Source organism: Buchnera aphidicola str. Ak (Acyrthosiphon kondoi) (assembly GCF_000225445.1).
Lineage (GTDB): Bacteria > Pseudomonadota > Gammaproteobacteria > Enterobacterales > Enterobacteriaceae > Buchnera > Buchnera aphidicola_A.
In genome coordinates, this window is record NC_017256.1 from 1 (window position 1) to 115343 (window position 115343).

100 protein-coding genes, 8 tRNA genes and 1 other RNA gene (1 of these 109 running past the window's edge) are annotated in these 115343 nt (G+C 26.2%); 62 read left to right on the forward strand and 47 right to left on the reverse strand.

Annotated elements, in window-relative coordinates; genetic code table 11:
• Positions 1–191 precede the first annotated feature (191 nt).
• From mnmG to BAKON_RS00055, 9 genes are all read left to right on the forward strand, one after another.
• Positions 192–2078 (forward strand): tRNA uridine-5-carboxymethylaminomethyl(34) synthesis enzyme MnmG, encoded by a 1887-nt coding sequence (gene mnmG, locus BAKON_RS00015; protein ID WP_014499176.1) that lies wholly within the window; start codon positions 192–194, stop codon positions 2076–2078.
• Positions 2079–2273: 195 nt separating this feature from the next.
• Positions 2274–3098 (forward strand): F0F1 ATP synthase subunit A, encoded by an 825-nt coding sequence (gene atpB / locus BAKON_RS00020; protein ID WP_014499177.1) that lies wholly within the window; start codon positions 2274–2276, stop codon positions 3096–3098.
• A gap of 36 nt (positions 3099–3134) precedes the next feature.
• Positions 3135–3374, forward strand: coding sequence for a F0F1 ATP synthase subunit C (atpE, locus tag BAKON_RS00025; RefSeq protein ID WP_014499178.1), 240 nt, complete (start codon positions 3135–3137; stop codon positions 3372–3374).
• A gap of 131 nt (positions 3375–3505) precedes the next feature.
• A complete protein-coding gene (locus BAKON_RS00030) occupies positions 3506–3991 on the forward strand; it encodes a F0F1 ATP synthase subunit B (protein WP_014499179.1) in 486 nt (161 codons plus the stop codon).
• Positions 3991–4524, forward strand: coding sequence for a F0F1 ATP synthase subunit delta (locus tag BAKON_RS00035; protein ID WP_014499180.1), 534 nt, complete (start codon positions 3991–3993; stop codon positions 4522–4524). The genes BAKON_RS00030 and BAKON_RS00035 overlap by 1 nt, the downstream gene beginning before the upstream one ends.
• Positions 4525–4538: 14 nt before the next feature.
• Complete coding sequence (gene atpA, locus BAKON_RS00040; protein ID WP_014499181.1) at positions 4539–6077, forward strand: F0F1 ATP synthase subunit alpha; 1539 nt, start codon at positions 4539–4541, stop codon at positions 6075–6077.
• 34 nt (positions 6078–6111) lie between these two features.
• Positions 6112–6984, forward strand: a complete 873-nt coding sequence (atpG, locus tag BAKON_RS00045) for a F0F1 ATP synthase subunit gamma (protein WP_014499182.1) — start codon at positions 6112–6114, stop codon at positions 6982–6984.
• Between the two features lie 24 nt (positions 6985–7008).
• Positions 7009–8406 carry a F0F1 ATP synthase subunit beta gene (gene atpD / locus BAKON_RS00050; protein ID WP_014499183.1) on the forward strand — a complete coding sequence of 466 codons (1398 nt, stop codon included), beginning with the start codon at positions 7009–7011 and terminating at the stop codon, positions 8404–8406.
• Between the two features lie 19 nt (positions 8407–8425).
• Positions 8426–8848 carry a F0F1 ATP synthase subunit epsilon gene (locus BAKON_RS00055; RefSeq protein ID WP_044005628.1) on the forward strand — a complete coding sequence of 141 codons (423 nt, stop codon included), beginning with the start codon at positions 8426–8428 and terminating at the stop codon, positions 8846–8848.
• Between the two features lie 73 nt (positions 8849–8921).
• Here BAKON_RS00055 and gyrB read toward each other — a convergent pair whose 3' ends face one another.
• The 3 genes from gyrB to dnaA form a co-directional block, all read right to left on the reverse strand.
• Positions 8922–11333, reverse strand: a complete 2412-nt coding sequence (gyrB, locus tag BAKON_RS00060) for a DNA topoisomerase (ATP-hydrolyzing) subunit B (protein ID WP_014499185.1) — start codon at positions 11331–11333, stop codon at positions 8922–8924.
• A gap of 81 nt (positions 11334–11414) precedes the next feature.
• On the reverse strand, positions 11415–12518 hold the full coding sequence (dnaN, locus tag BAKON_RS00065; protein ID WP_014499186.1) for a DNA polymerase III subunit beta: 1104 nt from the start codon (positions 12516–12518) through the stop codon (positions 11415–11417).
• Positions 12519–12522: 4 nt separating this feature from the next.
• Positions 12523–13887: a chromosomal replication initiator protein DnaA gene (dnaA, locus tag BAKON_RS00070; RefSeq protein ID WP_014499187.1), complete on the reverse strand. Its 1365-nt coding sequence runs from the start codon at positions 13885–13887 to the stop codon at positions 12523–12525.
• 453 nt (positions 13888–14340) lie between these two features.
• Here dnaA and rpmH point away from each other — a divergent pair, with 453 nt between their 5' ends.
• The 4 genes from rpmH to mnmE all read left to right on the forward strand — a co-directional run bounded on the left by rpmH (position 14341) and on the right by mnmE (position 18096).
• Complete coding sequence (gene rpmH, locus BAKON_RS00075) at positions 14341–14484, forward strand: 50S ribosomal protein L34 (protein ID WP_009873975.1); 144 nt, start codon at positions 14341–14343, stop codon at positions 14482–14484.
• Between the two features lie 14 nt (positions 14485–14498).
• A complete protein-coding gene (gene rnpA / locus BAKON_RS00080) occupies positions 14499–14846 on the forward strand; it encodes a ribonuclease P protein component (RefSeq protein WP_014499188.1) in 348 nt (115 codons plus the stop codon).
• 193 nt (positions 14847–15039) lie between these two features.
• Entirely contained in the window at positions 15040–16650 is a 1611-nt protein-coding gene (gene yidC, locus BAKON_RS00085) for a membrane protein insertase YidC (protein ID WP_014499189.1), read from the forward strand.
• 84 nt (positions 16651–16734) lie between these two features.
• Positions 16735–18096, forward strand: coding sequence for a tRNA uridine-5-carboxymethylaminomethyl(34) synthesis GTPase MnmE (gene mnmE / locus BAKON_RS00090; RefSeq protein ID WP_014499190.1), 1362 nt, complete (start codon positions 16735–16737; stop codon positions 18094–18096).
• Positions 18097–18120: 24 nt separating this feature from the next.
• Here mnmE and BAKON_RS00095 read toward each other — a convergent pair.
• Positions 18121–18193, reverse strand: a tRNA-Phe gene (locus tag BAKON_RS00095).
• A gap of 267 nt (positions 18194–18460) precedes the next feature.
• Between BAKON_RS00095 and BAKON_RS00100 the strand changes: the two genes are divergently transcribed.
• The 3 genes from BAKON_RS00100 (at position 18461) to efp (ending at position 21565) form a co-directional block, all read left to right on the forward strand.
• A complete protein-coding gene (locus tag BAKON_RS00100) occupies positions 18461–18751 on the forward strand; it encodes a co-chaperone GroES (RefSeq protein WP_014499191.1) in 291 nt (96 codons plus the stop codon).
• Between the two features lie 48 nt (positions 18752–18799).
• Complete coding sequence (gene groL / locus BAKON_RS00105) at positions 18800–20446, forward strand: chaperonin GroEL (RefSeq protein WP_014499192.1); 1647 nt, start codon at positions 18800–18802, stop codon at positions 20444–20446.
• 549 nt (positions 20447–20995) lie between these two features.
• Positions 20996–21565 carry an elongation factor P gene (gene efp / locus BAKON_RS00110; protein ID WP_014499193.1) on the forward strand — a complete coding sequence of 190 codons (570 nt, stop codon included), beginning with the start codon at positions 20996–20998 and terminating at the stop codon, positions 21563–21565.
• 20 nt (positions 21566–21585) lie between these two features.
• Here the strand turns inward: efp and dnaC are convergent, their stop codons facing one another.
• From dnaC to rsmD, 3 genes are all read right to left on the reverse strand, one after another.
• The gene (gene dnaC / locus BAKON_RS00115) at positions 21586–22326 is read right to left on the reverse strand and encodes a DNA replication protein DnaC (protein ID WP_014499194.1); all 741 of its coding nucleotides are present in this window, start codon (positions 22324–22326) and stop codon (positions 21586–21588) included.
• Positions 22326–22820 (reverse strand): primosomal protein DnaT, encoded by a 495-nt coding sequence (gene dnaT / locus BAKON_RS00120; protein WP_014499195.1) that lies wholly within the window; start codon positions 22818–22820, stop codon positions 22326–22328. Before dnaT ends, dnaC begins: the two co-directional genes overlap by 1 nt.
• A gap of 94 nt (positions 22821–22914) precedes the next feature.
• On the reverse strand, positions 22915–23487 hold the full coding sequence (gene rsmD, locus BAKON_RS00125) for a 16S rRNA (guanine(966)-N(2))-methyltransferase RsmD (RefSeq protein WP_014499196.1): 573 nt from the start codon (positions 23485–23487) through the stop codon (positions 22915–22917).
• A gap of 136 nt (positions 23488–23623) precedes the next feature.
• On the opposite strand from rsmD, the gene ftsY reads away from it, so the two are divergent.
• Together ftsY and rpoH are read left to right on the forward strand one after the other, a co-directional pair.
• Positions 23624–24763, forward strand: a complete 1140-nt coding sequence (gene ftsY, locus BAKON_RS00130; RefSeq protein WP_014499197.1) for a signal recognition particle-docking protein FtsY — start codon at positions 23624–23626, stop codon at positions 24761–24763.
• 155 nt (positions 24764–24918) lie between these two features.
• Positions 24919–25773 carry an RNA polymerase sigma factor RpoH gene (rpoH, locus tag BAKON_RS00135; protein ID WP_014499198.1) on the forward strand — a complete coding sequence of 285 codons (855 nt, stop codon included), beginning with the start codon at positions 24919–24921 and terminating at the stop codon, positions 25771–25773.
• A 141-nt stretch (positions 25774–25914) separates the two neighbouring features.
• Here the strand turns inward: rpoH and glmS are convergent, their stop codons facing one another.
• A complete protein-coding gene (gene glmS, locus BAKON_RS00140) occupies positions 25915–27741 on the reverse strand; it encodes a glutamine--fructose-6-phosphate transaminase (isomerizing) (protein ID WP_014499199.1) in 1827 nt (608 codons plus the stop codon).
• Between the two features lie 72 nt (positions 27742–27813).
• Positions 27814–29190 carry a bifunctional UDP-N-acetylglucosamine diphosphorylase/glucosamine-1-phosphate N-acetyltransferase GlmU gene (glmU, locus tag BAKON_RS00145; protein WP_014499200.1) on the reverse strand — a complete coding sequence of 459 codons (1377 nt, stop codon included), beginning with the start codon at positions 29188–29190 and terminating at the stop codon, positions 27814–27816.
• 168 nt (positions 29191–29358) lie between these two features.
• Here glmU and BAKON_RS00150 point away from each other — a divergent pair, with 168 nt between their 5' ends.
• The gene (locus tag BAKON_RS00150; protein ID WP_014499201.1) at positions 29359–30153 is read left to right on the forward strand and encodes a Cof-type HAD-IIB family hydrolase; all 795 of its coding nucleotides are present in this window, start codon (positions 29359–29361) and stop codon (positions 30151–30153) included.
• Between the two features lie 38 nt (positions 30154–30191).
• Here BAKON_RS00150 and metR read toward each other — a convergent pair whose 3' ends face one another.
• On the reverse strand, positions 30192–31103 hold the full coding sequence (gene metR, locus BAKON_RS00155; RefSeq protein WP_014499202.1) for an HTH-type transcriptional regulator MetR: 912 nt from the start codon (positions 31101–31103) through the stop codon (positions 30192–30194).
• A 142-nt stretch (positions 31104–31245) separates the two neighbouring features.
• Here metR and metE point away from each other — a divergent pair, with 142 nt between their 5' ends.
• Positions 31246–33522 (forward strand): 5-methyltetrahydropteroyltriglutamate--homocysteine S-methyltransferase, encoded by a 2277-nt coding sequence (metE, locus tag BAKON_RS00160; RefSeq protein WP_014499203.1) that lies wholly within the window; start codon positions 31246–31248, stop codon positions 33520–33522.
• 122 nt (positions 33523–33644) lie between these two features.
• Here metE and purH read toward each other — a convergent pair whose 3' ends face one another.
• The 15 genes from purH to murB form a co-directional block, all read right to left on the reverse strand.
• Positions 33645–35213 carry a bifunctional phosphoribosylaminoimidazolecarboxamide formyltransferase/IMP cyclohydrolase gene (gene purH, locus BAKON_RS00165; RefSeq protein ID WP_014499204.1) on the reverse strand — a complete coding sequence of 523 codons (1569 nt, stop codon included), beginning with the start codon at positions 35211–35213 and terminating at the stop codon, positions 33645–33647.
• 143 nt (positions 35214–35356) lie between these two features.
• The gene (locus BAKON_RS00170) at positions 35357–35629 is read right to left on the reverse strand and encodes an HU family DNA-binding protein (protein WP_014499205.1); all 273 of its coding nucleotides are present in this window, start codon (positions 35627–35629) and stop codon (positions 35357–35359) included.
• A 682-nt stretch (positions 35630–36311) separates the two neighbouring features.
• On the reverse strand, positions 36312–40535 hold the full coding sequence (rpoC, locus tag BAKON_RS00175) for a DNA-directed RNA polymerase subunit beta' (RefSeq protein ID WP_014499206.1): 4224 nt from the start codon (positions 40533–40535) through the stop codon (positions 36312–36314).
• A 54-nt stretch (positions 40536–40589) separates the two neighbouring features.
• Positions 40590–44618, reverse strand: coding sequence for a DNA-directed RNA polymerase subunit beta (rpoB, locus tag BAKON_RS00180; protein ID WP_014499207.1), 4029 nt, complete (start codon positions 44616–44618; stop codon positions 40590–40592).
• Between the two features lie 218 nt (positions 44619–44836).
• Positions 44837–45205: a 50S ribosomal protein L7/L12 gene (gene rplL, locus BAKON_RS00185; RefSeq protein WP_014499208.1), complete on the reverse strand. Its 369-nt coding sequence runs from the start codon at positions 45203–45205 to the stop codon at positions 44837–44839.
• 66 nt (positions 45206–45271) lie between these two features.
• Entirely contained in the window at positions 45272–45769 is a 498-nt protein-coding gene (gene rplJ, locus BAKON_RS00190) for a 50S ribosomal protein L10 (RefSeq protein WP_014499209.1), read from the reverse strand.
• A 252-nt stretch (positions 45770–46021) separates the two neighbouring features.
• Positions 46022–46717, reverse strand: a complete 696-nt coding sequence (gene rplA / locus BAKON_RS00195) for a 50S ribosomal protein L1 (protein WP_014499210.1) — start codon at positions 46715–46717, stop codon at positions 46022–46024.
• Positions 46718–46719: 2 nt separating this feature from the next.
• A complete protein-coding gene (gene rplK / locus BAKON_RS00200; RefSeq protein WP_014499211.1) occupies positions 46720–47148 on the reverse strand; it encodes a 50S ribosomal protein L11 in 429 nt (142 codons plus the stop codon).
• Positions 47149–47188: 40 nt separating this feature from the next.
• Positions 47189–47734, reverse strand: a complete 546-nt coding sequence (gene nusG, locus BAKON_RS00205; protein WP_014499212.1) for a transcription termination/antitermination protein NusG — start codon at positions 47732–47734, stop codon at positions 47189–47191.
• Positions 47735–47736: 2 nt separating this feature from the next.
• On the reverse strand, positions 47737–48120 hold the full coding sequence (gene secE, locus BAKON_RS00210) for a preprotein translocase subunit SecE (RefSeq protein ID WP_014499213.1): 384 nt from the start codon (positions 48118–48120) through the stop codon (positions 47737–47739).
• 301 nt (positions 48121–48421) lie between these two features.
• A tRNA-Thr gene (locus tag BAKON_RS00215) sits at positions 48422–48494 on the reverse strand.
• Between the two features lie 13 nt (positions 48495–48507).
• Positions 48508–48579: transfer RNA gene (locus tag BAKON_RS00220), tRNA-Gly, on the reverse strand.
• A 26-nt stretch (positions 48580–48605) separates the two neighbouring features.
• Positions 48606–48687: transfer RNA gene (locus BAKON_RS00225), tRNA-Tyr, on the reverse strand.
• 15 nt (positions 48688–48702) lie between these two features.
• A tRNA-Thr gene (locus tag BAKON_RS00230) sits at positions 48703–48775 on the reverse strand.
• 148 nt (positions 48776–48923) lie between these two features.
• Complete coding sequence (gene murB / locus BAKON_RS00235) at positions 48924–49982, reverse strand: UDP-N-acetylmuramate dehydrogenase (protein WP_014499214.1); 1059 nt, start codon at positions 49980–49982, stop codon at positions 48924–48926.
• A 106-nt stretch (positions 49983–50088) separates the two neighbouring features.
• Here murB and metF point away from each other — a divergent pair, with 106 nt between their 5' ends.
• Positions 50089–50979, forward strand: a complete 891-nt coding sequence (gene metF, locus BAKON_RS00240; RefSeq protein ID WP_430393310.1) for a methylenetetrahydrofolate reductase — start codon at positions 50089–50091, stop codon at positions 50977–50979.
• Between the two features lie 10 nt (positions 50980–50989).
• On the opposite strand, the gene argE is transcribed toward metF, so the two are convergent.
• Complete coding sequence (gene argE / locus BAKON_RS00245; protein WP_014499216.1) at positions 50990–52135, reverse strand: acetylornithine deacetylase; 1146 nt, start codon at positions 52133–52135, stop codon at positions 50990–50992.
• A 163-nt stretch (positions 52136–52298) separates the two neighbouring features.
• Between argE and argC the strand changes: the two genes are divergently transcribed.
• The 7 genes from argC to cysE all read left to right on the forward strand — a co-directional run bounded on the left by argC (position 52299) and on the right by cysE (position 58763).
• Entirely contained in the window at positions 52299–53303 is a 1005-nt protein-coding gene (gene argC / locus BAKON_RS00250) for an N-acetyl-gamma-glutamyl-phosphate reductase (RefSeq protein WP_014499217.1), read from the forward strand.
• A 17-nt stretch (positions 53304–53320) separates the two neighbouring features.
• Positions 53321–54097 carry an acetylglutamate kinase gene (gene argB, locus BAKON_RS00255; RefSeq protein WP_014499218.1) on the forward strand — a complete coding sequence of 259 codons (777 nt, stop codon included), beginning with the start codon at positions 53321–53323 and terminating at the stop codon, positions 54095–54097.
• Between the two features lie 28 nt (positions 54098–54125).
• The gene (locus BAKON_RS00260; RefSeq protein ID WP_014499219.1) at positions 54126–55337 is read left to right on the forward strand and encodes an argininosuccinate synthase; all 1212 of its coding nucleotides are present in this window, start codon (positions 54126–54128) and stop codon (positions 55335–55337) included.
• A 66-nt stretch (positions 55338–55403) separates the two neighbouring features.
• Complete coding sequence (gene argH / locus BAKON_RS00265) at positions 55404–56783, forward strand: argininosuccinate lyase (protein ID WP_014499220.1); 1380 nt, start codon at positions 55404–55406, stop codon at positions 56781–56783.
• A gap of 97 nt (positions 56784–56880) precedes the next feature.
• Positions 56881–57315 (forward strand): rhodanese-like domain-containing protein, encoded by a 435-nt coding sequence (locus BAKON_RS00270; RefSeq protein ID WP_014499221.1) that lies wholly within the window; start codon positions 56881–56883, stop codon positions 57313–57315.
• Between the two features lie 95 nt (positions 57316–57410).
• Positions 57411–57851 carry a protein-export chaperone SecB gene (gene secB, locus BAKON_RS00275; protein WP_014499222.1) on the forward strand — a complete coding sequence of 147 codons (441 nt, stop codon included), beginning with the start codon at positions 57411–57413 and terminating at the stop codon, positions 57849–57851.
• 87 nt (positions 57852–57938) lie between these two features.
• The gene (gene cysE, locus BAKON_RS00280; RefSeq protein ID WP_014499223.1) at positions 57939–58763 is read left to right on the forward strand and encodes a serine O-acetyltransferase; all 825 of its coding nucleotides are present in this window, start codon (positions 57939–57941) and stop codon (positions 58761–58763) included.
• 103 nt (positions 58764–58866) lie between these two features.
• Here the strand turns inward: cysE and rpoD are convergent, their stop codons facing one another.
• The 3 genes from rpoD to rpsU all read right to left on the reverse strand — a co-directional run bounded on the left by rpoD (position 58867) and on the right by rpsU (position 62899).
• Positions 58867–60705, reverse strand: coding sequence for an RNA polymerase sigma factor RpoD (gene rpoD / locus BAKON_RS00285; RefSeq protein ID WP_014499224.1), 1839 nt, complete (start codon positions 60703–60705; stop codon positions 58867–58869).
• Positions 60706–60871: 166 nt separating this feature from the next.
• The gene (gene dnaG, locus BAKON_RS00290; protein ID WP_014499225.1) at positions 60872–62605 is read right to left on the reverse strand and encodes a DNA primase; all 1734 of its coding nucleotides are present in this window, start codon (positions 62603–62605) and stop codon (positions 60872–60874) included.
• A gap of 78 nt (positions 62606–62683) precedes the next feature.
• The gene (gene rpsU / locus BAKON_RS00295; protein WP_009874014.1) at positions 62684–62899 is read right to left on the reverse strand and encodes a 30S ribosomal protein S21; all 216 of its coding nucleotides are present in this window, start codon (positions 62897–62899) and stop codon (positions 62684–62686) included.
• 231 nt (positions 62900–63130) lie between these two features.
• Between rpsU and tsaD the strand changes: the two genes are divergently transcribed.
• Entirely contained in the window at positions 63131–64141 is a 1011-nt protein-coding gene (gene tsaD / locus BAKON_RS00300) for a tRNA (adenosine(37)-N6)-threonylcarbamoyltransferase complex transferase subunit TsaD (RefSeq protein WP_014499226.1), read from the forward strand.
• Here tsaD and ribB read toward each other — a convergent pair.
• Positions 64119–64766 carry a 3,4-dihydroxy-2-butanone-4-phosphate synthase gene (gene ribB, locus BAKON_RS00305; RefSeq protein ID WP_014499227.1) on the reverse strand — a complete coding sequence of 216 codons (648 nt, stop codon included), beginning with the start codon at positions 64764–64766 and terminating at the stop codon, positions 64119–64121. The genes tsaD and ribB overlap by 23 nt on opposite strands.
• Before the next feature lie 288 nt (positions 64767–65054).
• Entirely contained in the window at positions 65055–66002 is a 948-nt protein-coding gene (gene rfaE1 / locus BAKON_RS00310) for a D-glycero-beta-D-manno-heptose-7-phosphate kinase (RefSeq protein ID WP_014499228.1), read from the reverse strand.
• Positions 66003–66226: 224 nt separating this feature from the next.
• Here rfaE1 and BAKON_RS00315 point away from each other — a divergent pair, with 224 nt between their 5' ends.
• Positions 66227–67471 carry a tRNA CCA-pyrophosphorylase gene (locus BAKON_RS00315; RefSeq protein WP_014499229.1) on the forward strand — a complete coding sequence of 415 codons (1245 nt, stop codon included), beginning with the start codon at positions 66227–66229 and terminating at the stop codon, positions 67469–67471.
• A 27-nt stretch (positions 67472–67498) separates the two neighbouring features.
• Here BAKON_RS00315 and BAKON_RS00320 read toward each other — a convergent pair whose 3' ends face one another.
• From BAKON_RS00320 to cysK, 5 genes are all read right to left on the reverse strand, one after another.
• The gene (locus BAKON_RS00320) at positions 67499–68296 is read right to left on the reverse strand and encodes an undecaprenyl-diphosphate phosphatase (protein ID WP_014499230.1); all 798 of its coding nucleotides are present in this window, start codon (positions 68294–68296) and stop codon (positions 67499–67501) included.
• 82 nt (positions 68297–68378) lie between these two features.
• Positions 68379–68882: a PTS glucose transporter subunit IIA gene (gene crr, locus BAKON_RS00325; protein WP_014499231.1), complete on the reverse strand. Its 504-nt coding sequence runs from the start codon at positions 68880–68882 to the stop codon at positions 68379–68381.
• A 50-nt stretch (positions 68883–68932) separates the two neighbouring features.
• On the reverse strand, positions 68933–70648 hold the full coding sequence (gene ptsI, locus BAKON_RS00330; protein ID WP_014499232.1) for a phosphoenolpyruvate-protein phosphotransferase PtsI: 1716 nt from the start codon (positions 70646–70648) through the stop codon (positions 68933–68935).
• Between the two features lie 150 nt (positions 70649–70798).
• Positions 70799–71056 carry an HPr family phosphocarrier protein gene (locus tag BAKON_RS00335; protein ID WP_014499233.1) on the reverse strand — a complete coding sequence of 86 codons (258 nt, stop codon included), beginning with the start codon at positions 71054–71056 and terminating at the stop codon, positions 70799–70801.
• A 54-nt stretch (positions 71057–71110) separates the two neighbouring features.
• Entirely contained in the window at positions 71111–72058 is a 948-nt protein-coding gene (gene cysK / locus BAKON_RS00340) for a cysteine synthase A (RefSeq protein WP_014499234.1), read from the reverse strand.
• 253 nt (positions 72059–72311) lie between these two features.
• Between cysK and ligA the strand changes: the two genes are divergently transcribed.
• A complete protein-coding gene (ligA, locus tag BAKON_RS00345) occupies positions 72312–74333 on the forward strand; it encodes an NAD-dependent DNA ligase LigA (RefSeq protein WP_014499235.1) in 2022 nt (673 codons plus the stop codon).
• A 16-nt stretch (positions 74334–74349) separates the two neighbouring features.
• Here ligA and BAKON_RS00350 read toward each other — a convergent pair.
• Positions 74350–74422, reverse strand: a tRNA-Lys gene (locus tag BAKON_RS00350).
• A gap of 31 nt (positions 74423–74453) precedes the next feature.
• Positions 74454–74529: transfer RNA gene (locus tag BAKON_RS00355), tRNA-Val, on the reverse strand.
• A gap of 203 nt (positions 74530–74732) precedes the next feature.
• On the opposite strand from BAKON_RS00355, the gene gltX reads away from it, so the two are divergent.
• Positions 74733–76136 (forward strand): glutamate--tRNA ligase, encoded by a 1404-nt coding sequence (gltX, locus tag BAKON_RS00360; RefSeq protein WP_014499236.1) that lies wholly within the window; start codon positions 74733–74735, stop codon positions 76134–76136.
• A gap of 139 nt (positions 76137–76275) precedes the next feature.
• Positions 76276–76348, forward strand: a tRNA-Ala gene (locus BAKON_RS00365).
• Between the two features lie 136 nt (positions 76349–76484).
• Here the strand turns inward: BAKON_RS00365 and fliE are convergent.
• Positions 76485–76793 (reverse strand): flagellar hook-basal body complex protein FliE, encoded by a 309-nt coding sequence (gene fliE / locus BAKON_RS00370; protein WP_014499237.1) that lies wholly within the window; start codon positions 76791–76793, stop codon positions 76485–76487.
• Positions 76794–77054: 261 nt separating this feature from the next.
• Between fliE and fliF the strand changes: the two genes are divergently transcribed.
• From fliF to fliR, 11 genes are all read left to right on the forward strand, one after another.
• Positions 77055–78722, forward strand: a complete 1668-nt coding sequence (fliF, locus tag BAKON_RS00375; RefSeq protein WP_014499238.1) for a flagellar basal-body MS-ring/collar protein FliF — start codon at positions 77055–77057, stop codon at positions 78720–78722.
• On the forward strand, positions 78719–79714 hold the full coding sequence (gene fliG / locus BAKON_RS00380; RefSeq protein WP_014499239.1) for a flagellar motor switch protein FliG: 996 nt from the start codon (positions 78719–78721) through the stop codon (positions 79712–79714). Before fliF ends, fliG begins: the two co-directional genes overlap by 4 nt.
• A complete protein-coding gene (locus tag BAKON_RS00385; protein ID WP_014499240.1) occupies positions 79707–80369 on the forward strand; it encodes a flagellar assembly protein FliH in 663 nt (220 codons plus the stop codon). Before fliG ends, BAKON_RS00385 begins: the two co-directional genes overlap by 8 nt.
• Complete coding sequence (locus tag BAKON_RS00390) at positions 80327–81730, forward strand: FliI/YscN family ATPase (RefSeq protein ID WP_144011077.1); 1404 nt, start codon at positions 80327–80329, stop codon at positions 81728–81730. The genes BAKON_RS00385 and BAKON_RS00390 overlap by 43 nt, the downstream gene beginning before the upstream one ends.
• 29 nt (positions 81731–81759) lie before the next feature.
• Positions 81760–82203 (forward strand): flagellar export protein FliJ, encoded by a 444-nt coding sequence (locus tag BAKON_RS00395; RefSeq protein WP_014499242.1) that lies wholly within the window; start codon positions 81760–81762, stop codon positions 82201–82203.
• 8 nt (positions 82204–82211) lie between these two features.
• Positions 82212–83378, forward strand: a complete 1167-nt coding sequence (locus BAKON_RS03215) for a flagellar hook-length control protein FliK (RefSeq protein WP_079172775.1) — start codon at positions 82212–82214, stop codon at positions 83376–83378.
• Positions 83379–83480: 102 nt separating this feature from the next.
• Positions 83481–84422 (forward strand): FliM/FliN family flagellar motor switch protein, encoded by a 942-nt coding sequence (locus BAKON_RS00410; RefSeq protein ID WP_144011078.1) that lies wholly within the window; start codon positions 83481–83483, stop codon positions 84420–84422.
• A gap of 16 nt (positions 84423–84438) precedes the next feature.
• On the forward strand, positions 84439–84840 hold the full coding sequence (gene fliN, locus BAKON_RS00415) for a flagellar motor switch protein FliN (protein WP_014499245.1): 402 nt from the start codon (positions 84439–84441) through the stop codon (positions 84838–84840).
• A gap of 11 nt (positions 84841–84851) precedes the next feature.
• Positions 84852–85991 (forward strand): flagellar type III secretion system pore protein FliP, encoded by a 1140-nt coding sequence (gene fliP, locus BAKON_RS03330; RefSeq protein WP_014499246.1) that lies wholly within the window; start codon positions 84852–84854, stop codon positions 85989–85991.
• Positions 85992–86062: 71 nt separating this feature from the next.
• Positions 86063–86332 (forward strand): flagellar biosynthesis protein FliQ, encoded by a 270-nt coding sequence (gene fliQ / locus BAKON_RS00425; RefSeq protein WP_014499247.1) that lies wholly within the window; start codon positions 86063–86065, stop codon positions 86330–86332.
• Positions 86332–87108: a flagellar biosynthetic protein FliR gene (fliR, locus tag BAKON_RS00430; RefSeq protein WP_014499248.1), complete on the forward strand. Its 777-nt coding sequence runs from the start codon at positions 86332–86334 to the stop codon at positions 87106–87108. The genes fliQ and fliR overlap by 1 nt, the downstream gene beginning before the upstream one ends.
• 163 nt (positions 87109–87271) lie before the next feature.
• On the opposite strand, the gene rpmG is transcribed toward fliR, so the two are convergent.
• Entirely contained in the window at positions 87272–87439 is a 168-nt protein-coding gene (rpmG, locus tag BAKON_RS00435; protein WP_014499249.1) for a 50S ribosomal protein L33, read from the reverse strand.
• 4 nt (positions 87440–87443) lie between these two features.
• Positions 87444–87677 (reverse strand): 50S ribosomal protein L28, encoded by a 234-nt coding sequence (gene rpmB / locus BAKON_RS00440; RefSeq protein WP_014499250.1) that lies wholly within the window; start codon positions 87675–87677, stop codon positions 87444–87446.
• Between the two features lie 249 nt (positions 87678–87926).
• Here rpmB and BAKON_RS00445 point away from each other — a divergent pair, with 249 nt between their 5' ends.
• Positions 87927–90836, forward strand: coding sequence for a hypothetical protein (locus BAKON_RS00445; RefSeq protein ID WP_014499251.1), 2910 nt, complete (start codon positions 87927–87929; stop codon positions 90834–90836).
• Between the two features lie 37 nt (positions 90837–90873).
• Here BAKON_RS00445 and ppa read toward each other — a convergent pair whose 3' ends face one another.
• Positions 90874–91407, reverse strand: a complete 534-nt coding sequence (gene ppa / locus BAKON_RS00450; RefSeq protein ID WP_014499252.1) for an inorganic diphosphatase — start codon at positions 91405–91407, stop codon at positions 90874–90876.
• 196 nt (positions 91408–91603) lie between these two features.
• Between ppa and pmbA the strand changes: the two genes are divergently transcribed.
• The gene (gene pmbA, locus BAKON_RS00455) at positions 91604–92944 is read left to right on the forward strand and encodes a metalloprotease PmbA (RefSeq protein WP_014499253.1); all 1341 of its coding nucleotides are present in this window, start codon (positions 91604–91606) and stop codon (positions 92942–92944) included.
• 75 nt (positions 92945–93019) lie between these two features.
• Here the strand turns inward: pmbA and rnpB are convergent.
• Together rnpB and rsmI are read right to left on the reverse strand one after the other, a co-directional pair.
• Positions 93020–93386: RNase P RNA component class A (gene rnpB, locus BAKON_RS03175), an RNA gene on the reverse strand.
• Positions 93387–93406: 20 nt separating this feature from the next.
• Positions 93407–94267: a 16S rRNA (cytidine(1402)-2'-O)-methyltransferase gene (gene rsmI / locus BAKON_RS00460; protein WP_014499254.1), complete on the reverse strand. Its 861-nt coding sequence runs from the start codon at positions 94265–94267 to the stop codon at positions 93407–93409.
• Positions 94268–94389: 122 nt separating this feature from the next.
• Here rsmI and BAKON_RS00465 point away from each other — a divergent pair, with 122 nt between their 5' ends.
• From BAKON_RS00465 to dapE, 4 genes are all read left to right on the forward strand, one after another.
• Positions 94390–95601, forward strand: a complete 1212-nt coding sequence (locus tag BAKON_RS00465) for a beta-ketoacyl synthase N-terminal-like domain-containing protein (protein ID WP_014499255.1) — start codon at positions 94390–94392, stop codon at positions 95599–95601.
• A 274-nt stretch (positions 95602–95875) separates the two neighbouring features.
• Complete coding sequence (gene tal / locus BAKON_RS00470; protein ID WP_014499256.1) at positions 95876–96826, forward strand: transaldolase; 951 nt, start codon at positions 95876–95878, stop codon at positions 96824–96826.
• A 55-nt stretch (positions 96827–96881) separates the two neighbouring features.
• Positions 96882–98879, forward strand: coding sequence for a transketolase (gene tkt, locus BAKON_RS00475; RefSeq protein ID WP_014499257.1), 1998 nt, complete (start codon positions 96882–96884; stop codon positions 98877–98879).
• A gap of 105 nt (positions 98880–98984) precedes the next feature.
• Complete coding sequence (gene dapE / locus BAKON_RS00480; RefSeq protein ID WP_014499258.1) at positions 98985–100112, forward strand: succinyl-diaminopimelate desuccinylase; 1128 nt, start codon at positions 98985–98987, stop codon at positions 100110–100112.
• Between the two features lie 136 nt (positions 100113–100248).
• On the opposite strand, the gene BAKON_RS00485 is transcribed toward dapE, so the two are convergent.
• From BAKON_RS00485 to aroC, 3 genes are all read right to left on the reverse strand, one after another.
• Positions 100249–100503: a hypothetical protein gene (locus BAKON_RS00485; protein WP_044005630.1), complete on the reverse strand. Its 255-nt coding sequence runs from the start codon at positions 100501–100503 to the stop codon at positions 100249–100251.
• The gene (gene dapA / locus BAKON_RS00490; protein WP_014499259.1) at positions 100481–101365 is read right to left on the reverse strand and encodes a 4-hydroxy-tetrahydrodipicolinate synthase; all 885 of its coding nucleotides are present in this window, start codon (positions 101363–101365) and stop codon (positions 100481–100483) included. The genes BAKON_RS00485 and dapA overlap by 23 nt, the downstream gene beginning before the upstream one ends.
• Positions 101366–102014: 649 nt before the next feature.
• Positions 102015–103079 (reverse strand): chorismate synthase, encoded by a 1065-nt coding sequence (gene aroC, locus BAKON_RS00495; RefSeq protein WP_014499260.1) that lies wholly within the window; start codon positions 103077–103079, stop codon positions 102015–102017.
• A 282-nt stretch (positions 103080–103361) separates the two neighbouring features.
• Between aroC and smrB the strand changes: the two genes are divergently transcribed.
• The 12 genes from smrB to metG all read left to right on the forward strand — a co-directional run.
• Entirely contained in the window at positions 103362–103928 is a 567-nt protein-coding gene (gene smrB, locus BAKON_RS00500) for an endonuclease SmrB (RefSeq protein WP_014499261.1), read from the forward strand.
• Between the two features lie 419 nt (positions 103929–104347).
• On the forward strand, positions 104348–105247 hold the full coding sequence (gene hisG, locus BAKON_RS00505; RefSeq protein WP_014499262.1) for an ATP phosphoribosyltransferase: 900 nt from the start codon (positions 104348–104350) through the stop codon (positions 105245–105247).
• Between the two features lie 8 nt (positions 105248–105255).
• Positions 105256–106563: a histidinol dehydrogenase gene (gene hisD / locus BAKON_RS00510; RefSeq protein WP_014499263.1), complete on the forward strand. Its 1308-nt coding sequence runs from the start codon at positions 105256–105258 to the stop codon at positions 106561–106563.
• Positions 106560–107666, forward strand: coding sequence for a histidinol-phosphate transaminase (hisC, locus tag BAKON_RS00515; protein WP_014499264.1), 1107 nt, complete (start codon positions 106560–106562; stop codon positions 107664–107666). Before hisD ends, hisC begins: the two co-directional genes overlap by 4 nt.
• Positions 107656–108717 carry a bifunctional histidinol-phosphatase/imidazoleglycerol-phosphate dehydratase HisB gene (gene hisB / locus BAKON_RS00520; RefSeq protein ID WP_014499265.1) on the forward strand — a complete coding sequence of 354 codons (1062 nt, stop codon included), beginning with the start codon at positions 107656–107658 and terminating at the stop codon, positions 108715–108717. Before hisC ends, hisB begins: the two co-directional genes overlap by 11 nt.
• Entirely contained in the window at positions 108717–109307 is a 591-nt protein-coding gene (gene hisH, locus BAKON_RS00525; protein ID WP_014499266.1) for an imidazole glycerol phosphate synthase subunit HisH, read from the forward strand. Before hisB ends, hisH begins: the two co-directional genes overlap by 1 nt.
• A 4-nt stretch (positions 109308–109311) precedes the next feature.
• Positions 109312–110052, forward strand: a complete 741-nt coding sequence (gene hisA, locus BAKON_RS00530; protein ID WP_014499267.1) for a 1-(5-phosphoribosyl)-5-[(5-phosphoribosylamino)methylideneamino]imidazole-4-carboxamide isomerase — start codon at positions 109312–109314, stop codon at positions 110050–110052.
• Positions 110031–110807: an imidazole glycerol phosphate synthase subunit HisF gene (gene hisF / locus BAKON_RS00535; RefSeq protein WP_014499268.1), complete on the forward strand. Its 777-nt coding sequence runs from the start codon at positions 110031–110033 to the stop codon at positions 110805–110807. The genes hisA and hisF overlap by 22 nt, the downstream gene beginning before the upstream one ends.
• Positions 110801–111409: a bifunctional phosphoribosyl-AMP cyclohydrolase/phosphoribosyl-ATP diphosphatase HisIE gene (gene hisIE, locus BAKON_RS00540; RefSeq protein ID WP_014499269.1), complete on the forward strand. Its 609-nt coding sequence runs from the start codon at positions 110801–110803 to the stop codon at positions 111407–111409. Before hisF ends, hisIE begins: the two co-directional genes overlap by 7 nt.
• A 384-nt stretch (positions 111410–111793) precedes the next feature.
• Positions 111794–113200: an NADP-dependent phosphogluconate dehydrogenase gene (gndA, locus tag BAKON_RS00545; RefSeq protein WP_014499270.1), complete on the forward strand. Its 1407-nt coding sequence runs from the start codon at positions 111794–111796 to the stop codon at positions 113198–113200.
• A gap of 179 nt (positions 113201–113379) precedes the next feature.
• A complete protein-coding gene (dcd, locus tag BAKON_RS00550; protein ID WP_014499271.1) occupies positions 113380–113961 on the forward strand; it encodes a dCTP deaminase in 582 nt (193 codons plus the stop codon).
• Positions 113962–114114: 153 nt separating this feature from the next.
• Positions 114115–115343, forward strand: partial view of a methionine--tRNA ligase gene (metG, locus tag BAKON_RS00555; RefSeq protein WP_014499272.1) — the 5' portion only. The gene runs 415 nt beyond the window's last position; 1229 of the gene's 1644 nt are visible here — the first part of the coding sequence; it begins with the start codon at positions 114115–114117; its stop codon lies beyond the right edge, outside the window.

A 115343-nucleotide genomic window follows, 5' to 3' on the forward strand; every position in this document is an offset into this window, starting at 1 on the left:
TTATCCACAGATTTTCTCTTTACTAATAATAATAATAAATATTATTTGTTTTTTTATTTTTTGAATTTAAATCTTAAAGAAAAGAAAAAAGATCTTTCTTTTTAAATCTTATTTTTAATATTAACATGTGTTATCTTGAATAAGACATTAATACAATGTAAATCTTTTAAATTTTAAAAAGGTTTTTCTATATGTTGAATTTAAAAAATTTTGATGTAATTGTTATTGGAGCTGGACATGCTGGTACCGAAGCAGCTATGGCTTCAGCAAGAATGGGTTGTAAAACATTATTGTTAACTCAAAAAATTAGAGATTTAGGTGTTTTATCATGTAATCCAGCAATAGGAGGAATAGGCAAAAGTCATTTAGTAAAAGAAATAGATGCATTAGGTGGTATGATGGCTGAAGTTATTGATTATTCAGGAATTCAGTTTAGAATATTAAATTCTAGCAAGGGTCCAGCTGTAAGATCTACTAGAGCTCAAGCAGATAGATTTCTTTATCGTAAAAATGTTAAAAGAATATTGCAACAACAAAGTAATTTATTAATTTTAGAGGAGGAAGTTAAGGATTTAATTTTTAAAAATTATACTGTGATTGGTGTGTTAACACAAAATGAAATTAGTTTTTATTCAAAATCAGTTGTATTAGCAACTGGTACTTTTTTAGGTGGTAAAATACATATAGGGTTAGATAGTTATTCTGCTGGTAGAATAGGAGGAAAATCTTCTATAGATTTATCTATTCGTTTAAGGGAATTATCTTTACGAGTTAATAGATTAAAAACAGGAACACCGCCACGTATTGATATTAACAGTGTTAATTTTAATGATTTATTTATTCAAAATGGTGATATTCCTGTTCCAGTTTTTTCATTTATGGGTGATGTTTCGAATCATCCTAAGCAGATATCATGTTATCTTACACATACTAACGAAAAAACGCATGAAATAATACGTAATAATTTAGATAAAAGTCCAATATATACAGGTTTTTTAAAAGGTTTAGGTCCTCGATATTGTCCTTCTATTGAAGATAAGGTTGTCCGTTTTCCCGATAGAAAATCGCATCAAATATTTTTAGAACCTGAGGGATTATCTAGTATTAAAATATATCCTAATGGAATTTCAACTAGTCTACCGTTAAATGTTCAACAAAAAATAGTAGCCTCTATAAAAGGTTTAGAAAAATCTAAAATCATAAGTCCTGGATATGCTATTGAATATGATTTTTTTGATCCAAAAGATTTGAATCTAACTTTAGAAAGTAAATTAATTAAGGGATTGTTTTTTGCTGGTCAAATTAACGGCACAACTGGCTATGAGGAAGCTGCTTCACAAGGACTATTAGCAGGTTTAAATGCTGGATTAAATTCAATGGATGCTGAAGGTTGGTTTCCTAGACGCGATCAAGCCTATATAGGTGTTTTAATAGATGATCTTACTACTCAGGGTACAAAAGAACCATATCGAATGTTTACTTCACGTGCAGAATATCGGTTAACATTAAGAGAAGATAATGCAGATTTACGTTTAACCGAAATTGGTCGTAAATTTGGTTTAGTGAATGATTTAAGATGGATTCGATATAATGAAAAGGTATTAAATATTAAAACAGAAATGAATCGTTTGAAAAAAATTAAAATACGTCCCACATCATCTGACTCTAATATTTTACATACATCTTATAATATTAATTTGATTAAGGAAACAAGTGTAATTGAATTATTAAGACGACCGGAAATTAGATATAAAAACTTACGATCTTTAGAGGCATTTGGATCGGGTATTTCTGATTCAGAAGTTATAGAACAGATAGAAAATAAAATTAAATATGCAGGTTATATTAAACGACAATCAGAAGAAATTGAACGACATTTAAAAAATGAAAATACTTTCTTATCATCTATTTGTGATTATAATGAAATAAAAGGTTTATCTTCTGAAGTCATTAAGAAATTAAATGATTATAAGCCTATTTCTATTGGTCAAGCGTCAAGAATTTCTGGTATTACACCAGCTGCTATATCAATTTTATTAATTCATTTAAAAAAAGAAGCTTATAAATATTTTTTATAGTATATAATTATTAAATGTTTAGTTTTTAACTAATTTTTTTATAATATATGAAAATTAAAATTTGATTTTAATGGATTTAAAATACATAATATTTTTTTTAATTAGATAATATTTCTTTACTGTAACTGTTTGCTGAATGTATTTTTTTTATTGTATAATCTTTTTTAAAATTACAAAAAAAGATGAGAAAATTTTATGATTTTAGAAAAGGTATCTGATCCTCAGAAATATATTAGTCATCATTTAAACCATTTACAGATAGATTTACGCGATTTTAAAATTATTCAACCCGGTACGTTTTCTTCTTGTTATTGGACTTTAAATCTTGATTCAATAATTTTTTCTCTTATACTAGGTAGTTTTTTTTTAGGTATTTTTTATATGGTAGGAAGAAAAATTACTAAAGGTATACCAAATAAGTTGCAAACTGCAATTGAATTAATTTTTGAATTTGTAAATTCGAATGTGAAAAGTATGTATCAAGGTAAAAATTCTCTTATTGCTCCTTTATCATTGACAGTATTTGTTTGGGTTTTTTTGATGAATCTTATGGATTTAATACCGATTGATTTTTTTCCGTTCATTTCTGAAGAGATATTTAAATTACCAGCCGTGCGAATTGTACCTTCTGCTGATATTAATATTACATTATCAATGTCACTTGGTGTGTTTGTTTTAATTTTGTTTTATACTATCAAAATAAAAGGATGTATAGGTTTTTTAAAAGAACTTACTTTGCAACCTTTCAACCATCCTGTATTTTCTGTTTTTAATTTTATATTAGAATTTGTATCACTTCTTTCTAAACCAATTTCTTTAGGATTGCGACTGTTTGGAAATATGTATGCTGGTGAAATGATTTTTATTTTAATTGCAGGTTTACTTCCATGGTGGTTACAATGTTTTTTAAATGTACCATGGGCTATTTTTCATATTTTAATAATTTCATTACAGGCTTTTATTTTTATGGTATTAACCATTGTATATTTATCAATGGCCTCTCAATCTCATAAAGATTAAAATCTATTGTGATTTTTTTTAAAACTGGAGTTTATAATGGAAAATTTAAATGTTGACATGCTTTACATAGCAGTAGCTATAATGATTGGATTGGCTTCAATTGGAGCAGCAATCGGTATCGGTATTTTAGGTGGTAAATTCTTGGAGGGAGCTGCTAGACAACCTGATTTAGTTCCGTTATTAAGAACGCAATTTTTTGTTGTTATGGGATTAGTTGATGCTATTCCAATGATTGCTGTAGGTTTAGGTTTATATATGCTTTTTGCTATTTCATGATTTTTTTATTGTAATTTTTTATGGTGATGTTTTTTATAAAAATATATTATTTTAGACTATTAAACAAAATCTTTACGTTTTTTAGATAACGTAAAGATTAATTTTTATTTTGATATAAAAGGTGCATTATTGTGAATCTTAATGCGACAATTCTTGGACAAGCTATTTCATTTATTTTATTTGTTTGGTTTTGTATGAAATATATTTGGCCTCCTATTATTTTAGCTATTGAAACCAGACAGAAAGAGATTAAAGAATCACTAATTAATTCAAAAAAAGCTCAGAACGAATTGTGTATTCTTGAGAAAAAAATACATCAAAATATTATCGAAGCCAAACAAAAAGCATCAAATATTTTAAATATAGCAAATAAACAAAAAGTATTGATTTTGGAAGAAGCAAGAAAGAATGCTTTAAAAGAAAGTGAAAAAATTCTCTTAAATGCGCAATCTGAAATTGAAATTGCCATTGTGAATGCACGTAAAAATTTACATAAAGAGGTAGTAGATTTATCTATTTCTATGGCGGAAAAAATTATTAAAAAAAATATTTCTAAAGATGATAATCAAAATTTATTAGATCAATTAGTAATTTCCTTATCACAGGTAAAAAAATAATGTCAGAAGCGGATACTATTGCTAGACCTTATGCTCAAGCAATTTTTGAAATTGCTATTAAAAATAACACATTTAAAGAATGGAAAAATATTTTAGTTTTTATTAAAATAATTTCTACTCATAAAAAAATTAGAAATTTTTTATCAGGCTCGCTTTCACCAAAATATTTATCATTAATATTCATTACAATTAGTGGTGATATAATTAATGAACATATAAAAAATTTCATAGCGCTATTGGCTGAAAATCAACGTTTTAAAATATCAAAGAACATATTAGAACAATTTTTAGAATTAGAAGCCCGTTATAAAAACATTATAATTGTTGAATTAAGATCAGCTTTTTCTTTAGAAGATAAAGAGATTACTAAGATACAAAAAATATTAGAACAATTTTTTTTAAGAAAAGCTAAATTTATATGTAAAGTAGATCCTGATATACTTAATGGTATAATAATAAAGGTGAATAATACTGTTTTTGATTTATCTATTCAAAATTATCTTAAACAATTATCTAATGCTTTAAATTTTTAAGAGAATAATAATATATGAGATTAAATTCTACAGAAATCAGTCAATTAATTAAAGAAAGAATAGCTCAATTTGAAGTTTTTAATCAATCATACAATGAAGGTTTTATTATTTCTGTAAGTGATGGTATTATAAAAATTAATGGTCTTTCTAATGTTATGTTAGGAGAAATGATTTTATTACCTAATAATGAATATGCAATGGCTTTAAATATAGAAAGAGATACGGTTGGTGCAGTAGTAATGGGGCCTTATATTCATATTACTGAAGGCACGAAAGTACGGTGTACAGGAAGAATATTAGAAGTTCCGGTCGGTTATCATTTTTTAGGTCGAGTAGTCAATGTATTAGGTCTTCCTCTTGATGGAAAAGGTTCTATAAAAAATAATGCTTATTTTCCAGTAGAAGCAGATGCACCTGGAGTAATTGATCGTCAATCAATTAATCAACCAATACAAACCGGTTATAAAGTTATTGATGCCATGATTCCTATTGGTCGAGGACAACGTGAATTAATTATTGGTGATAGACAAACAGGAAAAACTGCTCTTGCAATAGATACAATTATTAATCAGAAAAAATCTGGTATTAAATGCATATATGTTGCTATTGGACAAAAACTTTCTACAGTTATTAATATTGTGAAAAAATTGGAAGAACATAATGCTTTATTCAATACAATTATAGTAGTAGCTTCGGCTTCAGAAGCAGCCTCTTTACAATATTTAGCGCCATATTCTGGTTGTGCAATGGCGGAATTTTTTCGCAATCAAGGAGAAGATGCTTTAATTGTTTATGATGATCTATCAAAACATGCGATAGCTTATCGTCAAATTTCCTTATTACTACGTAGGCCTCCAGGAAGAGAAGCTTTTCCAGGAGATATATTTTATTTGCATTCTCGTTTATTAGAAAGAGCATCTCGAATTTCTATAGAATATGTACAGAAGATAACTAAAAATAAAATTACTGGAAAAACAGGTTCAATTACAGCTTTGCCTATTATTGAAACACAATCTGGAGATGTTTCTGCTTTTGTTCCTACTAATGTTATTTCTATTACTGATGGTCAAATTTTTTTAGAATCTAATTTATTTAATTCTGGTATTCGTCCGGCCGTAAATCCTGGTATATCTGTTTCTCGTGTAGGAAGTGCTGCACAAAGTACAATTATTAAAAAATTTTCTTCTGGTATTCGTACAGCATTAGCACAATATCAAGAACTTGCGGCATTTTCGCAGTTTTCATCTGATTTAGATGATACAACCAGAAAACAATTAAATCATGGTCAAAAAATTACGGAATTGTTAAAACAAAAACAATATTCTCCTATCTCTATAGCTGAACAAGGACTTATACTTTTTATTGCAGAAAACAATTTTCTTGATGATGTTGCTATAGATAAAATAACTAGATTTGAAAAAGAAATATTAATGTATGCAAAGAATTATTATTCTGATTTAATTAAAAAAATTAATGAAACAGGTGATTTTAATATTATTGTAGAAAAAAATTTTATAAAATTAATTACTGATTTTAAAAAAAATCAATTTTAAAAAAATATATTTAATAAGTTAAAAAGAGAAAAGAGTGACTAGTACAAAAGAAATAAAAAATCAAATCATTAGTGTTATTAATACCAAAAAAATTACTAAAGCTATGGAAATGGTTGCAGTTTCTAAAATGAGAAAAACTGAAGAAAGAATGAAATCTGGTCGACCATATTCTGATATTATCAAAAAAGTCATTAATCATGTCATACAAGGTAATTTAGAATATAAACATAGTTATTTAGAAAAAAGAGAAATTAAACGTATTGGTATAATTATAGTATCTACTGATAGGGGATTATGCGGGAGTTTAAATACTAATCTTTTTAAACAAGTGCTATTTAAGATTGAGAAGTTTGCTAAAACAAATATTCCATGTGATCTAATATTATTTGGTTTAAAAAGTTTATCTGTATTTAAATTATGTGGAAGCAATATTCTTGCAAAAGCAACTAATTTAGGAGAAAAACCTCAATTAGAAGAATTAATTGATTCTATTGAAATTATATTAAAAGCGTATCAGTATGAACAGATTGATAAAATTTTTATTGCTTATAATAAATTTCATAATAAAATGTTGCAGTATCCTAAAATTACTCAATTACTTCCTTTATCTAGAAAAAATATTGAAAATACAGGCAGCAACAATTGGGATTATTTATATGAACCAGAATCTAAATTAATTTTAGATACATTATTTAATCGATATATAGAATCTCAAGTATATCAAAGTATTTTAGAAAATATAGCAAGTGAACAAGCTGCTCGTATGATTGCAATGAAAACAGCAACAGATAATAGTGGTAATCGTATCAAAGAATTACAGTTAGTCTACAATAAAGTTCGTCAGGCTAATATTACTCAAGAATTAACTGAAATTGTTGCAGGTGCATCAGCAGTTTCTATTGATTAAAAATTAGTTAGAGGTTTTAAAATAATGGCTACTGGAAAAATTATCCAAATTATCGGTGCTATAGTCGATGTAGAATTTAATCAAGATTCAGTACCAAAAATATATAATGCTTTAGAAGTTAAAAACAAGGAATATAAACTAATTTTAGAAGTACAACAACAACTAGGTGGAGGTGTTGTACGAACTATCGCTATGGGTTCATCTGATGGGTTAAAACGAGGTTTAGTTGTTACTGATCTTGGACATTACATAAAAGTTCCAGTAGGAGAAGCAACATTAGGTCGTATAATTAATGTATTAGGCGAAACAATAGATAATAAAGGGATATTAAAAAATAAAAATGCTACTGACATTGAATATTGGGAAATCCATCGTGCAGCGCCAAGTTATAAAGAACTAGCTAGTTCTAGAGAAATACTAGAAACGGGAATAAAAGTGATTGATTTAATTTGTCCTTTTTCAAAAGGTGGAAAAGTTGGTTTATTTGGTGGAGCAGGTGTAGGAAAAACAGTTAATATGATGGAATTAATTCGTAATATTGCTGTAGAACATTCTGGTTATTCAGTTTTTACTGGGGTCGGTGAAAGAACTCGAGAAGGAAATGATTTTTACCACGAAATGAATGATTCTAAAGTTCTAGATAAAGTCTCTCTTGTATATGGACAAATGAATGAACCTCCAGGTAATAGATTGCGAGTAGCTTTTACAGGTCTTACTATCGCAGAAAAATTTCGTGATGAAGGAAAAGATGTCTTGTTATTTATTGATAATATATATCGTTATACATTAGCAGGTACAGAGGTTTCTGCCTTGCTTGGTCGTATGCCCTCTGCTGTAGGTTATCAACCAACTTTAGCAGAAGAAATGGGTTTGCTTCAAGAAAGAATTACTTCAACAAAAAAAGGTTCAATAACTTCTGTTCAAGCAGTATATGTTCCTGCTGATGACTTGACTGATCCTTCACCAGCAACAACCTTTGCACATCTAGATTCTACAGTTACACTGAGTCGTCAAATAGCATCATTAGGAATTTATCCTGCTATTGATCCTTTAAATTCAACAAGTCGTCAATTAGATCCTGATATTGTGGGTGATGAACATTACGAAACAGCATTAGGTGTACAGTCGATATTACAAAGATATCAAGAACTAAAAGATATTATTGCTATTTTAGGAATGGATGAACTTGCAGAACAAGATAAATTATTAGTATCAAGAGCACGTAAAATACAAAGATTTTTATCTCAGCCGTTTTTTGTTGCGGAAGTTTTTACTGGCTTTCCAGGCAAATATGTTTCATTAAAAGATAATATTCGCGCTTTTAAAGGAATTATAGAAGGTGAATTTGATGCTTTACCAGAACAATCTTTTTATATGGTGGGTTCTATTGAGGAAGTTATAGAAAAGTCAAAAAAATTATAATTTTTAAGATTTATGGGATATACTTATGAATTTTTATTTAGATGTGGTAAGTGTAAAAAAACGTATATTTTCTGGTTTTGTAAAAAAAATTAGAGTCTCTGGAAGTGAAGGAGAACTCGGTATTTATCCTGGACACGTTCAATTATTGAGCATAATTAAACCTGGAATAGTATATTTCGTTCATAAAGCAGATAAAAAAGAAGAATGTATTTATATATCAGGAGGAATATTAGAAGTACAACCTTCTATTGTATCTATTTTAGCGGATATTGCTATTCATGCTATTGATTTAGATCGTAGCCGTATTTTAGAAGCTAAAAAAAACGCTGAAGAAAAGATTAAAAATCAAAACACAAAAATCAAAAAAGATGATATTTTATTAAAAATTTCTCAAGAAATTGCGAAATTAAGAGTACTTGAAATAATGGATAAATTCAAATGAAAAATCATCTTTCGCGGCTGGTTTTTTCCTGCCGCAAGTATTTTAAAAAATTACATGAATAATAAAAATATTTTTAAACATCAATATTTCCTGCTTTTAAAGCATTATTTTCTATAAATTTTCGTCTAGGTTCTACTGCATCTCCCATAAGAGTATTAAATAAATTATTAGCAGAGATCGCGTCTTTAATGGTCACTTGAAACATATTTCTAGTTTCAGGATTCATTGTTGTATTCCATAATTGTTCTGGATTCATTTCTCCTAATCCTTTATATCTTTGTATGAATAAACCACGTTTCGATTGTTTTAACAACCAGTCTAATGTATTTTTTATATTATCTATTTTATATACATGTCCTGCTTTTTCTATTGAAACTTCATCTAGAAAGTGTTTTTTAAAGTTTTTGCCTAAATTAGTAATCAATAAGTATTCTTTACTATTTAAAAACTCTTCCTTAAAATCATATTTTGTATGATATGCATATCTAGATATTTTTATAGTTGGTTCAAATATATTTTTTTCAAAATTCTTTTTGATTTCTATTGAATAGTAACTATTACTCTTATCTTTTTTGTTCAGATTTTCTGCTAATGTGTTTATCCAATCCTCTACTATTTTAATGTCTTTTAAATCACATAGATGAGTATGATAAATGAGTTCATCAAAGACTAGTTTTGGAAAATGATATTTATTTTTTTTCATCGTAATTTGAATCATATGATATTCAGATATAATGTTTTTAAATTTTTTTAGGTTTTCGTTAATATGCGTGTTTTTTGTGCTTGTTAACATAAGATCTGTTAAAGCATTTGTGATCTGATATTTGTTCATTTCTTCATCATTTTTAATATATTTTTCTGTTTTTCCTTTTTTTAATTTATATAATGGAGGCTGTGCAATATAAATATATCCTTTTTTAATCAATTCAGGTAATTGACGATAAAAAAAAGTTAAAAGAAGAGTACGAATATGGGCACCATCTACATCAGCGTCAGTCATTATAATAATATAGTGATATCTTAATTTATCTATATTATATTCGTTTTGACCAATTCCGCATCCTAATGCAGTGATAAGTGAAGCAACTTCTTGAGATAGAATCATTTTATCAAATTTTGATTTTTCAACATTTAATATTTTCCCTTTGAGAGGAAGAATAGCTTGATTCTTTCTATTTCTACCTTGTTTAGCAGAACCACCTGCTGAATCGCCTTCGACTAAATAAATTTCTGAAAATTTAGGATCATTTTCTTGGCAATCAGATAATTTTCCAGGTAAGGCACCTATATCTAGTATACTTTTTCTTTTATTGATTTCTCTAGAACGTCGGGCTGCCTCTCTAACCTTAGCGGCATTAATAATTTTTTGAATGATAGATTTTGAATCAGCAGGATTTTCTAGTAGATATTCAATAAGATTTTCATTGATTAATGATTCGATAATCGATCTTGCTTCAGAAGAGACTAATTTGTCTTTAGTTTGAGATGAAAATTTTGGATCTGCCATTTTAACTGATATAATCGCTGTTAATCCTTCACGTACATCTTCACCTATTATAGTAGTTTTGTTTTTTTTATTATATCCTTCTCTTTCTATATGCAAATTTAACGTTCGTGTCATACCTGAACGAAAACCTGCTAAATGTGTTCCCCCATCTTTTTGTGGTATATTATTAGTAAAACATAATATATTCTCTTGATGAGAATTACTCCATTGCATAGCAATTTCTAATTCTATTTGATCTTTTATAGATCGAAAATGAAATATATGGGAATGAATTAGTACTTTTTTTGTATTTAAGAACTTAACAAAGGCTTTAATACCACCTTTGTAGTGATAGCAATTTTTAATATTAGTTCTATTGTCTTCTAAATTAATAGTAATATTTGAATTAAGAAAAGATAGTTCACGCAAACGTTTAGCTAAGATTTCATATTGAAATTTTATATTATTAGTAAAGATTTTATAACTTGGCCAAAATCTTATATATGTACCTGTTATTTCTGTTGTTCCAATAATAGAAAGAGGATGTTTTGATTTTCCATTTCTATATATTTGTCGGTATTTTTTCTTGTTTTTATAAATTATTAGTTCTAATTTTTCTGATAAAGCATTTACAACTGATATTCCTACACCATGTAATCCTCCTGATATTTGATATGAAGAATTGTCAAATTTACCACCTGAATGCAATACAGTCATAATTACTTCTGCAGCTGAAATATTTTCTTCAGGATGAATATCTGTAGGTATTCCTCGACCATTATCTTTTACAGAAACTGAATTATCTGAATGAATAGTTACTTTTATTTCTTTGCAATAACCTGCCAAAGCTTCATCTATAGAGTTATCTACTATTTCAAAAACCATATGATGTAAGCCACTACCATCATCTGTATCTCCAATATACATACCCGGTCTTTTACGAACAGCATCTAATCCTCTTAAAATTTTAATATTAGAAGAGTTATATATATTCTTCATAGTCTTTCCTGTTATCTTTTAAATTAAAAGCATCATTAGTCTGTTATTTTTATGTAAAAAAGAAATCACAATAAAATTAATTTAACGTTTTAGTAACATTACAACATACAATGTTGAAGCATCATTTTCTGCTTCAATTTGTATTGAGTTTTTAGAATTGTTTAAAAATAAAAGAATATTTTCATTAGTGATCGTATTTAGTATTTCTAACATGTAATGAACATTAATTGATATTTCTATTGCATTTCCACTGTAATTTATAGGGAATGTATCTTCTACAGTTTCTTCTTCTTGATTATCAGATAATACTTTAAATTGACCATTTCTGATATGAATTTCTACTCCGCAAAATTTTTCATGTGATAAAATAGCGGCACGTAGCAATGATTGTTTTAATGATTTACGATCAAAAGTAATAAAATGATTTTTTTTTGTTTTAAGTAAAACACTTTTATAATCAGGATACTGTCCTTCAATTAATTGTGCAGTAAAAATAAGATCTGCTATATATACTCGAATATTATTTTTTCCAACTAAAATTCTTATTAATTGCGTTTCAATGTGCAATAATCTATATAACTCAATAATTCCCTTTCTTGGAACAATAATAGAAAAAGGAACTATATTTTCTTTTAAAGGAATTTTTGAAATTCCAAGACGATAGCCGTCTGTAGCTACTACATTAAATGATTTATCTATTTTTTCTAATAACATACCATTAAGATAATATCGTACATCTTGTTTTCCCATAGAAAAATGAGTTTTTTCTATCATTTTTTTTAAAACATTTGAAGATATAAAAAATTCTGAAACATGATGAAAGTCATGATGACTTGGAAAGTTATCAGAAGGCAAAGTAGTCAATATATAATTACTGTTATCGGAAGTGATATGCATTTTATTTTTATTTAATTGCATTTTTATATCTGATGAATCTAATGAATTTCGACAAATATCTAAAAGTTTTCGTCCTGAAATTGTTGTAGTTCCTGATATGTGTTTTTTTGATAATTGAATAGTAGAAATTAATTCTATTTCTAAATTTGTCGCTGTTAATGATAAAATTCCATTTTTTATAGTAATTAATATATTTTCTAAAATAGGAAAAGAAATGTTTTTAACAAGTAAACGATTTATTTTTTGTAAGTTTTTAATTAAAGTATTATTTTTAATAATAAGTTTCATATGATCACACTGATAGAGTTTTAATTAAATTTATAAAATCTTTTTTAATATCGTGGCTTTCTTTCCGCAATTGTTCAATCTTACGACATGCATGTAATACTGTTGTATGATCTCTGCCACTAAAAGCATCTCCAATTTCAGGTAGACTATGATTAGTTAGTTTTTTTGCCATTGCCATTGCCATTTGTCTTGGACGAGCTATTGAACGCGAACGTTTTTTCGATAATAGATCAGTGACTTTAATTTTATAATATTCTGCAACGGTTTTTTGGATGTTATCAATAGTGATTAGTTTTTCCTGTAGAGCAAGTATATCTCGAAGTACTTCACGAACAAAATCTACAGTAATAGTACGATGGGTAAAACGAGAATTGACAATAACTCGATTGAGAGCACCTTCTAATTCTCGTACGTTAGAGCGTAAATGTTTAGCAATAAAAAAAGCAACTTCGTTAGACAGTATAACATTGTTTTCGTCAGCTTTTTTTATAAGGATAGCAACTCTAGTTTCTATTTCTAGAGGATCTATAGCAACGGTAAGACCCCAACTAAATCTTGATTTAAGACGATCTTCAACTCCATTTATTTCTTTAGGATAACGATCAGAAGTTAAAATAATTTGTTGATTTCCTTCTAGTAGAGAATTAAATGTATGAAAAAATTCTTCTTGTGAACGTTCTTTATGTGCAAAAAATTGAATATCATCAATTAATAATGCGTCAACAGAACGATAATATAATTTAAATTTTTCGATAGCATTATTTTTTATTGCTTTTACCATATCTTGCACAAAACGTTCAGAATTCATAAAAATGATTTTAATATCATATTTATATGCTAACATTTCATTTCCTATAGCATGAAGTAAATGAGTTTTTCCTAGTCCTGTTGCACCATACAAAAATAGTGGATTATAAGAATTTCCAGGATTTTTAGCTGCTTGAAACGCTGCAGAGCGCGCGAGTTGATTAGATTTTCCTTCTATAAAATTTTCAAAATTATGTTTTTTATTAAGATTAGTTCGATAAGGTAAATTTTTAAATGCTGGAATCTTAGACCAGATTATTTTTTTATTTTTTTTAGAAGAATTCTTGGAAATATTTTTTTTTATTTTTGTTTCTTTGTAAACTTGATATATTTCAAATTTTATCAATGGAGAATTAGTACCACAAAAATCTTGCAGTATTTTTTTAAGGTGAATTAGGTACTTATCTTTTACCCAATCTAAAACAAATTTGTTTGGAGCATATATTTCTAAAATGTTATTGTTTAGTTTGGCCTTCAGAGAGCGTATCCACATACTAAACTCTGTGGTTGGCAGCTCATCCTGTAACCGGTCAAGACACTGTTTCCAAAGACAAAGTGACACGGTAGACTCCAATCGAACACAATTAATAAAAAAATAAAATTTGAAAGTTATAATTTTGATACGTTTTCTTTGATATATACAATTTATATATAAACTTCATATAAAATTATATTTTTTTACATTAAAAGTTATACAATCTAAGATTGGTGAGTATAACGAAAAGGATATAATATATAGTTGAGATATTTTTTTATCCAAAGAAGTGATTTTTAGATGTACTATCATATTTATAAATAAAATATAGTTATCATAACAGAATACAAAATTAAAAATATTTTTTTAGACAAGTTAATATTGAATGTATTTTAATTAGCAAATTTTTTTATGTATATTTTTTTATATAATCAACGATTTTAATAAAGTTAATTGACTATATCATTTAGAATAATTATTCTTAGTAAAAGTATATCTTATAAATTATATTCAATAAAAAAATAGTCAGGTAAAATTAAAATGAAACGAACTTTTCAACCATCAATATTAAAACGTAATCGTTCACATGGATTCAGAATTCGTATGGCAACAAAAAATGGTCGTTATATTTTATCACGAAGACGTGCTAAATTAAGAACACGTTTAACTGTTTCTAGTAAATAGCAGGTGTTAATATTGTGTTTAATTATTTTTTTAAAAAAAAATTACGATTATCTAATTCTATACATTTTCAAAATGTTTTTAAAAAATCTTTTAAAAAACAAAGCACTTCAGAAATAAGTATTTTGGGATGTTTTAATTTATTAGGATATCCTAGGTTAGGTCTTAGTATTCCTCGAAAAAATATTAAGTATGCTCATGATCGAAATTTAATCAAACGATTAATTCGAGAAACTTTTCGTTCGTTGCAATATAAATTGCTTGCAATCGATTTTGTAGTTATAGCAAAAAAAAATATTCTTGATTTAAGTAATAAAAGGATAATAGATATGCTAAATAGTTTATGGTTGCATTATTATAGATAATTTTATTTTTATTTAATTAAAATTATCTCAGAACTAATACTATTCAATATTTCTTATACTGTATATTTTCAATAAATTATCTAGTTTTGGTTTAATTTTAATAATTCTATATCAATTAAAGTAATATCTTTTAAATATAGGAAAATATAATTATTTACCTTTAAAATATTAAAGATCAAAGTGAATATTAATCATGGAAGTACAACGTAATTTTTTTATTTTTGCTTTTTTATTTTTTTCTTTTTTACTTTGGCAAGCATGGAAAAATGAATCATTTTTAAACAATCAAAAAAATGAAAAAATAGATTCAATGTTTCATTTCATTAATACAAATAAAAATGCAAAAAAAAATACACAACAAATTTTTATTAAAAATAATGTGATCAATTTAGTCGTTAATATGTATGGTGGCGATATAGAAGAAGCTTCTTTACTTTCTTATAAAGATAAACTGTATTCATCCAAACCTTTTAAATTACTTGAAACTGCACCTGATTTTATTTATCAAGCACAAAGTGGATTGATTGGAAAAGATGGTCCTGATAGCTCGGAAAAAAATAGTAGACCATTATATTCTTCTGAAAAAAATTTTTTTGAGTTGAAAAGGGAAAAAAAAGAACTGCGTGTTCCTATAAAATGGGTAAGTCAAAATGGTGTAACTTACACAAAGACTTTTATTCTCAAACCGAATAGTTATGATATTCAAATAGAATATGATATTTATAATCCAAGCAAAGAAATCTTAAAAATGAACATGTTTGGACAGATAAAACAAACAGTTAATTTACCTAAAAAACGCAATATTTATAGTGGAAATTTTGCTCTTCAAACTTTTCGTGGTGCTGCTTATTCAAGTAGTGATAACAAATATGAAAAGTATAAATTTGATATGATTTCAGATAATAAAAACTTACATGTTATAACTGAAAATGGATGGATTGCAATGTTACAACAGTATTTTGCTGTTGCTTGGATTCCTCAGAATTTAGGTCAAAATATAATATATACATCTAATTTAGATCATGGGATAGTTGCTATTGGATATAAATCTTCTTTAATCAATGTTTTACCTCATTCTAGATCTATTATAAAATCAAAGTTGTGGATTGGTCCTGAAATACAAAAAGAAATGAATCTTGTCGCTCCAAATTTAGATTTAACAGTTGATTATGGTTGGCTTTGGTTTTTATCACAACCATTATTTAAATTGTTAACTATATTACATAATGTTGTAGGAAATTGGGGTTTTTCTATTATTTTAATAACTTTTATTATGAAGGCTGTAACTTATCCTTTAACTAAAGCACAATATGTTTCTATGTTAAAAATGCGTGCATTACAACCAAAAATAAAAGAAATAAAAGAAAAATTTTCAAATGATAAACAACGTATTAGTCAAGAAATGATAGTTTTATATAAAAAAGAAAAAATAAATCCCTTAACTGGATTCTTGCCTATTTTTATTCAAATGCCTATTTTCTTATCTCTTTATTATATGCTTATAGGATCTGTTGAATTACGACATGCTCCTTTTTTGCTTTGGATTCATGATTTATCGAGTCAGGATCCATATTATGTATTACCTATTATAATGGGTTTAACAATGTTTTTTATTCAAAAAACATCGTCTGCCAATCATGTTTCTGATCCATTTCAAAAAAAGATTATGAATTTTATGCCTGTAATTTTTACAGCGTTTTTTTTATGGTTTCCTTCAGGATTGGTTTTATATTATATAATTAGCAATCTTGTGACTATTATACAACAAAAGTTTATCTTATCTAATTTAGGAAAAAATAGATAAAATATTTTTTTGTTTGAATTATTGAAACAATTGATTACTTTTTAACTTTTTTGAAAATATCATCTAATACAAAGAAAATATTTTATGATTCATGATGAAACTATTGTTGCTCAGGTTACTTGTCCAGGGAAAAGTGCTGTTGGAATATTAAGAGTGTCTGGTTTTCAAGCAAAAACAGTTGCAATAAAAATTTTAGGAAAAATTCCCTTGGCAAGATTTGCTACTTATTCAAATTTTTTAGATCAAAATTCTAAAGTGTTAGATAAAGGTATATCTTTATGGTTTCCTGCTCCCAATTCATTGACAGGTGAGGATGTACTAGAATTACAAGGGCATGGTAGTCCATTAATAATGGATTTATTGATTAATCAAATTTTATCTATTAATAATATTAGAATGGCTAAACCAGGAGAATTTTCTGAACGTGCTTTTTTAAATGGAAAAATAGATTTAGTTCAAGCTGAATCTATAGACGATCTAATTAATGCAGAAACAGAATCTTCTATTCGTGCTTCATTAAATTCATTAAATGGAGATTTTTCTTTTTTTATTAAGGAATTAATGAATTTAATTATTAAATTTCGTATTAATATAGAATCTAGTATAGATTTTTCAGAAGAAGAAATTAATATTAATATTAAAGATGTAGTTAATTTAAAATTTAAAGAATTATATCAAAAATTTTTAGCATTAAAAAATATAGTTTTAAAAGGAAGTTTATTAAGAGAAGGAAAAAAAATAGTTATTGCTGGTCTTCCTAATGCAGGTAAATCAAGTTTATTAAATATTTTATCTAATTCTGATAGAGCTATAATAACTGATTTACCTGGTACTACACGAGATCTTCTTTATGAGCATGTCAGTATTAATGGTATTGTATGTGAATTAATTGATACAGCCGGTTTGCGTGATACAAATAATGAAATCGAACGTATTGGAATTATGCGTGCTTGGGAAGTAATTAGAAAAGCCAATCATATTCTTTTTGTTATTGATAAAACAATCAGCAAATCAAAACAAAAAAAAATATGTAATGAATTTATACAAAATATTTCTAATAATAATATTCCAATAACTTTTGTTTTAAATAAAAATGATTTAGTAAAAGATGAGTATGGTTTTAAAAATGTCAACGGTTTATCATTTATTAGTATATCAGCACGTACAGGCGAAGGTATTGATATATTACGTAATCATATTATAAAAATTGAAAAAAATATACATACAGAAAGCATTTTTATTGCTCGTCGTCGTCATATTAAACAACTTGATTTAGCATATAATGAATTTTTAATAGCTAAAAAAAAATGGAGATCATGTCAAGATATTGATCTTTTAGCAGAATCTTTAAGTCTTATAAATAGATTTTTAGGTGAAATAACAGGAAAGTGTACTTCTGAAGATTTATTGAAATATATTTTTTCTAGTTTTTGTATTGGTAAATAATAAATTCTAAATTAAATTATAATATGCCCGGAGGCGGAATTGAACCACCGACACGGGGATTTTCAGTCCCCTGCTCTACCAACTGAGCTATCCGGGCTTTTTTTATATTAAATCATCAAATATTAAAGATTGTCAATCTTTTTTAATTAAATATAATACTATATTTATTTTCTATTATTTATGTTGATAAATAATTAATTTTCGAATATTTAAAAATATAAATTTTTGAGAATAAAAAACAAAAAAATAATTTTTACCCTTGAAACTTTTAATAAAGATCCATATATTTAAATTAAGAGAATATATTAAATATTAAAAAAAATTTAAAACGGTTTAGTAACACTATTTACGGGAGCATTATCATATGAAAATTCGTCCATTGCATGATCGTGTGCTTGTTAAACGTCAAGAAGTTGAATCAAAATCTGCAGGTGGTATTGTACTAACAGGTTCTGCTGCAGGAAAATCGACTCGAGGAACAGTAACAGCGGTCGGAAAGGGCCGTGTATTAGATAATGGAGAAATTAAACCATTAGATGTTAAAGTTGGTGATATTGTTATTTTCAATGAAGGTTATGGTGCAAAAACAGAAAAAATTGATAACGAAGAATTATTAATTTTAACTGAAAGTGACATTTTAGCAATTGTTGAATAGTAAACTATATACTATATCCATTGAAAAATTTATTTGAGGGAATATCAGATGGCCGCTAAAGATGTGAAATTCGGCAACGAAGCCCGAATTAAAATGCTTCGTGGAGTTAATGTATTAGCAGATGCAGTGAAAGTAACTTTAGGACCAAAAGGTAGAAACGTTGTTCTAGATAAATCTTTTGGAGCTCCTAGCATTACTAAAGATGGTGTATCAGTAGCTCGTGAAATCGAATTAGAAGACAAATTCGAAAATATGGGTGCTCAAATGGTAAAAGAAGTTGCATCAAAAGCAAACGATGCAGCAGGTGATGGTACCACAACAGCAACATTATTAGCACAATCAATAGTAAATGAAGGTTTAAAAGCAGTAGCAGCTGGTATGAATCCTATGGATCTTAAACGTGGAATTGATAAAGCTGTCATTAGTGCTGTAGAAGAATTAAAAAACTTATCTGTACCATGTTCTGATTCAAAGGCCATTACACAAGTTGGAACCATCTCTGCAAATGCAGATGAAAAAGTTGGTTCTTTGATTGCAGAAGCTATGGAAAAAGTTGGTAATGATGGAGTTATTACAGTAGAAGAAGGTACAGGTTTACAAGATGAACTCGAAGTCGTTAAAGGTATGCAATTTGATCGAGGTTATTTATCTCCATATTTTATCAACAAACCAGAAACAGGCATTGTTGAATTAGAAAATCCATATATTTTAATGGCTGATAAAAAAATCTCTAATGTGCGTGAAATGCTGCCAATATTAGAATCTGTTGCAAAATCAGGAAAACCGTTATTAATTATTTCAGAAGATTTAGAAGGCGAAGCTTTAGCTACATTAGTGGTTAATTCCATGAGAGGGATTGTAAAAGTAGCTGCAGTCAAAGCTCCTGGATTTGGTGACCGTCGTAAAGCAATGTTACAAGATATTTCAATTCTTACTGGCGGTTCTGTTATTTCTGAAGAATTAGCTATGGAATTAGAAAAATCTACTTTAGAAGATTTAGGACAAGCAAAACGCGTTGTTATTAGTAAAGATACTACTACTATTATTGGTGGAGTGGGAGAAAAACACTCAATTCAAAGCCGTATTAGTCAAATTCGTCAAGAAATTCAAGAAGCTACTTCTGATTATGATAAAGAAAAACTAAATGAACGTTTAGCTAAATTATCAGGTGGAGTTGCGGTACTTAAAGTAGGTGCAGCGACAGAAGTCGAAATGAAAGAAAAGAAAGCTCGTGTTGAAGACGCATTACATGCTACTCGCGCAGCAGTTGAAGAAGGAGTAGTTGCTGGTGGTGGTGTTGCCTTAGTACGAGTAGCAGGAAAAATATCTAATTTACGTGGTCAAAATGAAGATCAAAATGTAGGTATTCGAGTTGCTCTACGTGCAATGGAAGCTCCATTACGTCAAATTGTTTCTAATTCTGGTGAAGAACCTTCCGTAGTTACTAATAATGTTAAAGATGGAAAAGGTAACTATGGTTATAATGCTGCTACTGATGAATATGGTGATATGATAGATTTTGGTATATTAGATCCTACTAAAGTTACACGTTCTGCTTTACAATATGCCGCTTCTGTTGCTGGTTTAATGATTACAACAGAATGTATGGTTACTGATTTACCTAAAGAAGATAAATCTTCTGATTCCAATTCTTCTCCTGCAGGAGGAATGGGTGGTATGGGCGGAATGATGTAATAAGATATTAATTTTATTACAATTATTTTAAATTAATTTAAAAATATCTTTCCTCAGAATAACTATTCTGAGGAAATTTTTTTTTATTTAATTAAAAAAATTAAATAATTAATCATTGAATATTATTTTAATTAAATTTAGAATTTATTAATCTAGCCGCTTATTTGTAATATATAAATTTTTTCTAATATTAATATCTGAATTTGTACAAAAAATAGAATTATAATTAAATATTTTAATTTTAAGATTTAATTCATAAAATTGTATTTTTATTTTTTAAAATATAATTACGTATTAAAATAACTCATTTAATATAAATATTTTATTTTTTTTATATAGTTAATTTGGAAGTAATACTCTCTAATCTGTTATTTTAATTTATAATATTTCTTATCATTAAAATTTTATTTTAAAAATATTTTTTTAAAAGTAATATCTGTAATCATGAATTTTAAGAATGAATGATATTTTTATTTAAATACTTATTTAGATAACATAATATATTTGTATTAATAGAATATAATATTTTTTGTACAATATGAGGTTTATATGAGAGTGTATCATACTAATAATTTTCGTACAGGTTGCAAAATTATTTTTGAAGATGAACCATGTTTGATAGAATCTAGCGAATTTGTCAAACCTGGAAAAGGTCAGTCTTTTGTACGTGTCAAAATACGAAAGCTATTAACAAAACAACTTATAGAAAAAACATTTAAATCTACAGATTCTTTAGAAGTAGCTGATATTATAGAATATAGACTTTCTTATTTATATAATGATGGTCTTTTCTGGTACTTTATAAATAATAATACTTTTGAAGAATTATCAGTAGAAAAAAAAATTATCGGTATTAATAAAAAATGGTTATTATCACAAGATACATGTATTGTAACTTTATGGAATAATCAACCTATTTCAATCACTCCTAATAATTTTGTAAATCTCAAAGTTGTTGATGTGCAAGTTAGTCTAAAAGGTGATACCATTAATACTAACAGCACTAAATTAGCCACATTAAATACAGGTGCCATTGTAAAAGTTCCACTATTCATTCAAGTGGGTTCGCTGATCAAAGTAGATACAAGATCTGGCGAATATGTATCTAGAGTAAAGTAAAAAAAATTTTAATAGATATATTAATATTCGTTTCCTTTGACGTATTGTCTATAACTGTCCCATTCAAAAGTTAACCATAAACTATTTCCTAAACGCATTCTATCAATAACTCTTTCACCTAATAAACTTTTCATTCCTTTATGATCTAAATTAGACAACATTCCAGTAGAACGTTTAGATGATGATCTTCTATCAACTATTTGATTGATTATTACTTTTTCATAACGAGATTCAGTTTGCATTCCAATCTCATCAATCATCAATAAATCAACACTACTAAGATTATGCAATAAATTTTCTTCAGTAATATTACTAGTACCGCTAAATGTTCCTTTCATATTAGACATTAAATCAGCTACGGTGACAAGTAAAATGCTTTTTCCATGTAAAATTAAGTAATTTCCTATAGCAGATGCTAAGTGATTTTTCCCGGTTCCAGGTTTTCCTGAAAAAATAAAACTAGCAATGTTTTTATTAAATTCTTCTGCATATCGTTTTGACGCTTTCAGTACTTTTCTTTGACCATCGTGTTCGATTTTATAATTATCAAATGAACAGTTCATATATAATTCTCGAATTCCTGATCTGCCTAAAACACGTTGCATTTTCATTGCTTTGTTTTCGCGTAGTATAGATTCAGAAGATAGTCGTCCTTGTTCTTGATTCCAAGCTAACAAGTCTTCATCGTTATCAAATTTAGGTTTAATATTTTTAGGCATAAGACGTTGAAGACGTTTAAAGAATTCAGTATAAAATGTCATTATTTACCTCTAAATCCATTTGGTATAGTTTGATCAGGTGTTGGAATATATGTGATGTCTCGTTTTTTTTGTGATCCATAATTAATAGATCTACTTCTTTCTAAACTTCTAGCTAATTTTTGTTGCCACTGTATATGATGAAAAAAACAACCTTCTGCTTGCCAATAAGAAATAAAACATGTAAGTTCAGATTCTAATATTTCTTCATTTAATGTAATTCCCCATAATGCTGCTTGACGAATAAAATCTTTGTCTGGAGTCCAGTTCGGATGCATTGAAAATTTTTTTTCGATATTTTGTTTTTTAATATCTTGCTCTAATAAGTGATATTCAAGATCAAACATTTTTTTTAATAAATAGGGTGTAATTGCATAAAAAATAGGAGAATTATTTTTTAAAACCGCTATAACTCCTTTATTTGATTTTTCTAAAATTTTAATTGGATGCTTACAAAATAAATCAAGAGATATATCATCAGAAACTAAAATCTTCATGAGTGTTTTGCCTTTTTGAATTTTAAAATATTTATATATATATATTGTATATTATTAGACTTTTCAACACAAAATATTATAATTTTTATCAATCTTATACATTAAAAATATATAAATAACACTGTATTTTATTTGTAACTTTTTTTTTATATAAAATCCAATTTTTTGGTATTATCAGAGGTTGTTTTTTTTCTTGTTCTATATAAATAAAAGAATTTTTTTTAATCCATTTTTTACTTTCTAATAAATTAATAGTTTTTTTAATTAATCCCTGATAATAAGGAGGATCGATAAAGATTATATCATATGGTTTTCCAGTTTTTTGTAACCAATAAATCGCATCAGTACGTATAATTTCTATATTAGATATATTTAAATTTTTTATATTTTTTTTAAGATTTAAGAATGTTTTTTTTTCTATTTCCAATAAAGTAGAAAATGCAGCATATCGAGATATAGCCTCTATTCCTAGTGCACCACTACCTGCAAAACAATCAAGACATCTAGAATTTTTTATGTATTTAGATAGCCATTCAAATAGTGTTTCTCTTATTTGATTGGTCGTTGGACGCAAATTTGGAATATTATTAAAAGATATTTTTCTTCCCTTGAGTTTTCCAGAGATAATATAAATTTTACCATTTTTTTTAAAAAAAGAATTATGCATTTTGTCAGATCATTTCTGTTAGTGATATAATTTGTTTAATATTAATATCAATAAGAACTTAAATATATATTTAATTTTTTAAAGTATAAAATATTTAAAAAATGTAGTTTTACTTATAAATTACAAGGCAAAAAATATGAAAGACAATAAAAAAAATGGTTTTTTTTCTTGGTTAACTTCTAAAATAAAAAAAAAGGAAATTACAGATATAAAAAAAAATAATAGAGAACAAAAAAATAGTAGTTTTAGCAATAAACAAGAATCTATTTTAGAAACTCCATTAATAAAACAAGATAATCTCAAGAAAGATAATATCGAGATATTAAATGATTACAGTAATAATATAGAGAAAAGCCAGAATATAAAAAAAAATTTTTTTTTACGTTTGAAAAAGAGTTTAAAAAAAACAAAGAAATTTTTTGGTGATGGCATTAATCATATTTTTTCATTAAAAAAAATTGATAAAGTACTTTTTGAAGAATTAGAAGAAAAGATGTTACTTGCTGATATTGGAATTAATACTACTAATCGAATTATTGATAATTTAATTAAAGAAGTTGATCGTAAAGATTTAAAAAGTTCTGAAAAATTATATTCTTTATTAAAAAAAAATATGTATGATATGCTAAAAAAAGTAGAAGTGCCTTTAGATGTGTCTGGTCATACTCCTTTTATCATTTTAGTAGTAGGAGTTAATGGTACAGGTAAAACTACAACAGTTGCTAAACTAGCACAAAAATATAAACGAGAAGGAAAGTCTATAATGTTAGCTGCTGCAGATACTTTTAGAGCTGCAGGTATAGAACAATTAGAGGTGTTAGGAAAAATCAATAAAATACCCGTAATCTCACAACGTTCTGGTTCAGATCCTGCAGCAGTAATATTTGATGCCGTAAAATCAGCAAAATCAAAAAAACTAGATGTTTTAATTATCGATACAGCAGGAAGATTACATAATAAAATACATCTGATGGAAGAATTAAAAAAAATAGTTAGAGTAATTAAAAAAATAGATTCATCTGCACCACACGAAAAAATATTAATTATCGATTCTTGTAATGGGCAAAATACAATACAACAAACAGAAATCTTTCATAAATCATTAAATTTAACAGGAATGATCATTACAAAATTGGATGGAACTGCAAAAGGAGGAGTTGTTTTTTCTCTAGCTGATCAATTTCAAATTCCAATTCGTTACATTGGAATCGGTGAAAAAATGGAGGATTTAGGAGTTTTTAATAGTGAAGAATTTATCAAGTCTATATTCATATAAAAAAAGAAATTATTATCTGATAGGATTTTAATTTTATAAAATACAGATTAATTATTTTATATAAATCTTTGATTTATATTTTTAATTAAAGTATTATAGATATGTCCCACATATTAATAATTCAGTATATATAATTCGTTAATGCGGGAATTAAAATGATTAATAAAGTACAGATTTTATCTGTAACACCACCAAGTAATTTAGACGCTTATATCAGAATAGCTAACTTATGGCCGATGCTATCACCCGAAGAAGAAAAAACACTAACTAAACGATTACGCTATAATAGCGATTTAGATGCCGCAAAAACTTTGATTTTATCTCATCTCCGTTTTGTAATTCATATTTCACGCAACTATTCAGGATATGGTTTACCTCAAGCTGATCTTATACAAGAAGGTAATATAGGATTAATGAAAGCAGTGCGTAGATTTAATCCAGAAATAGGAGTTCGTCTTGTCTCCTTTGCAGTACATTGGATCAAGTCTGAAATACATGAATATGTTTTGCGTAATTGGCGTATCGTTAAAGTTGCAACGACCAAATCTCAAAGAAAACTATTTTTTAATTTAAGAAAAACAAAAAAAAGATTAGGTTGGTTTAATGAAGAAGAAATTCAAATAGTTGCTAAAGAGTTAGGAGTTAGCAGTGGGGATGTAAGAGAAATGGAATCTCGCATGTCTGCTCAAGATGTTACTTTCAATCCGTTGCCAGAAGAAGATTGTGATGGTAAAACAAATATTTCTATGCAATATTTACAAGATAAAACGTCTGATTTTGCTAATGGTCTTGAAAAAGATAATTGGAAAGAACATGCTGCAAATAAACTAAGCAATGCTTTATTGAGATTAGATAAACGTAGTCGTCATATTATTTACGCACGTTGGTTAGATAAAAATAAAAAAAATACTTTACAAACTATAGCAAATAATTATGGAATTTCTGCAGAGCGTGTTCGACAATTAGAAAAAAATGCAATGAAAAAATTAAAATTAGCTATAGAAACTTAGTTTAAGATGTTGTTTTTAATATAACATAATATGATTTTATTAAAAATGTTTGTATAGAGTATGAGATTAGGTTTTTTTTATATTGAAAACTCATACTCTTTTTTAATAAAAGATACCTTTTTTTATATAAAATCAAAAATTTTATTCTACAGTTACCGATTTAGCAAGATGTCTCGGCTGATCAATGTTTTTCCCTTTTTTTAATGCAATATAATAAGCTAGTAATTGCAAGGGGATTGCATAAAAAATAGGTGCTATTAATTCTTCTACATACGGAATTTTTATGATTTTTATGTTATCTTCATGATAAAATTCTTGATCAGAAAAAACATAAATTAAACCTCCTCTAGAACATATTTCTTTAATATTTTTTTTATTTTTTTCTAATAAAGAATTTTTAGGAGCAATCATAATAACTGGTATATTTTTATCAATTAGTGCAAGTGGACCATGTTTGAGTTCTCCAGAAGGATACGCTTCAGCATGAATATAAGAAATTTCTTTTAATTTTAATGCTCCTTCCATTGCAATGGGATATTGATTTCCTCTCCCAAGAAATAGCATGTTTTTTTTGTTAGCTAGTGTATTGGCTAAATTTTTTATTAATTGATTTTTTTGTAAAATTTCTTCAATTCTCATCGGTAAAATATTTAATATTTGCACAATTTTTTTTGAGATATTATTATTTTCTTTTTTTAAGTTTGTTATATTGGCAACTAACATAAGTAAAACAGTTAATTGAGTCGTAAAGGATTTGGTTGAAGCTACTCCTATTTCTAAACCTGCTTTAGTTAATATATAGAAGTCAGATTCTTTTACTAAAGATGAACTTTCCATATTACATATAGTTAAATTTCCTAAATATCCAAATTTTTTAGAGTATCTTAATGCTAATAATGTATCAGCAGTTTCTCCTGATTGCGATAAAGTAATTAATAAACTTTTTTTTCTTACAACTAATTTTCTTGAAGAGAATTCAGATGCAATTTCAACATCGCAAGGAATATTAGCAAGTGATTCAAACCAATGTTTAGAAACCATTGCTGCATTATATGAGGTGCCACATGCAACCATTTGAATGTGTTCTGTATTATAAAATATATTATTTTCTTTTAATCCTAATTCAGAAAAATGTACTTTATTGTTTTTCAAACGATTTTTTAAAGTGTTTTGAATACATTTAGGTTGTTCGTATATTTCTTTTTCCATGTAATGACTGTATTTTCCTTTTTTTGCTGATTGATACTTTATATTAGATATAATTTCTTTTCTTTGAATTATAGAGTTATCTTTGTTAAAGATATTAATTTCCTTTTTTTTAACAATGGCAATATCTCCTTCCTCTAAGTATATAAAACGTTTTGTTACGTGCAATAATGCGATTTGATCAGAAGCTATAAAATTCTCTTTTATCCCTAATCCTATAATTAGTGGACTTCTAGAACGTGCGGCTATTAATCTTGAAGGATTATTTTTATCTATTACAACCATACTATAATTACCATCTAATTTTTTTATGCTATTTTGTATAACTGTTTTAAATGAATCTTTTTTTTTATTTTGTTCCCAATGTAACAAATGTGCAATTACTTCTGTATCAGTATCAGAAGAAAACATGTATCCTTTTTTTTGCAAAAAAAGACGTAATGTAGAATTATTTTCAATAACTCCATTGTGTACAACAATAATATTTGAAGAAACATGTGGATGTGCATTTTCTTTTGAAATTTTTCCATGAGTAGCCCATCGAGTATGAGCTACTCCAATATTACCAAATATTTTTTTTTTATTTGTTTTTTTTATAAGTTCATTGACTTTCCCAACACAACGAATTCTAATGATATTATTTTGATTATCTATTACAGCTAATCCTGAAGAATCATATCCTCGGTATTCCAGTTTTTTAATGCCATCAATGAGAAAATTGGCAATATTACGTTGTGTTACTGCAGCAACAATACCGCACATATTAATACCTTTTATTTTTTTGTTAAGATATTTTATTTTAAAAAAAATATACTTTTCAATAGATTAAAATAATTATTTTTTATGAATTTTATTAGGACGTACCCAGTTTTTTTTATATTTTTGTTCTTTAGTATTATAAACTAAACAGGGTGTGTTAACATCTTTTGTTAAAGTTGTACCTGCTGCAATAGTTGTATTATTTGCAATTTTTATAGGTGCAACTAGTTGTGTATTAGAACCGACTAAAACATTATCACCAATAATAGTTTTTAATTTATTTGAACCATCATAATTACATGTAATACTACCAGCTCCAATATTAACTTTAGAACCAATTTCAGAATTCCCAAGATAACTTAAGTGTTTTACTTTAGATTCTGTATTTATAAAACTATCTTTTATTTCAACAAAATTTCCTATATGAACATTTTTTTCCAAAAAAGTATTCGATCGTAAATGAGAAAAAGGACCGATAATACAATTTTTTCCTATTTTAGCATTTTCTATAATTGTGTAGGCTTCAATATTAGTTTTACTATCAATAATACTATTTCTAATAATACATCCAGGACCAATTTTAACATCATCACCTAAAATAACATTTTTTTCTAGAATAACTCCAGTATCTATTTCAACATTTTTACCATGTTTTAATGTTCCTCTTAGAATAAAATGAGATGGATCTTTTATTGTAACCCCGTTAATAAGCAATTGATCAATTTCTTTTTTTTGAAAAATTTTTTCTAAAATAGATAATTGTAATTTATTATTTATTCCTAATGTTTCTTTGTAATTTAAGGGTTGTACTGTTCTAATAACACTACCTTCTATAGAGGCTAAAGATATAATATCTGTGGCATAAAACTCTTTTTTATTATTTTTTTTATCAACTTTTTCTAACCATCTTTTTAAATCTTTACTCTTAGCTATAAAAATGCCTGAGTATATTTCTTTAATATTTTTTTGTTTATCAGTAGCATCTTGTTCCTCTATTATACCAATAACTTTTCGTTTTTCCCGTAAAATACGTCCATATCCATCAGGATTTTTTACTTTTGTAGTTAATAAACTAATTGTTGATTTTTTTTTAGAATGTTGTAAATTTTTTATTGATTCTAATGAAATACATGGCATATCTCCATATAAAACTAATATATTTTTATCATCTGAAATTTCTTTTATTGCTAGTAGTATAGCTTGACCTGTTCCTTGTGGTTTTTTTTGTATTATCCATTCCATTGGAATATCATGAGTTTTAGATAAAATGAATTTTTTTCGATCACTGCAAACTAATATAATTTTTTTAGGTTTTATAGATTGAGCAGTTTGTATTACATATTCTAAAATCGTTTTTCCCCCTAAAAAATGCAGTACTTTAGGATAATTAGATTTCATTCTAGTTCCTTTTCCAGCTGCAAGTATTACCACAATCATTTCTTTTTTTAACATAAACACCCTTTTTTTATTAAATAAAAATATTTTTAACCGAATAGCTTCAATTAATTATAAATTATTTTTTTTTATATTTTAAATTTTTAAATTTGAAAATGTATACTTTTTAATACATAATTTTTATATGCAAACATATGTATATATTATATTTTATTAGGATTTTTTATGTGTAAAATTATTGCAGTAGATTTAGACGGCACCTTGCTTTCTTCGGAAAACAAAATAACAACGTATACTCAAAAAATTATAAAGTTGTTAATAGAAAAAAATTTTTATTTTGTTTTTGCTTCAGGTCGTCATTATATAGATGTTATGGAAATTAGGGACAGTTTAAAAATAAATATTTTTATGATTACTTCTAATGGAGCTAAAATTTATAATTTAGATAATAAAATAATATTTAGTGATAATTTAGAAGAGGATATCGCTTCAAAACTTTGTAGAATAAAATATTTTGACACAGAAATTATTACTCAGATATATCAAAATAATCAATGGTATATAAATAATAAAAAAATAAATAATAATTTTTGTTCTGCTTTATCATCATTAGAATATCAATTTTTTCATCCAGATAATTTTATTTTTCAAAATATTAGTAAAATTTTTTTTACAAGTAAAAATTTTCAAAAATTATCAATGCTTAAAAGAAAAATCATAAATTGTTATGGAAATAAAATTCATATTAATTTTTCAGTTCCAGGTTGTCTTGAAATTGTATCAGGAACTACTTCAAAAGGTCATGGATTAAAATTAATATCTAATCTATTAGGTATTTCGTTAAATAATTGTATTGCTTTTGGAGATGGAATGAATGATCAGGATATGCTAAGTATTGCTGGAAAAGCATATATTATGAAAAATGCAGATTTACGTTTAAAAAATGCATTGCCACATGTCGAAATTATTGAAAGTAATGATAATGACGGTGTTGCAAAATGTTTAAAAAAATATTTATAGAAAACAAGAAAAATATATTGCTAATTTAATAAAAACTATTATTTTTTAAATACATTACGAATAAATTGCAAATGAGTAGAAGCGTGTAAACATATAGAATGAATAAAATCTTGTATTACTTTTTCCTTTTGTTCACCATTGCGTATAGCTGTATATAATCGTCCCCATATTCCGTTTCCTATTCTTTTTGTTACGATTAAACCTTGGCGTTCAAAATTATCTACTACCCAATGAGGTAGCGCAGCAATCCCCATTTGCGCGGATACCATTTGAATTAAAAGTAATGTATTATTCACATTTTTAAAAATAGGTATAATACCAGATGGTTGCAAAAAGTGTTTCCATATATCTAGTCTATTTCGTTGAACAGGATAAGTCATTAATATTTCAGATGCAAGATCTTCTGGTGTGATATTATGTTTTTTTAATACAAGAGGATGCTTAGGAGATAAAACTAGTCGAACTTCAAAATCGAACATTGGCACATAAAATAAATTACTTCTTGGTAATACTTCAGAAGTTAATACAATATCAAGCTTTCCTTGTTGTAGAAATGGTTGAGGACTGAAAGTCATATCAGAATAAAAATCTATTTTTACTTTTGAATATTTTTTTTGAAAAACTTCTAATGCTGGTGTTAACCATTGAATGCAACTATGACATTCAATAGCTAATCGAACAATCGCATGATGAGAATCTGCACATGATTTTATTGCTTTTTGTATTTTAGGTAGTATTTCTTCAGATAATTGAAGTAGAATTTTACCTTGTATTGTAAATATTATAGGATTACTTTTTCTGATGAATAACTTAAATCCTATTTTTTTTTCCAATTGGTTACATTGATGCGATATTGCAGATTGTGTTTGATGAAGTTGAATTGCAGCTGCACTCAATGAACCATTATTTTTTAACGCTTGTAATGTTCGAAGATGTTTTATTTCAATCATGAGATTCCTTCATATCGAGAATTAACTATTTACGCTTGCTAATTTTCTTTGATACTAGAATTATAGGATATATATTTTATATAAAGCAATTATAAATTATGTTTAAATAAAAAATTTAATTATAAAAAATAGGATATTTAAAATGACAATTTTAAATCATACTCTTGGCTTTCCAAGAATAGGATTAAATCGTGAATTAAAAAAAGCTCAAGAAAAATACTGGTCTGGTGAACTTGCACTTCAAGATCTTTTATCAGTTGGTTATGAATTGAGAAAAAAGAATTGGAAAAAACAAAAAGAATCTGGAATTGATTATATTCCAGTTGGAGACTTTGCTTGGTATGATCATGTATTAACTACAAGTATGATGTTAGGAAACATTCCAGAAAGACATAATGATCTTATTAATTCTATTGATTTAAATTGTTTATTTCGTATCGCACGAGGCTTTTCTCCAGATGTGCCAGCTTCAGAAATGACTAAATGGTTTAATACTAATTATCATTATATTGTACCTGAGTTCTATAAAAATAAAGTTTTAAAGTTTTCTTGGAAACAAATTCTAGACGAAGTAGATGAAGCATTATTACTAGGATATAAAGTTAAACCTATACTTTTAGGTCCAATTACATATCTTTGGTTAGGAAAAGTAAAAGGAGAGTATTTTGATCGTCTTGATATTTTAAAAGATATCATTCCAATATATAAATATGTTTTAAAAGAATTATCTAAACGTGGTGTTGATTTTGTTCAAATAGACGAACCTGCATTAGTTTTAGAATTGCCAAAAAAATGGAAGAATGCTTACTCTTACGTTTATAAAGAACTATTTGGTATAACAAAAATATTGCTCACAACATATTTTGGTGGTATCGAGCATAATATAGACTTTATTCATGATCTCCCTATTCAGGGAATTCATATTGATTTAGTTTTTGGAAAATATGATTTAACAAATTTTATTTCTAAAATACCATCAGAATGGATGTTATCTTTAGGGGTTATTAATGGTCGAAATATTTGGCGTTCTGATCTTGTGAAATGGTTTAAATCTATTCAATCAATTTCAAAAAATCATAAAAAAATATTAATTGGTTCATCTTGTTCTTTATTACATACTCCAATCGATTTAGAAACAGAAAAAAATTTAGATAAAGAAGTCAAACAATGGTTTTCTTTTGCCGTTCAAAAATGTATAGAGTTAAAATTATTATCTAGTGCTTTAAATAATGATAATATAGATGCGATTAAAAAATGGAGTTTGCCTATTCATGAACGTATTTTTTCTAAAAGAGTGCATAATTCTGAAATAGAAAACCGTTTATCTAATATTTCAATTGATAAATATCAACGTTTAAATTCTTACAAAATTCGATCTATAGAACAGAATAAAAAATTTAATTTACCTCTTTTACCGACAACCACCATTGGATCTTTTCCTCAAACTATTAATATAAGAAAATTACGACGTGATTTTAAATTAGGATTAATAGAAAAAGAAGAATATACAAAAGGAATTAAAAGACATATAAGAAAAGTCATAAAAATACAAGAAGAATTAGATATAGATGTTTTAGTTCATGGTGAAGCTGAAAGAAATGATATGGTAGAATATTTTGGTGAACATTTAGATGGATTTGTATTTACAGATAATGGATGGGTGCAGAGTTATGGCTCACGTTGTGTAAAACCTCCTATTATTATTGGAGATATTAGTCGTCCAAAACCAATTACTATAGAATGGTCTAAATATGCTCAATCTCTAACTAAAAAACCAGTTAAAGGAATGTTGACGGGACCAGTGACAATTTTGTTTTGGTCTTTTCCTAGAGAAGACATTTCCTTAAAAAAAATTGCAACACAAATTGCTTTAGCATTACATGACGAAGTTCTTGATCTAGAAAGAGAAAAAATAGAAATAATTCAAATTGATGAACCAGCATTACGAGAAGGTTTGCCTTTACTAAAAAGTTCTTGGCATGAATATCTATCTTGGGCAGTCAATGCATTTCGTTTAAGTGCTTCAGGTGTTAAAAACACCACGCAAATTCATACACATATGTGCTACTGTGAATTTAATGATATAATGCATTCGATTGCATTATTAGATGCTGATGTGATTACAATTGAAACAGCTCGTTCAGATATGGAATTACTGGAATCATTCAAGGAATTTAAATATCCTAATGAAGTAGGTCCAGGAGTTTATGATATTCATACTTCTAACATACCAAGCGTAAAATCTATAATTATGCTTTTAAATAAAGCAATGCAATATATTCCTTTAAAACGTATTTGGGTCAATCCAGATTGCGGTTTAAAAACAAGAAATTGGAACGAAACAATATCAGCCTTAAAAAATATGGTTGAAGCAGCAAAAAAAATAAGAGAAAAAATTAATGAAAGTCATTTTGATTAGATTGATGTATTTTTAATTTTTATGATCCTATTTAATATTAAATCATCTTTTAGAGTGTTTGAAAAAATCTAAATGATGATTTAATATTATAATTTTTTATATCTTTTAAAAATTATGAAAATTTAATGTTTAAAATGACGCTTATTAGTAAAAATCATTGTTATATTATGTTCATTTGCAGCTTTGATGATTTCTTGATCACGTATAGAACCTCCTGGTTGAATTATACAACTAATGCCAACAGAAGCAGCACTATCTATTCCATCTCTAAAAGGGAAAAAAGCATCAGAAGCCATAATTGCACCAACAACATTAAAACCTTGATCTTTTACTTTTATATTAGCCAATTTAGTTGAATAAATTCTACTCATTTGACCAGCACCTATTCCAATAGTAACTTCATTACGACCATATACGATTGCATTTGATTTTACAAATTTAGCTACTTTCCAACAGAAGATAGAGTCTTTCAGTTCCTTTTTTGTTGGAGTGCGTTTTGTAACAAAACTCCATGATTCGTAATCTATATGATAAGAATCGTATTCTTGCACTAGCAATCCATTAGTAATTTTTTTTAAATCTAGTCCTATTTTATTTCTGTTCAATTTTCCAGTTAAAAGCACTCTTATATTTTGTTTTTTTTCTAATATTTTTAATGCTAAATTGTTTATTTCAGGAGCAATAATAACTTCAACAAATTGTTTATTCATGATTGTTTGAGCTGTTTTTTCATCTAGTGTATAGTTAAAAGCAATTATGCCTCCAAATGCTGAAATAGGATCTGCATAATATGCAGATAAATATGCATCTAAAATACAATCATTGACTGCAACACCACAAGGATTACCATGTTTTACAATAGCACATGCAGGTTTACTAAATTCTTTTACACATTCTAAAGCGATATCAGAGTCTGATATATTATTGTATGACAAAGTTTTTCCTTGAATTTGATGTGCTGTACTAATAGTTCCAGATTCACATATATTTTTTTCTATATAAAAAGATGCTTTTTGATGATGATTTTCGCCATATCTTAAATCTTGTTTTTTTATAAAAGAAAAGTTCATTTCTTTAGGAAATAAACTTTTTTTATAAGAAGTATTTTTTTTGATAAAATATTGTGAAATAATTTTTTCATAAGATAACGTGTATTCAAATGCTTTAGATGCTAAAGCAAATCTTTTTTCTATATTCATAGTATTATTATTAATACTATCAATAATAGATTGAAAGTCATTGAGGTCTACTATCACTATAACATTCTTATAATTTTTTGCAGAAGCACGCACGAGTGTGGGTCCGCCTATGTCAATATTATTTATAACATTATCTATATTATTTTTTTCGATATTTTGTGTTTTTTCAAATGGGTAAAAATTTACGATAACTATATCTATTGGACAAATATTATATAATTTCATAACTTCTTGATCTTTATCTTCTCTTCTTAAAATTCCACCCATGATTTTAGGATGTAATGTTTTAATTCGTCCATCCATTATTTCAGGAAATTTTGTATAATCTGATATTTCTGTAACAAGTATATTATTTTTTTTTAAAATATAAGCAGTTCCGCCTGTTGAAAATAAATTAATTTTGTTTTTTATTAATATTTTTGCAATTTTTAAAATATTTGTTTTATCTGAAACACTAATTAAGGCATTTTTTATAAGGTTATTTGATAGCATAATATATTTTCTTATTTTAATAAAAATTTAAGTTTTTTTGTTATATAATATAAAGATATTTTTTAATATTAATGTTATTTTAAATATATAATATTTGTTTTGCGAGGGGCGCAATGCCCCTTTAAATTTTTTATAATTTATAATTATTTAATTGCATTTTTTAACGTTTTACCAGATGTAAAACTAGGAACTTTTGTAGCGGGGATATGTATTTCTTGTCCTGTTTGAGGATTGCGTCCTGTGCGGGATGATCTTAAATTAACTTTAAAAGTCCCAAATCCAACTATTTGTACAGATTCACCTTTTTTTAAAGAATCAATAATAGTTGATAGTGTTGTTTCTAAAGTCAATTTGGCTTGTATTTTAGATAAATTAGATTTTTTAGAGATAACGTTGATTAATTGAGTTTTATTCATTATTTTTCCTTTTTTATTTTAATGTAAAAGATAATAATTTATTCAGATATTATTTTTATAAATTTAGATAGAATAATTTGTATTAAAACTATATCTTTTTGTATCGTAAGTTTTTCTATATAGATTTAATATAAAAATAAAAAGTATATTTTTCATATCACATGATTTTATATTGATTAAAAATTCTTATATTTATATAAAACAATATAAAAAGACAGAAGAATTAGGGTAAAAATTATGATTGAAAAAATTTAATATATAATACATCTAAAAATTATGAAAAAGATACTATATGAAAATCATATATTTATTTTTAAAGAAACTATCTTTTTTATTTAAAAAACATTATTATTAATTTTGATACTATTTTTATTCAATTCAAATTAAATAGTTTTTTTTACAATATAATTCAATTTTTTTAATATAAATAAGTGATTAAATTTTTAAAAAAATATAGTTTTTAAAAACAAAATTCTGTTTAAAATATATGAAATACAATCAATTCTTTTGAAGAATGACAAGAATATTAGAAAAAAACTATATTAAAGAAATTATTTTTTAAAAATCATGATTGTATTTTATAAAACATTTTCATGTTTTATAATATAAAACTGTGATATTTTTACTGTGGCTGCTTTTAAGAGCAGCCATAATGTAGATATATATAAAAATTAAAGATAATTTATTTTTCTATCAGAGCAGAATTTAATAATTCTGAAAGACTAGCAGAGGCTTCTTCGGCACTAATTTGGGAACTGCTAACTGTTGAATTGTTATGTTTTTTTTGACGACGATTTAAGCGTTCTTTATGATATGCATATCCTGTTCCTGCAGGAATTAAACGTCCAACAATTACATTTTCTTTCAATCCTCTTAATTCATCTTTTTTTCCTGCGACTGCAGATTCAGTTAATACTCTTGTTGTTTCTTGAAAAGAAGCAGCAGATATAAAAGATTCTGTTGCAAGTGATGCTTTAGTGATTCCTAATAAATCTCTTGAAAAAGTAGCTTTTTTTTTCTTTTTCTTATCTAATATGCGATTTGAAATTTTTATACGAGAAAATTCAACTTGCTCACCGTCTAAAAAATCAGAATCTCCTGATCTAACTATAGTGGCTTTTCGTAACATTTGTCTGATGATTACTTCAATATGTTTATCATTAATTTTAACACCTTGTAGACGATATACTTCTTGTACTTCGTTTACGATATACCTTGTCACAGCTTGTACCCCTCTTAATCGAAGGATATCATGTGGTGATTCTGGTCCATCAGATACGACATCACCTCTTTCGACTCTTTCACCTTCAAATACGTTTAATTGTCTCCACTTTGGGATCATTTCTTCATAAGAATCACTTCCATCCACTGGTGTAATAACTAATCTTCTTTTTCCTTTAGTTTCTTTTCCAAAAGATATAATTCCACTAATTTCAGCTAAAATTGCTAGTTCTTTTGGACGTCTAGCTTCAAATAAATCTGCAACTCTTGGTAGTCCACCAGTTATATCTTTAGTTCCTCCAGATTCTTGTGGAACTCGTGCTAATGTGTCACCAGAACTGATTTGAACTCCATCATCAAGTTGAACAATTGCTTTCCCGGGTAAAAAATATTGTGCAGGCATATCTGTTCCTGAAATAAGAACATCTTTTCCATTAGAATCAACAATTTTTAATGCTGGTCTTAAATCTTTTCCAATGGACATTCTTTCTGCTGTATCTAATATCACTATAGAAGACAATCCTGTTAATTCATCTGCTTGTCTTGTAATACTTTGACCGTCAATCATATCTACGAAACGAACTAAACCATTTACTTCAGTAATAACTGGCATGGTATGTGGATCCCATTTTGCAACAGTTTCTCCAGCATTTACTTTTTCACCATTTCCTTTAGCCATAATGGCTCCATAAGGAACTTTATAGCTTTCTTTTGTTCTGCCAAAATTATCAATAATATTAAGTTCTACATTTCTTGAAGTAATAACTATTTTTCCAGTAGAATTAGTGACAGATTTTGCGTTATTAAGGTTTATAATACCTTGGTTTTTTACTTGAATACTAGATTCTGCTGCAGCTCTTGATGCTGCACCTCCAATATGGAAGGTTCTCATCGTTAGCTGTGTGCCTGGTTCTCCTATAGATTGAGCCGCAATAACTCCAATTGCTTCTCCTTTATTAACTAAATTTCCCCGGGCTAAATCCCTACCATAACAATAAGCGCAAACACCAAAATCAGTATCACAATTGACTACTGATCTTACTTTTACATTATCTATAGAATTATATTCTAAAAGATCACACCATTGCTCATTTAATAGTGTATTCCTTTTAATTAATATATTTTTGGTATTTGGAATGAAAACGTTTTCTGCGGTGACACGACCTAAAACGCGTTCACGTAATGGTTCTTTTACATCGCCTCCTTCAATTAATGGAGTCATTAAAATACCTTCATGTGTTCGACAATCATCTTGTGTTATAACTAAATCTTGTGCTACATCTACTAGACGACGTGTTAAATATCCAGAATTAGCTGTTTTTAGAGCTGTATCTGCTAATCCTTTTCGTGCACCATGAGTAGAAATAAAATATTGTAATACATTTAAACCTTCTCGAAAATTAGCTGTGATTGGTGTTTCAATAATAGAACCATCAGGTTTTGCCATTAATCCTCTCATACCAGCTAGTTGACGAATTTGTGCAGCAGAACCACGTGCTCCTGAATCAGCCATCATGAATATACTATTAAAAGATATTTGTTTTTGTATTTGACCTTTTTTGTTTGTAACAGATTCTGTAGATAAGTTTTCCATCATAGCTTTTGCTACTCGTTCATTAGCGGCTGCCCAAATGTCAATAACTTTATTATATCTTTCACCTGCTGTGACTAATCCAGATTGAAATTGTTCCTGTATCTCAGCAACTTCAATTTCTGCTTCATTGATAATATTTGCTTTTTTTTCTGGTATTACCATATCATCAATACCGACTGAGGCTCCTGATCTTGCTGCATAAGCAAAACCAGTATACATAATTTGATCAGCAAAAAAAACGGTAGGTTTAAGTCCTAAAATACGATAACAAGTATTAAGCATTTTAGAAATGTCTTTTTTTCCTAAAGTTTGATTAACAATACTAAAAGGAAGTCCTTTAGGAATAATCATCCATAAAATTGCTCGGCCTACAGTAGTAGGAATTATTTTTTTTATCGCAGTAAAACTGTTATCTTTATTTTTTTTATATTCTATTATTCTTACTTTCACTAATGCATGCAATTCAGCAATACCTAAACGATAGACTTTTTCTGCTTCATTAGAACCATCTAATAACATACCTTCTCCCTTTCCATTAATTTTTTCGCGAGTCATATAATACAGACCTAAAACGACATCTTGAGAAGGTACGATAATTGGTTCTCCATTAGCTGGCGATAAAATATTATTAGTTGACATCATTAAAGCTCTAGCTTCTAACTGTGATTCTAGAGTTAATGGAACATGGACTGCCATTTGATCTCCATCAAAATCAGCATTGTAAGCCGCACATACTAATGGATGAAGTTGAATTGCTTTTCCTTCTATAAGAACAGGTTCAAATGCTTGTATGCCTAATCTATGTAAAGTAGGTGCACGATTTAAAAGAACTGGATGTTCACGAATTACTTCATCTAAAATATCCCATACTACCGCTTCTTCTCTTTCTACCATTTTTTTTGCTGCTTTAATAGTAGTTGCTAGACCGCGAACTTCTAATTTTCCATATATGAATGGTTTAAAAAGTTCTAATGCCATTTTTTTTGGCAAACCACATTGATGCAAATGAAGATAAGGACCTACAGTAATCACTGAACGACCAGAATAATCTACTCGTTTTCCAAGAAGATTTTGTCGAAATCGTCCTTGTTTTCCTTTAATCATATCTGCCAATGACTTCAGAGGTCTTTTATTTGATCCAGTAATAGCTCTCCCTCTTCTACCATTATCTAATAAAGCATCTACTGCTTCTTGCAACATTCTTTTCTCATTACGTACAATTATGTCAGGAGCTGCTAAATCTAATAAACGTTTAAGACGATTATTTCTATTAATTACCCGACGATATAAATCATTTAAATCTGATGTTGCAAATCTGCCTCCATCTAATGGTACTAATGGTCTTAAATCAGGTGGTAATACTGGTAATACATTGAGAATCATCCACTCAGGTTTGTTATGAGATTGAATGAAAGATTCTAATAATTTAATTCGTTTTGTTAGTTTTTTTCTTTTTGTTTCAGAGTTGGTTTCATTTAATTCTATTCTTAATGTATTACATTCTTGTACTAAATTAATATCTTTTAAAAGAAATTGAATAGCTTCTGCTCCCATTGTAGCGTGGAATTCATCTCCAAATTCTTCTAATGAATCTAGATACTGTTCTTCAGTTAAAATTTGACGTTTTTCAAGATTAGTCATTCCTGTTTCTACAACAACATAAGATTCAAAATATAATACTCTTTCAATATCTCTTAAAGGCATATCTAACAACAAACCTATTCGTGATGGTAAAGATTTTAAAAACCAAATATGAGCTGTAGGTGAAGAAAGTTCTATATGACCCATTCGTTCGCGTCGAACTTTGCTTTGTGTTACTTCAACACCACATTTTTCACAAATTACACCTCGATGTTTTAATCTTTTATATTTACCACATAAACATTCATAATCTTTTACTGGACCAAAAATACGGGCACAAAATAACCCATCTCGTTCAGGCTTAAATGTACGATAATTAATAGTTTCAGGTTTTTTAACCTCGCCAAATGACCAAGATCTAATCATATCAGGTGAAGCTAAAGAGATTTTAATAGCATCAAAATCTTCATTTTTAGTTTGGGATTTTAGAAATTTTAGTAAATCTTTCACATATTAGCTCTCGTTGGAGTAAAATTTTTAGGATAATAAATATATAAATATTTTTTATTCACTTTCTAATTCAATATTAATACCTAATGATCGAATTTCTTTTAAAAGTACATTAAAAGATTCTGGCATTCCAGGTTCCATTTGATGATTCCCATCTACAATATTTTTATACATTTTAGTTCTTCCGTTGACATCATCAGATTTGACAGTTAACATCTCTTGTAGTGTATAAGAAGCTCCATACGCTTCTAGTGCCCAAACTTCCATTTCACCGAAACGTTGTCCACCAAATTGAGCTTTTCCACCTAGTGGTTGTTGAGTTACTAAACTGTAAGAACCAGTAGAACGAGCATGCATTTTGTCATCTACTAAATGATTTAATTTCAACATGTACATATAACCAACTGTAACAGGTCTTTCAAATTTTTCTCCTGTCCTTCCGTCAAAAAGTGTAATTTGTCCAGAAGTAGGTAAACCTGCAAATTTCAACATTTTTTTTATTTCATTTTCTTGGGCCCCATCAAATACAGGTGTAGCAATAGGAATGCCGTTTTTTAAGTTTTTTGCTAAACATAATATTTCTTCGTTTGAAAATTTATCTAAGTCTATTTTTTGACGCAAGTTATCTCCTAAGTTAAAAGCTTTTTGGATAAATTTTCGTAAATTAGATATTTTTTCTTGTGTTTTAAGCATGTAATTTATTTTATCACCAATACCTTTTGCTGCCATTCCTAAATGAGTCTCTAATATTTGTCCAATATTCATACGTGAGGGAACACCTAATGGGTTTAAAACAATATCAACTGGTATACCATTTTCATCATAAGGCATATCTTCAATAGGATTGATTTTAGAAATTACTCCTTTATTACCATGTCTTCCTGCCATTTTATCACCAGGTTGAATTTGACGTTTAACTGCTAAATATACTTTAACTATTTTCAAAACACCTGGAGCAAGATCGTCTCCTTGTGTAATTTTTCGACGTTTTATTTCAATTTTTTTATTAAATTCTTCTTTTAATTCATTATGTTGTTTCGCAAGTTTTTCTATTTCTTTTTTTTTGTCTTTTTCTTTAATATCTATAGAAAACCATTTTTCAAAAGGTAGTGTATTAAGTTTCTCTATTTCAATATTAAAAGATATAAAAGTTTTTTTGATATGAGTAAATAAACTAGATTCAAATATTTTAAATTCTTCGGTAAGATCTTTTTTAATTTTTTTAAGTTGCATGTCTTCGATTTCTAAAGCTCTTTTGTCCTTTTTTACACCATCTCTTGTAAATATTTGAACATCTATTACAGTTCCTGATACTCCATTAGGAACTCTTAATGAAGAATCTTTTACATCTGATGCTTTTTCACCAAAAATAGCACGTAATAATTTTTCTTCTGGTGTTAATTGCGTTTCTCCTTTTGGAGTTACTTTTCCAACTAGTATGTCACCCCCAGTTACTTCTGCTCCAATATAAACAATTCCAGATTCATCTAATTTAGATAATGCAGCTTCACCTACATTAGGTATGTCTGAACTGATTTCTTCTGCACCTAATTTGGTGTCTCGTGATATGCACGATAGTTCTTGAATATGAATTGTAGTAAATCGGTCTTCTTGAACAACTCTTTCCGAGACAAGAATTGAATCTTCAAAATTGTATCCATTCCAAGGCATAAATGCTACGCGCATATTTTGTCCTAATGCAAGCTCTCCTAAATCAGTAGATGGTCCATCTGCTAGAACATCACCTTTTTTAATTTTTTCACCTAAATTTACACATGGTTGTTGATTGATACAAGTATTTTGATTGGATCGAGTATATTTAGTTAAATTATAGATATCTATGCCAGCTTCTCCTGAATACATTTCTTGTTCATCTACTTTAATTACTATACGAGAAGCATCTACATATTGAATAAAACCACTTCTTTTAGCTACTGCCGTAACACCAGAATCTACTGCTACTGCTCGTTCCATTCCAGTTCCAACTAAGGGTTTGTCTGCTTTAAGAGTAGGTACTGCTTGACGTTGCATATTAGCACCCATTAATGCTCTATTTGCATCATCATGTTCAAGAAAAGGAATCAAAGACGCACCAACAGATACAATTTGTTGTGTCGAAACATCCATATAATTAACTTGATTACGGTTAAATAAGCTAGATTCACCTTTATGTCGACAAGTTACTAAGTCATCAGTAAAAAAACCAGTTTTATCAATATTAGTATTAGCTTGAGCGATAATATAATTACCTTCTTCTATAGCAGATAAGTAATTAATTTCTTCAGTAACTAAGCCTTTTCGAACTTTTCGATAAGGTGTTTCTAAAAAACCATATGAGTTTGTTTGAGCATATACAGATAAAGAGTTAATTAATCCAATATTTGGACCTTCTGGTGTTTCTATAGGACACACACGTCCGTAGTGAGTTGGATGGACGTCTCTAACTTCAAAACCTGCTCTTTCTCTAGTTAGACCTCCTAAACCTAATGCTGAAATTCGTCTTTTATGCGTGATTTCTGATAAAGGATTATTTTGATCCATGAATTGTGATAATTGACTCGAACCAAAAAATTCTTTAACAGCAGCTGATATTGGTTTAGGATTAATCATATCTTGTGGCATAATAGTATCTAAGTCACCAATAGATAATCTTTCTTTAACCGCTCTTTCTACTCTTACCAAACCGATTCTGAATTGATTCTCAGCCATTTCACCAACAGATCTAACACGTCGATTTCCTAAATGATCAATATCATCTACTTCTCCTTTCCCATTACGGATATCGATAATTTTTTTTATCACATCAATAATATCTTCTTTATCTAAAGTACCTGAACCTTCAATTTCTTCACGTAGAAGAGATCTATTAAATTTCATTCTACCAACAGAAGAAAGATCATATCTATCTTCAGAAAAAAATAAATTTTCAAATAAATTTTCTGTAGCTTCTTTAGTAGGAGGCTCTCCGGGTCTCATAACTCGGTAAATTTCTATTAAAGCACTCATTCGATCATTAGCCGAATCTATTCGCAATGTTTCTGATATATATGGACCATGATCCAAATCATTAGTAAATAGTGTTTCGATAGAATAAAAACCTGATTTTTTTAATTTTTCTAATATTTCTAAAGATAATTCTGTATTAGAAAATACAATTGTTTCACCTGTTTTTTCATCTATATAGTTTTTAGATATAATTCTTCCTAAAATATATTCAACAGGAACTGTAATAGATTTTATTTTATGATTTTTTAATTCTTGAATATGTCTAGCTGTGATACGACGTCCTTTTTCGACATATATTTTCCCATTTTTTTTAATATTAAACGATGCAGTTTCGCCACGAAGTCTTTCCGGAACTAATTCTAATACAATCTTATCGTTTTTTATTTTAAAAATATTTTTTTTAAAAAAGATATTTAATATTTCTTCTGTATTATAATTAAGAGCACGTAAAATAATACTCACTGGTAGTTTTCTACGTCTATCAATTCTGACAAACAAATTATCTTTTGGATCGAATTCAAAATCTAACCAAGATCCTCTATAAGGAATAATTCGAGCATTATAGAGAACCTTTCCTGAAGAGTGAGTTTTACCTTTATCACTATCAAAAAAAACTCCAGGACTACGATGCAACTGAGAAACAACTACTCTTTCTGTTCCGTTTATTATGAATGTTCCATTATTTGTCATTAAAGGAATTTCACCCATATAAACTTCTTGTTCTTTGATATCTTTAACAGTAGCTTCCAATATGTCACGTTCATAGATGACCAGGCGTAATCTTACTCTTAAAGGTGCTGAATAAGTAGCACCTCTTGTTTGACATTCTTTTACGTCAAATATTGTTTCTCCTAAACGGTAACTTACATATTGAAGTTCAGAATTTCCATTGTAACCGCGAATAGGAAATACAGAACGAAATGCTGCCTCTAATCCGTGTTGACCTTCTAAATCTGGTTTAATAAATTTTTTAAAAGAATCTAATTGAATCGAAAGAAGATATGGTATATCTAAAACTTTAGGACGTTTGCCAAAATCTTTACGAATACGTTTTTTTTCAGTATAAGAGTAAACCATGGGGTTCCTAAGCTCGTTGACAGATAAGTTGAAAATTCATTTATCTTTTTCTCTGAAGGGGAGATATTGTTAATATTTTTTAAGAATTTTAATTGTATTTTGTAATTCTTTTATTAAATATTTTTAGAAAATAATTTGAATTTTTTGATCAAAAAGGCTGGTGAATTAAAACCACCAGCCGTACTTAAAAATTGATTAAATTGTAAAATTTAACATTTTTATTTGATTTCGATTTCAGCACCAACATTTTCTAGTGTTTTTTTCAATGTTTCTGCATCTTCCTTACTAATATTTTCTTTTAAAACTGTTGGAGCAGATTCTACTAAATCTTTAGCTTCTTTTAATCCTAAACCAGTTGCACTGCGTACAGTTTTAATTACTGACACTTTGTTTGGTCCAATAACTTTTAAAAAAATGTCAAATTCTGTTTTTTCTTCATGTGAATCTTTTTCATTATGATTATTGCTATTCATGGTCATATTGGCAGATACTCCAAATTTTTCTTCCATGGCTGCAATAAGATCTACAACATTCATAACTGACATTTCTGATACAGCTTCTAAGATTTGTTCTTTAGTAATAGACATAACAATAATTCCTAATAACAATTAGAATTATTTTAGATGTTATTAATACATCAAAAATAATAACCCTTAAGAGGTTTCTTTTTTTTGTTTTATAGCAGATAATGTATAAATAAGTTTGCCAGCAACTAACATCTTCAGTGTTAATAGAAGTTTGATTATTGCTTCTTTATAAGTAGGCATATCTGCAAGTTGATTAATTTCTAAAGTAGAGAGTAATTTCCCTTCAAATGCTGCTCCTGTAATTTTAAATTGCGTATTTTTTTTTGAAAATTCTTTAAATAATCTAGCACCGCTACCTGGATGTATCATAGAATAAGCGATAAAAGTAGAACCTTTTAATTTTTTTTTTAAACATTCGAAAACAGTATTTTTAATTGCTAAAGATAAAAGAGTATTTTGAACAACACTCATTTTTACTCCGATTTCACGTCCAGATTTTCTTAATTTATTGATTTGATTTACGCTAACGCCTTGAGAATCTGCAGTAACGGCTGATAATGCTGTATTAGACACTTTATTAATTTTAGAGACGATTATTTTCTTTTTCTGAAGATTTAATGCCATTTATCAGATTCTCCTCATTAATCTAGAGAGAAAAAATGTGAATTGATTTTAAATAAAAATACAAGATTTTTGAGAATATATTTTTATTTTTTCACTCTATGACTATAAAAAAAAATTATTAAATAATAAATTTTTATTGTTAGAATCAGATTTTTTTTAGGTATTTTAACTAAAAAAATTTTAGATGCTGATTAGAAAAAGGGATATCATTATAAATAATTTTTTTTATAGCGTAAAGTCGAAACCATTTTATTAAAGAGATAAAGTAGATTGATCAATCATTAATCCCATACCCATAGTTGTTGATAAAACTATTTTTTTTATGTATATTCCTTTTGACTGCGGTGGTTTTGCTTTTTTTATAGACTCTAAAAACACATTGAAATTTTCTTTTATTTGGTCTTTATCAAAGTTAATTCGACCAATTGTAGCATGAATAATTCCATTTTTGTCATTTCGATAGCGTACTTGTCCTGTTTTTGCGTTTTTAATTGCTTCAGCGATATTTGTAGTTATTGTACCTAATTTAGGATTGGGCATTAAATTACGAGGTCCAAGTATTTGTCCTAACTGTGTTACTACTTTCATTGCATCAGGAGAAGCGATCACTACATCGAAATTAATACCTTCTTTTTTTATTTTTTCAGCAAGATCTTCCATTCCCACTAATTCTGCACCGGCATTTTTAGCTATTTCAATATTATGACCCTGTGTAAACACTGCTACTCGTATAGAACGTCCTATACCATTTGGTAATACAGTTGAACCTCGAATATTTTGATCTGATTTTTTAGAATTTATTCCTAAATTAATAGCAATATCAATACTTTCATTAAATTTTACTTTAGATGATTTTTTTAATAAACTGATCAGTTCGTCAATATGATATAATTTCTCAAAATTAATATTATTTTTAATATTTTTCATACGTTTAGTAATTTTACTCATTATTATCCCTCAATGATTAGACCCATAGATTTAGCAGTGCCTTCAATAGATCGCATCATATTTTCAATATTAGCACCAGTCATGTCATTTTTTTTAATTATTGCTATTTCTTTTATTTGTGAACGATTAATTTTTCCTATTTGTTCTGATTTGGTTTTACTAGAACCTTTTTTGATCCCAGATAATTTTTTCAATAAAATAGAAGCAGGAGGTGTTTTTGTAATAAAAGTAAATGAACGATCAGAATAAACTGTAATGATTACTGGTATTGGAAGTCCTTTTTCTATATTTTCTGTTTTTTTATTAAACAATTTACAGAATTCCATAATATTAACACCTTTTTGACCTAAAGCGGGTCCAATTGGCGGGCTAGGGTTAGCCGTCCCAGCTGAAACTTGGAGTTTAATATAGGATTGTATTTTTTTAGCCATTTTTTTCTCTTTTATTTGAAATTTTTATTAAAGTTTGTTTTTAATTTTTTTCTACTTGCCTGAAATCTAGTTCTACTGGAGTAGATCTTCCAAAAATAGAAACAGAAACTTTCAATCTACTTTTTTCGTAATCTACTTCTTCTACAACTCCATTAAAATCTGCAAAAGGACCATCATTAACACGAATCATTTCTCCTGGTTCAAATAAAGTTTTAGGCCGTGGTTTATCACCGATTTTGCGCAGTCTATTAATAATAATTTCTACTTCTTTATCACTAATAGGTGAAGGTTTATCTGATTTTCCACCAATAAATCCTAAAACTCTGGGAACATTTCTAATTAAATGCCAGGTTGAATCTGTCATTATCATTTGAATTAAAACATATCCGGGAAAGAATTTATATTCGCTTTTTCTACGTTGTCCACCTCTTATTTCAACAACTTCTTGAGATGGAACCATTACTTCTCCGAACAAGTCTTCCATCTCATTTAATTTCACATGTTCTCGTATTGACTGTGCTACACGACTCTCGAATCCAGAAAAAGCTTGTAATACATACCATCTTTTTTTTTGACTCTCATGCATTTTTAGAACCTTAAACTAATAATAAATGCTATTAAACGGAATATTATATTATCTACACTCCATAAAAGAAGAGACATGATAATTGTTATAGAAATAACAATTAATGTAGTATATAAAGTCTCTTTATATTTGGGCCATATTATTTTTTGCATCTCTTTTTTCGACATAATTATATATGATAATATATATTTTCCTTTTTTTGTGCATATCAAAGCTCCTGTTGCACAAAGAACCAAAAAAGATATAATAAATACATTAATAAATAATTGTGTTTTATAAAAATAATAATTAACGAAAAAAACTAGTATAAAAAATGCAGAAATAGATAACCATTTTATTTTTTCTAAGTTTTTAGGCTTATTGCGATCATAGTTATTTTTATTCATAGTTTCTCCTAAAATTATAAAATAATATAGAAAAAATATGTTGATATATTAAACATCTTATTCTTTTTTAATTTATAAAAATTATTTTTTACATAAAGATTTTTTCGTTATTTTTCTAAATTAAAAACTCTCAAAGTGAACTATTTATTTTTAAAATAGATCGATTTTTTATGAAGTAAAAATAGAAATTTTAAAATATAAAATATTTTAAAAATAAAGTATGGGTGAGATTTATGGTAAATGATTTGAAAATATTTTTTTAAAAATGAAATAGAATATTATATTAAAAAATTTTTAGTTATGCTGATACCCAGGATTGAACTGGGGACCTCACCCTTACCAAGGGTGTGCTCTACCTACTGAGCCATATCAGCATTTTTATTTTTTAGCGGACAGCGGGAATTGAACCCGCGTCATCAGCTTGGAAGGCTGAGGTAATAGCCATTATACGATGTCCGCATTTTATAGGATTTAGATACTTTAATTGGTGGGAGAAGGATTCGAACCTTCGAAGTCTGTGACGGCAGATTTACAGTCTGCTCCCTTTGGCCGCTCGGGAATCCCACCTCAAAATAGTTTTTATGCCGGCTACCGGAATTGAACTGGTGACCTACTGATTACAAGTCAGTTGCTCTGCCTGCTGAGCTAAGCCGGCTATTTTTTATAAAAATTATAAGAAGCATTAAAAATTTAATTTTAAATAAATTATATTATATAATTTTTCATTAGTATTGCAAGTTTTTTTATCAAAAATAATCTCGTTATAAAAAAGTATGATTTTTTTATTTAAATTTAGATAGTTTTTAAAATATTTTTAATTTAAAAATATCTGATGATTTTATTTTTCCTTTTGGTCCGATAAAGTCTATTTCTGGTTCTAATAATATATTAAATTTTTTAAAAATACATGCATGTATTATTTTTGCTAGTTTTATAATTTCTTTAGAAGTGGCATTTTTTTTATTAATTAATATAAGTCTTTGTCTTTTATGGATAGTAGCATCACCAATTTGAATATTTTTAAATTGATAATGTTCAATTAGCCAGCCACCAGAAATTTTTACTAAACCATTTTTTTGAGGATAATTCGGTATGTTATATAAGTTTATGAGTTTTTGTGCTTGTTCTTTTTTAATAATAGGATTTTTAAAGAAACTACCAGCATTACCAATTTTTTTTGGATTAGGTAGTTTTTTTGTACGTATTGTACATATTATATTAAATATTTTATGTGCAGTTATATCTTTTGGTTTGATATAATTTTCTAATGAAGAAAAAATAGTTGGATTCCATGTTTTAGATAATTTAATACCAACTCCAATAATAGCATTTTCATAGTTATATTGATTTTTAAAAATACTATTTCGATAAGAAAATTTACAAAATTTTTTATTAATTCTTGTGGTTATATTGTTTTTTAAAGATAATACGTCGACATACTCACATATATCTTTAAATTCTAAACCATATGCACCAATATTTTGAATTGCTGCAGAACCTATACAACCAGGAATTAATGCTAAATTTTCTAATCCAAAAATACCTAAATTTAAAGTAAATTTTACTAAATCATGCAGTTTTTCACCTGAAAAAACATATAATAACCAAGAATTTTTTTTTTCTACTATTTTTATACCTTTAATTCGATTAATAATCACTATTCCTCTATAGTTTTCTAAAAATAATACGTTGCTGCCTTCTCCTAGAATTATATAAGGAATATTAGATACTTTGCAGATTTTTGATATATTAATTAATGATTTGATTGTTTTTACAAAAATAATTTTTTTTGCTGTTACATCTACTGCAAATGTGTTTAAATCTTTTAATGATTGATTAAAAAAAACTTTTTTTTTATACATAGAATATGAAATAAATAAAATTGTTCATTATATTTTATAATAACAAATATATATTTTTTAGTATTATATAATAATACTAGATAACTTTTACTAAAAATTATTTTTAATGGAGTTTAAAGTGCGTATTTTTTCTGAATATCATAAAGATATTGTGAATCAAAAATTAGAGAATGTTCGAAATAATATACAGTGTTCTTTTGAGTTTTTTCCACCAAAAAGTTCTTCTTTAGAAGAAAATTTATGGATTTCAGTTAAACATCTTACTCGATTAAGACCAAAATTTTTTTCTGTAACTTATGGTGCAAATTCTGGTGAACGTGAAAAAACATATGATATTGTAAAAAAGATATATGAAAAAACAGGTGTTATTACAGCAGCTCATTTAACTTGTGTTAATTCTACATCTGATGAATTAAAAAAAATAGCACAGAATTATTGGAAGAATGGTATTAAAAGTATTGTTGCACTAAGAGGTGATACTCTAAATAAAAATTATAAGCATACTATATATGCTTTAGATTTAGTTGTTTTATTAAAAAAAGTTGCTGATTTTGATATTTCTGTAGCAGCTTATCCTGAATGTCATCCAGAATCAAAAAATTCTAAATTAGATATTCTTAATTTAAAAAAAAAGATTGATGCTGGCGCAAATAGAGCAATTACTCAATTTTTTTTTAATATTGAAAGTTATTTACGTTTTCGAGAAAATTGTATTAAAAATAGAATAAATGTTGAAATCATACCAGGTATTTTGCCTGTTTGTAACTTTAGTCAATTGCAACGTTTTTCAAATATGACTAATGTTCAAATTCCTAAATGGATGTTTGAAATGTTTCATGGTCTAGATCATGATATATTTACACAAAAGATTGTAGGTTCTAGTATAGCTATAGATATGGTGAATAAATTATCTTCTGAAGGAGTAAAAAACTTTCATTTTTACACCTTGAATCAGTCTGACATTACTTATTCTGTTTGTCATATTTTAGGTTTATAAAGATTTTAATTTAATAACAAAATTTATGTATTAATTTATTAATGATTTTTTTAGTAGGACGGATAAAACTATGCGATAAATATTCATCTGGTTGATGCGCTTGTTCAATAGAACCCGGTCCTAGTATTAAAGTAGGTGCAATTTTTTCAAGAAAAGGAGCTTCTGTACAGTAATTTTCTGATGTACTATTTAATTGACATAATTTTTCCAATATTTGAATAGTGTTATCTTTATAAGAACATTTGTAAGCAGGAACAGAAGAAAAAAGTTTTTTTATAAAAATTCGATTGGACCATTTTTTTATAATTTTTTCTAATTTTTCTTTAATTAAAATTTCAATTTGTGTTAAAGTCAGCCCTGGTATAGGACGTATTTCAAAATTTAATGTACACAAAGAACAAATGCGATTAATTGCATCACCTCCATGTATAGCAGACAAATTCATAGTTGGATATGGAATAGAAAAATCTTGATGTCGATATTTTCTTTTAAAATGTTTTTGTAAAATTAATAAAGATTTAATGATATGATACATGATTTCAATACTATTAACACCATTATCCGGATTACTAGAATGTCCAGTATTCCCTAATACTTCAATTGAATAAGATACATGTCCCTTATGCGCATTTATTAATTTTAAAGATGTTGGTTCTCCAATTATTATACAATCCGGTTTAATAATGGTGGATTTTATAAAATGTTTAACTCCAGACATATCTGTTTCTTCATTGGCAGTGGCAAGAATATAAATTGGTTTAGTTATTTTTTTTATATTTATAGTAGAGATTACATCTAATATAAAAGCAAAAAAACCTTTCATATCTACTGTTCCTAATCCATAAAATCTATTATCAGCTTCAGTTAATGTGAAAGGATCTTTTGTCCATGCGTTTTCATCAAAATCTACAGTATCTGAATGTCCAGATAATAAAAGTCCCCCGTTTCCTGAACCAATACAGGCTAACATGTTAAATTTATTAGTGTGTGGAATTTGATAATTGTTTATTGAAAAATCTAAATCAGAGAAATAATTAGATAATAAATCAATAAAATTTTTATTACTTTGATCAATAAGTTTATTATTACTGCTAATTGTAGGAATTTTAATTAGTGACTTATAAACTTGAATAAAAGAAGGTATCTTTCTCGTCATAAAAATTTTCTTGAAAAGTATAATATTTTTAAAATTTAAAGTATTTTATTCATAAATAGATAATTGATCAATATATTAATAATATAAAATATTTTTTTATAAAATTTTAGTGCATTATTTGATCTATAAATGATAGTTTTTTTTGCAAAGGTTTATTAATTTTATGTTAAATGTATTAATCATTGGTGCTAGTGGATACGCTGGTGCAGAATTAGTCAACTATATGAATCGTCATACATTTGCTAATGTAAAAAAAATATTTGTTTCAAAAAATAGTCTAGATCTAGGAAAATTATTTTCGGAAGTACATCAACAATTTAAAAATATTATAGATTTGCGATTTGAAGCCATAAGCAATTCTAACTGTATTAAAAAAAATATTGATGCTGTTTTTTTAGCAACAGACCATAGTGTCAGTCATTCTCTTGTTCCTTTTTTTTTATCTTCTGGTTGTATTGTTTTTGATCTTTCTGCTGCTTACAGAATAAAAAAAAGCAAAGTATATCTAAGTTATTATGGCTTTGTTCATCAATATAAAGAACTTTTAAAAAAATCTGTTTATGGATTGGCAGAATGGAAAGAAAAAAAAATTAAAAAAGCAAATCTCATTGCAGTACCTGGATGCTATGCAACTTGTATTCAATTAGCATTAAAACCTCTAATTGAAGAAGATGTTCTTTGCAATAAAAATATGCCAATTATCAATGCTGTTAGTGGTGTTAGTGGAGCAGGTAGAAAAGCTAATTTAAATAATAGTTTTTGTGAAGTAAGTTTGCAACCATATAATATTTTTACTCACCGTCACAATCCTGAAATTGTAGAACAATTAGGAATTCCGGTAATTTTTATTCCACATTTAGGTTCTTTTTCTAGAGGTATAATCGCTACTATTACATGTAAATTAAAATCTAATATTAAATCAATTGATATATATAATATTTTTCATAAATTTTATAAAAATAAACCATTAATTCGCATGTATAAAAAATTTTTACCGAGTATTAGATCAGTTGAAAAACAACCATTTTGTGATATTGGATTTATAATAAAAGATAACTATATAGTAATTGTGACAGCAGAAGATAATTTATTAAAGGGTGCTGCTGCTCAAGCAGTGCAGTGTTTTAACATTCGTTTTGGTTTTTCTGAAACAGAATCAATTATTTAATGAATTATGAGGTATTTATGACAAATCCTTTGGTTATTAAATTAGGTGGAGTTCTTTTAGAAAGCGATGATGCTATGATGCGTTTATTTGAAGCTCTAGTTGATTATCAAAAATTTTATAAACGTCATGTTTTGATAATTCATGGAGGAGGTCGTTTAATTGATGATCTAATGAAAAAACTTTCTCTACCAGTTAAAAAGAAAAATGGTTTGCGTATTACTCCATCTGAACATATTAATATTATTACAGGTGCATTAGCTGGTACTGCTAATAAAACTTTACTTGCATGGGCGTTAAAATATAATATAAATGCAGTTGGATTATGCTTAGCTGATGGAAAAAGTATTTCTGTAGAAAAGCTAGATGAAGATTTAGGTCATGTTGGAAAAGCAATGCCAGGATCACCGTTTTTCTTAAAAAAACTCTGTAAAGAAGGTATTTTACCAATTATTAGTTCGATAGGAATTACTAATGACGGTTTATTAATGAATGTGAATGCTGATTTGGCAGCAACAGCCTTAGCAACTACTTTGGAAGCCGATTTAATTTTATTATCTGATATAAGTTCAATATTAGATGGAAAAGGACAAAGAATTAGAGAAATTAATAGTATTCAAGCTAAACGATTAATTTCACAAGGTATTATTACTAATGGTATGATTGTCAAAGTAAACGCAGCTTTAGAAGCAGCACGAGTTTTAAATCGTTCTGTAGATATAGCGAGCTGGCAGAATACTAAAGAACTAAAATTATTATTTAATGGTATAAATATTGGTACTCGAGTTTCTATTTAATTGTATCATCAATATATTAGGTTTAAACATGATTAGAAAAAAAAATAACACAGTTGTTTTAGCATACTCTGGTGGTTTGGATACTTCAGCAATTATCCCCTGGCTTAAAGAAAATTATAATTTTGAAGTTGTTGCTTTTGTAGCCGATATAGGACAGTCAAAAAAAGATTTGAATGGAATTGAAAAAAAATCATTGGAATCTGGTGCGTCTAGTTGTCATGTTTTCGATTTAAAAGAGGAATTTATAGAGAATTATGTCTATCCTGTTTTAAAAACAGGTGCTTTATATGAAGGTAATTATTTATTAGGAACAGCAATAGCTAGGCCTATCATTGCAAAAAAACAAGTGGAATTAGCATTAAATATTGGAGCAAATTCATTATGTCATGGTGCTACAGGGAAAGGCAATGATCAAGTGCGATTTGAAATGGCTTATGCAGCATTGGCTCCAGATTTAAATGTAATTGCTCCCTGGCGAGAATGGAATCTTGATTCAAGAGAATCGTTATTAAAATATTTACACGAAAGAAATATTCCCATAACGGCAACATTGGAAAAAATATATAGTAGAGATGAAAATTCTTGGCATATTTCTACAGAAGGAGGTTTACTTGAAAATCCTTGGAATCAATCGAATGAGGATTGTTGGAATTGGACAGTAGATCCTGAAGATGCTCCAGAAAAACCTGAATATATTTTATTAGCATTGAAAGAAGGTTGTGTAGTATCTGTTAATAATAAACAATTAAATCCATTAAAATGTGTTGAAGAATTAAATAATTTAGGTTCTAAACATGGTATTGGTAGAATTGACATTGTTGAAAATAGATTAATTGGCATGAAATCTAGAGGATGCTATGAAACACCTGGAGGTACTATTATTACAACAGCTATAAAAGCAATCGAACAATTAGTATTAGATCGTGAAAGTTTTCAATGGAGAGAAAAAATAGGATTAGAAATGTCATCTATTGTTTATGATGGACGTTGGTTTTCTCCAATACGTAAGTCTTTGCAGGCTGCCGCTGATTCTTTATCATCAGAAATTACTGGAGAAGTTATGTTAAAATTATATAAGGGTAGTGTAACAGCTGTTCAGAAAAGTTCTCCTAATTCATTATATTCTGAAGAATATGCTACTTTTGGTAAAGATCAAGTTTATAAACAATCTGATGCAGATGGATTTGTGCGTCTTTTTTCTCTTTCTTCAAGAATACGCGCACAAAATCAATTAAAATAGTTTTTTTTGAAAAATTTAAAAATACATTTATAAAACATTACATTTAGTTTTTTATAGAGACAATATATGGCACTTTGGGGTGGACGGTTCATTAATGAATCTCATAAATTATTTAAAGAATTCAATACATCTTTATCTTTTGATAATGTTTTGGTAGAAGAAGATATAATTGCTTCAATTGCTTGGTCTAAAGTTTTAATGAAAATTAAGGTTATTACTGAAAAAGAGCAAACAACAATAGAATCTGCACTTCTCGAATTATTAATGGAAATTAAAAATCATACTAAAAATATTCTTGCAAGTAATTGTGAAGATATTCATAGTTGGGTGGAAGAAAATCTTATTAATAAAATTGGTCAATTAGGTAAAAAATTACATACTGGTCGCAGTAGAAATGATCAAATTACAACTGATTTAAAGTTATGGTGTAGAAATAAAATATATCTTTTACTAAAAAATCTTATTGAACTACAAAAAAATTTTATTTTAAATGCTGAATTTAATCATGATGTTATCATGCCAGGATATACCCATTTACAGCGAGCTCAACCTATTACTTTTTCCTATTGGTGTTTAGCTTATGTTGAAATGTTAAGACGAGATGTTAGTCGCTTGAAAGATGTGCTAAAAAGATTAAATACTAGTCCTCTTGGATCTGGTGCTTTATCTGGAACAGCATGGAAAATTAATCGTGAAGAACTGGCTTCATCTATGGGATTTGATTCTGCAACTAATAACGCACTTGATAGTGTGTCTGATCGCGATTATGTTATTGAATTATTATCATCTGCATCAATTAGCATGATACACCTATCACGTTTTTCTGAAGATATGATTTTTTTTAATTCTGGTGAAGCTAACTTTATTGAATTGTCTGACTCCATTACTTCAGGTTCCTCATTAATGCCTCAAAAAAAAAATCCAGATGCATTAGAACTTATTCGTGCTAAATGTGGTCGTGTTCATGGTGCATTAATGTCTATTTTAGTCGTATTGAAATCTCTTCCTTTATCTTATAATAAAGATATGCAGGAAGATAAAGAGGGTTTGTTTGATTCAATAAAAACATGGAATGATTGTGTATGCATGGCGATTTTAGTTTTAAAAAATATGAAAATTAAATATGAATCATGTCGTAAAGCTGCAGAAGAAGGATATTCTAATGCAACAGAGATTGCAGATTATTTAGTAAAAAAAGGAGTTGCTTTTCGTGAAGCACATAACATATCTGGTCAATTGGTGCTTCGAGCAATTAGTGAAAAAAAATCTTTAAATGATTTAGAATTATCTGTATTTCAAAATTATAGTAAGCTTATTAAAGATGATATATATAAGCATATCACTTTAGAATCTTGTCTAGATAAGAGATCATCTAAAGGTGGTGTAGCACCCTCTCAGGTTTATGAAGAAATTATAAAAGCAAAAAAAAGATTGAATATTTTTTAACATATTTTTTAATTAATATTTATTAACTAGCATTTAAAAATTATTTAAATGCTAAGTTAATAACTGTGTAAAATATAAAATCTAGGAAATATAATTCATGCAGGATCTAGTGTTTTTTATTAGCGAACATATTATACTTTTCAGTATATGGTTTTTTTGTCTTATTGGAGTAGTTTTTTTTCTTGCCAAAAATATATTTTTAAAATATAAAATAATTAACAATTTTCAAGCAATAAAATTAATTAATCAGGAGAAAGCAATTGTAATTGATACTCGTTCTTCAAAACATTTTAAAGAAGGACATATTGTTAATTCGATTAATATTCCATTACAAAATATTTTTTCAGGAAACATTAAAGAAATAAAAATATATAAATTTTCCCCTATTATTCTTGTTTTGAACGAAACATATGGAGATAATAAGTGTATTAATGAATTTTTAAAACATGGATTTAAGAATATTTATATCTTAAAAAATGGTATATATTATTGGAATATAGATCATCTTCCACTTGTTACTGAAGATAAATAATTTGAATAAGTAAAAAATAATTTTTTTAATGAATAAATAAATACAATTATAAAAATATCAATTCATACATGTTTATTATTTTTTTTGGAAGTGTTATGTCAGAAGAAAAAAAAAAAGAATTATTTGAAATTCAGCGTATTTATATAAAAGATGCTTCTTTTGAAGCGCCGAATACACCAAATATTTTTTATATTGATTGGATACCTACTATTAAATTAAATTTAAATACTAGTGCTAATAAAATAAAAAAAAATATTTTTGAAATTGTTTTAAAAGTAAATCTTATAGCAAAGATTAAAGAAGAATTAGTTTTTTTATGTGATATAGATCAAGCTGGTATTTTTTTTATTGCAAATTTAAGTGAGAAAAGATTAAATCATTGTTTATATTCCTATTGTCCAAATATTTTATTTCCTTATGCTCGTGCATGTATATCTAATTTAATATCTCATGGTAGTTTTCCTCAGATAAATCTTGCACCTATTAATTTTGATGCTCTTTATAATAATCATATTAAATTAGAAAAAGAAATATAAAAAAACAATAATTATAGCTCTATTCTTCTTTACAAAAAAAGAATTTTTAATTTTAAAAATATTACAAATATTTTATAGGAGAAAATTATGTGTGTGTTAGAAATATCAAGAATATGGAAAAAAATACTCTATGAAGTTTCTTTATCATTAAAAAAAGAACCTTTTTTGTCAGATTTTTATCAAAATAGCATACTTCAGCATCAAAATTTTTTTAGTTCTTTAAGTTATATCTTAGCAAATAAATTATCTACATCTATTATTTCTGAAAAAAAAATAAAAAATGTATTTGATGAAATATATTTAAATAATCCTTCTATATTAAATGTAGTAGTACAAGATATTAAAGCTGTATTGCAGCGGGATCCAGCAGTAAATGATTACTTGACACCTTTACTTTATTTTAAAGGTTTTCATGCATTAGAAGCTTATAGAATAAGTCATCATCTTTGGAATACAAGAAAAAAATCATTATCTATATATCTGCAAAGTAGGATATCTTCTGAATTTTCAGTTGATATCCATCCAGCTGCATATATTGGATCTGGTGTAATGCTTGATCATGCAACTGGCATTGTTATTGGAGAAAGTGTAACTATCGAAAATGATGTTTCAATTTTTCATTCAGTAACTTTAGGAGGAACTGGAAAAAATTTTGGTAAAAATAGACATCCTACTATTCGAAAAGGAGTTATTATAGGTGCTGGGGCGAAAATTTTAGGGAATATTGAAGTAGGTTTAGGAGCAAAAATAGGGGCTGGTTCAATAGTTTTAAAAAACGTTCCTTCATATGTAACAGTTGTTGGAGTGCCAGCAAAAATTGTGAATCAATTAGATAGTGAAAAATATTTTTCTCGAGAAGAAAAAAATAATTTACAGAGTATAAATAGATTTCAATATGGAGACGGTATTTAATTTTTATTTATATAAAATAAAAACTTCTGTTTTATTTAAAAAAAACTATAGTAGATATACTAATATTAGTACAGAAGCTTTATTTTATATTAAATTTTCTGTTTTAATCGTCTAAAAAACTACGCAATACTTCTGATCTACTTGGATGACGTAGTTTTCTTAGTGCTTTTGCTTCTATTTGACGTATTCTTTCTCGAGTAACATCAAATTGTTTTCCAACTTCTTCTAGAGTATGATCAGTATTCATATCTATCCCAAAACGCATACGCAGTACTTTTGCCTCACGAGCTGTTAGACCTGACAAGACATCATGTGTTGCTGAACGTAAACTTTCAGAAGTAGCAGAATCTAATGGTAATTCTAAGGTAGTATCCTCAATAAAATCACCTAAATGTGAATCATCATCATCTCCAATAGGAGTTTCCATTGATATCGGTTCTTTAGCTATTTTTAATACTTTTCTAATTTTATCTTCAGGAATTAGCATTTTTTCAGATAATTCTTCTGGAGTTGGTTCTCGACCTATTTCTTGTAACATTTGTCTGGAAATACGATTGAGTTTATTAATTGTTTCAATCATGTGTACTGGAATACGAATAGTACGAGCTTGATCGGCAATAGAACGCGTAATTGCTTGTCGAATCCACCAAGTAGCATAAGTTGAAAACTTATAACCACGACGATATTCAAATTTATCTACAGCTTTCATTAGACCAATATTTCCTTCTTGAATTAAATCTAAGAATTGTAGTCCTCTATTTGTATATTTTTTGGCAATAGAAATAACTAATCTTAAATTAGCTTCTACCATTTCTTTTTTTGCTCGTCTAGCTTTTGATTCTCCAATAGACATTCTTTTATTGATATCTTTTACTTGTTCAATTGTCAAACCAGTTTCTTCTTCTATTTTAATTAATTTTTTTATACTAATAAAAACATCTTCTTTGACTTTTTTTAAGTTTTCAGACCATGGTTGATTTGTGTTTTGTTCTTTTATAAACCAAAAATTATTAATCTTTTTTACTGGAAAAACTTTAATAAAATTTTTTTTAGGCATTTTACAAATTTCGACGCATAATTTTATAATAATTCTTTCTTCTGTACGAACCCTTTCCATCATATCTCGCATATTATTAACTAAATGATCAAATTGTTTTGGAACTAATCGGAACTGTTTAAATACTTCTGAAAGATTGTAAATTTCTAATAATGAGTCTTTATGTGTTCTGTTTTTATTTTTAATTGTATTATTTGTGTTATTATATTGAACGCGTAACTCAGCAAATTTCTCATTCGCTAATTCTGGATCTATACTGTGATCATCTTCATGATCTTCTTGATTGTCTTCTTCATCTTCATCGTTACTTTGTTCTTCATCTAAAAGTTCAGAACCTATATGAATAGCACTAGGAGAAAAAATTTCTTCTGCATTTGGATCTACAAAACCTGTTATTATATCAGATAATCGCATCTGACCAGTTTTAACACGATCATATTGTTCAAGAAGATATGTAATGGCTTCTGGATATTCTGAAACAGAGCATTGGACTTGATTTATACCTTCTTCAATACGTTTAGCTATATCAATTTCTCCTTCTCGTGTAAGCAATTCAACAGTGCCCATTTCTCTCATATACATCCGAACGGGATCGGTAGTTCTTCCTAATTCGGATTCTACACTAGATAGAACTTGTGTTGCTGCTTCAACTGCATCTTCATCTGTATCTGTGTTTATTTCATTCAATATTAGATCATCAGCATCAGGTGCTTCTTCAACCACTGGAATGCCCATATCATTAATCATCTGAATGATATCATCGATTTGTTCAGAATCAATAATATCTTCTGGTAGATGATCGTTAACTTCAGAATAGGTTAAATACCCTTGCTCCTTACCATGTGTTATAAGTAGCTTAAGTTGCGACTGTGGGTTTTGATCCATAATACGATATCCATATTTTATTGATTTGATGAATATTAATTGACTATTTTGTCAATAATGAATAATAATAAAATTATTTCAAATGTTTAATTATATTAAAAAGCAATTTAAATTATAAAATTATTAATATATGTATTTTATTTTGTGTGTTTTATTAAAATTAATACTATTTTTTAGATAATGCTTTATTGATAGACCAGATCTCTTTTTTTTCATTTATATTCAATCCTTGTGTTCTTTCTTTTGCAATAAGATACTCCTGTCTTTTTTCAAGAATTTTATCATATATATTCATTAATAAGTCTAAAAACATATTTTGAATTTCTTCTGGGATTATCATAAGATCCCATCTTGATAAAAGTTTTAAAATATTAATTATTTTAGTATTTCTGTATAACTCTAATAATTGACCAGTATTAATATTGGGATTGTCGAGACATGTTTGTAATATTTCTAAAAAAATAGGTAATCCTTTTATTTGCAGATTTTGTAATTTATGTTTTGAAGGTGCTAGTTTTGCTAAACTAGGATTTTGTAAAAGTAGTCCTATTAAAGTACGCATTGGAGTACGTTTTATTTGAAAATATGGTTTTTGAGTTTTTTTGATTTCTTTTTCATATAAAAATTTTTCAAATTGATTATCATCTAAAATTCCTATCATTCTAGCTAATATTTGACGCAAATAAATTCTTATCGTATCACTAGAAATAGTATTTATTAAAGGTAAAGCACGTACGCTTAAATGAAATTTGTCATCTTTTGATGATAAATTTATGTTTTTTAATATATTTTTAAAAAAAAATTTTGACATAGTAATAGCATTTTCGATACGTTTTTGAAATTTTTGTCTGCCTTCTTTTCTGATAATTGTATCAGGATCTTCATTGTCAGGTAACAAGATAAATTTTAGTGTTTTTTTATCTGATATGTATGGTAATGCTTTTTTTAAAGTTTGCCAGGCTGCATTTTTTCCTGCATCATCACCATCATAGCAGTATATAATTGTATCGGTATGTTGAAAAAGAAGCTGAATGTGTTCGCTTGTTGTTGCAGTACCTAATGTAGAAACTACATAATTTATATTATATTGTGTTAATGTTATAACATCAATATATCCTTCAACAACTAATAGATATGAAGGTTTTAAACACTTTTTTTTAACTTGATACAATCCATAAATTTGCTTTCTTTTGTGGAAAATATCTGTTTCAGGTGAATTGAGATATTTTGGTGAAATGTTATCTAACGCACGGCCTCCAAAACCTACAATTCTACCATGATGATCTTGTATAGGAAATATTATACGTCCTTGAAATCGATCATATATATATCCTTTTTTATTAATAGAAAGAATATTTTGATTTAATAACTCTTGCTCAAATTCTTTGCTGATATTTAGTTTTTTATAAAAATTACTCCACTTTAAGTCAGAAAATCCAATTAAAAAAAAATCAATCATATTTTTATTAATATTTCTTTTAGCTAGATATTTATTAGCTAAATTATTAAAATTGATGTATTTTTTATAAAATACGCCTATTTTTTTCATTAATAGATACAATTTTTGTTTTTTTAAATAAAAACTGTTTTGTATTGTATTTTCAAATGGTATTGTTATACCGTGGAGTATAGACAGTTCTTCAATGCTTTCTATAAAACTTAAATGTTCATATTGCATTAAAAAATCAATTGCATTACCATGCGCATTGCATCCAAAGCAATAGTAAAATTGCTTTTCATAGCTTACTGTAAAAGATGGAGTTTTATCATGATGAAAAGGACAGTTAATTTGATAATTCTTACCATTTTTTTTTAATGTTAGACGTGTATTGATCAATTCTACAATATTAGTTCGAAATAATAGTTCATTAATAAAATATTTAGGTATTTTCCTAGACATATAAGTTTGTAGCTATAGATTTTTTCCGTTCTTTAAGAAGAACGGCTTTTTTTAGTTATTTTATTTTTGAAAATATATTTAGTACATACGAATACGTCGTGCATTTTCTCGTGTAAGTTTTTTAGCAAGACGTTTGACAGCTGAAGCTTTAGCTCTTTTACGTTCAGTGGTTGGTTTTTCATAAAATTCTCTTCGACGAATTTCTGCTAAAATACCAGCTTTTTCACAAGACCGTTTAAAACGGCGAAGTGCTACATCAAATGGTTCATTTTCACGTACTTTTATTATTGGCATTCAATATTTACCTCAATTATTGACTTTATCGTAATGAAAAATTATAGAAATTTATTTAAGATAATAGATCCTATATCAATCAGTGTTATATTGTAAAGCATCATTTTTTTGTTTTTAATATGCTTTTAATAATATTTTTTAAAATTAATTTATTTAGATTAACATTAATTTAAAATTGCTGTGAAACGTATTTTTTCTTATTTTAAAACTTTAATATATAGGTATAAATTAATGAGGATATTAGGTATTGAAACTTCTTGTGATGATACAGGTATAGCTGTTTATGACAGTAAAGAAGGATTATTGATTAATGAAATATATAGTCAGAAAAAATTACATAATATGTATGGAGGTATTATTCCCGAACTGGCATCTCGAGAACATATGACAGCAATTGTTTTTTTATTGGAAAAAATATTTAGAAAAAAGAATATTGCTAAAAGTATTGATATAATTGCTTATACTGCTGGTCCTGGTTTAGTCGGTTCGTTGTTAGTAGGTGCTACATTTGCATGCTCATTGGGATTATCTTTAAATATACCAGTTCTGCCAGTTCATCATATGGAAGCCCATTTGTTATCACCAATGTTGGATTTTAAATCAATCAAGTTTCCATTTATTACATTATTAGTATCAGGTAAACATACGCAAATAATTGGTGCTCACAGACTTGGTGAATATGAAATACTTGGAAATTGTTTAGATGATGCTGCTGGTGAAGCATTTGATAAGACAGCAAAATTACTAGGATTAAAATATCCAGGAGGTTTTGAACTATCTAAATTAGCATGCAAGGGAATCAAAGATTCTTTTTGTTTTCCTCGACCTATGATATATCATTCTGATTTGAATTTTAGTTTTTCGGGTTTAAAAACCTTTGCTGCTCAAACAATCAAGAAATGCGATCAAAGTATACAAGAAAAAGCTAATATTGCAAGAGCTTTTGAAGATGCAGTAATTGATATATTATTAATTAAAACTAAAAAAGCATTAAAGAAAAAAAAATGGAATCGTTTAGTTATAGCAGGTGGTGTTAGTGCGAACTATAAATTACGTAAAAAGTCTGAAAAAATGGTTAAAAAATATTTTAGTGGAACCGTTTTTTATTCTCGTTTAGAATTTTGTACAGATAACGGAGCTATGATTGCATATCTTGGTTCATTACGTTCAAAAGAGGCACAGAAACCTCAATTAGAAATATTAGTCAAACCAAAATGGTCTATAAGTGATTTATCTTTTTAATGTATGAAATTAAGTCTTTGATAGTCAATACTTGCATTTTTTGATTTTCAGAAAATTTTATCACTTCAGGTGTACGAGCCATAGTTCCATCTTTATTAGTTAGTTCGCAAATAACTCCTGCTGGTTTAAAGCCGGCTAAAGAAACGATTTCGATAGCAGCTTCTGTATGTCCTGCTCTTGATAAAATTCCACCTTGATGAGCTCTTAAAGGAAAAACATGACCTGGTCTATTTAAATCTCTAGGTTGAGCATTATCAGCAATAGCGGTTTTTATAGTAGTCAGTCTGTCTTGAGCTGACACACCAGTAGAAATACCTTGTGAAGCCTCTATTGTTACTGTAAATCCAGTACGGTATGTACTAGTGTTTTTTTCAACCATCATAGGTAAATCTAGTTTTTTTCTTTTATCTTCAGTTATACAGAGGCATACTATCCCGCTACCATATCGAATAGTTAAAGCCATTTGTTCTACTGTCATATTTTCACATGCAAAAACGAGATCTCCTTCGTTTTCACGTTTTTCATCATCTAATATAATAACGCCTTGACCAGATTGCAAAGCAATTATTGCTTTCTGAATTCGTTCTATAGGTGTTCCAAATTTAGATAGAAGTATTTCATTCATTATACAAATCTTAATAAGGTTAAATTATTCAACAAGAAATTAGTTTGATTGATATTAAATTAGTTAAATTTTTTTTATTATTAAAATTTTTTATAAAATCAAAGATCAATATATTATATATTGAATTAGATCTAAGAGCAATGTAGAAATTTTTATTTTAAACAAGATTTTTAATTTTTTATGAAAACTTATTAAAAATAATATTGTAATATCAGGTTTTATTATGATTAATTATTTCACGAATTTTTTAAAATAAAAAAATCTTATAAAAATTAAATAAAATTTTTTTTATTGATGATTTAAAACAAAATTTAATTCATTAATACTTAATGTTTCAGTGCCAATTTTTTTTATTACTATGCTAGCTCCAATATTAGCATAAAAACATGCTTCTTCTAAAGAATATCCCGAAGATAAAGACGCTGCAATTATAGAAATGACAGTATCTCCTGCACCAGTTACATCAGAAGCTGTTTTAGATATAGCAGGAAAATGTATTGGTTTTTTATGTGTTTGAAATAAAGTCATGCCATGTTTAGAACGCGTAACTAATAATGCCGATAAATTCAGTTCAGATAATAATTTTATTCCTCTTTGCAAAATTTCATTTTCTCTATAACATTTTCCAACTATCTTTTCAAATTCAGAAAGATTAGGTGTCAATAAACTAGCACCTGAATATTTTTTAAAATCCATACCTTTTGGATCTATTAGTATTGGAATTGACATTTTTTTTGCAAAACTAATTATTTTTTTTATATTTACTAGAGTGCCTTTAGCATAATCTGATAGTACTAAAATTTTGAAATAGGATAATGAATTTATAATTTTTTGATGTAATAAATTAATTTTTTCAGAAATGTATTTTTCTTGAAAATCTACTCGAATTAATTGTTTTTTTTCTGATAAAATTCTTATTTTAGTAATAGTTTTATTTTTTTTTATAGAAATTAAATCACAATCTATTCTAACATGGTTCATAAGCTTTTTTAATGTTAATCCTTCATTATCCATACCAATAAAACCAATTATTTTAGAATGACCTCCAATTTCTGCAATATTTTTAGCTACATTTGCAGCACCTCCCGGTTGTTCTTTAACTTCATGAATCGGTACAATAGGCGTTAATTGTTCAGACAACATATAATGGTTTTTACTATACCAATAACAATCGAGTATAATATCACCAACTACTAGAACAAGAGAATTGTTAAAATTAATTAATTTTTTTTTCATGATATTATCTCTATAAGTTTAAATAATTTTAAAATATTAAATATTCACTATTTTTTATCAAATAAATATTATTAACTATAAAATTAATAAGATGTTTTTTTATATATTATATAAAATATTATTACAAGATTTAATTATTGAAAATAATAAATAAATTTTTATATAAAAAAATTTTATTTTTCTATTATAGAATAGAATTTTATTTTTAGTATGAGAAAATTATTATGAAAATATATTTAGTAGGAGGAGCTGTTCGTGACTCTTTGCTTAATCTACCTATTAAAGATAAAGATTGGGTAGTAGTTGGTGGTACAGAAAAAATACTACTAGAAAAAAATTTCCAACAAGTTGGAAAAGATTTTCCAGTTTTTTTGCATCCAGAGACACATGAAGAATATGCTTTAGCCAGAAAAGAAAGGAAATCTGGAAGAGGACATACTAGTTTTGAGACTGATTGCAATATTAATGTGACCTTAGAAGAGGATTTAGTTAGACGAGATTTAACAATTAATGCTATTGCTCAGGATCAATATGGTAATTATATTGATCCTTTTCAAGGTAAAAAAGATATAAAATATCGTTTAATACGACATATTTCAGAATCTTTTACGGAAGATCCATTACGTGTTTTACGTGTAGCAAGATTTGCTGCTTCTTTAGTACATTTAGGCTTTAAAGTCGCAAAAGAAACTATGTTATTAATGAGTATTGTGGTAAAAAAAAAGGAGTTATCATATTTAACTTCGAATAGAATATGGAATGAAACTGAAAAAGCTTTTAAAACTTCTAATCCTCATGTATATTTTCAAGTTTTATATGCTTGTAATGCATTGCATTTTTTTTTCCCAGAAATATATTTTTTGCATGAAAAAAAAATTTTTTTAAACTATTCTTTTTTAAAACAATCATATAATAAAAATACGATATTAATGGGACTTGCTGAAATATCATTACATCATAAAAATATCGATATTCGTTTTTCTTATTTATGTCAATTTTTATCAATTAATCGAATAGATAAAAATTATTCAAAAACATTTTTTGATTCATATTCTGCTGCTATTATTCATAACTTATGTAAACGCTTTAATATTCCATCTTACATCAGAGATATAGCGGTATTGTATACTGGTTTTTATTTTTTTTTAAATACGGTTCATTGTCAATCATCTAAAAATATTATCATTTTTTTTTCTAAAATCGATGCTTGGAGAAAACCAGAGCGTATTAAAAAGCTTGCATTTTTAAGTGATTTTAATTTTTTAAGTAAATTTACATCTAAATTTCTTTATTTGAATTCAGGTTGTTTTTTAAAAAAATGTTTTTCTATTGTAAAAAGTGTTTCTATTAAATTGATTTTAAAAAAAGGGTTTAAAGGTCATGCAATAAAAAACGAATTAATACGTTTAAGAATTAAAAAGCTAGAATTATGGCGTTTGAAAAACGTTAAATATCGTTCTTATTTATAAAAAATAATATTTTAACGGCGTTTAAAATTAATTAATAAAATAAATGAATCCAGCTATTATAAAACGATATATTCCAAAAAATATTAGTGATGTTTTGTTTATTATTTTTAATAATTGTTTAATACATAACATAGAAATTGTAAAAGATATTATAGTTCCAAGAAAAAATATTGGAAAATCTGATGCTTTAATATTGCTTATATTATTAATGAAATCAAAAAAAGACGCTCCCATTATTAATGGTATTGATATTATAAAAGAAAATTCTATTGCAACTGATCGTTTAATTCCTAATAGTATTCCAGTTGCTATAGTTACTCCAGATCTTGAAAATCCAGGATATAAACAAAAAATTTGAAATAATCCAATGACTGCAGATTGAAATAAACTAATATCATGAATGTTAGATATTTTGTGTTTTTTAGGTTTAAATATTTCAGCTACTAATAAAAAAAAACCTCCTAATATTAACGAATACATAACATCATATGTATTAAATAACAGTTTAATTTTTTTATAAAATATAAGTCCAAAAAATATTGTAGGAAAAATAGAAATAAGAATATGCATATTTTTTGTTTTTATTTTTTTTTCATTTATATTAAATTTTATTATCTTTAAAATTTTTTTATGAAAAAAATACAATATTGACAATGCAGAACCAAATTCAATGAATATTTCTAATATTTTTGTATTATTATTTTCTATTTTTAATAGATGTGAAGCTATAATCATATGTCCCGTAGAAGAAATAGGAAGAAATTCTGTTATACCTTCTATTACTCCAATAATAATAGAAGCGATAACTTGATTTAAATGAAGCATTTTTTTTCCGTTAAAATCATTGAATGTTCATATTATATATATTAAAACGGCACTAAATAATAGTACCGTTTTTATCTCAAAATTAATGATATAAAGTCATAATAACTGTCTGTCCAGCAATAATAGTTCCAGATGATTTTTTTATTTTTTTGAAATTTTCCATATTAGATATTACGACAGGAGTCAAAATAGACTGCGCTTTTTCTGTGAGAAAATCTAAATCAAATATGATAATTTCATCTCCTATTTTTACCTTTTGATTATCTTTTGCTTTTTTTTTAAAACCATCTCCTTTTAATTTTATGGTATCAATTCCAAAATGTACAAACAATTCAATGTTATCTTCTGAAATAATTGAAAAAGCATGCATGGTTTCAAATATTTTTCCAATCGTTCCATTTACCGGTGCAAGCATCTGATTTCCTGATGGTTTAATGGCTATTCCATCCCCAACAATTTTTTTAGAAAAAACAAGATCTGGTACGTCTTCTATACTTATTATTTCACCGGATAAAGGTGCGATAATTTCTGTTTTTTTAGAAAAATTGGTTTTTTTACTGTTAAAGAAATCAGAAAAGAAACTCATTTTTTTCTCCTAAGTGCTTTTTTTGTTATCTTTTAGTATATTTTTTATTTTTAAGAATCAATAAAATTTTCTACCAAATGAAGTATCTCTTTAGTAGTAGGAAGTGTTAATGCTTTTTTTGCTAATTTTTGAGCACTATAAAAAGAGGTTTTACGAATAATTTCTTTTATTTTGGGGATGCTTATCGAACTCATACTAAATTCATCTAATCCCATTCCTAATAAAAGAACAGTAGCACGTTCATCTCCTGCAAGTTCTCCGCACATACCCGTCCACTTTCCATTTTTATGTGAAATATCGATAACTTTTTTAATTAATTTTAAAATGGATGGATTCATAGGATTATAAAGATGTGAAATTAAATCATTACCTCTATCAACAGCCAAAGTATATTGTGTTAAATCATTTGTTCCAATACTAAAAAAATCTACTTCTTTTATCAAATGTTCAGCTATTATAGCTGATGCTGGAGTTTCAATCATAATTCCAATTTTAATATTTTTATCAAATAATATATTGTTTTTATTTAATTGGATTTGAAGTTTTTTAATTTCTGATTTTAAAAATCTAATTTCTTCTACAGATATTATCATAGGAAATAGAATATGTATTTTGCCAAAAGCAGAAGCTCTAAGAATGGCATTTAATTGTGGGTGTAATATTTCTTTTCTATCCATTGAAATACGTATAGCACGCCATCCGAGAAAAGGATTCTCTTCTTTTGGTAAATTCATATAAGGAAGGTCTTTATCTCCACCAATATCCATAGTTCTAATAATCACAGATTTGTTTTTCATTAGTTCTGCAATTTTTTTATATGCCTGAAATTGTTCATTTTCGGTAGGTAAAGATTTTCTACCCATGAATAAAAATTCTGTGCGATACAGACCGATACATTCAGCACCATGCTTTCTTGCAGAATCAATATCTTTAAGATTTCCAATATTAGAACCAATTTTAATATTATGTCCATCAATAGTTGTTGCATGTAAATCTTTTAAAAATATTAATTTATTTTTTTTTGTAATGTATTTATTTTTTATTTCTTCTTTTTGATTGATTAATTGATTAGATGGATTTATAAAAATTTGATTATTAATAGAATCTAAAATAATATAATCATTATTTTTTACTATTTTCGTAATATTTCCTGTTCCTACTATTGCAGGAATCTCTAGCGATCTTGCCATAATTGATGTATGTGATGTTTTGCCTCCTAAATCAGTGATAAATCCTAAAATATATTTTAGATTAATTTGTGCTGTTTCAGAAGGAGTCAAATCTTTTGCGATTAAAATAACTTCACTATTTATATTATTTAAATCAATAATACTTAGGTTAAGTATGTTTTTTAATAAACGACTCCCAATATCTCTTACATCAATTGCTCTATTTTTTAAATATTCATCTTTTAGTTCTTCTAGAGCTTTTGCTTGTCCTTCAATGATTAATTCAGCAGCTGCAGCAGCAGATATATTTCTTTCTTTTATTAGAGAAATAACTTCTTGTTCTAACTCTTCGTCTTCAAGAAGCATGATATGACCTTCAAAGATATTTCCTTTTTTTTCTCCAAATTTTTCTTTTGTCTTAGTTTTTATTTCAGTGAGTTGTTGTATTGATTTTTTTCTGCCTTCAAAAAATCTTTCTATTTCTTTTGTGATATTTTTAACAGCAATTATTTTCCGGTTAATAACAATTTCTTCTTCTTTTAATAAAAGAGCTCTTCCAAAAGCTATACCCGGTGATGCTAAAATGCCTGAAATCATAACATTACCTTTAATAATAAAGTTTATCTATTCAGAGATGAAAATATGACATGTCAGGCGAATATATTTTTTATAAAAAAAATTAGAAGTCTTTTTTTATATAACTTCTAGTTTTTTAAACCAATTAAAAATTAATTATTTAATAATAATTTATTCTAATTTTGTTATTATTTTAGATAAGTGTTCAATTGCTTGTTGTTCGTCTTCTCCTTCGGCTGATAGTGTAATAAGACTTCCTCGAATCAAACCTAGTGTCTGAATTTTAAATAAACTTTTTGCATTTACTACTTTGCCATCATAAATAATAGAAATTTCTGAAATAAATTTTTTTGCTTCTTTTACAAACTGAGCAGCAGGACGTGTATGCAAACCATGCGGAGCAGTTATTTTAATTTGGTTTTGAAACATTTTTTTTCCTTAATAAAAGTTTATTAATACGATATAATAAATATTAAAATTTTTTTATACTTTAGAAAATAATTCTGTACTTAAATAACGTTCTCCTGAAGAAGGCAAAATAACAACTATTGTCTTATCTGAGAAATTTTTTTGTTTTTGTATTTTTACTGCAGCATATAGTGAAGCACCAGATGAAATTCCTGCTAATATCCCTTCTGTTTTCATTAATTTTTGAGCCATCAGTATGGCTTCTTCACTAGAAACAGTAATCACTTGATCAACCAATGTTAAATCTAAATTTTTAGGAATAAATCCAGGTCCAATACCTTGAATTTTATGTGGTCCAGGTTTCATTTCTTTTCCTGATAAAAATTGTGTAATGACAGGGGATTCAGAAGGTTCAACAGCCACACTAATTAAATTTTTTTTTCTTTTTGTTTTTTTTATATATCTTGTAATCCCAGTAATAGTTCCTCCTGTACCTACGGAAGAAATTAAGACATCTAAATTACCATTAGTATCATTCCAAATCTCTGGACCAGTAGTCATTTCATGAATTTCTGGATTAGCAGGATTCTCAAATTGTTTTAATAAAAAATATTTTCTTGGATTATATGATACAATATCATTAGCTTTAGAAATAGCTCCTTTCATACCATATTTTCCATCGGTTAATATTAATTTTGCGCCTAAAGATTTTAGTATTTTTTTTCTTTCAACAGACATAGTTTCAGGCATAGTTAGAGTTAATCGATAATTTCTAGAAGCAGCAACATAAGCTAATGCTATGCCTGTATTACCACTAGTTGCTTCTATTAATTCTACATTTTTATTTATGTTTTTATTTTTTTCTGCACTCCATATCATATTAGCACCAATCCTACATTTAACACTAAAACTTGGATTTCTAGATTCTATTTTTACTAAAATTTTTCCATATCCAATTTTATTTAAACGAACTAGAGGTGTATTACCAATAGTTAAAGAATTATCTTCATATATTTTACTCATTTGCTTCCTTTTTTTAAAGTTTGTCTTAAATTACAAAATTTTAATAATATTAAATATAACTTTATTGATCTTTTAATTTAAAATATTTTTTATTATACTTGTTTTTAATGATTATTAAAAAATTCTATTTTTATATTATAAATAAAAATTATATAATAAAAAATATTTTAAAATACTAATACTATTAATTTATAAAGTTTTAAATAATTTAAAATTTTTCTGCCTGTGTAATAATTATATATATAATAAATTTATGACATCTACTAAAAAAAAAATCGACACATTACGTAAAAATATTTTAAAGTATGAATACTTCTACCATACATTAGATCAATCAATAGTTTCTGATGCAGAATATGATTATTTATTGCATCAGTTATATGATTTGGAAAAAAAAAATCAAGAACTGATTACTGCAGATTCACCCACACAAAAAGTAGGATCAAATTTACTTAGAAGATTCAAAAAAATAAAACATTTTTCTCCCATGTTATCGTTAGAAAATACATTTGATATAAATGGATATTTAAATTTTGAAGCAAGAATTAAAAAATCTCTTAATATTAATACATCAATTTCTTTTTGTTGTGAGCTTAAATTAGATGGTATTGCTATTAGTCTGATTTATGAAGAAGGAATTTTTGTACGCGCAGCGACTCGCGGCGATGGTTTTAAAGGAGAAAACATCACTGCTAATGCCAGAATGATTAAATCAATTCCTTTGAAATTAAACGGAATTAATATACCTAAAAGATTAGAAGTTCGAGGTGAAGTGTTTATGTTGAAATCTGATTTTATAACATTAAACAAAAGATATAAAATAAATCAAAATAAGCATTTTTCTAATCCTCGAAATGCAGCAGCAGGCTCATTACGTCATATTAATCCAAAAATAACAGCTGAAAGAAAATTAATGTTTTCATGTCATGGATGTTATTTTTTAGAAGACATCAAGGAAGATCTAAGTACTCATTATGAACGATTAATGAAATGTGTATCTTGGGGATTACCAGTTAATAAAGAAATTATAATTTGTTCAAATCATATAGAAGTTGAAAAATTTTATAAAAAGTTTGAACAAACAAGAAACTTTCTTGATTTTGATATAGATGGAATTGTTATCAAAGTAAATTCAATAGAATTTCAAAAAAAAATAGGATGCAATACAAAATCGCCAAGATGGGCTATCGCATTTAAATTTTGTTCTGCAGAAAAGATTACATTATTAAAAAATGTTAAGTTTCAAGTTGGTAGAACAGGTATAATTACACCTGTAGCTTATTTTGATCCAGTATATATATCTGGAGTTATAATTCAAAAAGCTTCATTATACAATAAATATGAAATGGAAAGATTAAATTTGCATGTTAATGATTCTATTATTATTTGTCGGTCTGGTGATGTGATACCCAAAGTATTAAGCGTCATTAAAACTACACGTTGTGATAATGCAAAAAAAATTGTTTTTCCTGAATTTTGCCCAGTGTGCGATACAAAATTACTTGAAAACACTGAAGAAAAAATAATTCGCTGTCATTCTGGACTAACATGTGATGCTCAGAAAAAAAAATCATTATATCATTTTTTTTCAAAAAAATCTTTATATGTAATTGGTTTGGGACCAAGAATTATTAATGAATTAATAAAAAAGAAATTAGTAAAAAATCCAATAGATTTTTTTTATCTCAAAGATGTTGATTTAATAAAACTAAAAAATGTAGGAAAAAAGAAAAGTATAAAAATTATCAATTCTATTAATGCATGTAAAAAAACTACTCTGAAAAGTTTCATTTATGCTTTGGGCATACCTGGTGTAGGGGAAACAATTTCTGAAAAAATAGCAAATGATTTTATAACATTAGATAAGTTAATAAATGCTAATATTTTGCAATTAAATTCTGTAGATGGAATAGGAAAAGTCATTTCAAATAATATATTCAATTATTTTTCTACGATTGCAAATCGTAATATGATTAATACATTAATAGCAAAAGTGGGAGTTTATTTGAATCATCAAGAAGTACAGGAATTGAACATTAAAAAAACATGTTTTTTAAATAAGAAAATTGTTTTAACGGGTACTTTTAATGCATTTTCAAGAATTGAATTAAAAAAAATTTTAATAAATTTAGGGGCTAAAGTTTTTGATAATATTTCTAAAAAAATAGATTTTTTGATTTGTGGTCAAAATTTTGGTTCTAAATTTTTTAAGGCAAACCATCTAAAAATCAAAACTATTAATGAGAAAGAATTAAAATTTTTAATTGAAATGTAAAAATAACATTATTTTTTGGGTCGTGCAGGATTTGAACCTGCGACCAATTGATTAAAAGTCAACTGCTCTACCAACTGAGCTAACGACCCTTTTAAAAATTTTTTACTATGTTCTTCTCTTTGGTGGGTGATGACGGACTCGAACCGCCGACTTCCTCCGTGTAAAGGAGGAGCTCTACCAACTGAGCTAATCACCCGTTTACAAATCTATGTATATTGTAAAGCCAGGAGAAAAAGAGTCAATCTTTTTTTAAAAAATAATATTTATTTGTTGTAAATTTAATCATATTATTTAAATAATAATTTATATTATAAAACTAATATTAATAATGTCAATGTTATAATAATATTTCGATATGATTTATTAGTTATTTCTAAATTAATTTTTTTTAAGGAATATATGAAAGTAAGAACTCGTTTTGCACCAAGTCCTACTGGAAATTTACATATTGGTAGTATTCGTACTGCCTTGTATTCTTGGTTATTTGCAAGACATCATAATGGAAAGTTTATACTTCGTATAGAAGATACTGATCTTTCACGTTCTGAATCAATTTCTATTAATTCTATTGTAAATGGATTAAAATGGTTAGGACTAGATTGGGATGAAGGTCCCTATTTTCAAACTCAACGATTGCATAGATATAAAGAAGTTATTAATATTATGTTAGAAAAAGGAGATGCATATATTTGTGTTTGTTCGTGCGAAAAATTAGAAGAAGTACGATTGAAACAAATAGAAAAAGGTTATAAACCACGTTATCCGGGTACCTGTAGAAACTTAAAAATCATAAATATGTTAAATCAAAATTATGTAATACGATTTAAAAATCCACTTTCAGGAAAAGTAGTTTTTCAAGATAAAATTAGAGGAGAAATTTCTTTTGATAATTCAGAATTAGATGATCTTATTATTCAACGTTCTAATGGCATGCCTACTTACAATTTTTGTGTTGTCGTAGACGATTTAGACATGAAAATTACTCATGTTATTCGTGGGGAAGATCATATTAATAACACACCTCGTCAAATTAATATTCTAAAATCTTTAGATTTTAAAATACCTATTTATGCTCATTTATCGATGATTTTAGATGAAGAAGGTCATAAAATTTCCAAAAGAAAAAATGCTATAAATATACTTGAATACTGTAAAAATGGTTTTTTGCCAGAAGCTTTATTGAATTATATAATACGATTAGGTTGGTCTTGTGGTGATAAAGAAATTTTTAATATATCAGAAATGAAAGAATTATTTAATTTGAAATCTATTGGCAAATCTTCTAGTACTGTAAATATTAAGAAACTTTTATGGATGAATAAATACTATATTAATAATTTACCATTAAATTATATTGCCAATCTTCTTAAGAATTATATGAAAAAACAAAATATAAATATAAAAAATGGTCCTGATTTAGAATCTTTAGTTAAATTATTTAGAAGTCGTTATCATACTTTAAAAGAAATAACAGAATCCTGTCGATATTTTTATGAGGAATTTAATTTTTTTAATAAAACAGCAGTAGAACAATATTTTACAATACAAAATTGTTGTATTTTGGAAGAATGTTATGAAAGAATGAAAAAATTATTTATTTGGGACAATTTTAATATATCGATAATAATTAATGATATATCTCAACATATCAAAATAACAAAAAAAGAAATCAATATGATATTACGTGTTTCTATAACAGGAAATATACATTCCCCTAGTATTAGCTCTGTAATTGATTTAATTGGTAAAGATAAAACCCTATTAAGAATTAAAAAAGCAATTAATTATATTAAAAATTTATAAAAGATAGTATATTTTAAATACTTTAATAGAATAGATATAGAAATTATTTATAAAAAATATGCTTTTAAAGTTTTTTTTAATATAATTTATAAAAAATAATATTGACAGGATTCATGTGTTTTTATATTGTAATATTTTAGGGGCTATAGCTCATTTGGCAGAGCGCTTGCATGGCATGCAAGATGTCAGCGGTTCGATTCCGCTTAGCTCCATTAAATTCATTTTTTTAAATTTAAAAATCAAGTTTATGAAAATACAAAATAATTTTTATATTTTTAAAATTTGCATAAAGTATTTATTATTAAGACTGTGCTAAATTTTTTTATTCAGCACAGAAGATCTTGTAAATTAAATTTGTTGATTCATGATTTCTTGATAAGCTGATACAATTTTATTTCTTATTTGGATTGCCATTTGCATAGAAATAGAAGATTTTTCTAAATTTATCATTACATCGTTTAGAGAAATTCCTGATTGATTTAATATGAATTTTTCAGAATCAATTTTAGCATGATTTTGATTTTTGCTTATTTCTCCCAATGCTATTTTTATATAGTCCATAAACTTGTCACTTTCTTTTTTTTGTGTTTTTGTATTTGTATCCAACAAATTAATTTTTGTATTAATATTTTGATCGTTGATATTATCAATAAACATAATTGTCCTCTTTATTAAATAATTTTCATATATTTTAAATTTTAGAATACTATCATATCTTTATGAAGATAAAAATACTATCATAATATAAAAGATAAATATTTTAATATTATATTAAAATAATATTTTTTTTTATTATATTATTAATGATAATTCAATTAAATTAATTTAACAGGAAATTTTTTATTTTATGCTTTTAATAAAAATTTTTAATTTTCATCAAATTATATTCAGAACTAATTATTCAGATAGGAAGATTTCATGAATTTCAGCACTATAGAAGATTCTATTTTAAAAGATAAAAAAAAATTTAATAATTTTTTATCTCGTTTTTTAAAAAATTCTCGGGTTTTAATTATTTTATTAACAGCTGCAGTTATTACTGCTGTCTCTGTTTCAATATGGATTAAATCTCCCGAGTACCAAGTTTTATATAATCATTTATCTAATGAGGATGGTGGGGCTATTATTAACGAACTAAATCAAATGAAAATTCCCTATCAATTTACTGATATTTCAGGACAAATATTAGTTCCTAAAAATAAAGTTCATGAAATTCGCTTGCATTTAGCAGAAAATAATCTTCCTAGAGGTGGAGGTGTGGGTTTTGAGTTATTAGATAAAGAAAAATTTGGAATAAGTCAATTTAATGAGGAAATAAATTATCAGCGTGCGTTGGAAGGAGAATTAGCTCGAACTATACAAAAAATTGATATTGTAAAAAGCGCTAGAATACATATAGCATTCTCGAAATCATCATTGTTTTTACAAGATAAAAAAAAATCATCAGCTTCTGTTGTTTTAGAACTCCAACCTGGTCAAATACTAAATAGAGGACAAATTCGCGCAATATTAAATGTAATTTCAAATGGTGTATCTAATCTTTCAGTAAAAAATATTACTATTGTAGATCAATCAGGAAAATTATTAAATCAGACTTCTTTAGAATATGATGGACTTAATGATTTACAAGTTAAATACTCTGAAGATATTGAATCTCGTTATACAAATAGAATAAAAAATATTTTAGAACCATTAGTAGGTATTGGTAACATTTACGCTCAAGTAACTGCACAGATAGATTTTAATGCGCGAGAAAAAACACAGGAAAAATATTCACCTAATACTAATTATAAAAATCAAGCGATAAGATCTCATCAAAAAAGTGTTCATGATCAAATAGAGAAAAACAGCATAAAAGAAGACATGCCGCATTCTTTTTTTAAAAAAAATATTGATTTTGATAAGAATATTCAAAAAAATACAGATATAAAAAAAATAAATCCTATAAAAAATGGTATAAATTTAAAAGGTGATTACAATCCTTTTAACAGTAATATTAATCATGATGATATAATAAATTATGAATTGAATCATAGCATATTGCATACTAAAATGAATGTAGGAGAAGTTAAAAGATTGTCAGCAGCAGTTATAGTTAACTTTGTTCAAGATAAAAATGGAAAATCTGTTGCTTTAACTAAACAACAAGTAAAAAATATTAAAAAATTAATACAAGAAGCAATAGGATATTCTAAATCTCGAGGAGATAGTGTTCATCTCGTCAACACATCATTTACTAAACATAATAAAAAAATACTCTTTCAAACAAACCATTTAAATAGCTTCAAATTCTCGAATTTTTTATTTATTTATGCACCATGGTTTTTTTCTGCTTTATTTCTTTTCTTTTTATTAAAAAAATACATCTGTCCTTTTTCAAAAAATAACACTTTTAAAAATATGCCGGTGATACAAGACAAAAAAAATATAGAAAAATATAATATTGCAGAGAAAAATATTACTCAAGTAGACATTCAAAACAATATGAATACAGATAAATTAATTCATAAAATTTGCAATATATCTAATCAGAATCCACGTATTGTAGCGTCGATTATTCGTCAATGGATGAGTGATAAAATATGATTTTAAATGGTACTGAAAAAAGTGCATTATTATTAATAGCAATAGGGTCTGATCAAGCAGGAGAAATATTAAAACATTTAACTCCTTTTGAAGTACAAGAACTTATTACTGCTATGGTAAACATCAAAAGAGTTTCTACTCAAAAATTAAATGAAATACTCTTGGAGTGTTATAATCTTGCCATAAAAAACAATGCTTTTAATTGTAATAATAGTGAAAAGCATCTTAATAAGATGTTAACTAAAGCATTAGGAGAAAAACAAGGGAGTTCTTTACTGCAAGAAGCATTAGAAATCCGCAATGCTAAAATATCTATTAAAGCACTTAATTACATGAAAGCTAAAAAAATAGCTTTTTTATTAGATAATGAACATCCTCAAATTGTTACTACAATACTTATATATCTAGATAAAAATCAATCAGCTCAAGTTCTTTCACTTCTTAGTGATAAAAAAAGAGCAGAAATTATCTTAAGAATTATAGATTTTCGTGGTATTGAAGAATCTAGTCTCGTAGAATTAAATAAAGTTATTAATAATTTATTAAAAAATAAAAAATTAATTTTATCAGAAAAGGGAGGTATAAAAACAGCCGCTCAGATTTTAAATTCTATGAAAATAAAGTATGAAAAAGAAACTATAAAAAAAATTAGTAAATTTAACGAACCACTAGCAGATAAAATTATTAAAGAAATGTTTTTATTTGAAAATTTAGTAGATTTAGATGATAGATATATTAAACTCGTAATTAAAAACATAGAAAAAGAGAAATTATATATTGCACTTCAAAATACTAATCTTGCTGTTAGGGAAAAATTTTTCAAAAATATGTCTGAGTCAGATTCTAATAAGTTATCTTTAAGATTGCAGAAAAAATCTTATATTTCTGATATTTCTATAAAAAATGAACAAAAATTGATTTTAATAATGATTAAAAGTATTGTTGAAAATGGAAAAATTTCATTAAAAAATTTAAGCGAGTATTATGCCTAATTCGATCTTAGAAAAAAAATGGACACGATGGTATCCAACAAAAATTTTTTTAAAAAATACGAAAAAGAATAAAAAAGTTCTGTTTTATTCTGATAGATTTATAAAAGAAGATTTTTTTATAGATTTAAAAAATCAAAAAAATTATATTATCGAAAAAAGAGAATTAGAAATAGATTTAACAAAAACAAAAGGATATGAAGCAGGTTTTAAAAAAGGACTCTTACAAGGAAAAGAAGAAGAAGTTCTATTAAAAAATAAATTAAACAGTTTATTTTTAAATTTTGAAAACGCTCTTTCTATTTTTGAAAATGCAATATGTTCTCAATTATTAAAAACAGTTTTAAAAATTTCATCTTATGTAATTGGAAAAAATATTGAGGTTGACGAATTAGTTTTGATTAATTATATAAAAAAGATTATTAATAAAGATGGTATCTTTCTAAAAAAATCACAAATTATAATCCATCCTAATAATAAAGCGTTAATTGAAGATATTTTCAAAGATTTTTTTAAAAGTTATAAATGGGTAATAGTTTGCGACAATAGTATAGATTTAAATGGTTGTCAAATTAAGTCAGAAAGTGTTGATATAAATGCTACAATAGATGCTAGGTGGCAGGAAATATGTCGTCTTATTTATTTAGAGGAATATTAATGAATTTAAGATTCGCTCAATTTTTAAAAAAATTTTCTTCTTTTGAAAGCAGAATTGAGAAGCTGTCTGATATAATTAATTATGGTCGTCTTGTGAGTATTAATGGATTAGTTGTAGAAGTTGTAGGATTAAGAATGCCTATTGGTTCAGAATGTTTTATTGAAAGAATAATAGATGGTAAAAATTTAAATATTCATGCTGAAGTGATAGGTTTTTCAGGAAAAAAAACTATATTATTATCTTTTGAAGAAATTGATGGAGTTTTTCCTGGTGCGCGTGTTTTTTCAAAATTAGGAAATGATGCAAATTCTATTATAAAAAAAATGCCGTTAAGCATAAAATTATTAGGAAGAGTATTAAATGGTCGAGGTCAACCATTAGATCAACTACCTAAAATTGATCATAAATATTACACTATTATCAAAAATTATAATATCAACCCATTAAATAGAACACCTATTACTGAAATATTAGATACTGGAATACGTGCTATTAATGGACTCTTAACTATTGGTAGAGGCCAAAAAATAGGAATTTTTTCAAGTTCAGGCATTGGTAAAAGTATTTTACTCGGTATGATGGCAAGATATACAAAAGCTGATGTTATTGTTATTGCTTTAATTGGAGAACGAGGTCGAGAAGTAAAAGATTTTATAGAAAACATATTAGGTGTTGAGGGATTATCACGATCAGTAGTAATTGCAGCTCCTGCAGATGTCTCTCCCTTGTTAAAAATACAAGCAGCATCTTATGCTGCTAATATTGCAGAATATTTTTATAAAAAAAATAAACATGTATTACTAATTATGGATTCTTTAACTCGTTACGCTATGGCACAACGAGAAATTTCATTATCTTTAGGAGAACTGCCTGTTTCTAAGGGGTATCCATCTTCTATATTTTCAAAAATTCCAAATTTAGTAGAGCGTACAGGAGTTTATAATAAAAACAAAGGTTCCATTACTTCATTTTATACCGTTCTCACTGAAGGAGAAGATGAACAGGATCCAGTATCACATCTTGCTCGTTCTATATTAGATGGACATATTATACTATCTCGTTATTATGCTGATTTAGGTCACTATCCTGCAATTGATATTGAATCTTCTATTAGTCGTGTTATGCCTAATATAATTAATTCTACTCAGAATCATCAAGCTTTGTATTTTAAAAAACTAGTTGCTTCTTATCAAAGAAATAGAGAATTAATAAATATAGGTGCGTATATTACTGGCACTGATTTAGTTTTAGATCACGCTATTAAAATTTGGCCAAAATTAGAAAAATTTTTGCAACAAGAAATATCAGAAAAAAGTGATTATTCTTTTTCTTGTCAAGAGTTAAATAAAATATTTCTTTAATATTTAAATATACTGGATGTACTATACAGATGAAATATAAAAATTTTTTATTTTCTATGTTAGAAAAAATAGAAAAAAAAAATATAGAAAAAGAAACAATCAATATTAAAAATCTTTATTCAAAAGAAAAACAGAATAGTCAACAATTGCAACTATTGATTGATTATAAAAAAGAATATTCAACAAAAATACAGAATAAAATGATATTGGGAGTTTGTATACATCAGTGGAAAAATTATAATGATTTTATTTCTATATTACAGATAATTATTAAAGATAATATAAATGAAATAGAAAAAAACAAAAAAACAATTGAAAACAGTTTGAAAAGTTGGTCCAATAGTCAAATTAAACTAAATATCTGGAAATATTTAAATGCAATAAATAAAAAAAAAATATTAAAGATAAAAAAAAAACAGGAAGAAATAATGAATGATAATTACAATCAATTGAAATTTTTAAAAAAAGGATAGTCATGATAATGTCAGAAATAATTTATAATATAACATCACAAAAAAATTCTTTTTTTCATAAAGATAATTATTTTAATATTGTTAATGAATCAGACTTATCAAATTCTGTTTTTAATAAATTAAATAAATATTTATTACAAAAAGAAATGGAATTTGATAATGTTTCTACAGAAGAAAAAAAAAATGATGAGAAAAAAAATATTGTATGTGCTAATTTTATAATCAATAATTTATTAAATATTTTCAATAAAAAAGATATAATCTTTAATTCTAAAAATTTTAATGATATTCAAAATAACAAAATACAAAAAAAAAAAATAGAGAAGAATCAAAATAATTTTTCAGACACTATTTGTTTTTTAAAAATTATAAAAAATTTTAAAAATAAGAATATTCAAGAAATATTTAAAATATTAAAAATAAAAAGATTTCCAAGTGAACTAAAAAAAAGTAACAATCAATTTAATGGTATTAATGAATTAAATAATATAGATATAAAAAAAAATTTACATTTAAAAAATTCAAACTATCAATTTTTTCAAAAAAAAACAAATACTTCTAATATTAATAAAAATAACTTAAATCTTATAAAAAATGAAAAAAAGATAATTTTTCCATCAGATATAAAAGAAAGTAGAAACACTTTATTTCCATCTAAAAATATAAATAAAATTAAGAATATAATTAGTAAAAGATCTTCATTAAAAATTTTAAACCAAAAAGAATTTTCTAAATTATATGTAGAACCTTTAATTTCACAACAGGAAAATAATTCCATTAAATGGAGAAAATTAATTAGCAATAAAATACTTTTATCAATTTCGAATAAAGATAATCAAGCAGAAATACATTTAAAACCAGCATCCTTAGGAACTATACATATTATAGTTAACATGAAAAATAATATTGCTAAATTAAAATTTTTTTCTAAATATGACGAAGTTAGAAAATTTTTAGATAGCTCTATACCTTTTTTACGTAATTCATTAATGAGAAATGGAATTAAATTAGAAAAATTCAATATTTTTGATTCTGCAACAAATAAAATAACAAAAAGCTATAAAAATCTTTTATACGAAAATATTTTTCGTTCAGATAATTCTAAAAAAAGATTGAATATATATGAAAAAAAAATAAATTTAATAAAATATAAACCGATTGATGTGTATGTTTGATAAATAATGTAAAAAATTTATTTTAAAAAAATAATCATTTTGTTCAATATATAAAATCAAGTTTTTTTCAATTTGTCTTTGAACAACTTTTACCTGTGAGGTATGCAAGTGGGGAAAAGTAATAATATAAATAGTAAAATTAAAAAATTTTATGAGAAAAAAAATAATTTAAAAGATTTTTTAAAAGAAGATGAAATGAAAACATTAGAAAAGATTAACAATTGTTTTATAGATCATTTCATAAAATTTTTTTCTAGTTTTATCAAAAATAGGGTGGAATTGATTTCATATAATACGAGTATAAGATCTTGTGATTCTAACGAAAAGATTATCAAAAATTTTAGATGTCTTAACTTAATAAAAATATTACCTTATAACAATCAATCTTTTATAATCTTTTCTTCTGATTTTTTATCTACTATTATAGACATTTTATTTGGCGGTCGAGGTAATGTTATAGATAAAACTGAAAAAATAAAAGATATTACATCTACTGAATCTTTAATTAATACAAAAATAGTTAAATTTGTAACTAGTGCTTTGTCTGAAATATATACAAAATATTTTTCATCAGAAATTAATTTTATTGATAAAAAAATATTTTTTGATTTTAAAAAATCTGATTTTGATTTTAATACAGTATTTTTAATTAATTTTTTTAATTTTAATATTAATAATATAGAAGTTTTTTTTAATATTTTAATTCCAATATCAACGTTTAAAAAAATAAATAAAAACATTTTTCTTTCAGAAAATCTTGATAATGAAAATAAATGTATAAAAAAAAATTTAAAGAATAAAATTACTTTGAATGACATAGATGATGTCGAATTAAATATTATATCGAAAATAATTGATATTTCTATTCCATACAATGCCCTTTATAATTTATCAGTAGGGGATGTATTATCAGTCAAAAACCCGAATAAAACTATAGGTTTTATAGAAGACGAAGCTATATTTTTTGGTAATTATAATAGATTTAATGAACAATCTATTGTTTTTATAGAAGAATTTATTAATAATAATTTAGAGTCTAATTAAGATAAGGAATACTCTAATGAGTAGTATACAGAAAAACTCTAATAATGAAAAACTAATCGGTTCTGAAAAAAAAACACCTGAATATCAAGAAATTAATAAAGATTTATCATCTCAAGAAGATTTGAATACAAGTGTGCTAGATAATTCTGATGATATAACAGAAAGTAAACATGTGTTACTTAATACGTTTGTTAATATTACAGTCGAACTGGGAAAATCAAAAATAAAAATAAAGGATTTTCTTAGTCTTTCAAAAGGAAGCATGTTAATTCTAGATAAAACAATAAAAGAACCATTAGATATCTTTATCAATGGTCACTTAATTGCATCTGGTGAAATTGTAGTTTCAGAAAAAAAATACGGTCTTCGTATTACTAGCATAAAAAATTCTTTAAAAACCATGAATATTTTATCTTAAATTTAAATTTTATGAAAAATAACTTATTTTTTCAGTCCATATTAAATACTTTTCAGCCGATATTGAATAGTGAAAAATTTTTTCAAATAATCAGTTCATTATCTGAAATAATATTATTAATATTATTTTTAAGCTGGATATTAAAAAAAATTTCTTTTTTTAAAATAAACAACATAATATCTTCTATGAAGATTATAGATAGGTTATCTGTTGGTCCTCAAGAATCTGTTCTTCTTATAGAAGTTGAACAATTTAGATTAGTATTAGGTGTAACAACGAAAAATATTACTCATTTATATACATTTTCATCTATTTTAAAAGATGAAACAATAAAAAAAACAGACGATGCTCTAATTAAAAAAAAATCTTTTCATAATTTTGTGAAAAAATTTTTTAAAATATCTTGGAAAAAAACAATGTTTTATCGAATTATTCCATTTTTATTTTTAATGTTACTTTGTCCAACTGTTCGTGCAGAAATACCTGGATTAACAAGTCATATTTTAGATGATGGAGGGCAAACTTGGTCTGTACCAGTACAAACATTAGTCTTTTTAACATCATTAACTTTTCTTCCAGCGTTTCTTTTAATGATGACTAGTTTTACAAGAATTATTATTGTTTTTGGTTTATTACGAAATGCGATAGGTACCCCGTATGCTCCACCAAATCAAATATTACTTGGTTTGGCACTTTTTTTAACGTTTTTTATAATGTCTCCTACATTCGATAAAGTCTATAAAGATGCTTATTTACCATTTAGCGAAGAAAAAATAAACATGGAAGATGCTATCTCAAGAGGTTCAGTTCCGTTAAAAAAGTTCATGTTAAATCAAACACGTACGTCTGATTTAGAAACGTTCTCAAAATTAGCTAATATCTCTTATTTTAAAAATAAAGACGATATACCTATGCGAATTTTATTACCATCTTTTATGACCAGCGAATTAAAAACAGCTTTTCAAATTGGATTTACTATTTTTATACCTTTTTTAATTATTGATTTAGTAGTAGCTAGTGTATTGATGGCTCTTGGCATGATGATGGTACCACCTTCAACAATTTCTTTGCCTTTCAAATTAATGTTATTTGTACTAGTAGATGGATGGCAACTATTGATTAGTTCATTAGCACAAAGTTTTAATGCATAATGACTTTATGAAATATTTTTATGTGTTATAAATAATTATAAATTAAATTTAACAAGTGGAGATGTTTATTCATGACATCCGAATATGTAATGCAACTGTTTCATAATGCTATGAAAGTAACATTGATTATTGCATCGCCATTACTGCTAGCAGCTTTAATCAGTGGTTTAATTGTGAGTGTATTACAGGCGGCTACACAAGTTAATGAACAGACTTTGTCTTTTATTCCTAAAATTATTTCTGTTTTAGGTGTAATAGTAATACTTGGACCTTGGATGTTAGGTGTTATGCTAGATTATATGCATAATTTATTTAACAATATATCATTGATTACTAAATAATGTTAACATTTAACAACTTGCAGTTAATTACTTTAATTGGTAATTTTTTTTGGCCTATGGTGCGAATTTTAGCTTTTTTTTCTGCAGCGCCTATTTTTAATGACAAACTTATAAATAGAAAAAATAAAATTGTTTTATCTGCTATAATTAGTTCATTAATATCTCCTTTTTTGCCTGAAGTTCATACAGCATTATTTTCGTATTTTGGCTTTTTATTACTTTTTCAACAAATATTAATTGGTATTGTTTTAGGTTTTACTGCGCAATTTTTATTTGTTACAGTAAATTTAGCTGGTGAAATAATAGGCTTGCAAATGGGTTTATCATTTGCAACCTTTTTTAATAGTAATATTCATATAGGCACTTCTATAATATCTCGTTTATTAAATGTTTTAACTTTATTTTTTTTTCTCATTCTTAATGCTCATCTTTATTTAATTACTATACTAATTAATAGTTTTCACAGTATTCCTATTGATGGTTATTTTTTAAATGTAAATATTTTTTTTATTTTATTGAAATTTTCTGGTTCTATTTTTTTAAATAGTATTTTATTTGTGTTACCAGTTATGATTGTTTTATTATCTCTTGGTTTTATAATGAGTTTAATGAATCGTTTATCTCCTCAGATATCTATCTTTTCTATTGGTTTTTCATTAAATTTATTAGTGGGCATATTAACATTATATTTCTTAATGCCTATTGTATTTCCTATTTTTAAAAAAATATTATCAGATTTAATGTTTTTTATAACTAGCATATTTTTATATACATAGTTTTTTTGTAAATAACTAAAAAATGATTTTTATAAATAATTATATTTCTAATTAACTTACATATTTAAAAATTTTTATAAATAAAGTATAATTTTTTAAAAAATTATACTTTAATTTTAGTTTAAAAAAAAAGTTTTTTTTAATAAAAACATGTTAATTTTTCTTATTTGATCTTTCCTTCATTATATAAAACATGTTTTCGAATTACAGGATCATATTTTTTAAATTTTAATTTATCTGGTGTGTTTCTTTTATTTTTGGTTGTAGTGTAATAATGTCCAGTGCCTGCAGATGATATCATTTTTATTTTTTCACGAGTTTTTTTGGCCATTAATTTATCTCACTTTTTTAGAATTTATTTTTTTTATTATTGTTTCAATTCCTTTTTTATCAATACAACGCATTCCATTAGCTGAAACACGTAATTTAATAAATCTTTTTTCATCAGCAATCCAAAATCGATGATATTGAATATTTATTAAAAATTTTCTTTTTGTTGCATTCATAGCATGTGAACGATTATTGCCAATCATTCTTTTTTTCCCAGTAATTTGACATATGCGTGACATGGTTTCTTCTCTTAAATTAAAATGTAATATATTTTTAATTAATAGATCTTACGAGTATTATTTTTTTTATAAGATAGAAAAAATATTTTAACATATTATAAAAAACTATAATAGTTGTTTAGTTTTTCATTATTTTAATATAATAAAATCTAGAATATTTTGAAATATAAATTAATTTTTAAAATAATATAAATTTATTATAAAATAATTTTTATATTTATAATTTAATACCAAATCAGGACAATTTTTATGAGTATATATCAGAGATGCTTATCTAAATCTTTGATTTTTTTTTCTTTTTGTTTTGTAATTTTTTTATTATTTATAGAGAGCAATGTAGGATTTAAGTATATTTTTAATTTTACTAGTTGTTTTTTTACAGGATTCAAAGTAGAAGAAATATCAGGAAATTGGCGTGATTTTACATTAAAAAATATTAAATATGATATTTCTGGAATTTCAATGACAGCTAATAGCATACATGTAATTTTAGATACTAGATCTTTATTTAAAAAACCAACTATTTTTAAAGAAATTGAAACAAAAAACTTAATTATTTCATTAAAAAGTAACGGATCTTCTAGATTATCCGAAAACAACATATCTCTAAACACTTTAAAAAAAGATATCTTTATAAAATATTCTTTAATTTTTAAAAAAATACATGCAGATAAAATTTTCTTTAAATCATATAAAGCAAATATATTTTTTTTTAATATTTTAAGTAGTGTGCAATTAAACAATAATAATATTATTATATCACCGACTTATATAGATGATATTCATTTATCATTTTCAACAGTTGATTTTAAAAAAAAACACATTTTAAATAAATTAAATTTTATACAGAAATCTAATTATCCTAAAAAAATATATAATTTTTTACAAATTTTTTTAAAAAACAATAAAAAATTTGTTGCATCAAATATAAATTTAATTTCTTTAAGATGTAATAGAATAAAATTCGTAGATTATAAAAATGATAATTTATTTCAATTACAATTAAAAGCTAAAATAAAACATAGTATTTTAAAAATAAAGAAAATAAAAATAGATTCGTCTTTTTTAAAAATCAATTCTCATGGAAAAATTATTTTTAATAATGATTATTCAATTTCATGCTTGATCAAAAATAGTATAATGATACCTAGATTTTATAATAGAATTATTAATATTTTATTTGAATCTAATTTCAATGTACATAAAAAATTTATATTTAGATTAGAATCTCAAGATCTATATAAAATAAAAATTTATGGTTCAGTACTTTTAAATAGTTTATATTATCCGTTTTTTATAAAATTGAAGAGTCAGAATTTAGCTTGGTCGATTAAAAAAAATTATGTATTAAAATTAAATAGTTCTACTGGAATTTTAAAAGGGAAAATAAATAATTATTTTTTATCTTTAAAAAATATTATCACTCTACAAAATTTACCTTCAATTTTTATGAGTATCAAAGGAAAAGGTAATCTACAGAATATATTTTTAAAAAAAATTAAATTTTTTCGAATTAAAAAAACAAAATTTTGTAAAAAAACAATCAATTTGAAAGATAATATTGAATATAATCAATATATATTAAAATTAATGGGTAAAATGAATATAGTAGGAAAATCTAATAATAATACATATAGTCTGTGCATTCCTAAAATAAATTTAGATGGTAATATAATGAAAAAAAAATTATCTATATTAGGTTCTATATACTACAAAAAATTAAATTATATAGAAACTACTGGAATAAATTTTTTTCTAGGAAATAACAAAGTATTTTTAAAGGGTTTATTAGGTAAAAAGTATAAGGTTTATTCGGCTATTTATGCTGATAATTTAGATTATTTTTTACCTAGTTTAAAAGGTAAAATTAAAGCAAAAATAAATGTTTGGGGAGATGATATGTTTTCTCATATAACAAGTAAAATTCTAGCTAGTAATTTAAATTGGAATAACATACTTTTTAAAAGTATTAAAATACTTACAAAAATGAATATTAATCATGTATTTTTAGGAAAAACATTAATAGATGCAAAAAAAATACATGTCTATAATTTTAATATTGATACTTTACATATTCAAACTCATTGTAACAATAATAAACAGAAATTTTCTTTATTATTAAAAAGTAATGCATTATATATAAATTTAATAATAAATGGTTTTTTTAATAAAAAAACAGGAGATTGGCATGGTTTTTTTGATAAAATAAATATTAAAACTTTTTGGGGACAATTAACTGCAAAAAAAAATAATTTAATTGATTACTATGATTCTAATAATAATGTTAATTTTTTCAAACAAAATAATATTAAAATAAGAGATTCTTTTTTATCTTTTTTATATGATTTAAAAATGTCTTTTTTTAATATGTTCAATCAATCACTGATAAGTTTTAAAAGTAAAGTATCAGTTAATGCGAAATTTAAATGGATATTAGGAGAAAAAATTTCTGATGGGAAAATATTTTTAACAGGTAAAAATATTATATTAGAAAAGAATATAAAAAAAAGAATCTTTATTGAAAATATAGATTATTTTAATATATCTACTAATTTGGTAAAAGACAATTTTAAAAGTAAGTGGATAGTAAAAAAGACAAAAAATTCATTAAAAAATAAAAGTATTGTTGGATATTTAAATATTATAGATATTTATCACAAAAAAAAAATAAAAGGTAGATTTACTATTTATAATTTTCCTTTTTCTTTTATAAATTCTTTTAGCACAAATTTTAAAAAAGTTAATGGTATGTTTCAAAGCAAAATAAAATTATTTGGAACTTTATATCAGCCTCAAATATCGGCTGATATTAGTTTTAAAAATATTTTTATCAGAAGTAAGAACATATTAAAGTATATAACTTTATTTTTTCCTTATTTTTCAGGAAAAATAGATTTTATAAGAATTAATCAAGAAATTATCATGAAAAAAGGAAATTTATTATTTAAATTAAATCCATTTTTAAAAAATTCTAATAATATAGAATGGAATCTTATTTTTAATAGTAAAAATATATTAGTATCAATTTTTCCAAAAATAAAAGTACAGTTTTCTTCTCAATTAAATTTACACTATTTACTTTCAAAATATGATTTAGTTGGATATATCAAGTTTTTTTGGTTTTGTTTTAAAATTAACGAAAAAGATTTTATTTTTTAATTTTATTACAAAAACATACTGCTTATTTTAAAATATATTATTTTGATTTTTTAGCACGATTATATGCATTATTAATTTCTAATTTTGCATCTTGACAATTTCCCCATCCAATAATTTTTACCCATTTTTCTTTTTCTAGTTTTTTATAGTATTGAAAAAAATGAGAAATCTGTTTTTTTAATAATTCTGATATATCTGATATATTATTTATATTTTTATATTCCTGACAAACTTTACTTTTTGGTACTGCTATAATTTTATTATCATCACCTGATTCATCATGCATTTTTAACATACCAATAGGTTTGCAGTGGATAACACAGTTAGATTGTATTGGATAATGAGAAGGAACTAAAACATCTAAGGGATCACCATCTAAAGATAAAGTTTGATTGATATATCCATAGTTGCAAGGATAAAACATTGGAGTAGGCATAAAACGATCTACAAAAAGCATACCTGATTTTTTATCTATTTCATACTTAATAGGAGATGAATTTGATGATATTTCTATGATAACGTATATATCATTTGGTATATCATCACCAGCGATAATTTTATTTAAATTCATTTTTTTTCCTTAAAAATAATTTATAACTACTTTAGTATATTTGTAAGATAAGCAAATAAAGATACAATAATCGATAAATTTTAACATTGAAGAATAATTATATCTATATTTTATATATAGTAATTGATTTTAATTTTAAGTGTTTTTCAATATAATGTTTACATATAAAAAAACATGTTTGTAAGGGTTTATATATATGCAATTAATTAGAGAAATAGAAAAAGAAGAATTATTTCTTTTCAACACAGCAAAAGAAACTCTAGAACTATCTAAAAGAAAAAACACTTCTATTGAAGTATCTATAAAAAAAACAATAGGGATAAGTGTTAATATAAGAAATGGTATTATTGAAAATATAGAATTTAATAATGATAGTGTATTATTTATAACCGTGTATAACAAGTTTTCCAAAGGATGTGTTTCATCTAAAGATTTTAGTACCAATAGTATAAAAAATATGTTAGAAACAGCTATTAATATTTCAAAATATTCTTCTTCTGATTTTTTTTCAGGTTTACCAGATATAAAACTTTTATGTCTTCATTCTGTAGAACTTGATTTATTTCATCCATGGGAATTTAATATAGAACATGCGATTAATCTTTCTATTTTATCCGAAAAAGAAGCTTTTGATTTTGATAAAAGAATTGTTAATAGTGAAGGTAGTTTTTTTAATAGTCATGTGACTATAAATGTTTTCGGGAACAGTCTGGGTATGCTAGAAACATATAAATCCACTCGTTATTCGACATATAATTGTATGATCGCTCAAGATAAAAATTCTATGCAGAGAGATTTTGATTATTCTATTTCAAGAAAAATAGATGATTTAGAAAAACCAGAGATATTAGGTCAAAGTTCTGCTAGACGAGCTATATCTAGGCTAGGTTCTCGAAAAATACAAACCATGAAGTCTCCGGTGATTTTTTCATCAGAAATATCTCACATGTTTTTTTCACATCTTGTTCATGCTATCAGTGGTGATAATGTTTATCAAAAATCTACATTTTTAATTAATGATTTAAAATCAAAAATTTTTCCTGATTGGCTAAACATTGAAGAAAATCCTCATTTAAGACAAGGTTTAGGTAGCAAACCTTTTGATAACGAAGGTGTATTCACAGAAAATAAATATATCATTCAAAATGGAATATTACAAACTTGGTTATTAAATACGTATAATGCTCGCAAACTTAGATTGGAAAGTACAGGTAATTGTGGGGGAATTTATAATTGGTTAGTTTCAAATAGTAATATATCTTTTGAAGAACTTTTACAAAAAGTAGATCAAGGCATATTAATAACGGAACTAATGGGACAGGGTGTAGATATAATTAGTGGTAATTATTCACGTGGAGCAGTAGGTTTTTGGATTGAAAAAGGAAAGATTTCTTATCCTATTAATGAAATTACTATATCTGGAAATTTAAGAAATATGTGGAATAATATTGTTAGTATTAGTACTGATATTGATAAACGTAATAATATTCAATGTGGTTCAGTATTATTATCTGAGATGCAAATTTCTGGAAATTAGATTTTTTTAATATTTTTAATCTTTAACTAAAGGTAATAAATTTATTACCTTTATATAAAGAATATTTTTATAGATTAGTGAAGTTGACCTATAAGCCGGGTTCTGTTTTAACAGTCATTCATCTAGATTAGTAATCACTTACTAATTCAAGCAGCCTACCCAGGTTTATAAAGTACGAGCAATACGAATTTTTACCCTATATTTGGCTTTGCTCCGGGTGGAGTTTACCATGCCATGAATTGTTACCAATTATGCGGTGTGCTCTTACCACACCTTTTCACCCTGGCCATATTTTTTTACATAAAAAATAGGTGGTTTTTTTTCTGTTGCACTAGTCATAAGCTTGCGCTTTCCAGATGTTATCTGGCACCCTGCTCTATGGAGCCCGGACTTTCCTCTTTTTAATTTTCAAAAAATAAACAGCGACTGTTTGGTCAACTTCAAAATTAAATCTTACATTATTTAAAGAATTTTGTCACTTTTCTTTTTTATTGCATATTCATATAAAGCATTTTTATTAATATTATGTATTTGAGAAGTAATTAAAACCGATGTTTTTAATGAAAGAAATTTTCTTAATGTCAAAAATGTATCCAATATTTTTTTTGACAAGTTATCTTTTTTTAATTTTTTAAAACCATCAATGATAATTACCATTTCTCCTTTGTAACGATACTTGTCTGCTTTAAGCCATTGTAGTATTAAAGATGCTTGAGCTCCATAAATAGATTCCCATTTTTTTGTAATTTCTCTAGCGATAACTATATGTCTATTTTCATCTATTTGTTCTATTATATCTTTTATACTTTCAAGTATCCTGTATTTTGTTTCATAAAAAATTATTGTTCGTGTTTCTTCTTTTAAAGAAGAAAGCAAGTCACATCTTATTTTTTTTTTAGAAGGTAAAAAACCTTCATAGCAAAAACGATTATTTATAATTCCAGAAGCACTTAATGCTGTAATAGCAGCACATGGCCCTGGAAGAGGAATTACTTTTATATTAGAAATATGACATTTTTTTATTAAAATATTACCAGGATCGTTAATAATTGGAGTTCCTGCGTTACAAACTAAAGCAATTTTTTTTCCTTTTTTTAATTCTTCAATTAAATTATCACTTTGTTTTTTTTCATTATCTTTATTCATTAATATTAAATGGTTTTTAATATTAAAATGTTGAAGTAAAATATTAGTATGTCTAATATTTTCCACAGCAATCATATGAACATCTTTTAATATTTCCAATGCTCTATAAGTTATATCTGATAAATTACCGATAGGAGTTGGTACAATATAAAGAATACCAATATAAAATTCATTCATTTTTTTATCCATAAAATCCTGTTATATATGTGATAATAATTAAAAATTAATTTGAATATTTATTTTTTATTACTTATTTTAATTTAATATATGACTCTTGTGTAAAAGTATAAGGATTAAAAGTGAGACGAGTAGTTATAACAGGTGTTGGTATTGTTTCAAGTATTGGTAACAATAAAAAAGAAGTATTACATTCTTTATATAATGGAACTTCTGGAATTGTTTTTTCAGAAGAAATGAATAAATTAGGCATGCGTAGTAAAATTTGGGGTAATATTAAATCAGAAAGTATAAATAGGATAACACAGAAATCATCCCGATTTATGAATAATGCTTCTAGATATTCTTTTTTAGCCATGACAGAAGCTATTAAAGATGCAAAAATAGAAGATAAAAAGTATCAAAAAAATCCTCGTGTTGGATTGATTGCTGGATCAGGATGTAGTTTTTCAAAAGATAATATGCTTCCTCCTATCAAAAATACACGAATTTCAAATTATATTAGTCCTTATCTTGCAGTAAAAAATATGCCTTCTGTAATATCAGCTTGTTTATCAACTTTATTTAAAATTCAAGGAATCACTTACTCTATAAGCTCAGCTTGTGCTACTTCTGCTCATTGTATCGGACATGCATTCGAATTGATTCAATTTGGTAGACAAGATCTGATTTTTGCGGGTGGTGGTGAAGAAATGAATTTAGAATTAGTTAGTCAATTTGATGCAATGAAAGTTCTTTCTAGTAATTTTAATAATAATCCTGCAAAAGCATCGCGTGTGTATGATATAAATCGTGACGGTTTTGTTATTTCAGGTGGAGCAGGTATTATAGTTATTGAAGAATTAAATTCTGCTTTATCTCGTTCTGCTCGTATTTACGCTGAAATTATTGGGTACGCTGCAACATCAGATGGTTCAAAAATGGTTTCACCTTCAGGAGATGGAGCAGTTCGTTGTATGAATTTAGCAAGAAAGGATAAAAGCATACCTATTGATTATCTTAATGTACATGGAACTTCTACAAGAATTGGTGATTTAATAGAGTTAAAAGCTATTAAAAAAGTCTTCTTTAATGAAAAAAAACCAATGATTTCAGCAACAAAATCGATGACAGGTCATTCATTAGGAGCCTCAGGAGTACATGAAATGATTTATACATTATTAATGTTAAAATATAATTTTATAGCTCCTTCAATTAATATTAAAGTATTAGAATCCTACGCAAAAGACATGAATATTATTCAGCAAATTAAAAAAGTAAAAATTCATACAGCTATGTCTAACAGTTTTGGTTTTGGTGGTACTAATGCTTCATTAATAATAAAAAAATATTAATATATTATATTGCATATAATATAAGTATTTATATATATTGAAAATATTTTTATGTTTTTTTAAAGCTCTTTCGATATTAGAAAATATATATTTTTTTATGTGTATCCAAATAGTAGTATTTAGAAAAATCATTTCAGTATTTTTAATATTAAAATAATTTTTTATTGTTAATATGTAATCTTTAAGTAGTCTTTAACGAAAAATATATAAATTGTTTCTTATTTATATAGTTCTAATTCAAATTTTTGATATTTTTAAAAAAGAGAGATCAAATATGAATCAATTAGATGCTTTAAAAAAATTCTCAACTATTGTTGCAGATACTGGTGATATAGAATCTATTTGTAAGTATAAACCAGAAGACGCAACGACTAATCCATCTTTGATACTTCAAGCAGTAAATTTAAATGTCAATCAATTTTTGATTGATCAAGCTGTAGAATATGCAAAAAAAAAAGGAGGTTTATATAAAGATCAAATAATTAATGCAAGTGATAAAATATTAGTTGATCTTGGAGTGGAAATTTTAAAAAAAATACCTGGTTACATTTCTAGTGAAGTTGATGCTCGTTTATCTTTTAGCACAGAAAAATGTATTTTAAAAGCAAAAAAAATAATTGATTTATACGAAGAAAAAGGAATTTCTAGAAATAGAGTTCTAATCAAATTAGCAGCTACATGGGAGTGCATAAAAGCAGCAGAAGAACTTAAAAAAGATAATATTCATTGTAATTTAACTCTTGTTTTTTCTTTTTCTCAAGCGCGTGCTTGTGCAGAATCAGGTGTTTTTTTAATATCTCCTTTTGTAGGACGTATTTATGATTGGTATGTTTCTCAAAATTTGTTATCTAAGTCTTTTTCTGGAAAAGATCCTGGTGTGATATCTGTCTGTAAAATATACGAATATTATAAAAAACATAATTATAAAACTATTATTATGGGAGCTAGTTTTCGTAATATTGAACAAATATTACATTTGTCTGGATGTGACCGTTTAACTATTTCGCCTGTTTTATTAAAAGAACTTGAATCTAATACTAGAACTATTACAAGACAACTGAATCCTCCTGGTGTTTTTTCAGTTCCTCCAGTGGCGCTTTCTGAAGAAGAATTTCGATGGGAGCATAATCAAGATGCTATGGCAGTCCAAAAGTTATCTGAAGGTATACGGAATTTTGGAAAAGATCAGTTATCTTTAGAAGAAATACTTTCTAAAAAAATATAAATAATTTTACAAGATAAAAAATTCACTTACAGAATTTTAATCTAAAGGAAAATATATGTGTTCACGTAGAGAATTGGCTAATGCAATTCGAATGTTAAGTATAGATGCTGTACAAAATGCACAATCAGGACATCCTGGTATGCCGATGGGAATGGCAGATATCGCTGAAGTTTTATGGAGAGATTTTTTAAAGCATAGTCCAAAAAATCCTAATTGGAATAATCGTGATCGTTTTATACTATCTAATGGACATGGTTCTATGTTGTTATATAGTTTATTACATCTTACAGGATATAATTTATCGATAGAAGAACTGAAAAATTTTAGAAGAATTAATTCAAAAACTCCAGGACATCCTGAAACAGGTGAAACACCTGGTGTAGAAATTACCACTGGTCCATTGGGACAAGGATTAGCAAATGCTGTTGGTATGGCGATTGCAGAAAGAACTTTAAGTTCTTATTTTAATCGTCCAGAATACGATATAGTTGATCATTATACTTGGGTGTTTGTGGGTGATGGTTGTTTAATGGAAGGTATTTCTCATGAAGTTTGTTCTTTAGCTGGTACTTTAAATCTTGGTAAGTTGATTGTTTTTTATGATAAGAATGGCATTTCAATAGATGGAAAAATATCTAACTGGTTTACTGATGATACAGCAAAACGTTTTGAATCTTATAATTGGCATGTAGTAGATAACGTTAATGGTCATGATTCAAAATCTATAACAAAAAGTATAAAAGAAGCAAAGTTAATATTAGATAAACCTTCAATTATCATTTGTAACACTATCATTGGTTTTGGTTCTCCTAATAAATCAGGAACAGCTGAATCACATGGAGCGCCTCTTGGTGAAATGGAAATTGCTTTAACTAGAAAAGAATTGTGCTGGAATTACCCTCCTTTCCAAATACCTGAAAAAATTTATGAAAAATGGAATTTTATAGAAAAAGGTTTAGAATTTGAACAAAAATGGAATGAAAAATTTTCTTTATATCAATCTAAATATCCTGATTTATTCATTGAATATTCAAGACGAATAAATAAAGAATTACCTTTAAATTGGAACGAAGTCACTAAGAATTATATTCATTTTTTACAAAGCAATAAACAGAATATTGCAAGTCGTAAAGCTTCACAAAATACGTTAGAAAATTATGCTAAAATTTTACCTGAGTTAATAGGTGGTTCAGCAGATTTATCACCTAGTAATTTAACTATGTGGTCTGGTTGCAACTCTATTACAGATAACTTCTCTGGAAATTATATTCATTATGGAGTTCGTGAATTTGGGATGACAGCTATTGCGAATGGTATATCTCATCATGGAGGTTTCATTCCTTATACTGCTACATTTTTAATGTTTGTTGAATATGCACGTAATGCAGTTCGTATGGCTGCTTTAATGAATACTAAACATATTTTTATATACACACATGATTCTATTGGATTAGGTGAAGATGGTCCTACACATCAGCCAATAGAACAATTAGCTAGTTTGAGAATGACACCTAATATAGATGTATGGAGACCCAGTGATCAAGTAGAAACAGCAGTAGCTTGGAAAAAAGCTATTGAAAAAAAATCAGGACCCACAGCATTAATTTTATCACGTCAAAATCTTAATCAATTTCAGAGAAATTCTAAACAATTAGATAGTATTTCTTATGGGGCATATATATTATATGATTCAGAAAAACTACTTGATGTTATTTTTATCTCAACTGGTTCAGAACTAAATATCACTTTAATGGCCGCAAAAAAACTTGTTGCTTTAGGATATTCTGTACGTGTAGTATCTATGCCTTGTACTAATGTTTTTGATAGGCAAGATGCGGCTTATAAAGAGTTTATATTACCATCTTATGTAATTAAAAGAATTGCAATCGAAGCAAGTATAGAAGATTTTTGGTATAAATATGTAGGTATTGATGGTTTAGTTATTGGAATGAAAACATTTGGTGAATCTGCTTCTGCAGAAGATTTATTTCAAAAATTTGGTTTTACTATAGAAAATATAGTTAATAAATCAATTATTCTATTAAAGTCTTAATTTTATTTAAAATTTTTTAAATAGTTATGGGGCTTAAACTATAGCCCCATTTCTTTATAAAAAAATAATATTTATTAATATATAAATGTCAAATTAGGGAAAAATATGATTTGCTCAGTCACAAAATTAGCGCAAAAGCTAATTTCTATTCCATCTATTAGTCCAAAAGATTTAGGTTGTCAAGATATTATTATAAAACGTTTATACGCAATAGGATTTAAAGTTAAAGTAATCAATGTTAATGACACCAAAAATTTCTGGGCTTTTAGAGGTCTCGGAAAGACATTGACATTTGCTGGACATACAGATGTAGTTTCACCGGGTCAAGATAAATATTGGCAATCTGATCCTTTTGAACCAGTAATTCGAAATGGATTTTTATTTGGTCGAGGATCTTCAGATATGAAAGGTGCTTTAGCAGCTATGATTGTTGCTTCTGAAAGGTTTGTAAAGAAATTTCCAAATCATAAAGGACGTTTATCTTTTCTTATTACTTCGGATGAAGAGTCGAGTGCTGTGAATGGTACAATTAAAGTAGTAGAATATTTAATATCTAAAAATGATGTAATTGACTATTGTTTAGTAGGAGAACCTTCTAGTACTTCTAAAGTTGGTGATGTTATAAAAAATGGTCGACGTGGTTCAATTACGGCTGATTTAACTATCCATGGAGTGCAAGGACATATTGCTTATCCTGATTTAGCAGATAATCCAATACATAAAGGATTGCCTATTATTTTAGAAATATTATCTATAAAATTTGATAATGGAAACGATTTTTTTTCACCTACTAGCATAAATATTGCAAATATTCATGCAGGAAATGGAACTAATAATATTATTCCAGGATCTTTATTTGTTCAGTTTAATGTTCGATTTAGCACAGAAGTTTCTGAGATAGAAATTAAATCTCGAATAGTTAGTATACTAGATAAGTATAACATTAATTATTCTATAACATGGTTTTTATCAGGGAAACCATTTCTTACTAAAAAGGGTTTATTGATAGATACTGTAATGCAATCTATTTTTTATTTTAATAAAAAAGAGCCTATTTTATCTACTTCTGGTGGTACTTCTGATGGTCGATTTATTTCTTTAATGGGTTCAGAAGTAGTAGAATTAGGATTAATTAATAGTACAATTCATAAAGTTAATGAGTGTGTAAAAATATCTGATTTACAACTATTAAGTTATATGTACGAAGATATTATGAAGAAGTTATTAACATAATTTTAAAGAAATCTTTTTATGTTATAAATGATGCAGAATCTCATAGAGATAATCTGCACCAATTAGTATGAATCAATACTTAATTTAAAAATATCTTTTTAAATGTTACTATAATTATTTTAAAAGATTATATATTTTATATGGGAGGAAAGATATTACGATTTTCTTTTTCTAAATCTTTTTCTGTATAAGGAATATTATATTCTTCTTTTTTGTTAGGGAGATTAATCCCTTCTGGAATAATTAATTTTTTAAATTGATTTTTTATTTCATTACAATCATGATATTTGTTAAAATCTTTTAATGTGCAAGATGTTATTAAAAATATATTTAATATTTGAAAGATTATTACTATTTTTAAAAATTTTCTATAATTTTTTAAGATTAGCATATTTAATTGCTTTTTCAATTTTTAAACGTGTGGTATCTAAAATAGGAGTCATTGGCAAACGTAGTGTATCACTTTTTATCAATCCCATTTTTTTAGCTAACCATTTTATAGGAATAGGATTAGGCTCTATAAAAAGTGCTTCATGTAATAACGCTAAACGTTTGTTTATAGATCTTGCACTGATAAAATCTCCTTTTAACGCGTAGGAACAAATTTGTGTCATTTCTCCTGCAGCAACATTAGCTGTAACTGATATTACACCTTGACCACCTAATTGCATAAAATCTAAAGCTGTTACGTCATCTCCGCTAATTAATAAAAAATCATCTTCAACTAATTCTTTTATTTTATTGATTCTTGATAAATCTCCAGTAGCTTCTTTTATGCCTATAATATTTTTTAATTGAGCTAATTTAGCGACTGTTTCTGGAAGTAAATCACATCCTGTACGACTAGGAACATTATATAAAATTTGTGGTAATTCGGTATTTTCTGCAATTGCTTTAAAATGTTGATATAATCCTTCCTGAGTAGGTCTATTATAATATGGTGTAACAGTTAAACAACCTGCAATACCAGATTTTTCAAATCTTTTTGTTAAAGATATAGCTTCTGTTGTAGCATTTGCTCCTGTTCCTGCAATAATTGGAATACGTTTATTAGCCAATTCTAAAGTAAGCATAACAACATTTATATGTTCTTCTTGACTAAGTGTTGCGGATTCTCCAGTAGTACCAATAGACACAATGGCTTTAGTTTTATTGAAAACATGATAATTGATTAACTTTTCTAAGCTAGAACGACAAATCTGACCTTTTTTATCCATAGGTGTAATTAGTGCAACAATACTTCCTTTGAACATTAGTTGTCCTCCTCCATAAAAAATATTTTATGGGATGTTTGACATATTTTAAAACAAAGTATATAGAAATTATAAATATAATATTTAGAAAAATATAATTTTATTCTAGAGTTAAAAATTTAAGACCATATATCCTGTATCAAAAAGTATTAATTGTGCATAAATAAAATTTTTTTACATATTAATTTATTTCTAATACTTATATTTTTCATTTGTTAAGTACATATTTTTTATTTTTTTAAAGTCAAAAAAAATGATATTTGAAATTACTACAGAGAATTGATTTTATCTAATCAGATTAGAAAATTAGTAGATTTAATCAATTTTTTTTATCATAAAAAATCACTTTATTTTTATTTTAAATCTATAACTTTGGGTTGCATGATACAAGATTTTAATATACTAGACAACAATAGATTTTTTTTTAAATATAAAAATATAAAATTCTAAAGAGTTAATCCTTATGTTATTAAAAAATTATTGTTTCTGAAGAAGAAATGTGTAGTTTTAATATTTTTATAAAAATAAAATAAAAATTTATTAAAATAAATACATAACTATACTTATTTATAAAAACATTAATAATATTTAATTTGGATTAAGCTACTAAATAAAAAGCAATTCAGTAGCATTAATATATTTTAAAAAATTATCCTTTACTACATTGTGCACGAAATCTTAATAAATGATCCATTAAAACAATTGCCACCATGGCTTCAGTTATTGGAACAGCACGTAATCCTACACATGGGTCATGTCGACCTTTAGTAATAATTTGAGTTTTTTCGTTTTTTTTATTAATCGTGTTTCCTATTTTACGGATGCTTGATGTAGGTTTAAATGCAGCTTTTAATATAATTTTTTCACCATTACTAATACCACCTAAAATACCACCTGCATTATTAGTTAAAAATCCTTCTGGTGTAATTTCATCACGATGTTGACTTCCTTTTTGACTTACTACTAAAAATCCATCTCCAATTTCTATTCCTTTTACAGCATTGATGCTCATTAAGGCATGTGCTAAATCAGCATCAAGACGGTCAAAAACTGGTTCTCCAAGTCCTATAGGAACATTTTCAGCAATAATAGTTATTTCGGCTCCAATGGAATCACCTATTTTTTTTAAATATTTAATTAAATTTTCAAGCTCTAAAATTTTTTCAACATCAGAACAAAAGAAAGGATTTTTTTCTACTTCCTGCCAAGACTTAAAAGAACATTGAATGTTTCCCATTTTTGATAGGTATGCTCGTATAGTAATCCCGTATTTATTTTTAAGGTATTTTTTTGCGATGGCACCAGCTGCCACTCGCATAGTTGTTTCTCGAGCAGAAGATCTTCCTCCACCACGATAATCTCTTATTCCATATTTTTTTTCATAAGTATAATCAGCATGTCCCGGTCGGAATAAATTTTTTATATCATTATAATCTTTAGAGCGTTGATCACTATTATAAATAATTAAACCAATACTAGCACCTGTTGTATAACCATTAAATGTACCAGAAAGTATATGAATTTTATCTGGTTCACAGCGAGGAGTTGTATAACGAGAAGTACCTGGTCGTCTACGATTTAAATCATGTTGTAAATCTTCGACAGATAATTCAAGACCTGGTGGAGTTCCATCAACTATACAGCCTAATGCTTCTCCGTGTGATTCACCAAAAGTAGTTACACAAAATATTTTTCCAATTGTATTTCCAGACATTTTATTCTTCTATAAGTCATTGAAATGAAATAGTATAACTATACAGAATAAATAAAAAAATAATTTTTTTATTTAGAATATAAAAATTTTTTTATTAAAAATATGAATTAGTTAAAAATAGATTATTTATTATATACTTTGCTAATAATATTTTTTATTTGTTGTTTTTACAAAAACTAAATTATATAATTAATAAAAAATATGTAAATAATCGTAAAAATTTTAAATAATTCATGTATATAAAATATTTCAATTGATTAATATTATTGGTAATAAATAATTATGAATAAAAATAGCCGACATACTATTGATTCGAATGTTTTATTTCGTCAATGGTTAAATGGTACTCGTGAGATAGTACAAGATACTATTTTTCATTCTCGAGTTCATAAAAAAAATAATACTAATATAGTATCTCAGCGCACAGTTTTTGAACAAAATGCTCATAGTCATTATTTTTCTTGCAGAAATAAAAAAGATTTATTTAAAGATAATCCCGTATCTTATGTTCGTCATCAAAGTTTACTTAATATCTTAAAAAATCTACAAAAAGGAAGATATGATCCAGATATTTTTCTTGATTTACATGGATTAACACAATATCAAGCGCAGCAAGCACTAGGTGAATTAATTACAACATGTCAAAAAGAAAATTTTTTTTGCGCTCATATCATGCATGGTTATGGTAAACATATTTTAAAAAAACAAACACCTTTTTGGTTATCTCAGCATCCAGATGTCATAGCTTTTCATGAAGCTCCTAAATTTTTTGGAAGCGATGCTGCTATCATAGTTATCATTGAAATTAATTCTTCAAGGAAAAAAAATATAAATGCTATTAATGAGTAAACTAGATAATTTTTATATTAAACAGATAAAAATAATTTTTTTTTAAAAAAAAACTGTACGTTTATTATTTAAAATCAATTCTTAATTATTTTAAATTGTATTAAATGTATTTTTTAATATAAATAAAAAATATTTTTAAAATTAAATTAAAATAGCATTATTCATCTTTTTAAATTTAAAAAGTATATTTATGAAACTTTTATAAAACTAAACCATTATCAATAATTTTTATTTATTATACTTAAATATTACGATAGCATTATTTTTATTATTAAAGTTATTTAATAATTTTATTTTATTAGTATGATATTATAAAAAAATCTTTTAAAAACCCTTATTTTTTGGGTTTTTTTATTTTAAAAACAGTAAAAGTATATATTTTTTTTATTTAATACAAAGAATTTTAAGGGATTTTAAATATGTTTGATAATAATCGTGTACGTATAGCGATGCAAAAAACTGGTCGTTTAAGCAATGATTCTATAAAACTATTGACCTGCTGTGGGATTAAAATTAATTTAAAACAACAAAAATTGATAGCATTTGCTGAAAATATGCCTATTGATGTCATGTTAGTGCGTGATGATGATATTCCTGGATTGGTAATGGATGGTGTAGTAGATTTAGGAATAGTTGGAGAAAATGTACTCGAAGAAGAGTCGTTAAAGCGAATTTCACAAAAATTAGAATATTCTTATGTTACTTTAAGACGACTTGATTTTGGGGTATGCAGGTTATCTTTAGCATTGCCAGTAAACACTGTATACTCAGATATAACATGTTTAAAAAATATTAGAATAGCAACATCATATCCGCATTTGTTAAAAAAATATTTAGATAAAAAAAATATTTCTTTTAAATCATGTATGTTAAATGGATCAGTAGAAGTTGCACCTAGAGCTGGTTTAGCAGATGCTATCTGTGACTTAGTTTCCACAGGAGCGACATTAGAAGCTAATGGTTTGCGTGAAGTACAAGTAGTTTACCATTCTCATGCATGTATTATTTGTAAAGTTGGAAAGATTAATTCTATAAAAAAAGAAGTTATTAATAAATTAATGACTCGTATTAAAGGTGTAATTAAAGCTCGTGAATCTAAATACATCATGTTGCATGCGCCTATAAAAAAATTAGAAAAAGTAATATCTTTACTCCATGGAGCAGAAAGACCAACTATTCTAAAACTAGCTGGAGATGATAATCGAGTAGCGATGCATATGGTGAGTAGTGAAACATTATTTTGGGAAACAATGGAAAAATTAAAATCATTGGGAGCTAGTTCAATTTTAGTTTTGCCAATTGAAAAAATGATGGAGTAAAATCTATAATGAAATATTTTAAAAATATGATTTATTGGGACAAAATCAATTCTACTGAACAAAAAAAAATAATATCAAGACCTTTTTTAAAAAACAATAATTTTATTAAAAAAATTGTCACAGAAATTATAGAAAATGTAAAAAATTTAGGTGATGAAGCGCTAAAAAAATATACTATATTATTTGATAAATATGATTTAAATGTATTTCAAATTCCTAAAAAGCAAATTTTTTCATCCTCATCTTTCTTAAATAAAGATTTAAAAAATTCAATTGAAATTGCAAAAAAAAATATTACACTTTTCCATGAAGCTCAAATTTCATCAACAATAGATATTGAAACAGAAATTGGAGTTCGTTGCCAGCAAATTAATTTGCCTTTGAATCGCATAGGAATTTACATTCCTGGTGGAACAGCACCTCTATTTTCTACTGTATTAATGTTAGCAATACCTGCTAAAATTGCTGGTTGTAAAGAAATTGTTCTTTGTTCTCCTCCTCCAGTTAGCAATGAAATTCTTTATACAGCTCATGTTTGTGGAATTGATAATATTTTTCAAGTTGGAGGAGCTCAAGCTATAGCAGCTCTTTCCTTCGGTACAGAAACTATTCCTAAAGTAGATAAGATTTTTGGTCCTGGTAATGCTTATGTTACAGAAGCGAAATTACAAGTTAGTTCTAGTTTTAATGGAACGGCAATAGACATGTTAGCAGGACCTTCAGAATTGTTGATTATTGCAGATGATACTGCTAATCCAGATTTTATAGCTGCTGATCTATTATCACAAGCTGAACATGGAATGTCTTCTCAAGTGATTTTATTAACACCGTATATTGAACTAGCACAAAAAGTAATTTTTTCACTTAATATACAATTAAATAAGTTATCTAGATTATCAGAAATGTTAACGGCATTAAAAAATAGTACAATCATTATTACTAAAAATTTATCAGAGTGCATTAAAATATCTAATATGTATGCACCTGAACATTTAATTATTCAAACAAAATCGCCCAGGGAAGTACTTAATTATATCTCGAATGCTAGTTCTATTTTTTTAGGTCTATGGTCGCCTGAATCTGCAGGTGATTATGCATCTGGAACAAATCATGTTTTACCGACATACGGAAAATCTATTGCCAATTCTTCTTTAGGATTAGCTGATTTTCAAAAACGTATATTGGTTCAAGAATTAACAACTCAAGGATTGATTACATTATCTAATACCCTTGAAATTTTATCTTCTGCAGAAAAACTTGAAGCACATAAGAATGCTGTAAGAATTCGAGTAGATTTTTTAAAGGAGAAAATATGATAGATAATATTATAAAATTAGCTAGAAATAATATAAAAAACTTAATACCTTATCAATCAGCAAGACGTATTGGAGGTGAAAATGGCAATTTATTATTAAATGCTAATGAATCACCCGTATCTGTTTTATTCAAATCAAAAAAAAAAATATTTAATCGTTATCCAGAATGTCAACCAAATAATTTAATATCTTCTTATGCGAATTATGTTGGTTTGCTTTGTAATCAAGTCTTAGTTACAAGAGGTGCTGATGAAGGGATTGAATTATTGATTAAAGCTTTTTGTGAACCGGGAAAGGATGCAATTATTTATTGTCCTCCTACTTATGATATGTATCGAGTGAACGCTAAAATAGCTGGTGTAGAAATAAAAGAAATCCCTACCATTAAAAATACGTGGCAATTAGATTTATCAAATATTGAATTGAATTTAAATAAAGTAAAATTAATTTATATTTGTAATCCTAATAATCCAACTGGCAATATCTTTTCAAAAAAAGATCTTTTATTTTTACTAAATATAACTTTAGGTCGATCTTTAGTTGTAATAGATGAAGCATATATCGAATTTTCTATAAAAGACAGTATGACAAATCACTTAAAACAATATCCAAATTTAGTTATTCTGCGAACATTATCTAAAGCTTTTGCTTTAGCTGGAATAAGATGTGGTTTTACTTTAGCACATACAGAAATTATTAAAATTTTAAATAAAGTTATTAGTCCTTATCCAATATCTATACCTGTTTGTGATATAGCCGTTCAATCTTTAGAAATAGATTATATTAAATTGATGCAGAATAGAGTATTAGATTCAAACAATAATCGTCTTTGGTTAATTAATCAATTGAAAAACACTGCTTGTGTAGAAAAAGTATTTGAAAGTCATGCTAATTATGTATTAGTAAAGTTTTTTATATTTGAAAAAGTTTTTAAAACTTTATGGGAAAAAGGGATTATATTAAGAAATCAAAATGAGAAAATGAACTTAAAAAAATGCATAAGAATTTCAATAGGAACACGTTTAGAATGCTTACATTTAATTAAAGAACTTAAAATTTTTTCTAAAAATAATATCGTGCAAGGTGGTTTTAGTGAAATATAAAATATTATTTATTGATCGAGATGGTACATTAATTGATGAACCAATTGATACTTGTCAGGTAGATTCAATAGACAAATTAGTATTTAAAAAAAATGTAATTTCCTCATTACTTAAATTAATAAAAATTGACTATAAATTAATTATGGTAACCAATCAAGATGGTCTTGGTACTAAAAATTTTTCTTTTGAAGAGTTCAATAAACCCCATATGTTTATGTTAAGAATTCTTCGTTCAGAAGGAATAGTATTTAATGATATATTAATTTGTCCTCATTTTTTAGATGATAATTGTGCATGTCGTAAACCTAAAACTGATATGATAAAACCATGGTTAGATCAAATAGATCGACAAAATAGCTATGTTATTGGTGATCGTGATACAGATATGGAGTTAGCAAAAAATCTTAAAATAAAAGGAATTCAATATAAAGAAGATGGATTTAACTGGATTGATATTGAAAAATATATTGTAAAATACAATAGATATGCTGAAATTATCAGAAAAACAAAAGAAACTAAAGTTCATATTCAGGTCTGGTTAGATTTAGAAGAAAGAAGTGAAATTAATACTGGTATAAAGTTTTTTGATCACATGCTAGAACAGTTAGCGATTCATAGTGGAATTTGTATGAAGATTTCTGCACAAGGTGATCTTTATATTGATGATCATCATACAGTAGAAGACACGGGTATTGTATTAGGAGAGGCTTTATCACAAGCTTTAGGTAAAAAAAATGGTTTATGTAGATTTGGTTTTTATTTGCCCATGGATGAAAGTAGATCTAATTGTATTATAGACATATCAAATCGTCCATATTTAAATTTTAAAGCTAATTTTAATTATAAAATGGCTGGTGATCTTAGTACTAATATGATTGAACATTTTTTTTATTCTCTTTCTTATTCTATGAAAATTACACTTCATTTATATGCTGAAGGAAAAAATGATCATCATTGTATTGAAAGTTTATTTAAGGTTTTTGGACGCGCATTACGCAAAGCTATTAAGATAGAAGGAAATATGTTGCCAACTTCAAAAGGGATTTTATAATGGATATAGTAATAGTAGATACAGGTTGTGCTAATTTAACATCAATTAAAGTAGCCATTAAAAAATTAGGTTATAATTCTATAATCACTTCTGAAGCATCTATAATCTCAAAATCTAAAAAAATTTTTTTACCAGGAGTAGGTACTGCTTCAGCAGTGATGGATCTTTTGTCTAAAAAAAATATAATTGATGTTATCAAAGAATTCAAAGAAAAAATACTGGGAATATGTTTAGGAATGCAACTTTTTTGTGATTTTAGCGAAGAATGCAATGGGGTAAAAACAATTGGCATTATTAAATCTTCTGTGTCACGTTTAAAATCAAATAATTTGCCTTTACCTCATATTGGTTGGAATCAAATTACTTTTCAGAAAGAACATCCTTTATTTAAAAATATACCAAATAATTCGAGATTTTATTTTGTTCATAGTTATATAGTTCCAATTAATAAATATACATTATCTACGACTAGTTACGGTGTTAATTTTAGTTCAGTTATACAAAAAAATAATTTTTTTGGTGTACAATTCCATCCAGAAAAATCTGGTAGTATAGGATGTCAATTGTTAAAAAATTTTTTGGAGATGTGATTTAATGATTATTCCAGCATTCGACTTAATCAATGGGAGAGCAGTTCGCTTATATCAAGGTAATTATTTAAATCAAAAACATTATGATATAAATTTATCTGATTATTTAGAAAAATATAAATCAAAAAGGATTCAAATTGTTCATCTAGTAGATTTAGATGGAGCAAAGAATAGAGAAAATAGACAAATAGAATTATTTAAAGAAATATTGTCTTATTCTACTATTCCCCTACAAATAGGCGGCGGAATAAGAACTACAAAAGACATAAATACACTTCTAGATTTAGGAGTTAAAAGAGTAGTAATTGGTTCTTCTGCGATACATGATAAAAACAAAGTAAAAAAATGGTTGAAAATTTATGGTTCAGATGCAATTGTTTTGGCATTAGATGTATATATTAATAATAACAATCAAAAAGAAATATATATTAATGGTTGGCAAAAAAGAACTAATGTTATGCTAGAGGAAATTATTGAATATTTCTTACCAAGCGGATTGAAACATGTATTATGTACAGATATATCTAAAGATGGAACCTTGTTAGGTCCAAATTTTAAACTATATAAAGATATTTCTAGTTCTTTTAAAAATATAAATTTTCAGGCATCTGGAGGAGTTGCAACGTTAGAAGATATTATTTCTTTAAAAAAAACTGGAATTAAAAGTATTATTATTGGTCGCAGTTTATTGGAAAAGAAATTTACAATAGAAGAGGCTTTAAAATGCTGGCAAAGAGAATTATAGCATGTCTTGATGTTCATAATGGAGTGGTAGTAAAAGGAGTTAAATTTCAAAATCATGAAATTGTAGGTGATATTATACCATTAGCTACACGTTATGCACAAGAAGGTATAGATGAATTAGTTTTTTATGATATAACTGCTTCAACAAAAAATAAATTAGTTGATCAGAATTGGATAAAAAAAATTGCTGAAGTGATAAATATTCCATTTTGTGTTGCTGGAGGAATTCAAAGTGTAGAAGATGCAAAAAATATTTTATCTAGTGGTGCAGACAAAATATCAATTAATTCTTCAGCCTTAACAGACCCTAATTTAATCACGAAAATTTCAGAACGTTTTGGTGTACAATGTATGGTAGTTGGAATTGATTCTTGGTTTGACAAAGTAGAAAATGATTATATGGTACAACAATATACAGGAGACGTTAATAAAACCTATCAAACTTCCTGGAAAACGTCTGATTGGGTAAGAAAAGTTCAAGAAAAAGGTGCTGGTGAAATTGTTTTAAATATGATGAATAAAGATGGATTACAACAAGGATATGATCTTTCACATCTAAGTAAAATAAGAGAAATATGCAAAGTACCTTTAATTGCATCAGGTGGAGCAGGAAATGTAGAACATTTTTACGAAGCATTACATTATTGTAATGCAGATGGAGTATTAGCTGCATCTGTTTTTCATAAAAATATAGTAGAGATAAAAACTTTAAAAAGTTTTTTAATTAGACGAAAAATGGAGATTAGAGAGTGCTAAAAAAACATGATTTATTAAATCTTGATTGGACAAAAACTAATGGAATGATTCCTGCAATAATACAAGATTATTTTTCACATGAAATTTTAATGCATGGATACATGAATGAAGAAGCTTTATTGAAAACTCAGAAAGACGGTTTAGTAACATTTTATTCTCGTACTAAGAATCGTTTATGGACTAAAGGGGAAACATCTGGCAATTACCTAAACGTAATCTCTATTAGAACAGATTGTGATCATGATGCATTATTGATCTTAGTTAAATCTACAGGTGTAACATGTCATTTAAATAATACAAGTTGTTTTTTTTCAAAGAAATACAATGTAAATTTTTTATTTGAATTAGAAAACCTTATAGAAAATAGAAAAAATAAATTTTCTAAAAATTCATATACTTCTAGTTTATATCAATCGGGAACAAGTCGTATAGCACAAAAAGTAGGAGAAGAGGCTGTAGAAACAATATTAGCAGCTATGAAAAAAGATCAAACTGAATTAATTAATGAATCGTCAGATTTAATTTATCATTTAATTGTATTATTACATGATCAAAATTTAAATTTAAATCTAGTTTTAGATAATTTAAAAAAAAGAAGATAAAAATAGTTTTATGCTAATTGTTTTAAAAAATTAATTATATAATGTTAGAAAATTTATAATATTTCAATTTCAAAATAAATATCAATAATATAAAACATATATATTATATGATTATACGTAACAATCTCCATTTTAAAAAAACTTATTAGACAATATATAAGTGATTTTTTCTTATATTTCCAAATCAAATACCAACATAATTTTTTTAAATTTTTATCTGTATTTTGAATTAACAGAAATACTTTTTTAAAATTTTACTTTATTTTAATGAAAAATTGAAAATATTTGTAATATCATTTATTGTGTAACAAATTAAATAAAATTTAATTATTTTCAAAGATTATCATTCGTTATTTTTTTAGTATATTTTAGTTGGAGAAAAAAATGTCACAACAACAAATTGGTGTTGTAGGAATGGCAGTAATGGGACGAAATTTAGCTTTAAACATTGAGAGTAAAAATTATAGTGTATCTATATTCAATCGAACAGCTTCGATAACAGAAGAAGTATTCAATAAAAATAAGAAAAAAAATATTTTTCCATATTTTTCGATTAAAGATTTTATCAATTCACTTCTTAGACCGAGATGTATTTTATTGATGGTTCAATCCGGCAAAGCTACTGATGAAACTATTAAACTAATCATGCCTTATTTAGAAAAAGAAGATATATTGATTGATGCAGGTAATACTTTTTATAAAGATACTATACGAAGAAATAAAGAGCTATCTAAATACGGTATTAATTTTATTGGAATGGGAGTTTCTGGAGGTGAACTAGGAGCGTTAAACGGACCATCTATTATGCCAGGAGGACAAAAAGAAGCATATAATCTTGTACTTCCTATGTTGCAAAAAATATCAGCGAAATTCGAAGGTGAATCATGTGTAAGTTATATTGGTCCAAATGGGGCAGGTCATTATGTAAAAATGGTACATAATGGTATTGAATATGGTGATATGCAATTAATTTCAGAGTCGTATTTTTTATTAAAATATTTATTAAATATGAGTAATGAAGAATTATCATATACTTTTTCGGAATGGAATAAAGGTGAATTAAACAGTTATTTGATTGAAATAACAAAAAATATTTTTATTAAAAAAGACAAGAATGGTAAATATTTAATAGATCTCATTTTAGATATAGCTGAAGATAAAGGTACTGGTAAATGGATCAGTAAAAACGCTTTAGAACTTCGAGAACCTCTATCATTAATTACTGAATCTGTTTTTGCACGTTACTTGTCTTCTCTAAAAGAACAACGTACAGTTGCATCAAAAACATTAAAAGGACCTAATATAAAAATATCTATTCAAGATAAAAATAGTTTTGTTGAAGAGGTGAGACGGGCTTTGTATTTAGGAAAAATAATTTCTTATGCTCAAGGTTTTTCTCAATTAAAAAAAGCTTCAGAAAAATATAATTGGAATATAAAATATAGCGAAATTGCTAAGATTTTTAGAGCCGGATGTATTATACGAGCAAATTTTTTACAAAAAATAACAGAAGAATATTCCGAAAATCAAACTGTAGTTAATTTGTTATTAACACCTTATTTTTCAAGAATAGCCAATGAATATGAAAGTTCATTACGTAATATTGTTATCTATGCAATAAAATATGGCATTTCTGTACCAACTTTTTCTGCAGCAATATCTTATTATGATAGTTATAGAGCATTATATTCGCCTGCTAATCTTATACAAGCTCAAAGAGATTATTTTGGTTCGCATACTTACCAAAGAATAGATAAAACCGGTTACTTTCATACAAATTGGTCTCAATAATATAATGATATCAACATAGTTATTATTTTTATACATCATATTTTTTTATATAATTGTTATTAGTTTATGATTAAAAATTAAAATAGCAGAAGATGTTAAAAATATCTCTGCTATTATATTTTATTTATTTTTTCATACATGACATCAAGATATATGTTAATTATATTATAGGAATAAAAATGCGTTTATGTGATCAAGATATTGAAGAATGGTTACAAAGAAAAGAATTAATTATAGAACCTTATCCCAAAAAAAAATTAATTAATGGGATTACTGTTGATATACATCTTGGTAATAAATTTCGTTTTTTTTATGAGCACACTCGATCTTGTATTGATTTAAGTGATTCTAAAATAAATAGAACATCAGCATTAGCAGAAATTATGAGCAATGAAACTATTTCCTCTAAAGAAAAACCGTTTTTTTTACAACCAGGTTCTTTAGTCTTATCTTCTACTTTAGAAAAGATTACAATTCCAAATAATTTAGTTGGTTGGCTAGATGGCCGTTCTTCTTTAGCTCGTCTAGGATTAATGATTCATGCTACTGCACATCGTATTGATCCAGGATGGAAAGGTAATATTGTTTTAGAAATGTTTAATGCAGGAAAGTTAACTTTGGTATTACGTCCTAAAATGAAGATTGCGGCGCTTAGTTTCGAAGTTCTCTCTCAATCAGTTTTACGTCCTTATGATTCAAGAGAAGAATCTAAATACAAAAGTCAAAATGGAGTAGTACCTAGCCGTATTGATAAGGAGTAAAAATTATTTTTATAAAAGATATTTTAGTGTATCTTGATCGATTAATTATTGTATAAATTAATTGTTAATAAAACTATTTATTTAAATTAAGAATATTTTATGATTTCTCTTCTTTTCTATATCATATTATTTTATTAAAAAAAGTATAATATTATGTCAATTACACTTAGAAAAATTTTAGTCACCTGTGCTTTGCCTTACGCAAATGGTCCTATTCATATTGGCCACATGTTAGAGCATATTCAGGCAGATATTTGGGTTCGTTATCATAGAATGCGTGGTCGTGAAGTATGGTTTATTTCTGCTGATGATGCACACGGTACTGCTATAATGTTAAAATCTAAAGATTTAGGAATATCTTCAAACAAATTAATTAAGAATATCAGAAAAGAACATCAAATAGATTTTTTGAATTTTAAAATTTCACATGATAATTATTATTCAACTCATAGTTTAGAAAACTTATATTTATTAAGAAAAATTTTTGCATGTTTAAAAGAAAAAGATTTAATTAAAGAAAAAGAAATTTTTCAATTTTATGATAATGTAAAAAATATTTTTCTTCCAGATCGATTTATTAAAGGCACATGCCCGACTTGTCAATCTAAAAACCAATATGGTGATAATTGCGAAATATGTAGTGCAACTTATGAACCCATAGATTTGATTGATCCAATATCTGTTATTTCAGGGAAAAAACCTATTTTAAAAAATACAAAACATTTATATTTCAATCTGCCTTTTTTTAGTGATATGTTAAAAAAATGGATACATTCTGGTGTTTTAGAAAATTCAGTTATTAAAAAAACAGAAGAATGGTTTAAGGTAGGTTTAAAGCCATGGGGTATTTCTCGAGACGCACCTTATTTTGGATTTAAAATTCCAAAATATCCTGATAAATATTTTTATGTTTGGCTTGATGCTCCTATTGGTTATATGAGTGCGTTTAAAAATCTATGTTTTAAAAATAAAAAATTAAATTTTGATCAATTTTGGAATCAAAAATCTAATTACGAATTATACCATTTTATTGGTAAAGATATTATTTATTTTCATACTTTATTTTGGCCTGCAATATTAGAAGCTATTTCTTTCAGAAAACCCAGTGGTATTTTTGTTCATGGTTACCTTACTATGAATGGATTAAAATTGTCAAAATCACGAGGTGCTTTAATTAGAGCAAGCGATTGGATTCAGTGTTTTGATTCAGATAGTTTACGTTATTATTATGCTAGTAAGTTATCTAATAAAACTCATGATATTGAAATTAATTTAGAGGATTTTATATATAAAATAAACAGTGATATTGTAAATAAATTAGTTAATTTAGCGTCAAGAAGTTCTAGTTTTATTGAAAAACATTTTAATGGATATTTATCTAA

Coding starts and splice junctions, on each gene's coding strand:
- mnmG (WP_014499176.1), top strand. CDS start 192: ATGTTGAATTTAAAAAATTTTGATGTAATTGTTATTGGAGCTGGACAT.
- atpB (WP_014499177.1), top strand. CDS start 2,274: ATGATTTTAGAAAAGGTATCTGATCCTCAGAAATATATTAGTCATCAT.
- atpE (WP_014499178.1), top strand. CDS start 3,135: ATGGAAAATTTAAATGTTGACATGCTTTACATAGCAGTAGCTATAATG.
- BAKON_RS00035 (WP_014499180.1), top strand. CDS start 3,991: ATGTCAGAAGCGGATACTATTGCTAGACCTTATGCTCAAGCAATTTTT.
- atpA (WP_014499181.1), top strand. CDS start 4,539: ATGAGATTAAATTCTACAGAAATCAGTCAATTAATTAAAGAAAGAATA.
- atpD (WP_014499183.1), top strand. CDS start 7,009: ATGGCTACTGGAAAAATTATCCAAATTATCGGTGCTATAGTCGATGTA.
- gyrB (WP_014499185.1), bottom strand. CDS start 11,333: ATGAAGAATATATATAACTCTTCTAATATTAAAATTTTAAGAGGATTA.
- dnaN (WP_014499186.1), bottom strand. CDS start 12,518: ATGAAACTTATTATTAAAAATAATACTTTAATTAAAAACTTACAAAAA.
- rpmH (WP_009873975.1), top strand. CDS start 14,341: ATGAAACGAACTTTTCAACCATCAATATTAAAACGTAATCGTTCACAT.
- yidC (WP_014499189.1), top strand. CDS start 15,040: ATGGAAGTACAACGTAATTTTTTTATTTTTGCTTTTTTATTTTTTTCT.
- mnmE (WP_014499190.1), top strand. CDS start 16,735: ATGATTCATGATGAAACTATTGTTGCTCAGGTTACTTGTCCAGGGAAA.
- BAKON_RS00100 (WP_014499191.1), top strand. CDS start 18,461: ATGAAAATTCGTCCATTGCATGATCGTGTGCTTGTTAAACGTCAAGAA.
- groL (WP_014499192.1), top strand. CDS start 18,800: ATGGCCGCTAAAGATGTGAAATTCGGCAACGAAGCCCGAATTAAAATG.
- efp (WP_014499193.1), top strand. CDS start 20,996: ATGAGAGTGTATCATACTAATAATTTTCGTACAGGTTGCAAAATTATT.
- dnaC (WP_014499194.1), bottom strand. CDS start 22,326: ATGACATTTTATACTGAATTCTTTAAACGTCTTCAACGTCTTATGCCT.
- dnaT (WP_014499195.1), bottom strand. CDS start 22,820: ATGAAGATTTTAGTTTCTGATGATATATCTCTTGATTTATTTTGTAAG.
- rsmD (WP_014499196.1), bottom strand. CDS start 23,487: ATGCATAATTCTTTTTTTAAAAAAAATGGTAAAATTTATATTATCTCT.
- ftsY (WP_014499197.1), top strand. CDS start 23,624: ATGAAAGACAATAAAAAAAATGGTTTTTTTTCTTGGTTAACTTCTAAA.
- rpoH (WP_014499198.1), top strand. CDS start 24,919: ATGATTAATAAAGTACAGATTTTATCTGTAACACCACCAAGTAATTTA.
- glmS (WP_014499199.1), bottom strand. CDS start 27,741: ATGTGCGGTATTGTTGCTGCAGTAACACAACGTAATATTGCCAATTTT.
- glmU (WP_014499200.1), bottom strand. CDS start 29,190: ATGTTAAAAAAAGAAATGATTGTGGTAATACTTGCAGCTGGAAAAGGA.
- BAKON_RS00150 (WP_014499201.1), top strand. CDS start 29,359: ATGTGTAAAATTATTGCAGTAGATTTAGACGGCACCTTGCTTTCTTCG.
- metR (WP_014499202.1), bottom strand. CDS start 31,103: ATGATTGAAATAAAACATCTTCGAACATTACAAGCGTTAAAAAATAAT.
- metE (WP_014499203.1), top strand. CDS start 31,246: ATGACAATTTTAAATCATACTCTTGGCTTTCCAAGAATAGGATTAAAT.
- purH (WP_014499204.1), bottom strand. CDS start 35,213: ATGCTATCAAATAACCTTATAAAAAATGCCTTAATTAGTGTTTCAGAT.
- BAKON_RS00170 (WP_014499205.1), bottom strand. CDS start 35,629: ATGAATAAAACTCAATTAATCAACGTTATCTCTAAAAAATCTAATTTA.
- rpoB (WP_014499207.1), bottom strand. CDS start 44,618: ATGGTTTACTCTTATACTGAAAAAAAACGTATTCGTAAAGATTTTGGC.
- rplL (WP_014499208.1), bottom strand. CDS start 45,205: ATGTCTATTACTAAAGAACAAATCTTAGAAGCTGTATCAGAAATGTCA.
- rplJ (WP_014499209.1), bottom strand. CDS start 45,769: ATGGCATTAAATCTTCAGAAAAAGAAAATAATCGTCTCTAAAATTAAT.
- rplA (WP_014499210.1), bottom strand. CDS start 46,717: ATGAGTAAAATTACTAAACGTATGAAAAATATTAAAAATAATATTAAT.
- rplK (WP_014499211.1), bottom strand. CDS start 47,148: ATGGCTAAAAAAATACAATCCTATATTAAACTCCAAGTTTCAGCTGGG.
- nusG (WP_014499212.1), bottom strand. CDS start 47,734: ATGCATGAGAGTCAAAAAAAAAGATGGTATGTATTACAAGCTTTTTCT.
- secE (WP_014499213.1), bottom strand. CDS start 48,120: ATGAATAAAAATAACTATGATCGCAATAAGCCTAAAAACTTAGAAAAA.
- murB (WP_014499214.1), bottom strand. CDS start 49,982: ATGTATAAAAAAAAAGTTTTTTTTAATCAATCATTAAAAGATTTAAAC.
- metF (WP_430393310.1), top strand. CDS start 50,089: ATGGAGTTTAAAGTGCGTATTTTTTCTGAATATCATAAAGATATTGTG.
- argE (WP_014499216.1), bottom strand. CDS start 52,135: ATGACGAGAAAGATACCTTCTTTTATTCAAGTTTATAAGTCACTAATT.
- argC (WP_014499217.1), top strand. CDS start 52,299: ATGTTAAATGTATTAATCATTGGTGCTAGTGGATACGCTGGTGCAGAA.
- argB (WP_014499218.1), top strand. CDS start 53,321: ATGACAAATCCTTTGGTTATTAAATTAGGTGGAGTTCTTTTAGAAAGC.
- BAKON_RS00260 (WP_014499219.1), top strand. CDS start 54,126: ATGATTAGAAAAAAAAATAACACAGTTGTTTTAGCATACTCTGGTGGT.
- argH (WP_014499220.1), top strand. CDS start 55,404: ATGGCACTTTGGGGTGGACGGTTCATTAATGAATCTCATAAATTATTT.
- BAKON_RS00270 (WP_014499221.1), top strand. CDS start 56,881: ATGCAGGATCTAGTGTTTTTTATTAGCGAACATATTATACTTTTCAGT.
- secB (WP_014499222.1), top strand. CDS start 57,411: ATGTCAGAAGAAAAAAAAAAAGAATTATTTGAAATTCAGCGTATTTAT.
- cysE (WP_014499223.1), top strand. CDS start 57,939: ATGTGTGTGTTAGAAATATCAAGAATATGGAAAAAAATACTCTATGAA.
- rpoD (WP_014499224.1), bottom strand. CDS start 60,705: ATGGATCAAAACCCACAGTCGCAACTTAAGCTACTTATAACACATGGT.
- dnaG (WP_014499225.1), bottom strand. CDS start 62,605: ATGTCTAGGAAAATACCTAAATATTTTATTAATGAACTATTATTTCGA.
- rpsU (WP_009874014.1), bottom strand. CDS start 62,899: ATGCCAATAATAAAAGTACGTGAAAATGAACCATTTGATGTAGCACTT.
- tsaD (WP_014499226.1), top strand. CDS start 63,131: ATGAGGATATTAGGTATTGAAACTTCTTGTGATGATACAGGTATAGCT.
- ribB (WP_014499227.1), bottom strand. CDS start 64,766: ATGAATGAAATACTTCTATCTAAATTTGGAACACCTATAGAACGAATT.
- rfaE1 (WP_014499228.1), bottom strand. CDS start 66,002: ATGAAAAAAAAATTAATTAATTTTAACAATTCTCTTGTTCTAGTAGTT.
- BAKON_RS00315 (WP_014499229.1), top strand. CDS start 66,227: ATGAAAATATATTTAGTAGGAGGAGCTGTTCGTGACTCTTTGCTTAAT.
- BAKON_RS00320 (WP_014499230.1), bottom strand. CDS start 68,296: ATGCTTCATTTAAATCAAGTTATCGCTTCTATTATTATTGGAGTAATA.
- crr (WP_014499231.1), bottom strand. CDS start 68,882: ATGAGTTTCTTTTCTGATTTCTTTAACAGTAAAAAAACCAATTTTTCT.
- ptsI (WP_014499232.1), bottom strand. CDS start 70,648: ATGATTTCAGGCATTTTAGCATCACCGGGTATAGCTTTTGGAAGAGCT.
- BAKON_RS00335 (WP_014499233.1), bottom strand. CDS start 71,056: ATGTTTCAAAACCAAATTAAAATAACTGCTCCGCATGGTTTGCATACA.
- cysK (WP_014499234.1), bottom strand. CDS start 72,058: ATGAGTAAAATATATGAAGATAATTCTTTAACTATTGGTAATACACCT.
- ligA (WP_014499235.1), top strand. CDS start 72,312: ATGACATCTACTAAAAAAAAAATCGACACATTACGTAAAAATATTTTA.
- gltX (WP_014499236.1), top strand. CDS start 74,733: ATGAAAGTAAGAACTCGTTTTGCACCAAGTCCTACTGGAAATTTACAT.
- fliE (WP_014499237.1), bottom strand. CDS start 76,793: ATGTTTATTGATAATATCAACGATCAAAATATTAATACAAAAATTAAT.
- fliF (WP_014499238.1), top strand. CDS start 77,055: ATGAATTTCAGCACTATAGAAGATTCTATTTTAAAAGATAAAAAAAAA.
- fliG (WP_014499239.1), top strand. CDS start 78,719: ATGATTTTAAATGGTACTGAAAAAAGTGCATTATTATTAATAGCAATA.
- BAKON_RS00385 (WP_014499240.1), top strand. CDS start 79,707: ATGCCTAATTCGATCTTAGAAAAAAAATGGACACGATGGTATCCAACA.
- BAKON_RS00395 (WP_014499242.1), top strand. CDS start 81,760: ATGAAATATAAAAATTTTTTATTTTCTATGTTAGAAAAAATAGAAAAA.
- BAKON_RS03215 (WP_079172775.1), top strand. CDS start 82,212: ATGTCAGAAATAATTTATAATATAACATCACAAAAAAATTCTTTTTTT.
- BAKON_RS00410 (WP_144011078.1), top strand. CDS start 83,481: ATGCAAGTGGGGAAAAGTAATAATATAAATAGTAAAATTAAAAAATTT.
- fliN (WP_014499245.1), top strand. CDS start 84,439: ATGAGTAGTATACAGAAAAACTCTAATAATGAAAAACTAATCGGTTCT.
- fliP (WP_014499246.1), top strand. CDS start 84,852: ATGAAAAATAACTTATTTTTTCAGTCCATATTAAATACTTTTCAGCCG.
- fliQ (WP_014499247.1), top strand. CDS start 86,063: ATGACATCCGAATATGTAATGCAACTGTTTCATAATGCTATGAAAGTA.
- fliR (WP_014499248.1), top strand. CDS start 86,332: ATGTTAACATTTAACAACTTGCAGTTAATTACTTTAATTGGTAATTTT.
- rpmG (WP_014499249.1), bottom strand. CDS start 87,439: ATGGCCAAAAAAACTCGTGAAAAAATAAAAATGATATCATCTGCAGGC.
- rpmB (WP_014499250.1), bottom strand. CDS start 87,677: ATGTCACGCATATGTCAAATTACTGGGAAAAAAAGAATGATTGGCAAT.
- BAKON_RS00445 (WP_014499251.1), top strand. CDS start 87,927: ATGAGTATATATCAGAGATGCTTATCTAAATCTTTGATTTTTTTTTCT.
- ppa (WP_014499252.1), bottom strand. CDS start 91,407: ATGAATTTAAATAAAATTATCGCTGGTGATGATATACCAAATGATATA.
- pmbA (WP_014499253.1), top strand. CDS start 91,604: ATGCAATTAATTAGAGAAATAGAAAAAGAAGAATTATTTCTTTTCAAC.
- rsmI (WP_014499254.1), bottom strand. CDS start 94,267: ATGAATGAATTTTATATTGGTATTCTTTATATTGTACCAACTCCTATC.
- tal (WP_014499256.1), top strand. CDS start 95,876: ATGAATCAATTAGATGCTTTAAAAAAATTCTCAACTATTGTTGCAGAT.
- tkt (WP_014499257.1), top strand. CDS start 96,882: ATGTGTTCACGTAGAGAATTGGCTAATGCAATTCGAATGTTAAGTATA.
- dapE (WP_014499258.1), top strand. CDS start 98,985: ATGATTTGCTCAGTCACAAAATTAGCGCAAAAGCTAATTTCTATTCCA.
- BAKON_RS00485 (WP_044005630.1), bottom strand. CDS start 100,503: ATGCTAATCTTAAAAAATTATAGAAAATTTTTAAAAATAGTAATAATC.
- dapA (WP_014499259.1), bottom strand. CDS start 101,365: ATGTTCAAAGGAAGTATTGTTGCACTAATTACACCTATGGATAAAAAA.
- aroC (WP_014499260.1), bottom strand. CDS start 103,079: ATGTCTGGAAATACAATTGGAAAAATATTTTGTGTAACTACTTTTGGT.
- smrB (WP_014499261.1), top strand. CDS start 103,362: ATGAATAAAAATAGCCGACATACTATTGATTCGAATGTTTTATTTCGT.
- hisG (WP_014499262.1), top strand. CDS start 104,348: ATGTTTGATAATAATCGTGTACGTATAGCGATGCAAAAAACTGGTCGT.
- hisD (WP_014499263.1), top strand. CDS start 105,256: ATGAAATATTTTAAAAATATGATTTATTGGGACAAAATCAATTCTACT.
- hisC (WP_014499264.1), top strand. CDS start 106,560: ATGATAGATAATATTATAAAATTAGCTAGAAATAATATAAAAAACTTA.
- hisH (WP_014499266.1), top strand. CDS start 108,717: ATGGATATAGTAATAGTAGATACAGGTTGTGCTAATTTAACATCAATT.
- hisA (WP_014499267.1), top strand. CDS start 109,312: ATGATTATTCCAGCATTCGACTTAATCAATGGGAGAGCAGTTCGCTTA.
- hisF (WP_014499268.1), top strand. CDS start 110,031: ATGCTGGCAAAGAGAATTATAGCATGTCTTGATGTTCATAATGGAGTG.
- gndA (WP_014499270.1), top strand. CDS start 111,794: ATGTCACAACAACAAATTGGTGTTGTAGGAATGGCAGTAATGGGACGA.
- dcd (WP_014499271.1), top strand. CDS start 113,380: ATGCGTTTATGTGATCAAGATATTGAAGAATGGTTACAAAGAAAAGAA.